Raw genomic sequence first — 115,343 nt, forward strand, 5'->3', positions numbered from 1 at the left:
AAATCGCATCTGGATGGGAAAACGAAACAACTCTATCCTCGTACATGGCGTATCCTTCCTTCTTGGAAATCGGCGACCTCAACATCGCCAGGATACGCCGCCTCTACATCACGCCATCACCAAGATTCGGTTATAGCTCGCCGGGCGAACGGGAAATCTCAACCAGAGAGAATTCTTCAGGCTGACTGCGGCCAGACAAATTCCGGGCGAAGCCCTTCGCATACGGGACGCCCGTCATCGGGCGCCGGGGCACCGCTGGCCGGATCATAGAAGGCATGATAGGTCGCCGGCAGGCTATCCGGATCAAAACCCATCAGGTTCGGCACGATCGCTCGGATGCGACCTTGTTTGTCGTCGAGCATGATCGGTGTGCCACAGGTTGCGCAGGTGCATAGTTCCAATGGCCCGTCCGGGTTTTGGTCATTGAACGGCTGACGGTTCAAGCCGTCGGAATTGTCGACGGCCAGGTCGCCGTGATTGAAAAAAACGACATGCGTCGTGTCCTGCCCGGTAACACGCTTACAGACAGAGCAGTGGCAGGTATGGTTGTCGATCGGCTCGTTGTCAGCGTGGCTGTGTATATGATCACACCCGCCAGCATATTTATGCGTCATGTCTCCCTCCTTGCCAATTCTTCGAACGGATCCTCCCTCGAGGATCCTGACAGTACCCGGTCTTGCTCGTTCACACTATACGACGGCCGCTTGCGATGGCGAAATTTTGTGCGCACCGTACCGGTCCCGTTGGCCGACCTCACTTCGTCTCGAGGACCCGGGCATAGGACCGCGCGGCGTTCTCCGGGCTGACCTCGCCGTGGAGCGGGATGTCGCCCGCCAGGGCGAACCAGCCCGGCCGCTGGTCATACCAGACGACCTCGCTCGGCGGGTAGGCGTCGGGATCGTCGAGCGTCGCCGCCGCCACGTAGAGCGTGGGCTCGACCGCCTCGAAGGCCGGGTCGCGGCCATAGGTCAGGGTCGTCCCGCAGCGCTCGCAGAAACCCCGGAGCACGCCTTCGGACGAGGCGTGGACCCGCGGCGCACCGGAGAGGAACCGCACCCGGTCCGGCGGGAACCCGACCCAGACGATATAGGGCGTTCCGGCGGCCCGGGCGCAGTCGCGACAGCAACAGCCGGCAGACCAGATGGCCGCTCCGGATACCGCATAGCGCATGGCGCCGCACTGGCAGCCACCGGAATGTTCGTCGGCTCCCGTCATTCGAATTTCTCCCTCTGTCATCGCCGCGCGCGGTCGGTGCCGCCCATACACACTATCACTGAAAGCACCCGTTTCGGCCCCGCTTGCGGGAATGGCGATCGATTCGATACCGGGACCTTCCGCCGCCATGCGCCATCGGCGCTGGCCGGTTGCGGCGCCCCGCTCGGCGCTAAAGAATGATCGTCACCCGACCGTGGGGGCGCAGCGCATCGTGGTCGAGGATCGCCCGCCGGCGAAGGTAGCGGAGTTCCCCGCCGTCGCGTTTGAGGACATGGTGGTAGGCGCCGACGAAGGTATCGACGAGACCCTTGCGCGCCTGGGTGACGAGAAAATTCGCCTTGACCTCGATCAGGCCGTCGCCGGTCGCCGCGGCCTGGACGTTGGAGACGAAGTGCCGGGTCTTCGACTGCGGGCTCTCGGAATAGGCGTGGACGCTCTTCAGCCGGGTGACCCGTCCGCTCAGGATCTGCAGATCGTCGGCGACGATGAACAAATCCTCGCCGCTGCGGGCGGCGGCGACGTCGGTGGCCACCGGCCGGCGGCACAATCGCTTTGACGGCGGCCCGGATGCCGTCCACCATATCGTCAAGCCGTTCGGTTTCCGCGAGCTACTGGCTCGCCTGCGCTATGGTCCGTCGGCGCGGGTGGAAATCGCCATCGATTGTTCCCATATCCCTGACGGCGGCGGCCGGAGCGATCCGGCGGCGCCTTTTGTTTGGCTTAGGTTCGAGTTGTCCCATGGAATTGCGCAACATCGCGATCATCGCCCATGTCGATCATGGCAAGACGACGCTGGTCGATTGCATGCTGCGGCAAAGCGGCACCTTCCGCGACAACCAGCAGGTCGCCGAGCGGGCACTCGATTCGAACGATCTGGAGCGCGAGCGGGGCATCACCATCCTGGCGAAATGCACCTCGATCGTGTGGCGGGGCGTGCGCATCAACATCGTCGACACGCCGGGCCATGCAGATTTCGGCGGCGAAGTGGAGCGCGTCCTCAGCATGGTGGACGGCATCGTGGTGCTGGTCGATGCCGCCGAAGGGCCCATGCCGCAGACGAAGTTCGTGCTCGGCAAGGTACTCAAGCTGGGGCTCAAGCCGATCGTTCTGATCAATAAGGTCGACCGGCCCGACCAGCGCGCCCACGCCGTCCACGACGAAGTGTTCGACCTGTTCTCGGTACTCGACGCGACCGACGAGCAGCTCGACTTTCCGACCCTGTTCGCCTCGGCCAAGCAGGGTTGGGCGGCGGCCGAGCCGAGGGACGCGGGCGACGGCATGGAGCCGCTCTTCGAGCTGATCTGCCGTCACGTGCCGCCGCCGCAAGCCGATGACGGCGGGCCGTTCGCGATGCTGGCGACGACGCTCGAGGCCGACCCCTTTCTCGGCCGGCTGCTGACCGGCAAAATCAGCTCGGGCACGCTGCGGACCAATATGACGGTCAAGGCCTTGGCCCGCGACGGCGCGGTGATCGAGCACACCCGTATCACCAAGCTTCTGGCGTTCCGCGGCCTCGAGCGCGTAGCCGTCGACCATGCCCGGGCCGGCGATATCGTGGCGGTGGCGGGAATGCAGCGGGCCACGGTCGCCGACACGATCTGCGATCCGACGGTGACCGACGCGATTGCCGCTCAGCCGATCGATCCCTCGACGCTGGCGATGACCTTCTCGATCAACGATTCGCCGCTCGGCGGGCAGGAGGGCAACAAAGTCACCTCGCGCATGATCTGGGATCGTTTGCGGCGCGAGGCCGAGGGCAACGTGGCGATCCGCGTCAGCGAAACCGGTCAGAAGAACGTATTCGAGGTGGCCGGCCGCGGTGAGCTGCAGCTGTCGGTGCTGATCGAACAGATGCGCCGCGAAGGCTACGAGCTTTCAATCAGCCGCCCGCGGGTCCTGTTCCGGGTCAACCCGGAAACCGGCCGGCGCGAGGAGCCCATCGAAGAAGTGGTGATCGACGTCGATGAGGAGCATTCCGGCGCAGTGGTCGAAAAGCTGAGCCAGCGCAAGGGCGAACTCACCCTGTTGCGGCCTTCGGGGGGCGGCAAGCAGCGGCTCGAATTCCTGGTGCCGTCGCGCGCGCTGATCGGCTATCACGGCGAGTTCATGACCGATACCCGCGGGACCGGCGTGATGAACCGCCTGTTCCATTCCTACGCCCCCTACAAGGGAGCGATCGCGACCCGTCACAACGGCGTGCTGGTCTCGATCGCCGCCGGCAAGTCGGTGCCCTACGCGTTGTGGAGCCTGGAGGAACGGGGCCCGATGTTCATCGGCGCCGGTGAAAAGGTTTACCCCGGGATGATCATCGGCAAGCACACCCGAGGCCGCGATATCGACGTCAACCCGCTCAAGACCAAGCAGTTGACGAATATTCGCGCCTCGGGGACCGACGAGGCAGTGGTTCTAACGCCGCCCATCCGCATGACATTGGAGAAGGCGATCGCCTATATCGCCGAAGACGAATTGGTCGAGGTCACACCCCGGTCCATCCGGTTGCGAAAACGCAATCTCGATCCGGTCCAGCGCAAACGCGAAGCGAGGCGCGCCGAGGCTGTCGAGAGCGTGGTTTAGCCATCGGCCGGTCAACCAGCCGGTCCCCGTCCCATTCCGATTCGGAAACTACGCGACCCACAGGATCCGTAGTAGGGTGGACCACCGGTTCCAGATGGCGGATGTGTGACCACGGTACCGGAGCCAGGTTTGTGCAAGCGTGAGGTGAGCCAAAATGCTCGGCGGTGCAATGTTGGTCTGGTTCGGCCTCACGGCCGCGAGCCTGATTTTCGTCATCTGGGATTCGGTGACCAACGGCGTTACCAGCTGGGTGCAAAGACTGGCTTGGATATTGGTCACCGCATATACCGGACCCGTAGGTGCCTTCTTTTATCTGCTCGGATGCCGGCGACCATTTCCGGGTGGCCATGACCGCTTCACGAAGCCGATCTGGAAGCAAAGCCTGAACAGCGAGATGCACTGTCTCGCCGGCGACGCCACCGGCATCCTTTTGGCGGCCTCCGTGGTCCCGGCGCTTGGGCTCAGCAACGGTTGGGACGCGATCGTCGAGTACCTCGCCGGTTTCGTGTGCGGTCTGTTCGTCTTCCAGGCGTTGATGATGCTCGCCATGTACAACGGCGATTATTTGTTGGCGGTGCGCAAGACGTTGTTCGCCGAGACTGTGTCGATGAATTTCGTGATGGCGGGAATGATCCCGACCATGGTCGTCCTCGAGTCGATTTGGCAGGGTTCGGACAGTCCCCTGACGGCGACCTTCTGGTTTCGTATGTGCCTGGCGTCGATTGTCGGCGGCGCCTTCGCCTATCCGATCAATTATTGGCTGGTCAAGAACCATCTCAAGCACGGCTGCATGACCCTGCCCAACGCCGACGGTCCGGCGCCCGGCTTGGGCCATGCATCACCCGAGCCCGCCGACGGGGAACAAATGGCCGGTCACGGCGGTCACGCCATGGCGATGAAGAGCCTGTCGATGCGCGAGGCCGCGTTCTGGGTGCTGGTATCGTTCGCCGTGCTCTTGATCGCCCTACTGGTCACCGACCTGTGGGTTCCGATCCGCTTCGCCGTCACCGGCTGAGAAGTGGGCGGGACTCGTACCGTGGCGGAGCGCCTGCGGTAGCCGTCAGTCGGTCGAGAAGCCTTTGTTTTCCGGCGTCTCGCCTTCGGACCAGCTGTGCTGCCACATGTGGTGCTCGTAGACCATCTCGCCGCGGAGGAAGAACAACTCGGCGCCGCGCTCACGCATCACCTTTCCGGTCTCCGGGTTGGTGTAGCGGCTCTCCCAGGTGCCGGCGATGCAGTCGCCGTGATGACCGCGATAGGTCTTGTTGATGTGCAGATCCTTGGCATAGGCGAACCAGGCCGCGGGCCAGTTTCGCAACGCTTCGCCCCGATGGGCCTGCCCCTGGCCGTAATAGACGACGGCGTCATCGGTGTAGGCGGCGGCGGCGGCCCGACCGTCGCGGGCCTGCCAGACCTTTTCGACCTCGCGGACAAAGGCAACGGGATCGACCGTCAAAGTGGCGTCATCTTCGTCGGCACTCATACTCACAACCTCCGTGATTTCCGGCAATCCGAGCCGGTCAAATATCGAGCAACAGCAGTCGCCGCTCGACATCCGTGACCTTGGTGTCGAAGGCGCCGGCGGTTTGCCGCCCGAAATTGGCGTAGTGCGCCTGGACATCCGCCGTAAACGCCGCCGCCACCACCTCGGAATCGGCGAAGGCGGCGGTCGCTTCCACAAGATCGGCGGGGATCGGCGCCCCGCTGTCCTGGGCATAGGCATTGCCGTCCTGCGGTGCGTCCTCGAGCGCCAGTTTTTGCTCGATCCCGCTGATGCCTGCCGCAAGCATGGCGGCATAAGCCAGATAGGGATTGACGTCGGCGCCCGGTATCCGGTTCTCGATCCGCTTCGCCGTACCTCGGCCGATGACCCTGAGGGCGACGGTTCGGTTGTCGATTGCCCACCCCAAACGGGCCGGGGCGAAGGTGTTGGGTATCAGGCGCTTGTATGAATTCGTCGTCGGCGCGAAGAGGAGGAAAAAGTCGCGCCCATATTTGAGGATGCCGGCGACGAACGAGCGCATGGTCTCGCTCATGCTGCCGTCGCCGTCGTCAAACGCCGAGGCGCCGGATCCATCGAGCATCGACATGTGCACATGGCAGCTGCTGCCGCCCAAATCATGGCTCACTTTGGCCATGAAGGTCGCGACCAGGCCCTGTTGCAAAGCGATCTCCTTGGCCGCGGTCTTGAGCAGCATGTGGGCGTCGGCCGCCGCCAATGCGTCGTCGTACCGCAGGTTGACCTCCATCTGACCCGGCGAGTATTCGGCCTTGACCAACTCGACCAGGACATCAGACTGCGCCAGGGCGCCACGCAGGGTCTGGGCGAAGTCTTCGTCCTCGGAGGTGCGCATCACGGTTTCCGGATGCATGGCGTGGTGGCGCGGCCGAATATTGACGAAGCCCTTTTCATGCAAGGAATCGGGGCTTTCGCGAAGCAAGAAGAACTCGAGCTCCGAGGCGCACTTGGGATGGAGCCCCAAGGCCTCGCAACGGTCCAGCTGGCGCCGCAGCATGACCCGCGGCGACACGTCGACCGCTTCTCCCTCGAGCGACCGGGCATCGGCGAGGACCAGCGCGGTGCGCGGATGCCATCCGCAAGACCGCAACGTCGATAGGATGGGAACAGAGATCATATCCGGGTAGCCGGTATCCCAACCGGTGAACCGATAGCCCGGATCGAGCGCATGGTCCTGGCCCCAGCCGAGAACCACCGAGCAGGTGCCGACGCCGTCCTTCCCAACCTCGAGAAAGTGGCGTCCCGACAGACGCTTGCCATAGAGGCGGCCTTGCATGTCCGTATCGGCAACGACGACGGTGTCGATCTCTCCCGACTCGATCTGCGCTGTGAGGTCATCCAACGAAAGGGACATGGTCGCGTTCCATGGAAAACTCTTGGCTCGGTGAGGTCAGGATAGTCATCGCCCGCCGAGGCGTGAAGAGACATTCGCGACCTATGTTCGGCAACCGCGGACGCGTTCGGCCGCGCCGCTCATGCCGAACGCGGCGGAGATTCCATGGCAGCGTCGATCAGAGCAGCGCTTCGATCTTGCTCCTGGTCGCAGGATCAACCGCGATGCCCTTGCGATCGGACCGCCGCCGCGCCGCCTTGCGGCCCTGACCCTGAAGCCGGACTCCGGGCTGGTCGGTGATCGCTTGAACCAGTTCCGCGATGGTCGACGCGAAGCCGTCCCCGGCGAACGCCGCGGGGTCGATGGCGATAAAGAACTGTCCGGTCCGCGGCGGCCCGCCTTTCGTCCCCGAGAACGGGCTGGCGTTGATGTCGAGTGTCGCGCCCGAGAGGGCAGCCGCCATGATCTCGACGAACAGCGCCATGCCGACGCCCTTGTAGCCGCCGGCCGGGCTCATCGATCCCTGCAGGGCCAGATCGGGATCCGTGGTCGGAAACCCATCCGGCCCGAGCGCCCATCCCTCGGGGATCGGACGGCCGTCCCGCGCGTGTTTCATGATCTCGCTCTTGGCGACGACGCTGGCGCTTTGGTCGATGAGGATGACCGATCCGTCCTCGCCATCGGGGACCGCGACCGAGATCGGGTTGGTGCCGACGACGGGGCTGCGGCCATTGACCGGTGCGATCGACGCCGGCGCATTGGTGAAGCCGATGCCGAGCAGGCCGGCCGTGGCGAGGCGTTCGGTGTGATAGCCGAGGACGCCGCAATTATACGAATTGCGGATGCCGAGCCCGGCGATGCCGTTTTCACGCGCCGCCTCGATAAGCGCCGGGAACCCCAACTCTATGGCGGGATGGGCGAACCCGGTCTGCGCGTCGACGATCAGGCTGCCCGGGCTTTGCCGATGGAGCTCGGGTACGGCACGGCCGTCGACCTTGCCGCACCTGACATGCTCGCAGTAGGTCGCCAGATACATCAGGCCGTGACTGGGGATTCCGTCCCGCTCGGAGGTCGCGACCGCCCGTGCCAGCGGCGCCGCGTTCGATTCGAGCGTCCCCGACTCGATCAGCGCCGCGAGCGCCAACGCCTCGATCTCGGCAACACTCATTTGGATCTGGTCGCCCACGGCTTCGCCCCCGTTTTCTGTTGAAATCAGTCGTTATCCGTCGTCCCGGCACCGGCGCCACGGATTCGCGATTCGGTGCTCGCCGGCACATAGGTTCGGGCCGCCAAGCGTTTCAGCCGGGCCCAATCCTCCGGCGCCATCTCGATACTGTCCGCCAGCGCCGACGACGAGCGTGCATCGGGATCGTCCGGCAAACATTCGACCACGACATTCTCCGCCCGATCGGTCTCGATCGCGCTCGTGTCCCCGGTTTCGACCCGGAGACCGCCGGCGCGGCATTGAATGACAACGCCGGGCCAGCGGACCTCGAACACAGTGTCTGTCGACCGGGCCGCGCGGCCGAGAAACGCACAAAGCAGGGCGGGGTACGCCACCGACGACAGGGTTAGCGGGCGCCCCGGCGCCAGGTCGCGCGCGCGATCGCTCAATGCGGCGCCGGCGATCACCGGACAGATATCCCGCGACCGGGCCGACCATTCGGCTCCTGAAATTTTCGGCGCCACCTCAGCGTAGGGCACGCCATCGTAGCGTTCCAGGTGACGGGCAATGAGGGCCCCGCCGGGCCATCCGCGGACGGCCAGCCAGCGCATCGCTTTGCCGGCGTCTTCGGCCAGGCCCCAGGTCAGCCCGGCACCGCGCGACGCGCGCCGGGTCAGCGCCTCGAGTTCGTTGACCGAGCACGCGATCATCGCGCGGCCGCCATCGGATAGGCCCAATCGTCTGCCGCGACGCGATCGATTTCATCGGGAAAGGGCGCGTCCTGGTACATCGTGATGCGGACCCAGCGGTCGGATCGGGGGTCGAATTTGGTGGCGCCGAAGAAGGACAGCTTGCACCGCAACAGGTCGATGGCGCGCAGATCGGCGCTGATCACATTGTCGCGGATTTCGGCATAAGGGTGCGCGCCGACGATCTGGGCGCGCCGCGCCAAATGCCGGTATTGGGGATGGGCGAGCAGGAACGCGGCCAGCTTTTCGTTCCGGTCGAAGGCGCCGAGCGCGTCGTGGAAACGCCGCATGTCGCGTGCAATCGCCAACGGCTCCTCGAGTTCGCTGCCAGCTTCCAGGTCCCGTTCGCCGAGGCGCGGCTCGAGCTTTTCTTCGGAGACATACCAGAACCGGGCGCTCTCGTGAGGCAGGTCGAAGTCGATCGACAGGGCCCAGGCATAGTCGTGCGCGACGAGCGACTTCATTTCGCCGACGCTGATCGAGCCGCCGATCGGAAACGCTGCCTCCTCGTCGACGCTCATCCGCACCGTCAGATCGTCGACCAGATCGGCGTGGGGTTCGATGAGCAGTGTCACGGTCATCTCCTGTCCCTCCAGGGACAGGTTCTCCTCGGCCCAGCGATAGAGCGAATCCCAGGGCTGTACGGCCGACAAGGCGCCGGCATCGACATGGGCCGCGAGGGCCGTGAGATCGGCCTGCAGGGCGATGATTCGGTCGGCCTGCCGCGCGTCGCCGGTCTGCCACTCTTCGGCCAGATGGCGCGCGCGCGCAAGGGTTGCCGTGAAGACGGCGGTCGCGTCATTCGTCGCTTCGACGAGGGACCGAACGCGCGCCAGAGCGGTCTCGCGAGCCTCGATCCAACTGTTGATCAGCGTCGGATGATTGACCAGGAAGGGCGCCATGCCGAGGCCGGTCGAGTTGCCGACGCCGAGGCGGCGGCGGATGGCCGGGTCGAGCGCGACCGCCTGCGACCCGCCGCGTTCGCGCGCTATATGCTCGGCGAGATCGACAGTGAAGTTGCGGATCAGCCAAACCGTCAGCATCTCGGCGCGAAACGGGCCTGCCACTTCGGGCCGCGCGGCGATAACATCGCGATCGGCAATACCGAATTTGCCGTTTCCGTAGACGGCGGTGGTTCGCATCAAATAGCCGACCGCCTCGACCTGTTCCACATCCGGCTGCCTCCCCTCGGCGAGCCGCGACACGACATGCTCGAACAGCCTGACGCTCTTGTTGGCCCGCGACAGCACGAGCTCGCTCGAGAGATAGCGTCCGGCTTCCTGCTTGGGCACGTTATGAGCCAGCCGTTCGATATCGGCTTCGCTGGGTATGCCGTCGAACAAGGCGTAGGTGGAATCCCAGGCCTCGGCGATGACGCGGTCGGTGCGCAGCTCGGGGGGGAGTTCGTGCCCATAGGCGATTAGGCTGTAGACATGGTGGGGCGCTTGCGCCGTATACACCGCGACCCCGACGCCGTTTTCGTCGATCCGCCATACCGGCCGCTCGAAGCGCCAGCGTTCGCGCTTGACCCGGCGCATCAAGGCACGCATGAAGCTGAGCCGGGTCTGGTGGAAGCTACCCAACCGATCGAGCCGCATGACGAGCGATGGATCGCGCAATTGGATTTTGGCCTCATGGCCGGCATTTTCGTTCATAAGCACCTCAAGAGGTCGACGAGCCGAATTGTAGACCGCTTCGATGGGAGAGTCCGGGCGGATCGGAGAGACGGCCGCCGGCAGCCGCCTCTCCGCCCGAAGCGTTGTGCCGGCTAGGCGGCGCTGGGTGCCGCCAGCCTGGCCTCCTTGCCCGACGCCAGCGTGATCCGCAGCGCGTCCCAAAGCGACGGCAACAGGATCAGCGATACCGGCACCGCGGTCACCACGATGAACGATTGCAGCTTCGAGACCCGGCCGAGCCGACGGAGATCAATATCAACGCCATCGCGCCCATCGCCACGCCCCAGAACACACGCACCGGGGTCGACGGGTTGTCGGAGCTCGACATGGCCACGGCGATGACATAGGTCATCGAGTCGCCGGTGGTCGCCACAAACACCGTGGTCAGGATCAGGAACAGGATCGAGATCAGGAACCCGGCCGGCAGCCCCTGTGTGATGGCGAGCAGTGCGGCGGGCAAATTGAAGCCCTCGAAAGCGGCGGAGATGGTGCCGGGATCGGCGAGTTCCAGTGCCAAGCCCGTGCCGCCGACGATGGTAGACCAGAAATTGGTCACGATCGGAGCGACGATCGAAAGCATGATGACGATCGCACGGATCGAGCGGCCGCGGGAAACGCGCGCAATGAACATCGCCATCAGCGGCCCATAGCCGAGGAACCAGCCCCAGAAGAAGACAGTCCACCAGCCGAGCCATCCGGGTTCGCCGAACAGCCCCGAATCGCCGCGATAAAGCGCCATTCCGAAGAAGTTGGACACATAGGTGCCAAGACCGCCGAAGAAGCCATCGAAGATAAACAGGGTTGGCCCTGCGACCAGCATGAAGGCGAGCAGGGCGAAGCCGAGGATGATATTGAAACGGCTCAAGAACTGGATGCCCTTGTTGATGCCGGTGATCGCCGAAATCGTGTAAATGGCGACGAGACCGGCGATGACGAGGGCTTGAGTGGTAAAGCCGTCGGGAACACTGAACAGGGCATTGAGGCCGTAGCTGACCTGAAGGCCGAGGAAACCGATCGGCCCGACCGTGCCGGCCACCACCGCGATGATGCAGGCCGCATCGGCGACTCAGCCAATCGGCCCGTTGATCGCCCGGTCGCCAAATACCGGATAGAGCAACGTGCGCGGCGCCAGCGGCAGACCCTTGTCGTAGTGGTAATGCATCAGCATGACCGTGGTCAGGCTGCCGAGAATCGCCCACGCCAGGAAGCCCCAATGCATGAAGGATTGCGCCAGCGCCGGATAGGCCGCCTCGGCGGTCTGGCCTTCAATGCCGAAATAGGGTGGCGCCGATACGAAATGCGCCATCGGTTCGCCGGCGGCCCAGAACACGCCGCCACCGGCCAACAAGGTGCACATGATCATCGAGCCCCATTGGAAAACCGTAAACTCGGGCTTTGCAAGGCCGCCGAGAACGGCCTTCCCGCCGGGTAGGGCCGCAATCAGCAGGCCGATGAGGAATGTCGCCAGCAACAAGAACTGCCAGTAAAGGCCGAAGTATTTCGCCGACCAGGCAAAGCCCGCGTCGACGATCGCCTGGAGGGTGTCGAGGTCGGCCAGGGCGAGAAGGCAGAAGAGAGCGATAAACCCACCGGTCATCGCAAAAATGGGGATTTTGACGCCGTCAAATCCACTGGCCCGTGTTCCCGGACCTGCCGGTATGTCTGTCATGTTGAAGTCTCCCTTTCGAGTATTGCCCGCGTGACGTCACACGTGACGGTCAGGCGTTCGACTCTGCGGCCAGCTTTTCTTTCGGAACGAAGTTGCGGTCGAAGAACGTCAGCCAATTTTCTCCCAGGACCTTCGCGGCCTCTTGTTCGGAAAAGCCGGTGTCGCGCAATCCGCGCGCGATGTTGGAAAAGTCGCGATTGTCCCGGAACCATTCCGGTTGGGGCGGAAATCCGGCGTTGGCCTTGGATCCTTCGCCATAATCGATGTCCTTGGTCCAGCGGCCCGTGCGCATCCATTCGACCACGCTGTCGGGATGGCCCTGGCACAGGTCGGAGCCGATGCCGAGCTGGTCGACACCGACAATCTCGGCGGTTCGCGCGGCCATTTCGCAGAATTCTTCAAGCGTGCAATCGGTGGCGCCTTTCAGGTGGTGGGGATAGAGCGAGAGGCCGAGCATTCCGCCCGACGCCGACAGCGCCTTCAGAATCGCGTCCGATTTATTGCGCCGGGCCGGGTGCCAGAACGCCGGATTGGCATGGGTGATCGCGATCGGGCGCTCCGAGATCTCGATCGCCTCGAGGGTCGAGCGCTCGGCCGAATGCGACATGTCGACGACCAGCCCGACGCGATTCATCTCTTTGATCGCCTCGCGCCCCATGCGCGTGATTCCCGGGTCCTCGACTTCGTAGCAGCCGGTCGCCAGCAAGGATTGGTTGTTGTAGCTGAGCTGCATAAAGCGCGCACCGAGAGCGTGCACGATCTCGATCAGGCCGATATCGTCCTCGATCGAGCTGCAATTCTGGAAGCCAAAAAAGATCGCCGTGCGGCCGCTCCGTCGCGCTTCGTGAACATCGCTCGCCCAGCGCCCCGGCATGATCAGGTCGGGGTGCCGCTCGAACAACCGGTTCCACGATTCGATATTGGTTACCGTTTCGCGAAACAATTCGTGATAGCTGATCGTGACGTGGACGGCATCGACGCCGCCCTCGCGCATTTGCCGAAAGATCGTCTCCGACCAATTACAGTATTGCAGGCCGTCGATGACGATCGGGCGGTCGGGTGATGTGTCGGACGCCGTCATGCCGGCACACCCGCACTGACATAGGACGTCTTGACGGTGGTGTAGAATTCGGCCGCGTAGCGGCCCTGTTCTCGCGGACCGAAGCTCGAATCACCGCGCCCGCCGAAGGGGACGTGGTAGTCGGTTCCCGCCGTCGGCAGATTGACCATGACGCAGCCGGTCTTCGAGTTGCGCCGGAAATGGCTGGCCCGCGCCAGCGATGAGGTGACGATGCCGGAGGTCAACCCGAAGCTGGTATCGTTGGCGGCGGCCAGCGCCTCTTCGTAGGCACCGACCTTGATGACGCAGGCGATCGGCGCAAACATCTCCTCCCGATTGACGCGCTGGTCATTGCGGGTGCCGGCGAACAGGGCCGGCGCCATGTAGTAGCCGTCGCTCTCGAACTCGAGCCGCTCGCCGCCGAGAATATGCTCGGCGCCCTCGTCGATCGCGAGCCGCACGTATCCGAGGTTCGCTTCGAGCTGCTCCGCGCTGACCACCGGCCCGATCTGCGTGCCCTCGGCCAGCGCGTGGCCGACCCGGAGCGCGCGGACCGCCGCCGCCAGCTTCTCGACGAAGGCGTCATGCACTGTTTCGTGTACGATCAGTCTCGACGATGCGGTGCATTTCTGGCCGGTCCCGCCATAGGCGCCGTTGGCGGCGCACTGCACGGCGATATCGATGTCGGCGTCGTCCATCACCACCAGCGGGTTCTTGGAGCCCATCTCGAGTTGCACCTTGGTCATGTTGGCGATCGCGGAGGCCGCGATACCGCGGCCGACAGCGACCGAACCGGTAAACGAGATGGCGTCGATCAAGGGGCTCTCGATCAGGCGCTGGCCGATCTCCCGGCCGGACCCCATGACCAGATTGAAAAGTCCGTCCGGCAGGCCCTGGCGCGAGATGATCTCGCTCAACGCCCAGGCCGAGGCGGGGGTCAGGTTCGCGGGCTTCCACGCGACCGCGTTGCCGAAGGCGAGGGCCGGCGCGATTTTCCATGCCGCGGTGGCGACCGGGAAATTCCACGGCGAGATGATGGCGACGACGCCGACGGGTTCGCGGCGAACGTCAATCTCGATGCCGTCACGTACCGAATCGGCCGTATCGCCGATTTGCCGCAGCACCTCGGCGGCGAAATAGGTGAAGAACTGCCCCGCCCGAAATACCTCTCCAACGCCCTCGGCGCGCGGCTTGCCTTCCTCTCGCGACAGCAGCTCGCCAAGTTCGGCGCGGCGGCCCTTGAGCTCCTCGCCGATCGCCATGAGCGCGGCGTAGCGATTCTCCAGGCCGCTCTTGGCCCAGGTCGCCTGCGCCTCGCGCGCAGCGGCGAGCGCGTGCTCGAGCTGTTCGCCGGTCGCCTGGGCGTAATGGCCGATGACATCTGACCGATCGGACGGGCTGCGATTCTCGATCGCGCCGTCGGACCCGGCCCAATCGCCGGCGATATAGTTCCTGAAAATGTTCGACACCCGACCTCACTCGGTATCTTGCGCGCTGTCACCGCGGCCATCGTGGCCATGGCCGCGGTTTTTGACAAACTGAAATTATTTGATCATATTTCAATATTTCTGAAATAGCGGTGAAGTCATGGTTGTCAGGGTCGAAGCGTTGCGCACCTTCGTCACCGTCGCCGAGGCCGGCAACATAACCGACGCCGCCGACCGGCTCGGGCGCACGCCGTCGGCGGTCTCGATGACTTTGAAGCGATTGGAGGAACATCTCGGACGGCCGCTATTCGAAGGCGACCGCAAGTCACGCCTGACCGGTCTCGGCGCCTATGTGCTCGATCAAGCGCGGCGCGAGGTCGAACAGTTTACCCAGACCGTCCGGTCGATAGAGAGCTACGCGCGCAACGAAATGGGCCAAATTTCGGTGGCCTGCGTGCCGTCCTTCGCGACGCTTGTCCTACCGCTTGCGCTTCAGACTTATCTCGCCCGCTGGCCCGGCATCGAGGTCGATATCCGGGACATGGACTCGCGGACCGTGCGCCGTTTCGTCGACCAGGGCCGGGTCGACATTGGCATTGCGACGGTCCCGGGGCGCCAGGTCGGATTGAACGTCTCGCCGCTGATGATCGACGCCTTCGGCGTCGTGTGCCCGGTCGGCCATCCGCTGACCAACCTGGATCGACCGCTCTCCTGGGCCGACCTCGATGGACATTCTTTGATCGCGAATGGCATCTGTGCGTTGATCGAGGCCCCGGAATTTCAGGCGGTCCTGGGCCGATCGCGACTGATGGTGCGCAATACGACGTCGATCTTGGCTCTCGTCGCGGCGGGTGTCGGGATCACCGTTCTGCCCCGTCTTGCCGTGCCGCTGGACACCGACAAGGCGTGCTTTCTGCCGTTGCGATACGCCGATGTGCGCCGCCCACTTCACATCCTGACACGGTCGAATAGCGCACTGACTCCGGCCTCCGAAGCCTTCATCGATACGCTCATGGAATCGGTCCCGCCGAACGGCTAGGAATCGAGCACGGCCGCATCACACGCGGTCGCTATCCGGCACCAGGGTGCTCGTTGTGCTATGGTGAACGGAGGGAGTTCGAAACCGTTACGACATGATTGGCCATGAGCACGGTGAGCAACAATCTTGACGGTATCAGGTGCCTGGAGGCGTTGCCGCAAAACGTAAGGGATGTGGTTGCCCGGTCATGCGCTTGGCGGACCTACGGCGCCGGCGAGATCGTCGTCGGCGAGTCCGATGGGACGACGGACGTCTTCTTTATCGTTGGTGGAACGGTCCGGGTCGTCATCTATTCGGAGGAGGGCAAGGAGGTCATTTTTCGCGACCTCCCCGCCGGCAGCATATTTGGCGAGCTGTCCGCGATCGATGATCAACCCCGGTCGGCATCGGTTGTCGCGGTCATCGAATCGCACTTGGCGTCGATCACGTCACGGCAGTTCTGGCAACTCGCCGCCGAACATCCGGAGTTTACCGCGGCCATCCTTCGGCACTTGACCGCGAACATCCGCTCGCTGACCGAACGCGTGTTCGAATTCAGCACGTTGGCGGTTCGAAACCGGATTCATGCCGAACTCCTCCGACTGGCGCTCGAGGGTAATATCGAAGGGGGCGCGGCGGTGGTTGCCCCGGCGCCGACCCACGCCGATATCGCGAGCCGGGTCAGCACCCACCGCGAGGCGGTCACCCGCGAGCTGTCCAGCCTGGCCCGGAACGGCGTGATCCGTCGGGAGCGGGGTCGTATCGTCGTCCCCGACATTCGCCTGCTGCACAAGATGGTCGCGGATGTTCTCGGCGATGACGTCAAATTTGTCGACGAGGGCGGCGATCCGTGACGCCTGCCGCCGCGAATTGCGGATCTAGTCCGAGGCGGTCATAGACGTCATGCGCTCGCGGAATGGTTTCAGTCAATCCTCGGTCCGCGGTTTGATGGTCGGCTTGTGCCACACCAGTTTCTGCACCTCGGCGTCGAGCGGCGTGCCCGCGATCGAGTTGGTGTAATTGCTGAGCACCTTGGTCGCGATTCCCAACACCACTTCGAGCGCCTGTTGCGGTTCCCAGCCGGCGTCGAAGAACGCCGCCAAATCGCTCTCGGCGATCTTGCCCTTGGTCCGAATCACCGCCTGGCTGTACACGCGGAGGGCCTCCAGCTTCGGATCGCCAAGCCGGCCGCCGGCGCGCAGCGCGGCGACGTCTTCGGGATCCATCTTGGCCTGCCTGGAAAGCAGGGTGTGCCACGGGACACAATAATCGCACTCGTTTTCGAAGTTGGCGGTCTGATAGACGACCTGCCGCTCGACCGGCGAAAACGACGTTTCGTCGAACAGGTCCCACAGCGCGCCATAGCCTTTGAGAAGGGGCGGGGCCAGCGCCATGGTTCCCTCCAGATTGGGAATCATGCCGAACTCCTCGCGCGTCGCGGTCAGTTGTTCGAGCGCGGCGTCCGGCGCGTTGCTTTCATCGTGGATGGGAAATCGATCGGCCATGGCTCACTTCCTCTTTCATGTACGCGGTGGTGTCCCGAATTCCGGATCGACTGCACCGGGCTGACGATCGTACTCAAATGACCGGCCACAACCGGCCCCTACCATAATATTGATTGATCGATTAATTAGATCAATGCCAAGGGCGGCGGTCGGAGGACAGACCGGCCCGGTCACGGATGGAGGTTACGGAATCTATGAGCGACAAGATCCCCGATTGGTCGAGCGACGACGGCCGCAAGCGCGTACTGATCCTGAGTTCGACGCCGCGCGTCGAGGGCAATTCGCAGCGTCTCGCCGAGGCGACGCGCGACGGCGCCCTGGAAGCGGGCCACGAGGTCCATTTGGTCCGTCTCGTCGATCATCAACGGGAGATGCTCCGCGATTGCCGCAAATGCAGAACTGCCGACGGCCAATGTAGCATCGAGGACGGTCACCGGCGGATATTCCTCGATCTTTTCCTGACCGCCGATACCGTCGTCTACGCCACGCCGATCTGGTGGTACGGCATATCCGCGCAGCTCAAGGCGTTTCTCGATCGCACGTTCTGCTATGTCGCGGCCTCCTATCCGGATGCCGAACGGGTCGCGGCAGCGATTCCGGGAAAGCGCGCGGCGCTCCTGCTCAGCGCCGAGGAGAGCAATTTCGCCGCCCGCCTCGGGATCACCACGCAGATGAGCGAGATGTGCCGTTACCTCCACCATGATTTCGTCGGTATCGTGGTTGGGATCGGCAATTCGCGGTCCGAGGTCGGCGACGATCCGGGCGACCCGCTCGAATCGGCGCGCGCCCTGGGTGCGCGCCTTTTCGATATCCGCCAGACCGATTACCAATTGGACACCGCTCGCTCGCCCCGCGTGTGGGATGGCAACAACGATCCGTTCCCGGCGCAGTGGCGATAACGTTGGCCGAATTATCCGGCTATTCGAGCTTGATCCGACGGGTCAGGCGCAGGCGCATGGGCTGGGCGGCGTCAATCCGAGGCGTCGCGACGATCATAAAAACGTCCCGGTCGACATTGGCGTCGAGCGTCGCCGAGACCGCGAATTCCACGTCTTGAGCTTGGCCCCAGGTCGGCTCCGGGTCGCCGGCGTAGTGGGTGACGGTCATGTCGCCGGTGAGCCGGTAGTCCTCGATGGTATAGGCGCCGGCGATGAAATGGCGGTCGTCGCCTCCCAGAATGCGCCCGGCCTCGAAAAAATCCCCGAAGGCGCGCTGTGCCTGGAAAAACATGATGCCGACCGGCGCCCCGGTGACGCCTTCGGGCGGCAGAATTTCCGCCGACCACAACGATTGAAGCAACGTTCTTTTCTTGCTACCGAACACCAGCCCAATCCAGCCAAATTGCCGTGCGCCGGGGCGAACATGTTCGCACCGAAACGGGTCAAAGGTACGCCCGGACGGCGGCGATGGCGACCAACGATTTGCTCCTAGACGGCCCCGTATTTGGCAATATAGGCGGCCTTGGCCGCGGTGAAGCACGGCATCGAGGCGCGCACCACGCCGGCGCCGATCTGACCGCCGTCGCGGCCGGCGACACCGATGTCCATGGCGGGGAGGATGCCGGTCTCGATGACGCGGAAGATATCGATGCCGGTCGGCGTGCCCCGATAGCCCAGGGCGGGGATCTGGTAGTCGGGGTTCTCGCCCAGCGTGATTTCGTAGAGTTCCCGATTGCGCTCGATCATCGCCTCGGCCGATCCGCCTTGATAGCGCTGCAGCGGAAACGCCGCTGCTTGCGCGAAACCGCCGAGACCGATGGTTTCGGTAATCGTGCTTTCGCCCCCCATCCAGGTGATCTCGTCTTCGCTGTGGCCGTCGAAGAGCTTGGCTTGGACCTCGGCATGTGGACCGATGAACCAGGTGTCCCCGAGACCACTCACGCGAATCGCGAAATTTCGGCAATTGAAGGCCATGGCCGTGACCATCGACGAGCCGTCGACGCCGCGGGCGGCGTCTGCGGTCGCTTTCGCCGCCGCCATCGAGAGGCGCAGGAAGAAATAGTGGTCTTCGGTCAGGGCGGCGATCGTCTGCTGCACCTGTTCGCGCTGGCGGTCGGCGATGTCGATCATGAAGGGTACGATCTCGCGGAAGAAAATCAGCGCGGCGGCCGTGCTCCGGCTGTGCAACTCGTCGCCCATATGGAGCGCGCGTTTCATAATCGGCTTCAGCGGAATTCCACCGGCCCGCCGGATCGCGTCGCCGACGATCCGCGCGACGACGTCGTTGACGAACAACAGCCGCTCGCGCACGCCGTCGTCGTAAACGCCATAATTCAAGCGACGCGGGTTTGTGCCTTCGTACATGTTGCAGAAGCCGCTATTGCCGTGCGCCGCATTGGTGACGACGAAGACCGGCATCGATGCCGTATAGATGCCGGCGAGCGATCCGACGGCGCTATAATCATGGCACCCGCCGACGACGATATCACCATCGTCCAGTCGTCGTATCGCCCCGTCCCGGTCGGCGGCCAAGCCTTCGAATAGGGCGCCGCCGATGATCGCTTCGCGTTGCCCGCCGTCATAGTCGGGCCACGGCATCGGTGGGCCCGAGGTCAGCACCGTCGTTTTGGTCATTCCGGGCAGGACATCGATCGCCGGCCTGACATCGGTCAGAACCGGATCCGCCGCGCAGAGCCGGGTCCAGGCTTCGCGATTGGCGTCTTCCATCAAGGCGCTGGTTTCGGCCACGCTGTCCCTCCCTGCTATCAATTAATCGATTAATCAATTATGATCGAAAGCAAATCCGCGGTGCAAGGGCCGCGCGCAGGGCGGATTGGTCGACGCGGACGGATGGAGCCGATGTCGGAACCGATAACGATCGAGTTAGAGTGTCGACGAACGGCGCGTTATGGGAAAATGTGGACATCAAGGCACCTTCGGCTATTTTCGATAAGGTGGCACCAGGCAGGATCAATTGAGCGAACATGCGGGAACGGCGGATTGGCCCGCAACAGTCGCATCGAATCGCCCAGGTGAGGAGCCCGATTAATTGACCCCCCGCATCAAAAAATCAGGTCGTCCCCGACCGCGGACCAAGGGCCGTCCCGACGGCGAGGTTCATCGCATGCCACCGCTCGGCCGCGAGGCTCAATTGAAGGCCGCCGCACTCGACTTGTTCGCCGAGCGAAACTTTGCATCCGTCACGATCAAGGACATCGCGCGGGCGACGGGCGTCAATACGGCGCTGATCTACTACTACTTCGAAAGCAAGGACGATCTGTTTCGCGCGGTCATAGAAAACGCGGTCGACCAAGCGTTTGAGAACTTCCGCAAACTTCGCGAGCGGCATGAAAATCCGGCCGAGATCATCGACGACTGGCTCAACAACCATGTCCAACTCTTCGAACCGATCCACAAGCTGGTCAAAGTCAGTCTCGACTATTCCGGTACCCGTGACCGGATCGCTTCGATCGACCGATCGATTCGCCAGTTCTACGAGGAGGAATCCCGCATGCTGTCGAATTGCATTCGTCAGGGTATCGCGGAAGGACGATTCCGGCCCGTCGATGCCGAGCAACTGGCGTTGTTCATTTCGACCTATTTGGATGGGGTCATGGTGCGCTCGGTCATATTGCCCGATTTGGATCTGGAAACGGTCGTTGATTATCTGCGCCAGCAGGTGTGGAGCATCCTCGGCTACGAATACGACATCGGCAACCGATCGAAGGCGCCGTCGCCCTCTGCTTCGACGGGGTAATCCCACCCTCGCGTATCGGGGTCACAGGCAGCGTCGGGGGTTCTCGATCCATGGCACTAATTGACCGATTAATTAATTTAGGGCAGAATGCCTGAATGCGAATAAGAATGGTTCCATGTCGGCATTGGATCCGGCGCGGACGCTAGGCAACCGGTCGCCCGACTTCGGGCGGGATCGATCGGAGCGACAGGGGGAGGCGAGGTTATCCTTTCCGCAATTTGGAATTTGCGATGCCGCGACGGGCGAGCAAAAGAAACAACCGTCGTCTGCGTGCATAGCGGCAAAGAGGACACAATATGGCGCCAAGAGCGAAATCGAGCCGGCACAAAACAGCCACCCGCAAGGCGACGACGCCGACTCGCGACAGCCTCGAGAAATCTGGCGTCAAATACTGTTTTTCGTCCTATGTCGACGCCCACGGCGTGGCCAAGGGGAAAGCGGTTCCGATCGATCATTTCGACCGCATGATGCGCGGTTCGGAGCTGTTCACCGGCGCCGCCCTCGACGGCCTCGGCCAGGGACCCCACGACGACGAACTCGCGGTTCACCCGGACCCGGGCGCAGTCGTCCAATTGCCGTGGCGACCGGAAGTGGCGTGGGCGCCGGGGTTCCTCAAATACCACGACGAGCCGTGGCCGATGTGTTCGCGTACGGTGTTGCAGCGTCAGATCGACCGCGCCGCGGCGCTCGGCTTGCAATTCAATCTCGGTATTGAATGCGAGGTCTATATCGTGCGCCGAAACGGCCGCGAGATCGAGCCCAACAACCCCTTCGACGATATTGCCAAGGCCGCCTACGACGTCCAGCTCACGCTTGAGAATTACGACTTTCTCAACGAATGCGTGAGCGCCATGAATGCGCTCGGCTGGGAGGTCCATTCGTTCGACCACGAAGACGCCAACGGCCAGTTCGAGTTCGATTTCGCCTATGCCGACGTGATGACCATGGCCGACCGGTTCGTGCTGTGGCGCCTGATGATGAAGGAGATCGCCCGCAAGTATGGCTGGGAGGCGACCTTCATGCCCAAGCCGTACGCCAATCGCACCGGCAGCGGGGCTCATTTCAACATGTCGCTGTCGAGCACCAAGACCGGCCGCAATATCAGCGGTGACGCCAAGGACCCAAGGGGTTGTGGGCTCTCGAAAATCGCCTACCAATTCCTCGGCGGCATCAAGAAGCATGCCGAAGCGATCGTCGCGGTCACCTGCCCGACGGTGAATTCCTACAAACGCCTGATCAAGACCGGGTCGATGACCGGCTACACCTGGGCGCCGGTATTCATCTCCTACGGCGGCAACAACCGGACCCATATGCTTCGCGTGCCCAAGCTGCGTCCCCAGGTTGAAGGCAAGGCATCGCCCAATTCGTCCACCTATCTATCGGCGGCGCGCTGGGAATGCCGTGCCGTCGATCCTTGCGTCAATCCATACCAGGGCGCGGCAATGATGCTGGCGGCCGGCCTCGATGGCATCGAGAACGCATTGGATCCGGGGGATCCGATCGATGTCAACATGTACGAGTTGAGCGACCGGGAGCTTGCCAAGCGCGGCGTCAAGTTGCTGCCGGCAACCCTGCTCCACTCTGTCCAGGCCTTCGCCGCCGACCCGATGAGCCGGCAAGTCATGGGCGACGATTTGTATGATTCCTTTGTCGATCTAAAGACCGCGGAGTGGTGGGACTACCACAACCATGTCTCCGATTGGGAAATCGACAACTACCTCACAAAGTACTGAGGCGGGACCGCACCATGTTCTGGAAGAAGAAGAAAACCGAAACCGGCGACAAGGTTGTGATCTTCTTCGCTTCCGACCTTCACGGATCCAATGTCTGTTTCAAGAAATTCGTAAATGGCGCCAAGTTTTATGGCGCCAACGTCTTGGTGATGGGCGGTGACCTCACCGGCAAGGCGGTGATCCCGGTTTGCGAGCAGGCGGATCGCTCGTATCTGGCTTTTCAGACCGGCTCGACGATCACGCTCAACGGCCAGGAAGAGGTTGACGATTTCATCAAGAGCAACGGCAACAAGGGGTTCTATCCGCAGATCATGACGGAAGCGGAATTCCAGGCGCTCAAATCCGATCCGGACGCCCAGGACGAGTTGTTCAAGAATCTCGTCTGCGACCGCGTCCGAGAGTGGTGCGATTATGCCGGTCAGCTTTTGGCGGATACCGATATTCCGCTGATCACGGCGCCGGGCAACGATGATTTTTTCGAGATCGACGAGGTTCTCAACGACTCGCCGCACGTTCAATATCATGAAATGGAGGTCACCGAGCTGCACCGTTACGAGATGCTGCATTGCGGCGGATCGACCAAGACGCCCTGGGACACCGAGCGCGAGTTCACCGAGGAAGAATACCAGGCAAAGTTCGAGGAGCTGATTCCCCAGGTCAAGGATATGGCCGGTTGCATTTTCAACGTGCATGTGCCGCCCCACGGCACGGTCCTCGACCAATGCCCGAAGCTTGATGACAACCTGCAGGTCGTTTTCGATATGGGCAATCCGGTCAGCATGCACGCCGGCAGCTCGACACTGACCGAGACAATCAAACAGCATCAGCCCTTGCTTGGCCTTCACGGCCACATCCACGAAGGCCGCGGCAATATCAAGATCGGGAATACGGTCTGCGTTAATCCCGGCAGTGTCTACCCCGAGGGAATTCTTCAGGGTGTTCTAACCACATTGCAGGGCGGCGAAGTCCGCAGCGTTCAACTCACCCAAGGCTAGATTGGGAACGCACCCGCCCAGAGCAAAGGGAGACGTTCGATGAGTATTACGGATTCTGGCGGTGAACAGAGAATCTTTCTCCGCAAGGCTTCCGGCCTAATACGAACTGCGGGAGGCCTGGATACCTTTATCTACAACCTTGGGCTCGTAAGTGTTGGCCTCGGCGTCGCCAGCATCATGTTCTACGGCCCGGCCTATTACCCGGGTGGGAACCTTCTGTGGGCGTGCCTGTTGGCCGGCGTGTGCATGGCGCTTATCGCCTTCGGGTTCATAACTTGGACCGTAACCCTGCCGCGTTCGGGCGGCATCTATGTCTTCGGCTCGCGCATCCTGCCGCCGTCGCTGGCCCTTACCATGAGCTTGGTGGAAATCACCGCATGGCTCTTCTATTGCGCCATCGCCGCCTATTGGATCGTGTTGCTGGGTCTGTCGCCCGCGCTCACGCTCGTCGGCTATTTGACTGGGAGCGACGGTTTCGTCGCCGCCGGCGCGTGGGTCATCGAACCGTGGCCAATGTTCTTGATCGGCTCGGCCATCTTGATCCTGTCGGGGATCATCCTGTCCGCCGGCATGAAGTTCTACCTGATGACCCAGAAGATTGTCTTCACCACGGCGCTGCTCGGTTCTTTGCTGCTGATCGTTGTTCTGCTCAGTGGTTCAAACGCGGAATTCATCGTCAACTTCAACGAACTCATGGGACCGATCCTGGGCGTTGAAAACCCCTATCAGGCGGTCATCGCGTCGGGGCGGGAAAACGGGTGGAGCTGGGATGGCGAAACCGACTGGGTGCAAACCTGGCTGGTCTCGAACTGGCCGTTCCTGCCGCTGGTCGGCGCCGCGTTTTCGATCGCCATCGGCGGCGAGATCAAGTCCGTTGAGCGATCGCAGACCTATGGCATGCTGGGCGCCGTCTTCGGCGCGGTGGTCATCTGGCTGATCACGATTTCGTTGTGCAACTCGGTGTTCGGCTACGAGTTCCTGGGAACCGCCGCGTTCAATTTGCTTGAAGGCGTCGGTGTCCAGACCGATCCGACGATCACCTTGTTGGCGGGCGTGCTCACCGGTTCACCGCTGATCTGCATCCTGGTTTCCATCGGCTTCATGTTCTGGATGTGGATGTGGATCCCCGGCATGCACACCTTTGGCGTGCGCGCCATCGTTGCCTGGTCCTTCGACCGCGTGGCGCCGGCGCCGTGGGGCAAGATATCGCCGACCCGGCACACGCCGATCGTCGCCATCGTATTCACCATGTGCCTCAACATCATCTTCATGGCGCTGTTCGTGTTCTCGTCGTTTTTCTCGGCCATCGTGATCCTGATCGAGGCGGCGGTGCTGGCCTGGAGCGTGGTGCTCGGGGCGGGGATCTTCTTCCCCTACATGCGGCCTCAGATCTACGAGAAATCACCGATCGCAAAGCGGAATATCCTTGGACTGCCGATGATGACGGTGGCATGCACCCTCGGCTTTATCGCCTGTCAGTTCTATTTTTGGACGCTGTGGTCCGATCCGGTCGCCGCCGGGCACGATCCGCAGCAGCTGGCGATCGTCGCCGGAATATTCGTGATCGGATTTGCCTTCTATTTCATCATGAAGGCGATTCGCAAATCGCAGGGCGTAGACGTAACCCTCGCGTTCAAGGAAATCCCCATCGAATAAGACGAGTCTGGGTATCTCCCCGGGAAGGTTCGAGATAGTATCTCGGCCTTCCCGACTTTTTTGTCGAGAGTGGTGCCGGCGATGGAAGGTCTAATGACGGACAAAAATCTTCACCTGGAATTCGTCGACGAGGCGCTGCGTCTCGTTCGTGATGCGGAGGAGCGCGGCATTCAGCTGCGCATCCTGGGGTCGATCGCTTACCGCCTGCAATGCCCCAAGAATCTACATCTTTTCGATGACATGGCGCGGGTGCTGACCGATGTCGATTTCGGCGCCATGAAGCGGCAAAACAATGATATCCGCCAATTCATGATCAGCCAGGGCTATCAGCCCGACGAAGGCGTATACGTCGCCTCCGAGGGCTCTCGCCACATCTACCTGCATCCCGAAACCAAGCTCAATGTCGACGTCTTTGCCGACGAGTTATACTTCTGCCACTGCGTGCCGTTCCGCGGTCGCCTTGGCATCGACACGCCGACAATCTCGACCACCGATCTGTTGCTCGAGAAGATGCAGATCGTCGAGATCAACCTCAAGGATTTCAAGGATACGCTGGTCCTGATGCTCGAGCATCCGCTCGGCAGCGCGGCCGACAGCAACAAGCATATCGATGCCGATTATGTTGTCGATATCATGTCCAAGGACTGGGGCTTCTACTACACGTTCACCACCAATCTCCGGCGCGTACCCGATTACATACCGGAATTTCCCGCGATCACCGAGGACGAGGGCAAGATCATCAGGGCACGGATCGACGACCTGCTGAACTTGATCGAGAGCGCGCCCAAATCATTGAAGTGGAAGGTGCGCGCGAAGGTCGGCACACGGAAATTATGGTACCAGGAAGTGACCGAGAAATCGGACCAGTATTAGATCTCGCCAATGCGCGTGGCTGCGCAACCACTCATGTCGCTCCCTCTACGCAAAGCGGCCGCGTTGTGGGTCAACGCGGCCGCCCTGGTTGTCGTCGAGTGGTGGCAACAAGGGATTAGTTACCGAGGCCGAGAATAGTGCGGCTCCGATCGGTCCCGCAACCTACCCGAACGGGTAGTAAACCTGGCCTGGAAAGCCATGTTCAAGCCCCGGCCTAGATTTGTAGGCCCCAGCCCAACGCCTTGCGGACGGCTTGGGTCCGCCGGGAGACATCCAGTTTTCGGTACACGTTCTTGAGATGAAAGGCGACCGTGACATCGCTCGATCCGAGCGCACGGGCGATCTCCTTGTTGGCCAGCCCTCGGACGAGTTGCACCAGCACTTCGAACTCGCGTGCGGTCAGGTCGTTGAGGGGACTGTCGGTGGTGAGTCCCACTCTCTGATCGTCGACCGCCGACATGTTGCTTGCGGAAAGCGCGGCTTCGGGGATATATGGCTCGCCCGCGAGAATGAGCTCGAGCGCCGATAGCATCGCCTTGCCGCTCAAGTTCTTGGGAATGAATCCCGCCGCGCCGCTATCCAAGGCGTCGCGCATCTGACGCCCATCCGCATTCCCAGAAATGATGACGACTGGAATGTCGGGGAACGCCGCGCACATCTTGCGCAATCCGCTCGTTCCGTCCATTCCGGGCATGTGAAGATCGAGAATAACCAGATCGATCGAAGCGGTGCCGGACACCAACTTCAGGGCCTCGCCGAAACTCGTACCGCGCAGCATTTCGATTCCCGGTCGAAGCTGCGTCAGGTAGGAGCCCAGCGCTTCGGCCACCATAAGATGGTCATCGGCGAGCAAGATCTTCATCGATGACCCCGCCCGTTTGCCAACCTGGACGCGGCGCAAAACGCTCCGACTGTTTGACCGCCGCGGAACAAGCGCGAACCGGCGTCCAAACCGTTTTCCAGCTTGCCCTCGATCGAGCATGCAATGATCGAGCTTCTCACTTTCTCACACCCCCACCATCCCGCCCTTCGTGGTGGCTTTTGGATGGCTCTTTCCTTCAGGTGTATGCCGACCGCCCCATCGAATCTCTATCGCCGTTCGATTTTGGTTGGTCACGGGGATTATAGCATCGCGGGCGGCAGCGAAGACAGCCTAAAGCGGATCCCTCATGTCGCTAAACACGCAAGAATTGGGCGGCCGACCCGACTTCCGATACCGTTCATGGTATGCTCTCATATACCTCGTCAAACGTGCCACCGGGGCGCCGATAATCGGTGCCGCGGGAAAAGCGGTGGGCGGTGCGGATCGGGCGCATTCGATCATAGGCCTGAGTGTGTTCGATGCCTCGAATGCGCCGCGTACCGCTTGCAATGTCGGAAACTCGAACCAGGGGGTCGGCCCATGCGGAAGCGGGCAGATGGACAATCCGAAATCGAGAGGTTGTGGCTTCGCGTATCCGAATTGGAGCAGGAAAACCTGGCGCTGTGCGATGCGGCGCGGTCGGCCGCGGAGACCCAAGCGGCGAGTTCGGCAGTGGGGTGTTCGGGTCCGCAGGGCGATGGCATGGATGTGTGCGAGCAGGTTCAGGCATTCGCCAAATCTTTGCCGCTGGCGGTCGCCTATGGCGACCGAGACCGGCGATGCCGTTTCTACAACGAACCCTTTGCCGCGCTCTACCAATTGAACGGCGAGCCTCCGGTAGAATGTCCCATGGCGGATATCGTCGGTCCGGACGCCTATTCCGAAATCGAGTCCGGCATCCGATCGGCTCTCGCCGGCGAGGCTGTCGAATTCCAGCACGAGCTGCCGACCAACGGCGGCCGCGAGAAAATCAAGGCACACTATATTCCGCATGGCTCCGCCGGCGGGTCCGCCCACGGCTTTTTCATCGTGCTGCCCGATCATACCGAAACACGGCGGACCCGGGACGCATTGCACGCCAGCCAGGCACGGCTGCAGGCATTCCTCGACAACATGCCGTGTGAGATGGGGATCAAGGACCTGGAGGGCCGCTATGTATTGATCAATCGCTTCGCCGAGAAGCTGTACGGCCGTACCTCCGATGAAATTCGGGGACTGACCCCACACGACCTGTTTCCCGCCGATGTTGCCGATCAACTTGCCGCCCAAGATGGCAATGTCCTGGATACGGGCGAGGTCCTGACGGAAGAAGTCGAAGCCAAGATCGATGGCGCGGCGCAAACCTTTCTGGCGACCGAATTTCCCATTCTGAACGATGCCGGAGAAATTTCCGCGCTCGGTTCGGTCGCCACCGATGTCTCGCACCAAAAGCGACAAGAGGAGGCACTTCGCAAGACCGAGGCGATGTACAAGAAATCGGAACGCTTGGCGGGACTCGGACATTGGGAATGGGACGAGGTCGACGATCGGTGCGTTTATTGCTCCGAGGAGCTGGCTCGATTGCACGGTTATGGGGTCGATGCGTGCCTCCGGAATCTCGCTCACACGCCTGAGAATATCGAGGCCGTTCATCCCCGCGATCGTGAGAAATATCGGCAGGCGGTGACGAAGCTCCGCGAGCAGAAGGTGGGCTTCAAGATCGATTATCGCCTGTTGCGTCCGGATGGAACCTGCATCGACGTGCGCCGGGTAGCCGAGCCGGTGCTCGACGATCGGGGGGTGCTGGTGCGATCGGTCGGCTACGTCCAGGACGTGACCGGCCAAATGAGGACGGAACGAGCGCTTCGGGAGAGCGAGCGTCGATTCAGGGATTTCGCCGATGCTTCGTCCCACTGGCTGTGGGAGACCGATTCCGATTCCCGATTCACCTATGTTTCGGATGACATCTCGAAAATCGGCGGAGAAGACCCATCCGAACTTGTCGGCAAGAAAATGTGGGATACCTTTCGCAGCCGATCGTCTGATTCGGCGGACCGGCCGGCACCGCCAATCGAAATTGAGCAGTGCGAACGGTTCGAGGAATTTGACGTCGGATGGAAAGACGGTACGGGAGACATCGGAGTCCTTAGCCTGAGTGCGACACCGGTGTTCGACGATGAAGGCGAGTTCGTCGGTTACCGAGGGACGGCGCGCGACATTACCGAGCAGCGGCGTGCCGTCGAGGAATTGCAGCAGAGCGAAACCTTGCTGCGGCAGGCGGCTCAGATGGCCGATCTGGGCCATTGGGTTTGGGACGAAATTGAGGACAAGTGTGCTTATTGTTCGGAAGAACTGGCCCATTTGGATGGCATGGCAGTCGAGGAGTGCCTTGACCGATTCCGTACCATCGGCGATGTGTTCTCCGTTCTTCATCCTGACGATCGCGACCAATACGAACGAGTCGTTTCGGAAGCGAGGACAAGCCGCCAACCATACGAGGTAGAATACCGATACCGGGCCAACAGCGCCGAATATCGTCATGTTCGAGAACGTGGCGAGCCCGTATTCGACGCCGACGGGACACTGATCCGCACGATCGGGATCGTCCAGGACATCTCCAAGAGCAAGCGAACCGAGGAGACGCTGCGAAAGAGCCAAGCCGATTTGGCCGAGGCACAGCGCATGGCCAAGATCGGCCATTGGTACTGGTCCATCGAGACCGATGAGCTGGTTTCCTGCTCCGAGGAATACGCGCGAATCCATGGCGTCTCACCAGATCGAATAAAAAGCCATCTGGCAAAGCAGATGGAGGAAATCGTGCACCCGGAGGACCGCGATCGCGTTCGCAAGGCATTCAAGGAGGCGGATGACGAGGGGCGCGACTACGAAATCGGATATCGCATTATTCGCCCCGATGGCGAGGTCCGCCATGTTCACGAAATCGGCGAAGCGGTGCGCGACGAAAACGGCCGTCCGATCGCTCATGCCGGAACGATACAGGATGTGACCGAGCAAAAACTTATCGAGGAAGCCTTACGCCGCAGCGAGGAGAAATTCCGCGCTCTTATCGAGGGATCGATTCAGGGCATTGTCGTCCATCAGGACTGGAAGCCCGTGTTCGCGAATCAAGCGAGCGTCGATATCTTCGGCTACGACCGGATAGACGAGTTGACCGCGATCGAAGATATCGAGCGACACATCGCCCCCCATGAACGGAAGCGCCTTGCGGGTTACCGGAAAGCGCGCCTCTTGAACCGGGAGGCACCCACCCGCTACACCGCTGAATATCTGCGCAAGGACGGATCCAGCGTGTGGCTGGAAAGCGTCGCTACGGTCGTTGAATGGGACGGCGGGACGGCCATCCAATCGACGTTTCTCGATGTCACCGAGCGCAGGAAAGCCGAGGAATCTCTGCAAGAGGCCAAGCGCGAACTCGAACGTCGCGTCGAGGAGCGAACGCGAGAGTTATCGGCGGCCAATGCGGCACTTCAGGTCGAGATCGAGGAGCATCGCTCGACTGAACATGCCTTGCGCGAAAGCGAAAAACGTATCCGCGCCATCACCGATGCCTTCCCCTCGCAGATCGCCTACGTCGACCGCGATCGCAAATATCGCTTCAACAATGCCGCCTATAAGGAATGGTTCGGTGTTTCCGGCGAGGAATGCCTTGGCCGGCACGTAAGCGAGGTTGTCGGGAAGGACAACTACAAGAAAATTCGGCCACACATCGATCGAGCATTGTCGGGCGAGAAGGTGCACTACGAATATCTGACCGCGCAGGGACGGTACGCCGAGGTCAACTACATGCCTGATTTCGATGATGGCGGAAACGTTCGGGGATTCTATGGCCTGGTTCACGACATCAGCGAGGCAAAAGCGGCAGAAATGGCCTTGACCGAAAGCCGCGAGTTGCTGCGCGCTATCCTCGATGTTGTGCCGGTTGCGATAAGCGTTAAGGATTCGCAGTTTCGCTATGTCTTCATGAATCGGTACGTGGCGACGAGTTGGGCCATCGATTCGGATGACGCCGTCGGCTGCACGCTGGACGAACTCGTTGCTGAAGAACTCGCGAGCTCCGTTTCTGAACGCGATCGTGCTGTTCGCGAGTCGGGTCATCCTTCGCCGCAATATGAACGCAATGTCACCGACGCAGGCGGTCGTGAGCGGAGTTGGCTGACCACCAAGATCCCGATCAAAAGCGAGGACGGCGCGCTGCGCCACATCGTCACCGTTTCGCTCGACATTACGGATCTGAAGGCCCGTGAAGAGGAGTTGAGGCACGTCCAGAAAATGGAAGCAGTCGGCAAGCTCACCGGCGGCATAGCGCACGATTTCAACAATCTGCTGTTCGTGATCTGCGGTAACCTCGCCTTGCTCGAGAAAGAGATCGAAGGCAATGAACGGGCCGGCGAAATCAGCGAAACCATTGGAGCGGCCACGGCACTTGGCGCCGATCTGACGCGTAGCCTGCTGACTTTTTCCCGGCAGCAGCCATTGAAACCGACACTGGTCGATCTCCGCGATACAATACAGGGGACGATCGCGACGTTGCTGCGGACGCTGGGGGAAGCGGTCCACATCGAACTGTCCTGTGGCGATCTATTGTGGCCCGTCTTGGTCGACCGCGGCATGCTCGAGAACTGCCTGCTGAATCTGGCTCTGAATGCCCGGGACGCGATGCCGGACGGCGGCACGCTCAGCGTATCGGTCGCGAATGTGGACCGTCGCACCGGCTCCAACGGGGCCGAATCATTGCCGCGAGATACCGACTACGTCGAAATCAGGGTCAGCGATACCGGCACCGGCATGACCAAGGAAATCGTCGAGCAATGCTTCGAACCTTTCTTCTCCACCAAACCCCCCGGTTCGGGCACGGGCCTCGGCCTTAGCATGGTTTACGGTATCGTCACGCAGTCTGGAGGCGACGTCGCGATCGACAGCGAAGTCGGCAAGGGCACAGCGATACAGCTCTTTCTCCCACGGGCGAAGGACGCCCCTTCCGAGCAGGCGGCGCCCGGTCGCGCCGCCGCCCCAGTGGCTCGGGGCGTGGAAACCATCCTCGTGGCCGAGGACGACGATGCGGTGCGTCGGGTCGCGGTCAATCTGTTGCGGGATCTGGGTTATCGAACCCGGGAGGCCGCGGATGCGGAGGAGGCGCTCACCGTATTGGAGGATGAGCCGGGGATTGACCTGCTGTTCACCGATATTGTGCTGCCCGGAAAACTCAACGGCCCCCAATTGGCGAGCCAAGCGCGCGAGCGGCGTCCACGGGTCAAGGTGCTGTTCACGACCGGGCATTCGACGCCCGCGGCGATGCGGGACCTCGAGGCGTGGAGCGACACCAAGCTTCTCATGAAACCCTACGGACCCGAGGAGCTGGCGAAAGAGGTTCGCGTCGAACTCGATAGCGCCACTTAGGTTTCTGACTGCTTCAGTCGGGATTCGCGGCCTCGGTTTCCGCCTCGATCAATTTCCGGATCAACTTGCGCGCCGCTTCCCCGCCGACATCGCCGGACAGATCGATCTTCGCGGCTTCCGGATCGAGATCGATGTTGGCCTGTTGCGCCTCGAAGACGTCTTTGTCCTCCAAGAACGCGGTCTTGACCTGATCGACCAATATGTCGGAGACCGCATTGTCGTCGACGTCGAAATCGTGCGCCTGCGCCCAATAGTAATGAGTCGTCTTGGCCGTCTCCGGGGTTATCGCGTTCAGGTTGCGCATGCCGATTCCGCCGCTTCGATTGCCCTCGGGCGCCCCGTTCCGGCGTCGCAGGCACCGACATCGAGACGGACATAGCAGGGCGGTGTGAAATCGATAATCTGCCAACGGTCTACGTTTCCGGTAAAACCGCCGGCCTTGACATAGGTCGGCGGCGGCACGATGTCGCGCATCCATCGGGTGACCAATATATTTTCGGCGCCGCGGCGATGTGAAACGTCGGCCTGCTCGGCCACCGCATCATTGCCGATGGTCGAACGGTGAACGTAGGCGAGGTGGGTGAGGTCGAGCAGATTGTCGATGATGAGCCGGTAATCGCAGTTGACATGGAAACGAGTTCCCGTGGCGCCCCAGTCGGGGTCATCGAGCCAATGGAAATCCGGGATCAGTGATTCGTCGGCGTCCGCCGGGTCGCCCATCCACACCCATACCCAAGTATGGCGCTCGACCGCCGGGTAAGCTGTCACCCGCGCCGCCGGCGGGATGTTTTTCTGCCACCGGATGTCGACGCAAACTCCCGATTCGTCATAGACCATGCCATGGAAGCCGCACTGGATGCGGTCGCCGGTCAAGGTGCCGCGGGACAGCGGGAAATGACGGTGACAGCAACGGTCCGCGAGGGCCACCACGACGCCATCCATCTTGCGATAGAATACGATTGGCTCGCCCAGGATTATACGCCGCAACGGGGTGCGGTCGATCTCGTGATCCCAGGCCGCGACGTACCAAGCACGCCGGATGAACATTCCCGCCCTCTCTCGAATGTCGGACCAATGGTCCGATGGAGGGTAATCATGGGTTCGGGCGCACGGCGGCGCAAATCGGCGCCTGCCGAGGGTTTCAAAGAGCGCGCCATCGCCTTTGGCCCGGACCACGGAAGGTAAGTTCGGCCTGCCGCGCGTTTGTGCTTGCCGGTCCCGTAAACGCGGGCCAAGATCCGGCCGTTTCACTTAGGCCGGATCGCTACCATGGAATTCCCCTCTCACGCTCAGGCCGTCGTCATCGGCGGCGGTGTCGTTGGCTGCTCGGTTCTCTATCACCTGACCAAGGCCGGGTGGCGCGACGTCGTATTGCTCGAGCGCGCCGAGCTGACTTCGGGCTCGACGTGGCACGCCGCGGGCGGCATGCATACGCTCAACGGCGACCCCAACGTCGCCAAGCTGCAGCAATATACGATCGGGCTCTACAAGGAGATCGAGGAAATCTCGGGCCAGGCATGCGGCGTCCACCTGACCGGCGGGGTGATGATGGCGGGCACCCCGGAGCGCATGGATTGGCTCAAGATGGCCCATGCGCGTGGACGCTATCTCGGCATGGAGACCGAAATCATCTCATCGCGCGAGGCGGCCGAGATCATGCCGCTTCTCGATCCCGACCAGTTCGTCGGTGCGATGTGGGACCCGATGGAGGGCCACCTCGACCCGTCGGGGGTGACCCATGCCTACGCCAAATCGGCACGCACCAACGGTGCCACCGTCATCCGCCAGACCAGGGTCGAGGACCTGGTGCAGAACGCCGATGGGTCGTGGCGCGTGATCACCGCCGGCGGCGAGATCCACACTCAGCACGTGGTGAATGCCGGCGGCCTGTGGGCGCGCGAGGTCGGACGCATGACCGGCCTCGAACTGCCGATCCTGGCGATGGAGCACATGTACCTCTTCACCGATGACATGGCCGAGGTCGTCGCCTTCAACGAAACCGCCGGCAAGGAGGTGCCCCACTGTATCGACTTCGAGGGCGAGCTCTATTTGCGCCAGGAACGGCGCGGTATGCTGATGGGCACCTACGAGCGTGCCGGCAAACCATGGTCGGCAGAGGAAACGCCGTGGGATTTCGATACCGAACTGCTCGAACCCGACCTCGACCGCATCGCGCCGTCCCTCGAAGTGGGGTTCCAGCATTTCCCCGCGTTTCAGAACGCCGGCATCAAGCAGATCATCAACGGCCCGTTCACCTTCGCGCCCGACGGCAATCCGCTGATCGGGCCGATCCGCGGCCTGCCCAACTATTGGGTCGCTTGTGGCGTCATGGCCGGATTCAGCCAGGGCGGCGGCGTCGGCTTGGCGTTGTCGAATTGGATGGTCGACGGTGATCCCGGGTTCGACGTTTGGGCGATGGATGTCGCGCGGTTCGGCGACTGGGCGACGATGGCCTATACCAATGCCAAGGTACGGGAGAACTACTCGCGGCGTTTCCGCATCCAATTCCCCAACGAGGAATTGCCGGCGGCGCGACCGCTCAAGGCGACGGCGATATATGACCGCCTCAAAGAACGCGGCGCGGTGTTCGGCTCGGCCTGGGGTCTGGAGGCGGCGCTGTGGTATGCGCGATCCGGCGAAGACGCGCGCGACGTGTTCTCGTTCCGCCGATCGAACGATTTCGCGGCGGTCGGCGAGGAATGCCATGCGGTCCGCGACGGGGTCGGCGTGTTCGAGATCTCGGCCTATGCCAACTACGAGGTTACCGGTCCGGACGCCGCCGATTGGCTCGACCGTCTGTTGCCAAACCGGCTGCCCAAGGTTGGCCGCATGGTGCTGACACCGATGCTGAACGCCGGCGGCATGCTGATCGGCGATTTCACCCTGGCGCGGGCGGCCGAGGACCGCTTCTACCTGATCGGGTCGGGGGTGGCGGAGCAGTACCACATGCGCTGGTTCCTCCAGCATCTTACCACATCCGGCGTGGCGCTGCGGGCGATCAGCTTGGACATGCAGGGCCTGCAAATCGCTGGGCCGAAATCCCGCGACCTGCTGCAAGGGCTTACGCGCCGCGATGTCTCCGCCGACGCATTCAAGTTCATGGCATTCGACGAGTTCGACGTCGGCACGATCCCGGCCCGCGTCGGCCGGGTGTCGTTCACCGGCGGCTTGGGTTACGAGATCTGGGTGCGCCCGGAATATCTGAGCGCCTTGTTCGATCTGCTGGTCGACGCGGGGCAGGGAATGGGCCTCCGCCCGTTCGGCAGCCGCGCCCTCAACTCGCTGCGGCTGGAGAAGAACTGGGGCACGTGGGCGCGCGAGTACCGGCCCATCTATACGCCGTTCGAGGCCGGCCTGGGCCGGTTCGTGGCGATGCAGAAGGAGGATTTCATCGGCCGCGCGGCGGCGATCGCGGCACGGGATGCGGGACCGGCGCGTACCCTCACCACCCTCGTCGTCGAGGCCGACGGTGCCGATGTCATTTCCGACGAGCCGATTTGGCGAAATGGCGAGGTCGTCGGCTGGGTGACGTCCGGCGGCTACGCCCACTGGTCGCGGCGATCGGTTGCCATGGGCTATGTCCGCCGCGACGCGATCGATGTCGATGCTGGGTACGAAGTCGAGATCATCGGCGATCGGCGTTCGGCTCGGATTCAGGCCGAGCCGCTGTTCGATCCCGCCGGCAAGGTGATGCGCGGCTGATCGAGAACCAGCACTGCCGCCAATATTCAAGGAATCGGTTCGTTCGCGACGCGACCGGTCGTATCACGGAACCGGTTGCCCGAGGTCTTCGGCTTCAGCGCGATTGTCTTCTGTGCCGCTTCCCGACCAAAGTTAGCCCCCTTTGGTCAGTCGGCCTTTTCGCGTCGCGAACCCCGGAGCTGCGGGTTCAAGTCGGGATCGTTGTACATCTTGAATTGGCGGTAGACGCGAAAGCCGCGTGATCCGGTATTGAAATCATCGAAAAGCCGGGCCAGGGCGGCGGCGAGATCGCGGCGCTGCGCTTCGATGACCGAAAGTTTGGCCGCGCATGCCGATCGGTGTTCGGCGTCGGCGTCCTCGCGCCGCGCCTGTTCGTCCATGTGGTAGGCCTTGAGGGCCAGGATCGACAGTCGGTCGATGATCATTCCGGGCGTTTCCGAATTCACCGCGCGGTCGTCTTCGAACGGGCCGGCGGCCCCCAGGATCGCGTCGTCGATCCGCTCGATGAGGTCGTTGCGTTGCTGGTTGTAGCGATCGATGGCGCGCTTGGCCCGGTACACGTGCTCGAACCCCCTGTCCTCGCGCCGTGCCTGGTCCTCCTCGTGCCAGAGATCGAAATTTCGTCGGTGGTTCTGCTCGACGAGACCGAGCAAGCCGTCGCTCGTTTCCAGCGGCGCGTCGGCGTGCCAGCCGACGGTTTGCCGGTCTTGCAGGGCGGTTATTTCCTCGACATCCAGTTCAAGCATCGACCATATCGCGTGCTGCAGGACCGCCGATTGCCGACGCTCCATCCGTGAGCGCAGAGTGGACGAAATCGACAGGTCCGACAAGGCCGGCCCGGACGATCAGAAGACCCCCGCTTCCAACCCGGCGGCGACCAGCGTGCCGAGCTCCTCGCACGCCGGCACGAAGGATTGTTGAAACTCGCCGCGGCATATCAGTGGCTCTTGTATTGGCCGCCAGCGCAAACCGGTGACGATGGTCTCGATTCCGCGCCGCGTCCCGGTGCCGTCGTGCCCGGCGCGGATGTACAATGCATAAGGCAGTCCCTGGGTTTCTTCGAGGCAGGGATAGTAGATGCGGTCGAAGAAATCTTTCAGCGCACCGCTCATGTAGCCGAGGTTTTCGGTGGTACCCAGAATGATCGCGTGGGCGGCGCGGACGTCGTCTGGTCCGGTATCGAACGGGCTGAGGGCGCGCGCCGCGACACCCTCGATTTCCGGCGCGCCCGCGCCGGCCACGACGGCATCGCGCAGAGCCTGCGTATTCGGGGACGGGGCGTGGGCGACGATGAGTAGCCGTTTGTCGGTCATGGTCTATTGCCGTTGGTCGCGATGCGATGCGTTCGTTCTCGAGCGGCAGGATATCTATAACACTTCGCCATCCGGGCCAAACGCCGCATCGGCGACGACCGTTCGCGGAAATCGAGGTTCCCGGCGCGGCCCCGCCTCGGCTAGTATTCACCGGCGTTCGCGTCGGTCGGCCTCATCGGGAGTGCAGCAGCATGATCAGAACGGGGGACGAATACCGCGCCTCGATCCGCGACGGACGCGAGGTCTACATCAACGGCGAAAAGGTCGACGACGTCACCGTCTATCCGGCGTTCAAGCCGATCGTCGACGCCCGAGCGCGCATCTACGACATGGCCCACGAAGAAGCCTATCGCGATGTCATGTCGTATGCCGCCGATGGCGGCGAGGAGCGCAACCCGACCGGGTTCAAGCCGCCGCGCACCCGTGACGATTGGTACGACAAGCGCGCCGCGGTGGATGCGGTCCTGCACGATCTCGGCGGGGTCGTCATCCGGGTCGGCGACGAGACGGTCGGCGAAATGTGGTCGCTCTATGACGGCCAGGACGTCTTGAACGCGGTCGACCCCCAGTTCTCCGAAAACATCAAGCGCCATATCGACGAGGTCACGCGTAGCGATACCTTCCATGTCTCCGGCAATACCGACCCCAAGGGCGACCGCTCGAAGCCGCCCCAGGAGCAGGATCCGGACATGCTGCTGCATGTGGTCAAGGAGACCGACGCCGGCATCGTCGTCCGCGGCGCCAAGTACGAAACCGCGTCGGCCTACGCCAACCAGGCCTTCGTCAAGCCGACCATCGGCGGCTGGTCGCAGAACGAGAAGCTTTCGGACTATGCGGTCGGGTTCATCTCCCCGATGAACGCGCCAGGCATGAAGCATATCTGCCGCACCGGGTTCGCCGGCCGCGCGCCCGAGGGCGACTACCCGATCGCCAACCGCTTCGACGAGGTCGACAGCCTGATCATCTTCGACAACGTGCTGGTGCCGTGGGAGGACGTATTGTTCTACCGCCACACCGAAGCGGCGGCGTTCATTCGCGCCACGCTGCACCGTTACAGCGCGTTCGCCTTCGTCCAGCGCATCCTCTACGTCGCCGACATGATGATCGGCGCCGCCCTGTTCAATGCCCGTCAGACCGGGCTCGACAAGAACCCGGCGGTGCGCGAGAAGCTGGCGGCCTTGGCGGTCTATCGCGAAGGCATCAACGCGCATTTGACGGTGGCGATCGCCACCGCGGAGGAAAGCCCAGGCGGGCTGCTGATGCCCAACCAGTCGCTGCTCTACACCGGGCGGGTACATGCCTGCGCCAACCTGCCGGCGATGATGCACATCGCGCGCGAACTGTGCGGCGGCCAGATCTGCATCACGCCGGACACCGCCGCCTTCCTGCATGAGGTGTCCGGACCGTGGCTGGAGAAGTTCTACACCATCAACGAAGACTGGTCGGGACAGGATCGCCGCCGCCTGCTCGCCTTCGCCCGCGACCTATTGAATTCGGACTATGCGGGGCACCGGCTGACCTTCCAACTCTTCGCCCAGTCGCCGCCCTTCGCCCACTTGAACGCGGTCTACAACAATTTCGATTTTTCGGTGCCGCTCGAATTCGTCAAGAAGTCGGCTCATCTGTCCGACGCCGTCATGGGCGGGGGCGGCAAGGCGAAAGGTACCGCAAGCTGATGGTCCACACCCGCCTGCACAGGTTCAACACCAAGGACACCTATCCGGAACAGGACCTCGACAACGATTTGTGCCAGGTGGTGCGGGCCGGCAACATGGTTTTCGTGCGCGGCCAGGTCGGGCAGAATCTCGACACCGGCGAATCGGTCGGTATCGGCGACGCCGCCGCCCAGGCCGAGCAGGCCATGGCCAACGTCAAGATGCTGCTCGAGGAAGCCGGGTCGTGCCTCGACCATATCTGCAAGATTACGATCTATATCGTCGATCCGCGTTACCGCGAGGCGGTCTATCGGGTCGTCGGCCGTTGGCTCAAGGGCGTCTACCCGGTGTCGACCGGGCTGGTCATCGACGGTCTGGCGCGAGCCGAATGGGTGATGGAAATCGATGTCATCGCGGTCGTGCCGGAGGGCGGCGATTAGAGCCAAAGCCGATCGTGGCTCGACAGGACGACGATACCGGCGAAGACGAGCACGATCCCCAACCATTGCAGTGCGTTGATCCGCTCGCGCAGGATCGACCACGCGAGCAGCACGGTGACGACGCCGAACGTCGATGCGGTGACGGCGGCGACGCCGGCGTCGTCGCCATGGCTGCCGGCGAACAGGGCGACATAGCCGCCGGCATCGAGCAAGCCTTGGGCGGCGAGGAACGGCCACCACCGCATCGGCATGTGGGGCGCCCGCCGCTGCATCGCGAAGATCAGCATCAGGGTGGTGACGCTGAACAGCCTGCCCATCCACAGCGTCTGAATCTCGCCGAAAACAGGTGCCGCCGATTGGCCGGCGATGACGAGGACGGCATAGGCGAGGCTCGACAGCGCGGCGATCAGAATCGTGACGTGAAAGAACTTTCGGTCATGGTGTTCGCTATCCGCCTCGGGCTCAGCGCTCCGCGCGACCACGGCCGCACCGATCAGGGTCACGGCCATCGCCGTCCACTCGATTGCCGTCGGCCGAACGCCCCAGGCCGCGGCATAGAACAGCGTGACGAGGACCGGGTGGGCGGCGACGATCGGCGCCACCACGCTGACCGGGCCGCGGGCGAGGCCCCAGTAAAGAAGCAGGGTCATGACGGTTGTCGCGATCCCGTTGAGCACCGACCACCAGATCTTGTCGCCGTCCCAAACGAGATGCGTGCCGGAAAGCCAGACCCACAGCGAGGCCAGGATGGCGCTGCTGAGCAGCATGCCGAGGAGCGCGTTATGGGGCCCGATGGCGCGACTCGAGAACCGGCCCATGAAATCGGCCGACCCGAGGCCGAGCGCGCACACGCTGCCGAATAGCGCCGCGTTCATGCGCTATCGCCGCGGGGCGATGAAACGGTCTGCTGTAGAAAATCCATCGGTCCCGTCCCGGCCAGTCAACCCTGGGCGTTTGCCGCTCTTGCCGCCGCTCGGCGCCGCCTCTGCGCGACGCCGAAATTCGATATCACGCCCACCGGCCGCGAGAAATGCATAATCGACGGCCATCTGGCGTGTCTCCAAACTATAATCCACGAGCGTCGGACGGTTTCGGTGGCGCGCCAGGGCTCATTTTCGGGGAGCAATCACATGACTGACTCGATCATCGTGCGCGGCCGTTGGGTGGTCGCCGGTGCCGACGAACCGGTGATCCATGACGGTGCGGTTTTTGTCGAGGACGGGACCGTGCGGGAGGTGGGGCCATGGAACCGGCTCCGTGGCGCCCATCCCGATGCCAGTGTGCTGGGTTCGGACAACGTCGCCGTGATACCCGGCTTGATCAATGCGCACCACCACAGCGCCGGTGTCACCGGTCCGCAGCACGGCATCCCCGATCTTTTGCTCGAATCCTGGATCCTGGCCCGCGCCGGGAGGCGTCCCACCGATATCTACTTGGAGACGCTGATCAGCGCGGCCCGCCTCCTCGGATCCGGCGTCACCAGCGTCGTCGACGTCCACAGCGGGGGCGGCGATACCGAAACCTACTCGGATGAGATCGGCCAGGCGCTTGCCGCTTATGACGAGGCCGGCATCCGGGTCGCCTTCGCCGCCGGCATCTCGACACAAAGTTTCATCGTTTCGGGCGCCGGCGAGGACAGCCGGTTTCTCGATGCGCTGCCGGCCGATCTGCGCGCCGACGCGGAGGCGCTGCTGCCGGAGCCGGGGCGAATCGACGAGCGCGACTATCTCGCGGTGATGGATTTGCTGTGCAAAGGCTATGCCAACCACCCCACCATCGACATTTGGTACGGTCCGCCCGGGCCACAATGGGTCTCGGACGCGTTCCTTCTGGACATCGCCGCCGCAGCTGCGCGGCACGGTACGGGAATCCAGACCCATGTCGAAGAATCGTTCTATGAAAAACTTCACGGGCCCCGCGACTACGGCAAGCCGACCGTTTTCCACCTGCGGGATCTTGGCGTCCTCGGTCCGCGATTCTCGATTGCCCATGGCGTGTGGCTGACCGAACCGGAAATCGCGGTGATGGCGGAAACCGGCGCCGCGCTCAGCCACAATCCGAGCTCCAATCTTCGCCTGCGCGCGGGAATCGCTCCGTTGAGCGCAATGCTCGAGGCGGGGATGACCGTCGCCCTCGGCATGGATGGCACGGCCCTGAATGATGATGAGGACATGTTCGCCGAAATGCGGCTGGCGCTTCGCCTCGCCCGCGCCCCGCATTACGGCGTCGATGCGCCGTCACCGGCCGGCCTGTTCGGATTGGCGACCCTCGGCGGCGCCCGTTTGCTCGGCAAGGAGAATAGTTTGGGCCGCCTTGCGCCGGGCTATGCCGCCGATCTGGTGCTGATCGATCTCAGCCAGGTTGCATGGCCGTGGGTCGCGCCCGAGGCCGACCCGCTCGAACTCCTGGTCATGCGGGCCAAGGCCGGCGACGTGACGACCGTGCTGGTCGGCGGAGAGATCGTCTATCGCGACGGGATGCCGACCGGCTTCGACCTCGCCGCCGCGGCAAGCGAAATCGCCGACCGCCTCGAAACCGAACCGTTTCCCGCCGAGGCGGCGGCCCGCGCCGAGAGATTGCGGCCTCATGTCGAGGCTTATTACCAAGGTTGGGACCTGCCCGATCTCGATCCCTATACTCGATACAATGCCCGCCGCTAACGATTATACTCCTCGCCCGAAATTGCGACCGAGCATGAGGCGATGACGATGCCTGACGATCTGCCGCCCGGCGCCGCCGTGATCGAGGATTACGTCGTGCCGGCCTGTGCGCCGTGGAGCGGACGAATCGCCAAGGGCGATGTCTTGCGGCTGGTCGATCTCGAAGGCCAGCAGGCGATCGACTTTCTCTGCTACAATGCCGACGACCCGGAGGAACGCTATCACGCGCCGAACACGATCAAGATCCCCGGCAATATCTATCTCGGCATGGGATCGATACTGTATTCGGTGCGGGCGCGTCCGATGATGACGATCGTGGCCGATAGCTGCGGCGGCCATGACACCATATTCGGCTGCTGCTCGTTCGCGCTTGACGAGGTCCGCTATGGCCAGACCAACGCCGAATGCTGCCAGCGCAATTTCGAACGGGAGCTCGCCGGACATGGCATGGGATCGCGCGATGTCGTTGCCAACGCGAATTTCTTCATGCGGGTTCCGGTTGGTCCGGACGGCTCAGCCGCCATCGTCGACGGTTCATCCAAGCCCGGGGATTTTGTCGACCTGCGCGCGGATATGGACGTCCTGGCAGTGCTGTCGAACTGTCCCGAGGCGCTCAATCCGGCGACCGGCGGAGGGCCGACGCCGATCCGGGTCATCGTCTATGGAACAACAGGGAGCGCCTGACCGAAATCCCGGTGGGCGGAAAAGCGTGTGATGGCCAAGAAATCGTCGGGAAACGATCCCGGGAAGACATCCGAAGAATTCCTCAAGCGGGCTTACGGGCTGGATGGCCTGTCGGATGCCTTGGAGTTCTACGGCGCCTGCGCGGACGACTATGATGAACAGATGGAGCAGGGGCTGGGCTATCTGGCGCCGCGAATGATCGCCCAATGTTTCGCCGCCCATCTCGCCGACCGCACGGCGGCCGTGTTGGACATCGGCTGCGGCACCGGATTGACCAGCCACTACCTTGCCGAGCACGGGTTCTCGGTGTTCGACGGCATCGACATAACGCCGGAAATGATCGCGCGTGCGCGGCAACGCGGCATCTACCGCAATCTGCTGCACGCCGATATCACCAATCCCTTGGACGTGCCCGACGCGACCTACGGCGGCGCGATATCGTCGGGCACGTTTACCGTCGGCCATGTCGGTTCGGAACCGTTGGATGAAATCGCGCGCGTTCTGAGGCCGGGTGGGATTCTGGCCTGTTCGATCCACCGCGATATTTGGGAGCCGAAGGGGTTCGCCGCGAAGTTTGCCGCGTTGAATCGCCAAGGTATCCTCAAACAGCGCGACATGATTCGCGGCGCATTCTTCGAGGGTCATGAAGAGAGCGCGATGTACTGCGTCTTTGAAAGGACCTAACGGCGGCCGCGGCTTGTGTCAAATTCGGGGCACGGGAACAGGGATTCCGGTGGCTCGGATGTCCGGCTATAGTCGGTCGATGTTCTGGCGTGCGCCGCTTCCACTCATTGCGCTCTTCGCTTTGGCGGGATGCTCTGTCGTCTCGACGGCCGGGTCGGTGGTGGGAACAGGCGTTGAAATCGTTGGTGATATCGTCGGAACCGCCGTCGATGTCACGACCGACGCCATCGCCGGCGATGATGCCGATGACGACAGCGATGACCGAGCCCCGGAGGTCCAACCGGTCGACCGGGACGATCAAAAGCCGCCGGACGGACCCGGTGAATAACATTTTGCCGTTGGGAAACGGGCAACGACACTGCATGATTCCGATTGATTTTTTCGGCGACCCGGTCCATATCACATCCATCAGTTTGCGGCGATCCGGCGTATCCTGCTTTGTCACGCCGACCTAGCGACCATACACCCTGGAATTCGACGAGCTGAGACCCAACCTGCCATGTGGCGGGCTGGTTAGCATTTACGGCAACAAAACGACTAGGAAACCAACATGACCAAAGGAACCGTGAAGTGGTTCAACCCCGTCAAGGGCTATGGCTTTATCAGCCCGGAAGACGGATCGAAAGACGCCTTCGTACATATTTCGGCTGTCGAGCGCGCCGGCCTATCGAGCCTTGAAGAAGGCCAGATCGTGCAGTTCGAATTGCAACCGGGACGCGACGGCAAATCTTCGGCGGAGAATCTGACGCTCGTCGACTGACGCCAGGATCATACGTCTTGAGTGGGGGCCCGCCTTGTGCGGGCCCCTTGCTTTTGGTGCGATGGGACGAGACACGATGTCCGGTGGCGCATTTAACCGCAGAGGCAGTCGCCCTAATCTCGTTTGGTGAAACCGGTTTCATGCCACCATGGTGGAGCTCATCCGAAATTTGGGGTTTTTTCTCGCCTCGATTGGTGATAAATGCGACTTGGAAGGTCCGAACTGAGTTTTTGCGTAACCGGTTACAAATAGAGAAAAGCCTTGGTCTCGCCGCTTTCGAAGACCGTCAACCGCCGCCGCGCGACACAAATGGGCATTCGCGACGTCGCTCGTGCGGCCGGCGTATCGATCGCCACCGTATCGCGCGCCTTCAATCAACCGGACACCGTAAATGAAACCACCCGCAGCCGCGTCGTCGAGGCGGCGCGACGTCTCAGCTACATTCCCGATGGCGCGGCGCGGGCGCTGTCCTCGCAGCGCAACTTCCGCATCGGCGCGCTTATTCCGACCATCGACGATTCCATTTTCGCCCGCTTCATAACCGCGTTGCAGCGCCGTCTCGGCGACGACGGATATCGCCTCTTGGTCGGAATCAGTGAATCCGACCCACGCCTTGAGATGACCGAGATCCGCAGCCTCATCGAAGGCGGCGTCGACGCCTTGGTGCTGTGCGGGGAAAAGCGCTCGGAGGAGATTTACGACCTGATCCGGGCCCGTGATCTGGCCTACGTCGTCACCCACATCTACCGACCCGAAAGCCCGCATGCGACGATCGGCTACGACAACCGGGAAGGCGCCCTGAACGCGACGCGCTACCTGCTCGAACTGGGTCATCGCGCCATCGGTATTATCGACAATCCGATCCGCCTGAACGACCGCGCCGAGTGGCGTCTCGAGGGCGTCAGCGTCGCGCTGGCGGAGCGCGGTCTCGACTTGCCGCCGTCACGGCATATCGAGCGCCCCTTCAGCATCGAGGATGGGCGGCTCGGGTTGCGCACGTTGCTGGAACAGAATTCGGGACTCACCGGAATCATCTGCGGCAACGACGTCCTCGCCACGGGCGTGCTGTTCGAGGCGCGCGCACGGGGCGTCTCGGTACCGGAGGATCTGTCGATCATCGGCTTCGACGACCTTGAACTGGCGGCCCAAGTCTCGCCCGCACTGACCACGATCCACGTGCCAAGCGGCGAAATGGGAACGCGGACCGCCGAAACGCTGCTTTTGAAACTTGCCGAAAAGCCGCATCCGCATGCGACCAAGATCGGGACCAACCTCGTCATTCGGGGCACCACGGGACCGATTCCGCACCGTGCCCCGGGCGGGGTCGGAGTCGTCGCGCCGGACCGGCGGGAAAACGTTGGGAGGAATTGAAATGGCCGAACTGCCAAGCACGGCACGGGTTGTCATTATCGGCGGCGGGGCCGTCGGTTGCTCAGGCCTGTATCATCTGGCGAAGATGGGATGGACCGACTGCGTTCTGTTGGAAAAGAACGAGCTCACCTCCGGATCGACGTGGCACGCCGCCGGTAACTGCCCCAACTTTTCGGGGTCGTGGTCGGTCATGAAGCTGCAGGCCTATTCGACCGCCCTCTATCGCGAGCTCGGCGATGCCGTCGACTATCCGATCAACTACCACGTCAACGGGGCGGTGCGGCTGGCTCACACGGTCGAGCGCATGCGCGAATTCGAACACGTCGTTTCGATGGCACGGTACCAGGGGATCGAGTTCGAGATGCTCGAGCTCAGCGATATCAAGGAGCGCTATCCGTTCATCGAGACCCATGACCTGGTCGGTGGATCGTGGGATCCGCTCGACGGCGATATCGACCCGGCCCAGCTCACTCAGGCGCTGGCGCGCGGCGCCCGTGACCTGGGGGCGAAGATCATCCGGTTCTGTCCGGTTACCGGAGTGCGCCGAGAAAACGGTGAATGGGTGGTCGAAACCGAGAACGGCGAAATCCGCTGCGAGTACGTGGTCAACGCGGCTGGATATCACGCGCAGGAAGTCGGCCGTTGGTTCGGTCGCGAAATTCCCCAGGTCACGCTGGCCCATCAATACCTCATCACCGAGGAGATCCCCGAGCTTGCCGAGCGCAACCACAAGGTGCCGCTGCTGCGCGATCCGGATACCTCCTACTACCTGCGCCAGGAAAAGAACGGGTTGCTGCTCGGACCCTATGAGCGCGGCTGCAAGGCGCATTGGATGACCGCGGACGACCCGATGCCCGACGATTTCTCCTTCCAGCTCTATCCCGACGACCTCGAGCGGCTGGAATGGTACATCGAGGATGCCTGCGCGCGGGTGCCGCTCCTCGGTTCGGTCGGTCTGACCCGCGTCGTCAACGGCCCGATCCCCTATGCGCCCGACGGCAACCCGCTCATCGGCCCCATGCCCGGCGTGCCGAACGCCTTCGAGGCCTGCGTCTTCACCTTCGGCATCGTCCAGGGCGGGGGCGCCGGCAAGGTGCTCGCGGAATGGGTCGTCGAGGGCGAGACCGAGTGGGACATGTGGTCGGTCGACCCGCGGCGGTTCACCTCGTTCGCCGACCAGGACTATGCCGACAACAAGGGGATCGAGATCTATTCGCACGAATACGCCATTCAGTTTCCCCATTACGAGTGGCCGGCCGCACGAGACAAGCGGCTGTCCGCGCTTCATGAGCGCATCAAGGGATTGGGCGCGCAATTCACCGCCTCCGCCGGATGGGAGCGCGCCGCCTGGTTTGCCGGTCCCGGCGACGATATGTCGCTAGAAGCCTGCGAGACCTATGACCGAAAGGGGCCCTGGTACGAGGCGGTTCGCGCCGAATGCCTGGCCGTTCGCGACGCCTGTGGGGTGTGCAATTTGCCCGGCTTCTCGCGCTTCGAGGTTTCCGGGACCGGCGCCGCCGACTGGCTGCGCGGATTGATCACCGGCGCGATGCCGAAAGTCGGCCGCATCGGCCTGGTCTATTTCGCCGATGATAGCGGCCGCATCCTCAGCGAAATGACAGTGCTGCGGCTGGAACAGGATCGCTTTCAGTTGCTGGCCGCGGCCGGTGCCGAATGGCATGACCGCGATTGGCTTAATACGCATCTTCCCGAAGGCGCGCCGATCGTCATCGATAATCTGACCGACGATATCGATACCTTGGTCGTTGCCGGGCCGAAATCCCGCGATGTCTTGAGCCAAATTTGCGATCTCGATCTTTCGTCGGGTGCGTTTCCGTGGCTCACCCATCAGCCGATCGAGATCGCCGGCAAGACCGGCCGCGCGGTCCGCGTTTCCTATGTCGGCGAACTGGGCTGGGAACTGCATATGACCCACGCGGACATGCCGGAGGTCTTCGAGGCGGTGTGGGCCGCCGGTGAGCCCCACGGCCTGCGCCCCTTCGGCATGTATGCGATGGATTCGCTGCGGCTCGAGAAGTGCTATCGGTCGTGGAAGCAGGACCTGTCGACCGACTACACGATCTTGGGCGGCGGACTCGATCGCTTCGTCAAGCTCGACAAGCCGGATTTCGTCGGTAAGACGGCGATCGCCGCCGAGCGGGAAATGGGCGCCAAGGAAAGATTCGCGCCGCTGATCGTCGAGACCGACGGCCTCGATGCGCCCTACCTCGCGACGGTGTGGAAGGGCGACGAGCGCGTCGGGTTGGTGACCTCGGGCGGTTATGGCCATCGCGTCGAAAAGGCGATCGCGCTCAGCGTGATCAGGACCGACCTCGCGTCGGTCGGCGCCGAAGTCGAGGTCGAGATCTTCGGCCGCCGCTGTCCGGCGGTGGTCGCGCAAGAGCCGCTCTACGACCCCGACAACGCGAGATTGAAGGCATGAGGAAGGGGCCGCGACGATGAGCGATATCCCCAAACACGCCCGGGCGGTCATCATCGGCGGCGGCGTCATCGGCTGTTCGGTCGCCTACCATCTCGCCAAACTCGGCTGGACCGACATCGTGCTGCTCGAACGCAAGCAGCTGACCTGCGGTACGACGTGGCACGCGGCAGGCCTCATCGGTCAGCTTCGCGCCACCAAGAACATGACCCAGCTCGCCAAGTATTCGGCCGAGCTCTACGCAAATCTCGAGGCCGAGACCGAGGTCGCCACCGGGTTCAAGCAAAACGGATCGCTTTCGCTGGCGCTCTCGGAGGCGCGGTTCGAGGAGCTGAAACGCGGCGCCTCGATGGCCAAGACCTTCGGTCTCGAGGTCCGGGTGCTGAGCCCGGGCGAGTGTCGAGAGATGCATTCCATGATCAATCTCGACGGTGTCGTCGGCGGCGTCTTTCTGCCCAAGGACGGTCAGGCCGATCCGGCCAACATCGCGCTTGCCCTGGCCAAGGGAGCGCGCCAGCAGGGCGCCAGGATCTTCGAGCACACCAAGGTGACGGCGGTCCATCGCGACCGCGGCCGTGTCACCGGCGTCGCCACCGATAACGGCGACATCGCCGCCGACTATGTCGTCAATTGTGCCGGTATGTGGGGCCGCGACGTCGGCGCGATGGCCGGCGTCAATGTGCCGCTTCAGGCCTGCGAGCATTTCTATATCGTGACCGAGGGTATCCCCGACCTCCCGCGCGACTTGCCGGTGCTGCGGGTGCCCGACGAATGCGCCTATTACAAGGAGGACGCCGGGAAAATCCTGCTCGGGGCGTTTGAGCCGGACGCCAAGCCGTGGGGCATGAACGGCATTCCCGAGGATTTCTGCTTCGACCAACTGCCCGAGGATTTCGAGCATTTCGAGCCGATCCTCGAGGCGGCCGTCGGCAGGATGCCGATCCTCGAGACCGCGGGCATCCACACCTTCTTCAACGGGCCGGAAAGTTTCACGCCGGACGACCGTTTCCTCCTCGGCGAGGCGCCGGAGCTGCGCAATTTCTATGTCGCGACAGGGTTCAATTCGATCGGCATTCAATCGGCCGGCGGCGCCGGTAAGGCGCTGGCCGCCTGGATGGATGCCGGCGAGCCGCCGTTCGATCTGTGGGACGTCGACATTCGGCGCATGCAACCGTTTCAGGGTACGAAGCGCTACCTGGTCGAGCGCTCGAAAGAGACCCTGGGTCTGCTCTACGCGGACCACTTCCCCTACCGGCAATTCGCCACCGCACGCGGCGTGCGCATGTCTCCGCTGCACGAACGCCTGGCGGCGAGCGGCGCCTGCTTCGGCGAGGTCGCCGGCTGGGAGCGGGCCAACTGGTTTCTGCCCGCCGACCGAGCCGCCGCCGGCGAGCGGTCCGAATACCGCTACAGCTGGCAACGCCAGAATTGGTTCGACTATGCCGCCGCCGAGCACAAGGCGGTGCGCGAGGCGGTGGGGCTGTTCGACATGTCGTCCTTCGCCAAGTTTCGGGTCGAGGGGCGCGACGCCGAATCGGTGCTGCAGACGGTTTCGGCCAACAATGTCGCGGTCGAGCCGGGGCGCATTGTCTATACGCAATGGCTCAACAAGCATGGCGGCGTCGAGGCCGACCTGACGATTACCCGCTTGTCCGAGACCGTCTTTCTCGTCGTCACGGCGGCGGCCAACGCGGTCCGCGATCTGGCCTGGCTCAGACGGCACGTTCCCGACGACGCCCATTGCGTGATCACCGATGTCACCAGCAGCGAGGCGGTGATCGCGGTGATGGGACCGAAATCGCGCGCCTTGCTCCAGCCGCTCGTCGACGTCGACCTCGACAGCGACGCCTTCCCGTTCGCCACGGCGCGCGAGATCGAGTTGGGCATGGCTCCAATTCGCGCGCACCGCATCACCTATGTCGGCGAACTCGGGTGGGAGCTCTATGTTCCCGCCGACATGGCGCGCTACGTGTTCGACCAAGTCGTGGAACACGGCGATGCCCACGGCCTTCGCCTGTGCGGCATGCACACCCTGGATTCGTGCCGAATAGAAAAGGCTTACCGTCACTTCGGCCATGACATCACCGACGAGGACCATGTCCTCGAGGCCGGGCTCGGCTTCGCGGTCAAGGCCGATAAGCCGCCGTCCCGGCTTGGTGACTTCACCGGCCGCGAGGCGGTGCTCAACATGCGGCAGCAAGGTCTGACCAAGCGGTTGCTGCAATTCAGGCTCGAAGACCCGGAGCCGCTGCTCTACCACAACGAGCCGATCCGCCGCGGTGGCGAGATCGTCGGCTATCTGCGGTCAGGCAATTACGGCCATCACCTCGGCGCCGCGATCGGCCTCGGTTATGTCTCTTGTACGCCGGAGCAGAGCGCCGCCGATGTGGTCGCCGCGCGCTACGAGATCGAGATCGCCGGCGACTGCTTTCCGGCCGAAGCCAGTTTGCAACCGCTCTACGATCCAAAATCGGAACGCGTGCGCGTTTAGGGACCAAAGGAAACGTGTCGGCCAAGGAGACGTCACATGAAAAACGCTGAGCTACGGGAGCGCGGTGGCCGCCGTGGTGGCCGGGAGGCACGCCGTGCGCTTCGCGCCGCTCCTATTCCGCGCGACCAGGCGCCGATCCGCGGCGGTCTCGAAGGCGGTCGTTTCGCGCCGCTGAGTACCGCCGACATCGCCGGTATCCACGAGGCGGTGTTGGTCGTCCTGGAAGAGATCGGCTTCGCCGATGCGATTCCGAGCTGCGTAAAGGCGGTGACCGACGCCGGCGGCTACGTCGGCGACGACGGCCGGCTGAAGTTCCCGCGCGCGCTGGTCGAGGATACCATCGCCAAGGCGGCGCGCCATTTCACCCTGCACGGGCAGGCGCCGCAGCACGACCTGCAACCGATGGGCCGGAAGGTCTATTACGGCACCGCGGGCGCGGCGGTCCATGTGGTCGATGTCGAGAAGCGGGAATATCGCGAGTCGTTTCTCGCCGACATCTACGACGCGGCGCGGATCGTCGATACCCTCGACAATATCCATTTCTTCCAGCGCCCGATGGTCGCCCGAGATATGGAAAGCTCGCGCGACCTCGACATCAACACCGCCTATGCCTGCCTCTCGGGCACGACCAAGCATGTCGGCACCAGCTTCATCAAGCCGGAACACGTCGACGAGATCGTCGAAATGTGCCACCTCGTCGCCGGCGGCGAAGAGGCATGGCGCGCGCGCCCCTTCATATCGATGTCGAATTGCTTCGTCGTTCCGCCGCTGAAATTCGCCGAGGACGCCTGTCGTTGCCTCGAAGCCGGCGTCTGGGCCGGAATGCCGATCCTGTTGCTGTCGGCAGGCCAAGCCGGCGCGACGGCGCCGGCGGCGATCGCCGGTACCATCGTCCAAGCGACGGCGGAGGTGTTGGGCGGCCTGGTCTATGTGAACGCGCTCAAGCCCGGACATCCGGCGATCTTCGGCACCTGGCCGTTCGTCTCCGACCTGCGCACCGGCGCCATGTCCGGCGGCTCCGGCGAACAGGCGCTGCTGACCGCGGGCTGCGCCCAGATGGCACAGTTCTACGACCTGCCCGGCGGGTCGGCGGCCGGCATCTCGGATTCCAAGCTGCCCGACTATCAAGCCGGCTATGAACGCGGCATCACCGACGTACTCGCCGGCCTCGCCGGCTTGAACCTGGCCTATGAAGCGGCCGGCATGCACGCCTCCTTGCTCGGCTTCTGCCTCGAAAGCCTGATCATCGACGACGACACGTTGGGCCAGGCGATGCGCTGTGTGCGCGGCATCGAGGTGACCGGCGAAGCGTTATCGGTCGAGGCCATTCGCCAGGTTTGCATCGAAGGTCCCGGCCACTTCCTCGGTCACGAACAGACCCTGTCGTTGATGCAGAGCGAGTACGTCTATCCGTCCATCGCCGACCGCACCAGCCCGAAGGAGTGGGAAGCGCTCGACCGGCCCGACCTGATCGAAAGGGCGGTGGCCAAGAAACGCGAGATCCTGGCCACCCACCACCCGCAGCATGTCGGCGCCGACATCGATGCCGCGATTCGCGACAAGTTCGATATCAAACTGCCACCCGAGGCGATGGGTCGTTAGGGGGCGCCGGTCGGCGCGATCATGCGGCGCGGGAACCCGCCTTCGTAATGCGATAGGCACAGCGGCGGGCACCGGCGAGGATGTGGTCCGTCCGTTCCACGGTGACGCCGTCGCCGAGTACGGTTTCGAACAATTCGAGCTCGGCCTTGCATAGGCCGGTGCAGGCACGGGCGGCGGCGCATATCGGACAATGGTTTTCGACCAATAGGAATCCATCGCCGTCCTTCATTGCCGCGGCCATATAGCCCTCCGCATTGCGAATCTCGACCAGCCGCCGGACCCGCCGCGCCACGGTCCGGTCCTTGGCCATGCGATCCCGATAGGCATCGATCTGGTCACGGAGGCGGATGTCGATGATCTTGTCCAAGCCCGATTGGCCGAAGGCGTGCGCCATCGAGGACAGCAATTCCGCTGTCAGCTCCGCATAGCCATGGGGAAAAAAGACATCGGCCGCCGGCGTCAGGTGCCACTGCTTGGCGGGGCGGCCGACGCCGTTCGGATCGGCCGTTGAAGCAACCACGCCTTCCGCTGCCAGAGCGTAGAGGTGCTGGCGAACGGCCATGGCGGATACTCCCAATTCGCTCGCCAGCGCGGCGGCATCCTGGGCGCCGTCCCGTTTGAGAAGCTCAATGATCTGTCGTCGCGTGGGCGTGTCCAAGGTCGCATACCATGGTTGTGGCCGTTAATTTCTAAAGGTATATCTTGATAAATTCAAGCGGCGACGTTATTATTTTTAAAGTTATATCTTTTGAAACGGAGTGTGCCGTGGCGATCGCCCGTGCCGACTGGACCGAGGTATTTTCCGCCGCCGAATTGGCAACGCGGGGCAAGGCGGTCGTCAAACCGGGTGGCCGACAGATCCTGTTGTGGCGGAGCGGCGATGCCATCTATGCCTGCAACAACCGCTGCCCGCACGAGGGCTATCCCCTGGCCGAAGGCACCTTGGCCGATGGCTGCGTTTTGACTTGCAATTGGCACAACTGGAAATTCGATCTGGCGAGCGGCGAAACCATCGTCGGTGGGGATGCGCTGCGGCGATATCCGGTCAAGACGGACGGCGACGCGATTCTCCTCGATCTCGCCGACCCGCCGGCGGTGGAGGTCCGGGCGCGGGCGCTGGCCGGCCTCGAGGAGGCCCTTGCGGACCACGACTACGAGCGTATGGCTCGGGAGATGGCACGGTTCGAGGCCACCGGTGCCGATCTGCCCGACGCACTCGACGCCGCGTTCGGCTGGGCTGCCGACCGTTACGAGTTCGGCATGACCCATGCCCAGGCGGCGGCCAGAGATTGGCTTGCTCTGCGGGCCTCGTTACCAATCGACGCGGCCGCCGATCGCCTGGTCCCGGTTCTCGAGATTATCGGACATTTATCCTGGGACGCACGGGGCGAGCGCGACCGGTTCCCATTTGCCGGGGGACGCGCCGACGTCTTCGACGGCGCAGCACTGGAGGACGCCATCGAACGGGAAGACGAGGCGATCGCCGTCGGACTCGTCCGTGCCGCGATCGAGGACCGGGAGTTGGTGCCGCTGCGCCGCTCGCTGGAACGTGTCGCCTTGCGTCACTATCAAGGCTTCGGCCATCCGCCGATTTATGTCGAAAAGACCTTCGCGCTGCTGGCCGTGCTCGGCCCGGTGGCGACGGAAGCGCTCCTTTTCCCGTTGGTGCGAAACTTCTGCATGGGCGCGCGTGAAGACCTGATTCCGGAGTTCCGCGCCTACGCGCCGGCGCTTCAAAGTTGGGATCCCAGCGGCACGGACGTCCCCGACCCGAGCGCCGTCCGCGGTGCCGGTGTGAGCCAGTGCCTGGACCTGATTGCGGCCGGGGGCGGCCAGGTCGGCAATCTCTACGACACGGTCCTGTTCGCCGCCGCCGATGCGATGCTCCATTACGATGCGCGTTTTCGCGCCCATGTCGACAAGCCGGTCCAGCAGAACGTCGATTGGCTCGACTTCACCCACGCCATCACCCACCTCAATTCCGCCCGCAAGATCTGCGCGCGCCAGCCCGATTTGTGGTCCAACGCGCTGCTCCAGTCCGGCTGCTTCCTAGGGCGCAATGCGGCCTTCGTCGACTGGGACCAGGACGTAGCGCAATGGACGGTCGACGATCCCGGTGAATTTTTCGACGCTATCTTCGACGGTCTTCTCGATCACGGCGAGCCGCTCTACATCTATTCGGCCCACACCCTCAAGCTCGCGACGGCTATTCGCGAGGAGGTCGACCGCGACCCTGGAGCGGCGTGGGTGCCCGTTCTGCTCGCCGCGCTCAACCGGTTCGTTCACGAGCCGCCGAAGAAAAAGCACGCGCGTCGCGTCGCCCACCAGGCGCTGAGTTTCGTTCGCGCACAGGGGTAGGGTGGCGGGCGGTCAGCCGGCGGCTGCGGCCTCCGCAATCGCCTCGCGCAGGATGGCGGCGATCGTGCGGCAATCGTCCTCCGACAACGACAGCGGTATTCGCATGTCGCACAAACCGTCGAGGACCCGCCGCGAGCTGCGGAGCTCGGGGGTCGCTTCGATGTAGCGCCAGTGTTCGTAGGAACTGGTGAAGCCGACCGGCTCGCGCCCGCCGAACCACTTCACGTGAATGCCCTGACGCTCGCAGATCGCGATGAAATCCTCGATCTGGTCGGCGCGGAGGCCGGTGACCGAGAACTGGATCGAGCTCGGCACCGCGTCCTCCTTGGCCGGGCGCTCGGGGACCGCGATATGGTCGATGGCGCGCAACAGGTCGGCGAGGCGGCGATAATTCGTCCGCCAGCTCGCCGTGCGTTCGTCCATCAACGCCAATTGCGGGCGCAGCACGGCGGCGACCAGGTTGGACATCCGCATGCTGAAATTGGGCGTCGTATATTTGTACTTCTCGAACACCTCGATCGGCGGTCGGGCGGCGTTCTGGCCATAGAGCCAATAGGCGCCGGACATGATGATCGCGCGGGCCGCGAGGTCGTCGTCGTCGGTTGCCAGCAAACCGCCTTCGCCCGAGTTTATGTGCTTGAAGGTCTGGGTGCTGAAACACCCGGCGGCGCCGAAGGTGCCAGTCATGCGCCCGTCCCATCCGGCCCCCATGGTATGGGCGCAGTCCTCGATCAAGGTCAGCTCGTGCCGCTGGCAGACCTCGCCGACCCGGTCCATGTCGGGGACATGGCCGCGCGTATAGGAAAGCAGAAAATAGCGCGCGCCACTGGTCGCCGCCTTGCGTTCGAGGTCGTCGAGATCGACGACGTAATTCTCCGTGATGTCGACCAGGATCGACTCGGCCCCGGCGTGGGCGACCGCGCCCGGCACCGGCGCCAGGGTGAAGGCGTTGACCAGGACCTTGTCGCCGGGGCCGACTCCGGCCGCCTTGAGGGCGAGGAAAATGGCGCAGCCGCCGGAATTGACGCCGACCACGTAGCGGATGCCAAGATAGGCGGCGAACTCCTGCTCCAGGAGCGCGGCCTCGGGCAGCCCGGCGCGGTCTTCGCCGTAGCGAAACAGGCGGCCGTCGCGCATCAGCCGGGTCGCCGTTTCTATGCCGGCTTCCGGTATCGGATCGGGCGTGCTGAGATCGATGTCGAGCGCCGCGCGGTTCGGCGTTTGCGGCGCCCGCTTGCCCGCCGCCACTATTCGACGCTTCCCTGGGCGAGTTCGAATCGCTCGTCGGGGAAGTACTTCGCCAGCCGCACGTCGCCGGTCATGGCGTGCCCCTCCATGCCCTCGAGCCGCGATATCCGCGACGCCACCGGCGCGACCACGCGCGTCGCGTCGCGCGTCATGCGTTGATAGGTCAGGGTCTTGATGAACTTGCCGGCGTTGAGCCCGCCCGAATAGCGTCCCGCCCCTCGCGTCGGCAGAATATGGTTGGGTCCCGAGCATTTGTCGCCGAAGGCGACGGTCGTTTCCTCGCCCAGGAAAAGCGATCCGTAATTGCGTAGGTTGGCGAGCCACCAATCGAGGTCGCGGGCCTGGACCTGGAGATGTTCCGGCGCGTAGCGGTCGCAGACCGCGCACGCCTCCTCGCGGCTTTCGGCGAAGATGACTTCGCCGTAATCGCGCCACGCCGCTTCCGCCGCCGCCCGCGCCAGCGGCGGCAGGGCGGCGATCAGCGGCGGCATGATTTCGATGACGCGTTCGGCGAGCGCGCGGTCGGTACTGACCAGCCAGACCGGCGAATCGGGGCCGTGCTCGGCTTGTCCGGCGAGATCGGCGGCGACGATCTCGGGGTCCGCGGTGTCGTCCGCGGCGACCATCGATTCGGTCGGTCCGGCGATGACGTCGATGCCGATACGACCGAACAGGATTCGTTTGGCCTCGGCGACGAAGCGGTTGCCGGGGCCGACGATGACATCCGCCGGATGGCCGGAGAAATGACCGTTGGCGAGGGCCGCGATGGCCTGGACCCCGCCCAGGGCGAGCACCGTGTCGGCGCCCGAAAGTGCCATCGCATAGAGGATGGCGGGGTGGACGCCGACCTCCGCCTTGGCCGGGGAGGCGGCGACGACATTCTCGACGCCCGCGACCTTGGCCGTGCACACACTCATGATCGCCGACGCGGCATGGGCATAGCGACCGCCCGGCACATAGCAGCCGGCGGTGGTGACCGGGACCAGGCGTTGGCCGGCGACCAACCCGTCGACCAGCGTGACCTCGAACTCGCTGAGCGAATCGCGCTGATGCTGGGCGAAATCGCGCACCCGGCCGTGGGCGAAGCGAATATCTTCCTTGACCGTCTCCGGCAGACCGGTTTCGGCGCGGCGCAGACGATCGGCATCGACGACGATATCGCCGGTCCAGCCATCGAGGCGCTCGGCGAAGGCGCGGGTCGCCGCCTCGCCGCCGTCTTCGATCTCCGCCAGCATGCCTGTGACGATGCCGGCGGTTTCTTCATCGCGCGAGTCGACGGCCGTGCCGGCCTTTTTGAGATAGTCGATTGCCATGATGTGGATTTCCCTTTACCTGCTTGGCGCGATACCCGCGACACATCCCGACAGTATCGGCATGAAAGCGCTATTCTCGTGTTGCAATAGCATCGCTGCCTTTGAAGGACACTAGGAAATGATCGAAAAACGGCCGGACGTACCAACATTCGTGACCCACCTGGAATGCTCGATGACCGGCAAGCGCTACGACGCCGATCGGGTCCACGGTCTGTCCGAGGCCGGGCGTCCGATCCTCGTGCGCTACGATCTCGATGCTCTCGCCCAAGCCATCGACAAGGAAACGCTCGCCCGCCGGACAGAGGGGTTCTGGCGCTATCGCGAATTCCTGCCGGTGCGCCGGCCCGAAAACGTGGTCAGCCTGGGCGAGGTGGTGACGCCGCTGATCCGCCTGCCGCGCCTCGAGGAAAGAGATGGCTGCCTGGTGGTCAAGGACGAGGGTCGGCTGCCAACGGGCTCGTTCAAGGCGCGCGGACTGGCCCTCGCGGTGGCGATGGCCAAGGAGCTCGGCCTTGACCACTTGGCGATGCCGACCAACGGCAATGCCGGCGCCGCGATGGCGGCATACGCCACCTCGGCGGGCCTCAAGAGCACCGTGTTCTGTCCCGACGATACGCCGGAGATCAACATCTCCGAGATCGAGCTCCAGGGCGCCACCGTCTACCGCGTCAACGGGCTGATCAACGATTGCGGCAAGTTGGTCGGCGACGGCAAGGCGGCGGCCGGCTGGTTTGACCTATCGACCCTCAAGGAGCCCTATCGGATCGAGGGCAAAAAAACCATGGGATTGGAGCTCGCCGAGCAGCTCGGGTGGGAGTTGCCCGACGTGATCTTCTACCCGACCGGCGGCGGCACCGGCTTGATCGGCATGTGGAAGGCCTTTGCCGAGCTCGGCGAAATGGGCTGGATCGGCGATCATCGGCCGCGCATGGTCGCGGTTCAGGCCGAGGGCTGCGCACCGATCGTCAAGGCCTACGAGGCGGGGGAAGAGCACGCGCCGCTATGGCAGGACGCCCATACCGTGGCCGCCGGCATCCGTGTGCCGATTGCGGTCGGCGATTTTCTCATCCTGCGCGCGGTGCGCGAAAGCGGCGGCTTCGCCATCGCCGTTTCCGACGACGCGATCCTGGCTGGCCTCGATGAGGTCGCCCGCCAAGAAGGCTTGCTGCTCTGTCCCGAAGGCGCGGCCACTTATGCCGCCTACAAGCAGGCGCTGGCCGATGGCCGCGTCGCGCCCACGGACCGGGTCGTGCTTTACAACTGCGCCACCGGTCTCAAATACCCGATGCCGCCGGTGACGCGGCGCCTCGACAAGGATGGCACCATCGATTTCGCAGCGCTGTAGGGGCCGGATTCTGGCAACACCACGCGCGAGGAGGAGGGCGCCAGTCCGCTAGGCCTTGCCCTTCCACGGCACCAAGACGCGCTCGACATAGCGCATCAGCAGGTCAAACATATAGGCGATGGCGCCGATGACGACGATACCCATGATGACCACGTCGGTGACCAGGAACTCGGCGGCGTTCAAGACCATGTGGCCGAGCCCGGTCTCGGCGGCGACCATCTCGGCGGCGACCAGGGTCGTCCAGCCGAATCCGATGCCGATCCGCATGCCAGTCAGGATCTCGGGCATGGCGCCCTTCATGATGACGTGGAAGATGACCTGGGCCCGGGTCGCCCCCATCGAATAAGCGGCATGGATCTGCTCGATCTGGACCGAACGCACGCCGGCGCGGGCGGCCAGCGCCATCGGCGCGAACATGGCGAGGAAGATCAGCACGATCTTCTGTTCCTCGTCGATGCCGAGCCAGATGATCGTCAGCGGCAGATAGCCGAGCGGCGGGATCGGCCGATAGAACTCGATCGGCGGATCGAAGATGCCGCGGGCGACTCGGTTGACGCCCATCGCGATGCCGACCGGGACGGCGGCGACGCAGGCGAGGAAGAAGGAGAAGAAGACGCGGTAGAGGCTCTGCCACGTATGCTGCCACAAGGTGCCGCCGGCGAATTCTTCGTTCGACACCTGCCAGAACCGGCCGATGACCGTTTCCGGCGACGGCAGGAACAAGGGCTGGATCCAGCCCATGTTGGTCGTGAACCACCACAGGAACAGCAGGAAGATGGTGGTCGCTATGCTGATTGCCGTGCTGTTGCCGGCGCCCGGGGCGCCATAGGAATCGCCGGGCTTGACCGGCCCCGCCGAGAAGATGTTGGCGATCGCGTGCTTCAGGCCCGTCGGCCGCGGTGCAATTTGTTCAGCCATCGAGCGTTCCTCCGGCGACCTCGTCGCCATGAATGATGGCGAGGATCTTCTCGCGCATTTCGATGAAATCCGGTTCCGACTTGATCTTCCGCGCGTCCCGGTCGGCAAAGAACCGGTGGCAGAAATCGAGCTCGTATTCGTGGGTGATGCGGCCGGGCCGCGGGGACATGACGATCAGCCGGGTCGCCATGAACAACGCCTCCTCGACGCTGTGGGTAATGAAGAAGACCATCTTGCTGGTCTGCCGCCAGACGTCGAGGATCAGTTCCTGCATCGATTCTCGGGTCAGCGCGTCGAGCGCGCCCAAGGGCTCGTCCATCAGCAGCGCCTCGGGGTCGCTGGTCAGCGCGCGGGCCAAGCCGACCCGTTGCTGCATGCCGCCGGACAGTTCGTAGATGCGATGGTTCTCGAAATCCTCGAGTCCGACCAGCTTGAGGTATTTGCGCGCCGTCTCCTGGCGCTGCTGCCGGCTCGCGCCCTGGAGCATCAGGCCAAAGGTGACGTTGTCGAGGACCTTGAGCCACGGCAGTAGGGCGTGCTTTTGGAACACGACGCCGCGGTCGGAACCGGGGCCGGTGACCTGGGCGCCATCGAGGCGGACCTCGCCACGGCTCGGTTGGATGAACCCGGCGAGCAGATTCAGCAGCGTCGTCTTGCCGCAGCCCGACGCGCCCAAGGCGACGACGAAATCGCCGCCATTGACGGTCAGATTGACCCCTTCCAGCGCATGGACCTCGCCGCCGCCGCGGGTCGGATAGATGACCGTGACTTCTTCGGCCTCGAGTGTCGGCATCGCCCCCTCCCTTGTTGACGAAATAGTGTCACCGTTAACCGGCAACGGCAACCATGGGCAGGATCGCTTTAGTTGTTGCACAAAGAAAAAGGGCCCGGCCGTTTCCAGCCGGGCCCCAATCCGTCTTCGGGTTGGCTACATCCCGAGGGCTTTTTTCACCCACTCATCGGTAACCGTCGCGCCGTAGTCCGGCAACAGGGCGTCGATCTTGCCCTCGTCCTTGAGGAACACCGAGGTGTGGTAGAGCGCCTGCGCGGCGCCGCCATTGGCTCCGCCGCCGAGCCATAGGTCGGAAGCCTGCGCCTCGAGTGTCGGGAAGTCGTAAAGCGCCAGCACCAGCGGGACATCCTCGGCGTTGCCGCCGATCATCTTGACGATCGCCTTGACCGCGTCCGAGTCCGGGGTCCACGCTGCGGCGTTGTCGCGATAGGCGGCATCCGCAGCGGCAATGGTCTTGACGAAATTGACCATGAAGTCGGCATTTTCGGCGGCGAAGTCCGTGTTGACGACGAGGCCGTCGAAGGTCGCCTTGCCCCAGCTGCTGAGCAGGCCCGAGGTGACCAGCACCTTGCCGGTGTTCTTGATCCGGCCCAGCGCCGGATCCCAGATGAACGCCGCATCGATATCGCCGCGTTCCCAGGCCGCGGCGATGGCGTTGGGTTGCATGTTGAGGACCTTGACCTCTTCCGGCTCGATGCCGAATTGCTCGAGGGCGAACAGGGTGTGGAAATGTGTCGTCGAGACGAATGGTACGCCAAGCTTCTTACCCTTGAGGTCCTGCGGCGAATTAATTCCGGAACCGTTGCGCACCACCAATGCCTCGGCGGCGGCGATATCCTCGGTGATCCAGAACAGTTGGATCGGCAAGCCGCGACTGACGCCGGCGGCGATTGGGCTCGAACCGGCGAGGGCGATGTGAACGTCGCCGGAGGCCATGGCGGTGATGACCTTCGATCCGGAATCGAAGCCCCGCCAGTTGATCTTGTAGCCGGTCGCCTTTTCGAACTCGCCGGCGGCGATGGCGACTTTCCAGGGGTTGTAGATCTGCTGGTAGCCGATCGTGACTTCGTTGTCGGCGGCCAAGGCCGTCCCGGAGACGCCGGCGGCGAGCCCCAGCATGGCCAGCGCGGCGACCGAATTGGTGACGAATTTCTGCATTGGGTTTCCTCCTCTGATGTTCTCGTGCGCGCGGATGTGATGATGGAAACACCACAATACGACATCGAAGTCGATGACGTCGCCGCATCATTTGTTTGGTTGTTCTACAGGATTCTATTTTTTGAAGCGATACCTCTCCTTTTCCGTCGATTCGGCTAATAGGACGACAGCACGTCCCGCAGTTTGCCGCAGATCTCATCGATGTGCTCGCGCTCGGCGATCAGCGGCGGCGCGACAATTCCCGAGTCGCCGGTGAACTTGACATGGAGGCCGGCGGCGAACAGCCGTTTGTTGACGTCGGTTCCGCGTGCCCCCGGCGCGTCGCCCGGCATGACGTCGATGCCCGCCAGCATGCCGTAGCCGCGGATGTCGGCGACGAGCGGTATGTCCTGCAGCGCGAACACAGCGTCGAGGAAGTAGTCCGACAATTCGGCGGCGCGGTCGAACAATCGCTCTTTGGCATAGATGTCGAGCGTCGCGAGGCCGGCCGCGCAGGCCGCGGGATGGGCGGAATAGGTGTAGCCGTGAAACAGCTCGACAGCGCCGGGCGGGGCGGCGTCGACGATGGTGTCGTGGATTCTCTCGTCGACGGCGACGGCGCCCATCGGTTGGGCACCGTTGGTCAACGCCTTGGCCATGGTCATGATGTCCGGCGTTACCCCGAAGCTGTCCGCCCCGAAGGCCTTGCCGGTGCGACCGAAGCCGCAGATGACTTCGTCGAACACCAGCAGGATGCCGTTGGCGTCGCAAATCTCGCGCAACCGCTCGAGATATCCTTTCGGCGGGACCAGGACCCCGGTCGACCCGGCGATCGGCTCGACGAAGCAAGCCGCGATCGTATCGCCGCCATAGGTGTCGACTGCCCGCTGGAGATCGTCGGCAAGGTAGGCGCCTTCGTCCGGCTGGCCGCGGGTGAAGCGATTCTCCGCCAGCCAGGTGTGGCGCATATGCGTTACGCCCGGCATGACGGCCCCGAACGCCTGGCGGTTCTTAACCATCCCCGCGAGGGAGACGCCGCCGATATTGACGCCGTGATAGGACCGCTCGCGAGAGACGAACCGGGTGCGCTGGCCCTGGCCGCGGGCGACATGATAGGCGAGCGCGATCTTGATCGCCGAATCGATCGATTCGGAACCGGAATTGACGAAGAAGATCCGGTTCAACCCCTCGGGCGTCAGCGCGGCGACGCGGCTGGCGAGTTCGAAGGCGATCGGGCTGCCGACCTGGAACGGTGGCGAATAATCCATTTCGCGCAATTGCTGCGAGACCGCATCGGCGATCTCGACCCGCCCGTGGCCGGCGGCGCAGCAGAACAGCCCCGACGAGCCGTCGATCAGTTTTTCCGCCTTGTGATTCCAATAATAGACACCTTCGCCGCGCACCAGCAGCCGGGGATCGGCCTTGAAGTCCCGGTTTGCGGTAAACGGCATCCAATGGTGTTCGAGCGTATTGGTCATGAATTGCATGAATCTTGCCTCCGACCTGAAAATCGGCGCGGGCGCCGACCTCATGGAACGGGCCGATGTCACGTCGCCACCCCAGGAATCAGTGGATCAGGGCCACTTGTGCCCGGGTAGCGAACAGCGTAGGCTCGATTTTGGACCCATTCTAGGGCCAATTCGATTCAACGCATGGGGCCAAACTGATGCGTGACACGTTGTTTCACCTGCAGCGGGTGAAGAATGTCAGCATTCAGGTGCAGATCCGCGAAATGATGGTCGCCGCAATCCTCAACGGCCAACTCCAGTCGGGGCAGCCGTTGCCGTCGAGTCGGAAGTTGGCCAAAGGTCTGGGGGTATCGCGCAATACCGTCGTTTTGGCCTATCAGGGGCTCGTCGACGACGGCTATCTCATGGCCCGCGAGCGCAGCGGGTTCTACGTCAATCCCGAAATCCTCGAGGGCCGGACCGCGCCCCAGGATGAGGAGCGCGGCGCGGCGCGCCGGGCGCCCGATTGGCGGCGTCGCCTGCAGGTCCAGCCCAGCGGCCAAGCCAATATCGTCAAACCTTTGGATTGGCTGTCTTACCCCTATCCCTTCATCTATGGCCAGGTCGATCAAAGCCTGTTCCCGCTGGCGGCCTGGCGCGAGTGCTCGCGGCAGGCTTTGGGGCGCCGCGAAATGGAGGCCTGGACCAACGATACCCACGGCCGCGACGACCCGATGCTGGTTGGCCAGGTCCGCACCCGACTACTGCCGCGCCGCGGCATTTCAGCGCAGGCCGATGAAATTCTGATCACCCTCGGCGCGCAACATGCGCTTTACCTCCTCGCCAGCCTGTTGGTCAGCCCGCGGACCGAGGTCGCGATCGAGGACCCCGGCTATCCGGATGTACGCAACATATTCCGGCTGAAGACCGATCATGTACGGGCGATCCCGGTCGATGACGGCGGCATCGTCGTCGACGAACGGCTCGATTCCTGCGACTACGTCTATGTCACGCCGAGCCATCAATTCCCGACCACCGTGACGATGCCGCTGGAACGGCGACAGGCCTTGCTCGAAAAGGCGGCGGCCGAGGACTTCCTCATCATCGAGGACGATTACGAGTTCGAGACCAATTATGTGAGCGAGCCGACGCCGGCGCTGAAGTCGCTCGATCGCGAGGACCGGGTGATCTATGTCGGCAGTCTGTCGAAGACGATATTTCCCGGCTTGCGTCTCGGCTATCTGGTCGCTCCGACCGCCCTGCTTGCCGAGGCCAGGGCCCTGCGACGGCTTATGGTGCGGCACGCGCCGACCAACAACCAGCGGACGACGGCGTTGTTTCTCTCGCTCGGTCACCACGACGCCCTGATCCATCGTTTGCATCGCGCCTACCGGTCACGGTGCGAGGAGATGGGCCGGACGCTGGCCAAATATTTGCCCCAGGCCAGCCAGGTCCCGACCTTCGGCGGCACCAGCTACTGGGTACGCGGGCCGCGCGGGCTGGATGCCGAAAAACTGGCTGACGCGGCGCGCGAGGTCGGCATTATTATCGAGCCCGGAGGCATTTATTTCGAGGCGGCTCGGGCGCCGCGCAACTATTTCCGCCTTGGCTTCTCGTCGATCGATCTCGAACATATCGAACCCGGGATCCGCCTGCTTTGCGAGCTTATTCACCAGCAAACCGCGGCGGCCGGCTGAGCGTTGGCATTGGCGAAGGTCAGGAACTGGCCCTTGGCCTCGGCCCCACGCCGCCGATAGTCTTTTCGAGACTCGCACTGTGGCCTCTGGTTGGCCTCGCCGACGGGGAAGTCGAAATGATGCGTGCTGAGTGGACCGGCGATTGCGCTCGAAAGCCGCCCCTGCCATGAGGATCGCGCAAGCCGATCGAGCCCATCTCCGCGATATCGAGCGCTGCGCGCGCGCGGCCTACGAGAAGTACGTCGCCCACATCGGCCGCGAGCCGGCGCCGATGGTCGCCGACTTTGCGCGGCTGATCGAGGACGGCCATGTCTGGGTTGCGACCGACGACCACGGGCTCGCCGGGTTCGTCATCTTTTATCGGCGCGGCGATCACCTTCATCTTGAGAACGTCGCGGTGTTTCCCAACCGTCAGGGCGAAGGCATCGGAACGATCTTGGTTCGGCACGTCGAGGACGCGGCCGAGCGCGAAGGCTTGGCCGCGATCGAGCTCTATACCAACGAGAAGATGACCGAGAACCTCGATTACTACCGGCGCCTCGGCTACCGCGAAACCGGCCGCCGGGAAGAGGACGGATTCAACCGCGTCTTCTTCCGCAAGGAGATCGGGCGGTAAGCCGTCGGGCGCGTGTCGCAACGGCGGGGCGGCCGACATCCCGAAATCTGTTGCCGCGGACTATCTTTTGTCGCGTTTCGCCTGGCTCCTGCGCTGAACCGCGAGAACGTGTCCCTTCTCGCGTCCCGCGGTCAATCGGGGCACGGGGCTGGTCCTCGGTTTTGACGCAATTCCTCGGCTCGCGGTCCTACCGGGACGGGGCCGCTTGCCGGTCTTGCCGGCGGACTTTTTCTCGAGCGCGGACCGCGCCGCGGCCCTGTGCCGTTGGCGCGCTTCCTTGACTTCGATATCGAGCAGGCGGCGCTCGCCCCGCCGCAGCGCCTCACGAAAGATCTCCGCCTTTCGTCTCGACAGCTCTCCCGACTCTCCCTTGCGGGCCTCCGCGATCGCTTTCTCACGTGCCTTGTCCGCATACCGCCGCAGGATACCGATGCGTCTTTTCAGGGTTGCCTTGTCCATGTCCTTGAGACCCTTGGACAGGACCGGACGTAACAACTCGAACTCGCGTTCCGACGTATACTTTGCCACCCGGTTGAGAAGTGCCGACATGATCTAAGTTCCGATATTCTGGTTGGCGATGACGTCGCCCTCGATTCCGCACAGAGTCGTCGCGGACTGGATTCGGATCGATCTATGGCACCGTCTCGACGGCGATTTCGCCCACGCTCCAGGTGCCGCCGTTGTTGATCAGCGATATGCCGTCGAAACCGCCTTGCTGGCTATTGTCGCGAGTCTCGAGAACGAGCGCACCGTCGATGGCGACCTTCATCAATCCCTCGGCATCGCGTTCCCACAGGATTTCGTGCATGTTTCCATCCTGAAGAGCGGTGATCGGATTAGCGCTAGCGATAACCGAGGCGCCGTTTTGGGTGGCGGCAATGAGACGCAGGGTGCGCGGCTGGCTCGCGTTGCTCTCGAGACGATAGCCCAACCCGACATTGTTGCCGGCAAAAGGCCCGACGCTGAACACGCCCGGCTGCCCACTGCCCGACAGCGTCATCCGGATCCGGAATTGGTTGCCCACCTGCGCCCCGCTGGAGATCGCGGCGACGTCCTGTGGAGCCTGCAGGTTGACGCCAAGTGCCTGTCCGAGGAGGCCTTTGACAAGCTGCTCGCCGGCTTTTTCGGTCGATGGCGCCTGGACGGTGACGGTGCTGGTCAGCGCGCCCGCCGGCGTGACGTCGAACTTGCCGGCCTGGACGGTCCATCGCGGACCGCTAGTGTAATTGCCGTCGGCAAAGGCATCCTGCAACGCGAACCGATAGGCCGGCGCCTCCGGCGTGGCGGTCTCGGGTTCGATCTCGACGGTTGTCGCGGTTCCGGGTTCGGCGCTCGGCTCGGCCGTCGTCGGCTCGGCGGTTGTCGGGGCGGCGGTTGTTGTCGCGGCGGTCGCGATACCGAGGCGTTCGAGCAGATCCTGGGATATGCGGCCATCCACCGTCATGCCGGCATCGACCTGGTAGGTGCGGATCGCGTTGCGCGTGGCGGTGCCCATGGCGCCGTCCGCCGGTCCCGGATTGTAGCCGCGGGCGGCCAAGGCCTTTTGCACGTCCATCACCGTTTCACGGCTGGTCAGCGAGGCCGTCTGGCTGCTCTTCTGCTGGATGTGGGCCGCGATTTCCGGGCTGGCGCGGCCGTCGACCAAGAGATTGTTGTCGCGCTGATAGGCGCGGATCGCCTCACGGGTGCTGTCGTCCATGTCGCCGGATACGACCGGGACGCTGTAGCCGAGACGGCGCAGACCGGCCTGAATGTCGAGCACGACCTGACGCTCCGCGCTCGTCACCTCCGGTTGCGGCGCCGGCTGTGGAGTCGGCTGCGGTGCCGCTTGTTGTTGCTGCTGCTGCTGCTGCGCCGCGGCCCGTTGCCGCTGGGTGTCCTGGATGTGGGCGACCAGGGACGGGCTCGGCGAGCCGGTGACCAGCAGGCCATTGTCGCGCTGATAGGCGCGGATTGCGTTGCCGGTCCGCGCGCCCATCAGACCGTCGGACGGACCGGCGTCATAGCCGAGCTCATTCAGCCCGCGCTGGATCTGGTAAACATCGTAGCTATAGGCCGCGAGCCGCAACGCGGTCGTGGCTTGTTTCACGGCGGGGCCGGCGAAGAACTGGGGCTTGGCGCCTGCAGCGCCCGCGTCTTGCGACGACAACGCAAGAAGCGCGCCTGTCCCGAGGAGCGCAAGTGCCGTGGACCTTGTGATACCCATTCTATCCTCCCGTTTCCGCCGCCCCATGATCCGAGACCCGTGTCCGGATGACAGATCGAGGCTCTGGTTCATCTGGTTCGTGATCTTAGGCGGCGGCTCCGCGATGATGCAAGCGCCGGGGAGAGGATGGGTTCAACGGGGTCTTTTTCCGTAAGGAGACCAACGACAGGCGCGCGGCGGCGTTTTTTCTGCTTCGGCCGGCGACGGGCGGTCGACGCATAGTCATGCGGTGAACTTGCCGAAATCGTCCCGTCATCGTCTACTCGAGGCGTTGATGGGGTGCGGCGAGCCCGGGATCAGCGTCCGGCGATCTTCGCCCACACCGCATCGAGGTAATGCTGCGTGGTCGCGGCCGCCTTGGCATATGCGACGCGCGTTTCGCGGTCGCCGGATGTCGCCAAATCTGCAAAGTTCTGGATCATCAAGACCTGTTGCGGCGTCCCGGAGGGGGTCTCGACGAAGGTGAAGTCGTCAGGCGTCATCGATCCGCTGCGATGGACGTAGCCGGTCGGAACCTCGGCCGCTTGGAAGCCGAAGCTGTTGGTCCAATTCATCGCGAAGTCGTCCAGTACGATGACACCCTTGTCGCCGACAAGGCCCAACTCGTTGACCGTGGTCCCGCTCTCGAAGCCGGCGCCGAAGGTCGCATTCTCGCCGCTTTCGAAGGCGAGCAGCCCGCTGACCTGCGTGACCGCGTGGGTCTCCGGATCGCGCTGGCAGACGGCTTCGGCCTGCGCCACCGCGCCTCGCGGCCGCAGGTACTCGACCATGGCCCGCGTGCAATACCAACCGAGGTCGCCCAAAGCGCCCATCGGCTCCCTGGCCGGGTCGTAGCGAATGTTCGAGCGGTCTTTCAGACCGGTGTAGAAGACGCTGTGCATGACACGCGGCTTGCCGACGCGCTCCGCCAGGGTGGCCCTGACGGCGGCCCGGCGCGGGTGATGGACGAAATGTGTCGCATCCATGAAGACCAGGTTGGCCGCCGCTGCCGCGCGCGCGATACGGTCGACCGATTGGGCGTCGACAAAGGGCTTGTCGACAAGGACATGCTTGCCCGCGGCGATCGCCGCCAGCGCTGCCTCTTCCTTCGCGGCGGTCGGTATCGCGACATAGACCGCATCGACATCGTCCCGGGCCAGCAGGGCCGCGCGGCCTTCGACGGCCTCGGTGCCGGGCCGTCCGGCGGCGAACGCCTCGGCCGTCGCTTGCGACCGGCTGGAGACGGCGGCGAGCCGGGCGTTGGCGGCTGCTTGGATGGCGTCGGCAATTGCCTTGGCGACCATGCCCGTGCCGACGATACCGAACCCGAATGCCGTCATCTCTTCCGCCTTTCGCCCAGTTGCGGGGTTTCACATGATGGGCCCGGTGGACGATACCCGGACCGGCGAAGAGAGCCTGTCAGTCGGTCTCGCGGCGCAAGACCGTCGTGAAGACGACGGCGTGCGGATAGGCTTCCATATAGGTTATCTCGAGTTCGTTGGGTCCAAGCAACTCGCCGAACAAGATGCCGGGGTCGTCGGTCTCGACAAAGCGAAGGGTCACGCCGTCCGAGTCGATTGCGCCGATAAAAGGCTCCCTGGCGCTGAGCACATCCACGCCGGCGACGTTGCCCGGATCGTCCGTTATCGCCTGCCACGTGCGATATCCAAGCAACAGCGGACCATCGACGTTTTCGATCACCATCGACATCAATCTCGGCACCTTTACGATCTTGCCGTCCGACTCCAGCAGGATCGTTGCCCCACCCGCCCATGTCCCAATGACGTCAAATTGTTGAGCCTGCGATTGATGTGCGCCCAACGCGAGGGAAAAGATCGAAACGACGATGACCTATAGGATTCGCATCGTTTTCTTGCTCCATGCTGTAGTTGGAACGGCGCTGATTGCCGGGACCAACGGGCCCCTGCGGGCGACACGGCGCGAGTCCCGCACCGTCCCCTGATAGGCGCCGGATTGCCGCAATCGTACCTCGATACTTTCGCCCTCGCCAATAGCACGAGGAAACGACGGCCGTAGCCGTTCCATTCTTGCAACGCCCATCGATTTCAAGCTTTTCGCAGACGACATGCTGCACCCGAACGCCTTGGGACACGCGATTGCCGTGGAAGCGCTTCTCGAGAAACTGACATCTCTCGGTGTGTATGAAGGGTCCCCATAATCGAATCACCAAACCGATGCCGCCAAGGATAGGGCCGCGCGTTAGCGGAAGATGTAGATCGGGCTCGACCAAATTTGATGCCCGTCCTCCAGGGTCAGGCAGACGTAAAGCGCGTTATCCCGATCGCCGGCGAGCGGGATACGGCGCTCGAAAATCAGGCCGCGATGGTCGTTCTGATCGGGCAGGCGAAAGACGCGAATGCGGCGCCGGATGCCGCCATTTTCGAAGACCAGATCGTCGCCGCCGATCTGGGCCACGTCGATTTCCGCGCTGACGGGTCCGGTCTCGATGCGCAGCACGCCTGTGTCGAGCTCGGCGAGCCAGGCGTCGAAGCCGCCGTGCCCGCCGGTCGTCAGCGCCGTCCAGGAGACCCGGTCCGCAGCTTGGAGGTCCAATTTCTTGTCGAGATTGTAGTAATTGATCGGGCTGATCTTGGTGAATGTGTTGCCGGTGAGCGTCGCGCCGCCGTCCCAGATCGTCTCCCGCCCGCGGCCGCGATATTCCGACCCCTCCCAGACCACGCGAATGCGGTTGCCGAGGTCGGACAACGCGTAAGGGCGAATCGTTTCGAAGATCTCGAGCCCGTTGCGCAACTCAATCCGTTCGATCGGCGCCGCCGCGAGCGCGTCGAGGGTGAACTCGACGCTGTCGTCGCGACTCCGAAGGATGTCCCCCATCATCGCCGCGCGGACCGGGCTGCTCCCTGCCGGCCCCAGGTTGGGGTCGTCGTCGTACAAATCCGCCGGATTTTCGAACCGTGCCTGCACGTCGAGGACCATGCGGCAGCCGGTCGTCGCATAATGGTGCCGGCGGCGTAACGCGTCCATCAAGGCAGGCCGGGTCAATTCGGCGGCCAGCAAGCAGGTCAGTCCGCCATAGGCACCAAACTTGGTGGCGCCGGGATGGCTCGCCCCGGGACGGCCCTTGTGGCCGTCCGAATTGGCGACGATGCCGACACGATAGCCGTGGTCGAGCGCGTCCTCGATCAGCCATTCGAATGTGCCCCAGGCCGAATGGACCTCGACCGAACGTTCCAAACGGACATCGTGGGCCATCTCGATGTCGGCATAGCGGCCGCCGACATGGGCGAAGACGACGCAATCCTCGCTCTTGAGGACAGTGAACAGATCGGCCGCCGAGTTGGCGTCGCTCTCGATGTCGGACAAATCGTCGACCAGAGCATGGGAAGAACGGTAGAGGCCGCGGCCTTCCTCCATGTAGAGGACGTTGCGGTCGCCGCCCAGGCCCGTATTGCCGGACCATTCGTAGCCCGGAAAGACGATGAAACGCCGGTCCTCGTTGAATTCGCGGCTGAGGTCGTTGAGATGGTGCCAAAACTCGGAAGTGATCTGGAAATCGTTGCCCTGGTGGCTGCAGGCATCGAGAAACGCCCGGTCGCGAGCGAACAGGAAAAAATCGCGGGCGGAGTTGGTGCCGATGGTCTCTTCCGATTGGCCGTGGAGATCGCCCCAGTAGGGCAGCAACAGGGGGTCGGCCGTGACGCGGAGGGGATTGGAGGTCGCCGCGACATCTCCCTGCTCGTCGATGAGGTCGATGGTGAGGTCGCCCGGTTCGTCGACGCGGAGGCCGTCGTAGGTGGCGGCGAACGATCCCGGCTCGAAGCGGATCGAGCCGGGGATGCCGTCGACGGATCGGCTCGCGCGCAGCCCGAAGACCCGGTTGCAGAGATCGCTGGGGTTGCCCCACGCATCCTCGCCCTTGAGCTTGAGAGAGAACGGCTCGCCCCGCCGGGCACCGGTCGGCAGCACCGCCTTCCAGCGCACCGGCGGGCCGGGGACGATGGCGATCGACGGCTGTTCGGGCAGTTCGACATAGTTGTAGGTCGCGATGGCGTCGACCAGGACGCGGAACTCGAAGCTGTCCTCGCAGAATGTCTGGATGCGCATGCCCGGGGACCCGGACCGGCGGTCGCCGAAACGGACGACGATTCGGTCGCCCTCGCGGAGGAAACCCCGGACGACCTTGATATAGAGGGTCTTGTCCCACGGCCGAATGTTCATCTTCGGGTCGTAACGGACATCGAGCGCGGCGCCGTTGGAGGCCTCGACGGTGGTATAATTCGCGCCCGCAGGATCGTCGAACTGGGGGCGCCCCATGTCGCTGGCGAAGCGGTGGACCACCTTGATGCTGCCGGTGTCGTCGATGCCGAAATAACCCGCCGTGTAGGTCAGGGTGAACGACTGAAAGCTGCCGGCGGTGAAGCGGCCCGTGGGCTCGACGATTGCGGTGCCCATGCGCTCGGGAAGGAATTTCGAATGCGGCACCGGCCCGGTTCCTATGCGCCGAATTGCTGGTTGAAACTACTCTCCAGCACGTCGGCGAAGAAGCCGACGTCGCCCGGCGCGATGCACATCGGCGGGACCATGCGCAGGACGTTCTTGTGCATCCCCGACTTGCTGCAGACGACACCCTGATCGCGCATCGTCTCGTAGGCTCGGGCGGTTTCCTCCGGCGCCGGAGTCTTCGATGATCGATCCTTGACCAGTTCGATCGCCATCATCAATCCGCGTCCGCGCACGTCGCCGACGATCTCGTATTTTTGCTGGAGCGCGCGCAGCACCGCCAACATCTCGCCGCCGGTCTCGACCGCGTTCCGTTGCAGGCCCTCGTCCTCGATGACCTTGAGGACGGCGCGCCCGGCAGCGCAGGCAATTGGATTCGCGCCGTAGGTGTTGAAGTAGAACTTGCCGGCGAGCGCTTCGCCGACGGCGCGTTTGGCGACGACCGCGCCCAGTGGTATGCCGTTGCCGATGCCCTTGGCGGCGACGACGATATCGGGAACGACGCCGTCGGCTTCGAAGCCCCAGAAGTGGTCGCCGGTGCGGCCGAAGCCGGACTGCACCTCATCGATGACGAGCAGCCCGCCGGCCTCGCGGACCCGTTCCGCCGCCCCTTTGATATAGCCTGACGGCATCGGCACAATGCCGCCATAGCCCTGCACCGGTTCGATGATGATGCCGGCGAGTTTGCCCGAGGTCGCGGTCGCGATGGTGTCGTCGATCGCCGTCAAATAGGGCTCCACACCGGCGCCGAAGACGCCGCGGTATTGGTCCGGGTTGGCGACGTGGTGGATGTCGCCCAGCAGCGGGACGTTATGCCGGAACCCGGCGATCCCGGTCAGCGATTGGGCACCGAATGTGGCGCCGTGATAACCGTTGGCGAGGGCCAGGAAGTTGGTGTTCCCGGTGAAGCTCCGCGCCATCAGGAGGGCAAGATCGATCGCCTCGGTCCCGCTGTTGGTGAAATGGACGACCCAGTCCTCGCCGGCCGGAAACTTCGCCGCCAGCTCCTCGGCGAAATGGGCCGGCACCGGGTGATAGAACATCGTCGTGCAGTGCTGCAGCGTCTCCGCCTGCCGGCACACGGCCGCGACGATCGCGGGATGGCAGTGGCCGACGCTGATGCACAAATTCATGCCGAGAAGGTCGAGGTACTTCTTGTCGTTCTCGTCCCAGACGTATTGGCCCTGTCCGCGTTTTATGATCAGCGGTTCGCGATAGGGCACGAACGCGCGCTGCGACGCCGCATAATACTTTTCTCTGCGGTCGATGATCGATTGCCGCGACCAATCGACGGGCAGGCCGGCCCCGGTCTCGGCTACGTCGAAGGATGTCGTCATGAAGTTTCTCCTGCCAGTGGTCGCCGGCGACAGCTATGGCGTGATCCATATGATCCGCCTCGACCCGCCCGGGGGCTGCTGGCGCGCCGGTCCGAGCTCGGAATAATCCGCCGTCGGTCATGGTAATTCCAACGCACGACCCGGAAAGTGCCAAATTGCAAAAAGTGCGTGCACAGTTTATCCGAGCCTCCTGCAATGGCGGCCATTTGTTTGCGATCGGGACGATGGCGCCGGCGAGCCTCGGTTGGGGGCCCGCCCGCACGCTTCTTGTGTAAATTTTAGTCTGTATAGCCAAAAATTTATTCTATATAGGTAAAATTAATTGATCGACAATTCATAGAGGAGCGGTTATCGGTGTTGCCATGGCGGATCGAGCATCGGCGCGGCAGATCGCGACCGAATTGGCGAAACTATACGAGCGGCGGTTCGGCGGCCGGGATCGCGGCCGCTATCGCATATCGATGAAATACATGCGGGTACTGACCGGCCGCAAGCGTGTGCCCGGACGTTTGGTGCGGCAAATTACAGAAGAACTCTTCGAACTCGGTTTCGTGTTGATCGATCTGGAAACCTTCTTCGTCGTCCTCGGGCAACGCACCTTTCAGAGCTATCGCCGGGTCAGCGAAGAATCGCTCATGCACCGCGACATAGCGGTTGGACACGTTTGATCGGGTTTTCCGGTCACCCTGCGGATATCGCTTGATATGGTCCGAACCAAACGCGATAGGCTCATCATCGGATGGCGCGAGTGGGTTGCATTGCCCGCCCTCGGAGTCGACCGGATCAAGGTCAAGATCGATACCGGTGCCCGGACGTCGGCGTTGCATGCTTATCGGATCAAGACATTCCGGCGCGGCGGCCAGCGCTTTGCCCGCTTTTATCTTCATCCGGTCCAGCACCGGCGACGGCCCGAGATCCTGTGCGAAGCGCCGCTCATCGGCGAGCGCCTGGTAACCAGCTCGAACGGTGCGCGGGAACGCCGCTACGTGGTCGAGACCTTGATCCGCGTCGGCGACCATCAATGGCCGATCGAGATCACCCTGACCAATCGCGACCCGATGGGTTTCCGTATGCTCCTCGGCCGGCAGGCACTGCGCAAGCGTTTCATCGTCGATCCGGGCTCGTCCTATAAATTCGCCTCCACCAGCGGCCCCTCCGGGCGGATGAAAAGCAGGGAGAAGACCGAATGAAGATTGCATTGATGGCGCGCAACCCGGACCTCTATTCGCACCGGCGGCTGATCGAGGCGGCGGAGCAGCGCGGACATGACATCCACGTCATCGACACCCTGCGGGTCTATATCAACGTGGCGTCGCACCGGCCGGAGATGCGCTACAGGGGCGAGAAGCTCACCGGCTTCGACGCGGTGATTCCACGCATCGGCGCCTCGGTCACGTTCTTCGGTACGGCGGTCCTGCGCCAGTTCGAGGTCATGGGCGTCTATCCGCTCAACGAATCGGTTGCCATCACCCGATCGCGTGACAAGCTGCGCAGCCTCCAGCTGCTAGCGCGGAAAGGCATCGGTTTGCCGGTCAGCGTCTTCGCCCATCGCACCAGCCAAGCCGACGACATACTCGAAATGCTCGGCGGCGCGCCGGTGATCATTAAACTGCTCGAAGGGACCCAAGGCATCGGCGTCGTGCTCGGCGAGACGCCGGCGGCGGCGAAGAGCATGATCCAGGCCTTCGGCGGACTGAAAGCCAATATCCTGGTGCAGGAATTCATCAAGGAAGCGGGCAGCCAGGACCTCCGCTGCCTGGTCGTCGGCGACAAGGTCGTGGCGTCGATGATGCGGACCGGCGCGGAGGGCGATTTCCGATCCAACCTCCATCGCGGCGGCCACGCCGAGAAGGTACGGATCACGCCCGAGGAACGCTCGACCGCGGTCCGTGCGGCCAACATCATGGGACTCAATGTCTGTGGCGTCGACATGCTGCGGTCGAACCACGGGCCGGTCGTCATGGAGGTGAATTCGACGCCGGGATTGGAAGGTCTTGAGAACGCCACCGGTATCGACGTTGCCGGCAAGATCATCGAGTTCGTCGAGAAGAACGCCAAGCCGAACAAGACCAAGACTCGAGGCCGGGGCTAAGCAATTCGCGAGAGTTGCGTGATCGGTGAGGTCGAGGTTCCGGCCGCGAGTCGGACGGCGGCCGACCTGTCGATCACCTTCTGATCGACCCGCCCGCGGAAGGTGCCCTAGGCCGCCTGTTCGCCGTAGTAAAGGGTTACGGTGTGCTTGGCTTCGGCGAAAAACAGCCAGCGCTCGATCACCACGCCGATAGACCCGCCGATCGCGGTGACCAGGGCCAGGAAGGCGCCGTATCCGCCGCCGACGAAAACCAGCATGAAGGCGAAGACGACCGGGATGAAGAAACCGATTCCCAACGCCAAATGCCGCAGTTTCTCGCTGTGCTTCCGCGCCACCTGAAACCCCATTTCGCGCATCAGGTAGTTCTCCTGGGTGTGCGGGGGATCGAGCAGGCGGACCTCGCCGAAGCGGCCGAGGCCGGTCGCGGTTCCCGGCGTGCTCTCGCCGGTGGCGTTGTCAACCGCCCGCCAATAGCGGACCTTGAGGGCCCAAGCGAGGACGATCGACAGCAGGACGATCAGGCTGAGCAAACTGCTGCCTTCGCCGAACAAACGGGCCAGGACGTTCAACCACAAGGCGCCGGTCATCAAGGCGAAGGCGAGATAGACCGGCACGACCAGCGGATTGTGCCAGCGGCGGATGGGCTTGAGGCTGCGGTAGATCATGCCGGTGCAGTAGACGGTCACGGCGCCGCCGATCGCGGCGAGCACGCCGAGGAACCCGGACACCGCGCCGAAGAAGATCCAGACGATTCCGAACAGCCCCGCCGGAAGATAGGTCGCCAGCGCGCTCACGCCTTCGCGCGACAGCCACGACGAGCGCCATTGCGACATCGCCCGCCAGGCGCGCTCCCGATGGCCGAGGTGGAAGGTCGACGACAGCAGGCCGAGCGTGATCAATCCGAGCGACAGGCCGAGCGCCGTGAACCCGAACCAGGAACCGGACGGCACGGCGCCGATCGGCGCGAGCAAACCGAGCAGGGCGAGCAGGCCATAGCCGGCACCGGACGCGGTGGTGAAAAGGATTACTGAAGCGGCGGGGTGCACGGTCTCGGACTCAGCGCGATAGCACGGCGTCGAGCCAGCCGAGGAAGCCGCCGTCCGGTGCCGCGGTCTCGAGCGCGGCTGGCGCGCCGGTCGCACCGGCCTCGGTCTTGCGCGGCCGCGGCGGCAGATATTTGTTGGTCGGGCCATACCCCATTTCGGGCATGAGGTCGTAGCCGCCACGCTCGGCGACCTTTTTCGCGACCTCCGATTCGGGATCGGCGAGGTCGCCGAAGGACCGCGCCGAGGTCGGGCAGGTGGCGACGCAGGCCGGCACCCGATCGATTTCCTCGAGGTTCTCGTTGTAGATGCGGTCGATGCAGAGCGTGCACTTTTTCATCACCCGTGACTCGCCGTCGAGCTCGCGCGCGCCATAGGGGCAGGCCCAGGCGCAGAGCCCGCAGCCGATGCAGCGGTCCTCGTCGACCAGGACGATGCCATCGGCCTCTCGCTTATAAGACGCCCCCGTCGGGCACACGGTAACGCAAGCCGCGTTTTCGCAGTGCAGGCACGATTTCGGGAAGTGGACGGTGCGGCCGCTGTCGCCGTCACCGACGTCGAAGCCGTGGACGCGGTTGAGCCAGCTCCCGCTCGCCCCAGCGCCATAGGGCGATTGGTCGGACAGCGGCGCCGGGTAGCCGCCGGTATTCCATTCCTTGCAATTGACGACGCAGGCATGGCAACCGACGCAAACGTCGAGGTCGATGACCAAACCAAGCCGTTTCGGCGGCGGGCTTTTCGGCAGGCTGGTCATGGCGCGTCTCGGCGGCCGGTCTTGAAGCGAAGACCATAACTCAGTTCCGCGGGCGGCACTGCGAGCGAGGGCGGCGGGTTCAACGCCTTGAATTGCGGCCACGACTCGCCGGCCTCCTGTTCGGTCGTCTTCTCGACCTTCACTCTCAGGTCATACCATGCCGCCTGGCCGGTGACCGGGTCGGAACAGGAATAGCGGTAGCCGCCATCGCGCGCCGGCAACAATTCGTCAATCAGGTGGTTGAGCAGAAAGCCTTGCCGCGATTCCGGCGAATCGGCTGTCAGGTTCCATGCCCCGGCGCGCTTGCCGATCGCGTTCCACGTCCACACCGTGTCGGCATTGAGGCCGGCCATCACGCGGACCGGCGCCTTGATCCTGCTGTGACGGCTACTGACCCAGACCCAATCGCCGTTTTCCAGTGCCAGTGCCCGGGCCAGCTCACGGGACACATAGAGCGGGTTGCTGCCGTGGATCTGTCGCAGCCACGCATTTTGCGATCCCCAGGAATGGTACATCGCCATCGGCCGTTGGGTGACCGCGTGGAGCGGGAATTCGGTTTCGTCGTTGGTCGCATCCTCGAACGGTGGATACCAGAACGGCATCGGATCGAAATAGGTCTCGATCCGCGCGCGGTGAGCCGCCGGCGTCTGCACCGGTCCGAGGCCGCGTGCGGCGAGGCGGAATTTCTGCATCACTTCGCTGTAAAGCTGGATCAGGATCGGCTCGTTGCGGTCGATGAAGCCCATCTCGACCGCGTAGCCGATATAGTCGCGGTTGACGTTCTTGTAGTAGCGCTGGTGCTCCGGCAGCTCTTGCTGCCAGAAACACTGATTCTCGACGTAGGTCTCGAGCTGCTTGGGATTGGCCGGTCCGCGTCCCTCCAACTCGCCGCCGCCACGCCATCCCGCGAGCATGCCGATGCCGGGCTTGCGCTCATGGTTGATGATGTAATCGGTATAGCCGCCGGGGTAGGTCGGGCTGCCGTCTTCGTTGACCAGCCCGGGCAGGCCGAGCCGCGCGCCGAGCTCGATCAGCACGTCCTGGAACGGGCGCACGTCGCGGTCGGGCTTGATCACCGGCTGGCGGATCGCGTCGGCCGGACCGTCGGGGTCGCTGATCGGCCGGTCGAGCAAGGAGATGCAGTCCCAGCGTTCGAGATAGGTGGTGTCGGGCAGGACCAGATCGGCGTAGGACACCATCTCCGAAAAATAGCTGTCGGCATAGATGATGCGCGGGATCTTGTAGTCGCCCGATTCATCGTCCTTGTCGGTCAGCATGGCGATGGTGTCGCTGGTGTTCATCGCCGAGTTCCACGCCATGTTGGCCATGAACATGAACAGCGTATCGATCGGGTAGGGATCGCCGCGCCACGCGTTGCTGATCACCATATGCATTAGCCCGTGGGCGGCGAGCGGCGCCTCCCACGAATAGGCCTTGTCGATCCGGCGCGGGCTGCCGTCGCTGTTGACCAGGAGGTCCTCCGGACCGCGCGGGAAGCCCAGCGGCGGCCCGGGCAATGGCGTGTTGGGCTCGATCTCGCCATGCCAGCCGGCCGGTTGCGGCATCGGCGGGATGTGCTTGGGGAAGGGCGGCTTGTAACGGAAGCCGCCGGGCGTATCGATGCTGCCCAACAGCGTCTGCAGGATGTGGATCGCGAAACAGGTATGAAAGCCGTTGGAGTGGGCCGAGATTCCGCGCATCGCATGCATGCTGACCGGGCGGCCGATCATCTTGTCGTGACGGCGCCCGGCCCAGTCGGTCCACGGCACATCGAGAACGATCTCCTGCTCGAAGGCGGCGTGGGCCAATTCGGCGGCGATACGGCGGATCGTCGGCGCCGGAATGCCACAGGCGGCGGCCACAGCGTCCGGGGCATATTCGTCGTCGAGGTAGCGTTCGGCGAGCAGATGAAAGACCGGCCGCGCGGAGCGCCCGTCGGGCAGCGTGACCGCTCCCTTCAGCGCCGGCTTCGCGTCCCGGTCGAGCGCGCTTGCGGTTGCCCCTTTCTCGCGGTCCCAGCACAACGGCTCGCCGCGCTCGTCGCGGGCGAACATGCCGTCGTCGCCGGTGCCCGGGGCGTCGATGACCAGCCACGGCGCGTTGGTATAACGGACGAGATAGTCGACATCGACTTTGCCGGCGCGCAGCAGCTCGTGGACGAGCGCGAGGATGAACAGCCCGTCGGTGCCGGGAGCGATCCCCAGCCACTCATCGGCGATCGCCGAATAGCCGGTCTTGATCGGGTTGATCGAGACAAACTTGGCGCCGTGAGCCTTGAGCTTGCCGAGCCCGATCTTGATCGGATTGCTGCCGTGGTCCTCGGCGACGCCGAACATCATGAAATATTTGGTGCGCTCCCAGTCGGGTTCGCCGAATTCCCAGAACGAACCGCCGATCGAATACAACCCCGCCGCAGCCATGTTGACCGAGCAAGAACCGCCGTGGGCAGCGTAATTTGGCGTGCCGAATTGCATCGCCCACCATCCGGTCAGCGCCTGGCTCTGATCGCGGCCGGTGAAGAAGGCAAGCTTGCGGGGATCTGTCGCGCGCACGCGGCCCAGCCAGTCGGTCGCGATCCGCAGAGCCTCGTCCCACTCGATCTCGGCGAATTCGCCGGCGCCCCGTTCGCCGACCCGCTTCAGCGGCTTGGTCAACCGCGCCGGCGAATATTGGGTCATGATGCCGGCCGAACCCTTGGCGCACAGCACGCCCTTGTTGACCGGGTGGTTGGGGTTGCCCTGGATATAGCGGATCGCGCCGTCCTTCATGTGGACCTTGATGCCGCAACGGCAGGCGCACATGTAGCAGGTCGTGTATTTGACCTCGTCGGCGACCTGGGGCGAGGTGTCGACCGACCGTTCTTCGCTAGCGGAATGGACCATGAAATCGAGCCTCGACACCTGATATGGCCCGTCAAGCCGACGTGCTGGTTGGATCGCGCCTTGGTTCAGTTTCGGAATCTATAGGGCACAATCCGCCATGACCACAGGACCAAAGTGATTTTCTCGATGGGACCAGTCGTCGCGCGGCATTGACAAGTCCCGGTTGGCGGCGGAAAACAAACGGGTTTCGTGACGCGAGACGCCTCATCAGAGGGATGTAATGTGACGCCAGCAGAGTCGGCTTTGCGCGCGATCGAGGACCGGAATGTCGCCGAAATCGTCGCCGGATTGGTAGCCCGCGCCCGCGTCGCGATGGCGACGTTCGCGGATTCGGACCAGGTCACGGTCGACGATGCGGTTGCCGCGTTGGCTTGGTCGATCTATGAGCCGGCGCGGGCTCGAGAGCTTGCCGAACTGGCGGTGACCGAAACCGGCCTCGGCAATATCGCCGACAAGATCGCCAAGAACCGACGCAAGACCTTCGGCACGCTCCGCGACCTGTTGAGGGTCCGGAGCGTTGGAGAAATCGAGCGCGACGATGCGCTCGGGATCGTGAAGTACGCCAAGCCGGTCGGCGTTGTCGGCGCGGTGTGTCCGTCGACCAATCCGGCGGCGACACCGGTCAACAAGGCGATGATGGCGGTCAAGGGACGCAACGCGGTCATTGTCGCGACCTCACCGGCGGCGTTGACGGTGACGTCGCGCGCGGTCGAATTGATGCGCGCCGAGCTCGCCCGATGCGGTCACCCGGCCGATTTGGTGCAGATACTCCCGGGGCCGGTATCGAAGGATCTGACCCAGGCCTTGATGGAGGCCTGCGATTTGGTCGTCGTCACCGGTTCCGAGGACAACGTGCGGCGGGCCTACCGCAGCGGCACGCCGGCGATTGGCGTCGGCGCCGGCAACGTGCCGGTCATTATCGACGACAGCGCCGACCTCGGCGATGCGGCGGCGAAGATCGCGGCTTCGAAAACCTTCGACAACGCGACATCGTGCTCGTCGGAGAATTCGATCGTTGTCCTCGATGGCGTCTACGCGGCCGCGGTCGCGGCCCTCGAAGGGCAGGGCGGGTACCGTGTCAATGCGGGAGAGAAGCAACGGATCGAAGATGCCCTATGGAATGAGGGCCGCCTCAACCGATCCCTGATCGCAAAGGATGCCGGCGTTTTCGCTGCGGCGGTCGGCCTCGCCCCCGAAGCGCGGCGGGCGCGGTTCTTCATGGTCGAGGAGTCTGGCGTGGGCCCGGACCACCGGTTCTCGGGGGAAAAACTCTCCCCCGTCCTCACCGTCTATCGCGCCGCCGATTTCGACGACGCCGTCGCCCGAGTCCGTGAGATTCTCGCCTATCAGGGACACGGCCATTCGTGCGGCATTCACACCCGCGACCTCGACCATGCCCGCCGGCTGGCCGAGGAGATCGACGTCGTTCGGGTGCTGGTCAATCAGGCCCACGCGTTCGGAAATGGCGGAAATTTCGACAACGGCCTCAACTTTACCCTCAGCATCGGGTGCGGTACCTGGGCCGGCAACGCCATCAGCGGGAACCTGAACTACCGTCATTTCCTCAATATCACCCACCTGTCGACGGTGATCGCCGAGGATCGGCCGAGCGAGGAAGAGCTGTTTGGCCCCTTCCACGCCCGGCATCCGAGCTAGAAAGGTAGGATCTCACTGGCGCGCGGCTTGTCGCCCTGCCAAGCGCGCCGCGTCGGTGCACGCGGAGCGGGACTTCCGTTTGATCGATGACCCGGCCGGGGCCTACTCGACCACGCCGATAAAGGGCAGGTAGCGGTATTTTTCGGCGTAGTCGATGCCGTAGCCGGCGACGAACAGGTCGTCGATTTCGAAGCCGACGAAATCGGCCGCGACCTCGACCTCCCGCCGACTCGGCTTGTCGAGCAGTGCGCAAGTCCAAACTCTTGTCACGTCGCGCTGTTCCATCAACGCCCGAGCATAGGCGATCGAGCGACCGGTATCGACGATGTCGTCGACCAGCAGCACGTTTCGGCCGGCCAACTCGGTCGGGATGTCACCGAGCAGGTGGACCTCGCCGGCGCTCTCCTTGGCCATGCCGTAGCTGCTCAGGCGCATGAACTCGATGCGCGGCGAGGCGCCGGCGCGATGCAGGGCGCGGGCAAGGTCGGCGAGAAACATGAAGCTGCCCTTGAGCAGTCCGACGACGACGAAATCCCCGGGCAGGGCGGCGGCGACCTCGTGCGCCAAGGCATCGACCCGCTCCGCGATTTTCGCCTCGTCGAAGAGTGTGGTGATTGCTGTCATGGCTTGTCCCCTTGCGCCGCAGATCCTAAGGCTCATCGCCTTCATAGCCCACTTTTCGCCGCCCCGACCAGAGCGCCCGACGATGGCGGAGGAGCCACAGCACGGAAATCATGGCGGCCAGATCGATCAGCCAAATCATGCGGGCGTTGTTTCGAGGCAGGGGTTCGGATATGGCGCCGGAAACGAAGGCGTTGATCAACAGGCCGGTCACCACGACGACGATCAGCGCCGCGACACTTTTCCCATGCCACCGCACCAGGGGCCATAGCAGCATCAAGCAAAGGACCAGCGAGACGAGGGCTGCGGTCCTAAGCAGCGAGTCCAAGAAATAAAGACCAAGCGTGTCGGTTTGTTGTCTTGCCGATGCCATTGTTTCTTGTTCGGTCGAAAAGCGGTTCCCGATCGTTCGGAAATGCCAGTCATGATTTGCCAGCGACCATCTTTGGGTTTTTAGCGAAAGCATCAGTACCTGGTCACGCCAGTTTGCGATTGCAGCCTCGAGGGTCGGCCACGGCCGCGCGATCACCGCGCCGCGGACGATCGCCGACGCCTCATCCGCCAGTACAAGTGGTCCGCCGGCCTTGTACAGTGGGCTGCGTGCGTGCCAAAGAAAATCGTTGGACCACATGGGCAGGTCGTCGAGGTACGCGCAGAGATTGTACCCGGCGTCCGGGCACCGGTCGCGAAGGTAGGCGGTGGCAGGGCCGTCTTCTTGGAGCCTGGCGAGCGCGAAGATGCTGCCATACCCGGCCGCTCGCTCGACGCCGTGATAGGCCACGTTAGTGACAACGATGGCCGCGATCCCCAGCGCGGCGGGCAGGACAGCCCCCAATAGCCCGGCACTTGCGCCCCGCCACCCGAACCGAACTGAGTTCACCACGACAACAATGCACGCTACGCCCAATGCCATCGGTAGATATGCGTTGTGGGTGGCGATGGCGGCGACGGCGAGGCAAAAGACGTAGACCGACTCCGCACGCGACAACCGGTTCGGCGCGATACCGAGCAGAAAGAGGGCGAGAACGGCGAATCCGCCGAAAATATCCGGCAGCACAAATCCGCCGACCCAAGGCAACGGACTGAGCGCCGCCAGCAACACGATCACGGCGAGATAGGTGAAGGGTTGGATCGTATCCAGGGTCACCCTGAGCGTGAGATACACCAAGTGCGCGGCGATCAACGATTGAACGACCACGACCAGCCATAGCGAGACATTCATGTGGACGGGGCCAATCAGATAACCGTAATAGATCGACCGCGACCAAGGTTTGTAACCCTCCGCGGCGATTTCCACATAAGCGGGGCTGTCCGGATAGAGGAACGGGTAGCCGTTGTAGAGCGCCGGCCAACAGAGGATCGCGGCACCGAGAAGGACCGCGATGACGATTCGGGCGCGGTCTTCCATATCAGTCCGCCGTCCGCGATGTGCGCCGGTAGACGGTGATGTGCGGGTTGACCCAGCCGTGGACGACGCGAAGGCCATCCTGCCACAGCCGCGGCGCGGCAATCTCGACTGGATCGAATCCGGGGATCGGCCGCACGCCGCGATGACTGGGGGCTATGACAATCCAATATTGGCAGCCCTCGGCCACGATGGTCCATCGCGGCCAATCGAGCGGCGGTGCATTGAAGGGCGCTGGCTGCGCCTCGCGGATACAGATCGTGGTGTCCTCGGCGATATTTTCACCGACCCATTGGGCAATGCGCAGTCGGGTCCCGCGCACGGGGTCGTTTTCGTCGATATGCGCCAATTCCAAGGGCAGCGCCTGGGCGACCGTCAAAGCGAACGCCGCGAGCAAGATCGGTGCCCGGCCCGGCCACGGCTGCCGCACCACGAGCAGCAAGGTGATCGGCAGCAGGAAGCCGGCAAACCGTGCGCCGCCGACACCGAGCCAGTGATTGCCATAGCCGACCAGGACCAGCGACAGCAGGATCACCGCCGCCGGCCACCATGTTATCGGCCCGCGTCGCAGCACGAGGCCGTAAATGACCAGGCCGACCAAGACGACGGTCGCCGCAATGCCGATGCCGGCAAGATAGAATTCCTCGACCAGCACCCAGATCACATCGGGGTCGAGATCGAACCGCAACGTCGCGACCGCTTCCGATTCCGCGCGAACACGTCGAAAGCTGAGGATCGTGAACGGGCTGGTCAGCGCAAACACCGCCACGGCGACCGCCGGCACCCGGACAAGAGCGCTCCACGATACCAGATCGCGGGTGGCGAGCCCGACCAGGACTGCGAAAAAGAGAATGCTGAGATAGCCGTTGGCGGCACTGGACGACACCGCGAGGCCAAGGAAAACGGCGATCCAAATTTCGTCGCGCAATTCGATGCGGCCGCCGACAAGCGCCCCGGTCAGCCGGTGCAGGCCCAGACAGACCCAAAGCAACGCATACCAGTGCGGTTTGAGCAGCATCGCCTGGCCGATCGTGATCGGTGCGAACAGGTATATGCCGACCACCGACAAGGCGGCCCAGCGGTCGGCGACCAGGATCAGCGTGCGATAGAAAACGATCGCCGATAGCGAGAAAGCGAGTAGGACGAACAGGCGGCCGGCAATATAGACCCGATCGAACCCATCAATGCTGTTGACGACGGAATCGAGAGAGCCGATTTCGATCACGCCGGCCTTCAACAGGCCGAACAGCCAGCCGCCAAGCGGATAGAGGTAGGCACCGCCGTAGAGGTACGATCGCGGGTCGAATTGAAGCTTGGCGGGCTGGATTCGTTGCAGCGCGCGGAGTGTCTTATGCTCGTCAGGATGAATGCTGTAGAGCTTGAAGCGCATCATCCTCTTGGCGACGCTTTCCCCGATGCCGGTGACCCCGGCGACTTGGTCGCGGTCGGTGAATTGCCGTGCCATCTCGGATGAATCGAAACGGTAATCGCGGATCGATGGAACGTCGTTGATCGCCGTGCCGTAATCGATCATCCAGGCATGGAGGACAAAGAAGAAAACGACGAGGAGGACAGCCGCCACCGTACCGTCATGCGAGGCGGAGGCGTTGGGTGCCGTCACGTTGGGGGCCGGTAAATGCGCGCCGGCATGAGAAATGGTAGTTTGAAGATGCGCGCCGGCGGTCTGAAGCTTCGCTTGGTCATCGCCGCTTCATCCCGCCGATGGCCGGTCGAGTCAAGCGGGCCGTCCGCCTCCCATCTTCGCCGCCGCTATCTTCCCGGGTCTACGCGACTCGCCGATGCCGGTGCTCCGATGCGTCGTCTTCGGGCTCGCTATCGGCGCGCGGTCGCGAAACCAGGCAGCCACCCGCGCCCTCCGGCGTTCGATAGGTGACCCGGCGGACTCCAGGGACCGCGGCAACGGCGCGCGCCGCCCGCTCCATCGCTTCTTCGCCGCCAGTCGGCAATTGGAGAGCGATCCGCAAGTCACCCTTCCCGGCCGATTCGGCGTGGACCTGGACCGGCGGCTGACCAATCTCGACGAGGCGCGTGCCGATGCTGTCGGCGCAGCCATCTCGCGTCGATACGACGGCATGGATGACGGCGATGTCGGACGCGTCAGGCGTGAACGCGTCGCTGTTTGCGCGCCACCACATCGGCCCGGATCGTCTCTGCGTGTCACCAGCTCGAATGCCGGCGATGTGGTCGATCCAATTGGCGAAGAAACGGCGCGCCACGTGGCGCCAGCGATGGGCCGGCGTCAGGCTGCGGTCGTCGGCTGGATAGTAGTTTTCGGGCAAGCATGGTTCGCGCCCAGCCGCGAGGTCGCGTTTGTACTCGTCACCCAACGTAGCGGCGTCATATTCGAGATGGTTGAAGCCGTAAACCGCGTGATTTGGCCCATCGTCGACGATGGCCGGCCCCGACTGCCGTGACTCCGCCAGCACCTGGATGCCGCGGCCACGCGGCAGGTCCTGACCTCGCACTTCGGTGCCGCGCGATACCGGGCACGGGAACACGTCCTGAAAAGACGCCATCAGGCGATGGTCGCGCGCCTTCACCCCCTGCTGGAAGACGCCCGACAATTTTTGCGGCATTGCCGATTTGACGACACCGTGGAAGTGATAAAGGGCGGCCTGGCCGGCCCAGCAGATGTACAGCGTCGACGGGATCGTATCGCGGGCCCAATCGAAAATGCGGGTCATATCCGGCCAATAGTCGACATCCTCGAATGCGAGGTGTTCGATCGGTGCGCCGGTCACGATTAAGCCATCGAAGCGGCGCTTCCGAACATCGCTCCAGCGCCGATAAAAGGCATCCAAATGCTCTTTTGGTGTCGTCCGCGGACTATAATTATCGGGCACGATCAGGGTCAGCACCACGTCGCGTCCGTGGCCATTGAGCAGGCGGGCGAACTGCGTTTCCGTCGCAGCCTTCTCCGGCATCAGGTTGAGCAGCGCGATCTGGAGGGGGCGGCGGTCGCGGCCGTTGCTGCTCCAACGGTCGTTGACGGCGATGCCTTCGGCGCGTAGCGCGGCTTCGGCGGGGCTTCCCGGTGGCAACCAGATGGTCATGACACGCTCCTTGTCGAGAAAGAATGAGCTGGTCGGGACGGCGGCGGGCCGTCCCGACCAGAGCGGCTAGGCTACCTGTCGCGGAAGGGCAGCCGCCGTGACGGAAGTTCGGATCGAGGGCGGGTCGCATGCCTCACGGGGCCGGCGAATTTTGATACCCTCTGTGTCCGAGCTCGGTCGTGCGTGCCGAATGTTTGTTCCCCTGTGGTCGATCGTCATAGCCATGTCGCATCCCCTTTCGTTGGCGACCGGAATCAAGCCACGTTCGATTCCAGGCCAACCGGATATCCCCGATTCAGGTGGTCGGAAATCAGCTCATTTATCGTCGTCGCGTGCGTTAGCGGCATCATGTGCCCGGCCTGGGCGATGGTCTCGAGGTGGGCCATCGGCAGGACGGCGCCCAGCATCTCGGCGACACGACGCGTCGGTTGCGGCGAGGCCTCGCCGCGCAGGACGAGGGTCGGCACATGCAAATGGCGAAACGCGTTGAGTGTCGTCATTTCGTTGAACACGGAGTCGAATTGATGCGGGATTTGACGTATCGCTCGCCGCAACGTCGCCCGCTGGACGGCGGATGCCGTGTCCCAGGCGCCGCTGCCACCCCAATAGGTAACAATTCGTGCCGTCGCGCGGTCGAAATTGCCCAGGGAAATGGCGTGTTCGACATCGTCGGCGAGTGCGCGAACCTCGTCGAACAGGGCGCGATCGTTACGGTCGCCGTTGCCCAACAGGTAGAACGCCGTCGGCTCGACGACGGTCAGGCTGCGCACCCAATCCGGATGTTCGAGCGCGACCCGCAAGGCGACCGCGCCGCCATAGGAATGACCGACGAGATGAACCGGACTTGCACAGCGCGCCATGAGGGCGGTGACGACCGCGGCCTCTTCGGCCAGGTCCAGCGGATGCCAGCCCAGCCAACGGTCGCTGTCACCGCAGCCATAGAGATCGGGCGCGAGGACCTGGTGCCAGGGCCCCAATTTGTCAATCAGCGATGTCCACTGCGTGCTGCAACTCGCCGAGGCGTGGAGCAGAATTACCGGAGTGCCGCGCCCCGTTTCGCGGAATGCGACGGTCGACCCGTTAGCGCGAATAGTAGGCATTGCGTTGCTCCTCGACCTTTTCGATTTCCATTACGATGAGCGGAATCTGGGACCGGTGTATCCCGAGATCTCTCAGCTGGGCGTCGCTCATCGCAGACAGGCGTGCGATGGCGACCCGGTTGGCGTGGCGACGCAGCATCTCGGTGACCACGGTCATCGGGATCCGGAATAACCGGGAGAACAATGTCGGACGCACCTCCAAATGGGGCCGCCTCAGCGTCGTCGTGAGCGTAGCGGTCGACATGATCTGGTTTCCTATTTTTGACCCCTGGTGCATCGCACCATCAGTCCTGTTGCCGTTAGAACGTGGTGCCTTTTTAGGATCGGGCTGTGAACCCGGTGTTGTGCGCCGCGTGACGGCGGCGTTAAAAATGCGTTAAAAGACGGTAAGTCATGGCAAAGACTCAGAAATATCACCTGCTCGGCACGGTCGGCACCGAGGGGCGGACGCCGCTGCGGCTCAAGCTTTTGGGCGGGTTTGAGGCGGTCGGACCCGATGGGGCGGAGATTTCGTTGCCGACGCGGAAGGCGCGGTTGCTGCTCGCCTTTCTCGCCAATCCACCGGGTCGCGCCCATTCGCGCGACCGATTGACCGAATTGCTATGGGGCGACCGTGCCGAGGAACAGGCGCGCGGCAGTCTGCGCAATGCGCTCACCGCAATCCGCAAGCAAATCGGCGGCGATGCCATCGTCACCGACGGCGACACCGTCGCCCTGGCTTTCGATTCGGTGTGGGTTGATGTCGCCGATTTCGAGCTCTGCCTCCTCGACCGCACGCCGGAGGCCCTGCAGGCGGCCGCGGAGCTTTATGGCGGCGATTTGCTGGACGGGGCGGGGGCGACCGAAACGCCCTATCTGGAATGGCTGATGGTCGAATCGACTCGGCTCCGCGATCTTGCCTTGGGGGCACTGGCGGAACTTCTCGATTATCAGGCGGCGACCGGTGCATTCGTCGAGGCGATCGGAACCGCGCGGCGGGCGTTAACGGTCGATCCGGTTCGAGAGGATTTGCATCGGGTTCTGATGCGGCTCTATGCGGCGGCCGGTCAGCGCGGCCTGGCAATTCGCCAATACGAGCTCTGCCGCAACGAATTGTCGGCGCGCCTGAGCGTGGCGCCCGAATCGACAACCGATACCCTCTACGAGGCGGTACGGACCGAACCCGCGGCGATGTTTGCCGCTGAGTTCGTGCCGACGCGAAGCCATGCGAACGCCGAGGTCCGGGCGGAGCCAAAATCCGCGGCCGAGCCTGTGCCCGCGGATACCGCCGATGCCGAGGCGCCGGCGTCTTCGACGGGCGACAAAGATGCCACGCCAATGGACGATGCGGTCGCCTCGGAACGGCCTTCGGTGGCGGTGTTGCCGTTCAAGAACTTGAGCGATACCGCCGAGCACGATTTTCTCGCCGACGGATTGGCCGAGGATATCACCGCCGGGCTGTCGCGCTTTCGCTGGTTCTTCGTCATCGCGCGGGGATCGGCCTTCAGCTACAAGGGCCGCACGGTCGGGGCGCAGGACGCGGCGCGGGAATTGGGCGTACGCTATATCGTCGGCGGCAGCATCCGCCGGGCGGGACCGCGGATACGGGTGTCGGCCGATCTGATCGACGCCGCCACCGGCGCGACGGTGTGGGCGGAACGATTCGAGAGCGTCGTCGAGGATATCTTCGATCTGCAGGACGAGATCGCCGAGAGGATCGTCGCCACGCTCGAGCCCGAACTCAGCAACGCGGAACTGCAGCGGGCGCGGCGCAAGCCGCCACAGGATCTCGATACGTGGAGTTGTTTCCAGCGCGGGTTGGCCTCCCGCCACCTGTTTACGATCGAGGGCCTGGACGACGCCTACCGGCTGTTCAAGATGGCGATCGAGCAGGACCCCACCTTCGCGACCGCATTCGCCGAGCTCGCCTATGTCGGCATTCTAAAGATCATTCTCGGCCACGACGACGATCCCAAGGCGGCGCTCGCCGAAGCGGAGGTGGCGGCGCGTCGGGCGATCGTTCTCGATCCGCGCGATTCGGTCGGCCACTTCGCCCAAGGCCGGGTCTACCTGTTTCAGCAAGCCCACCAGCGTGCGCTTGACGAAATGGAACTAGCCCTGGAATGCAATCCCAACTCGGCGCGCGCCCATTTCGGGCTCGGCACGGCACTCGTCTATGGCGGCCGCCCGGCGGACGGCATCGCCGCAATCGAAAAGGCGATCCGCCTCAATCCGCGGGACCCGAACGTTTGGAGTTATCTCGTCATGCTTGGACGCGCCCATTTCAACATGGGGCAATACGAAGAGGCCGTGGTCTGGGCGCGCAAGGCGATGCAGCAGCCTAATTCCCATTATTGGCCTCTGGCCCACGCCGCCGCCGCGCTCGGCCATCTCGGGCGTGACGACGAGGCGGCCGAAGCGGTGGGCGCGCTGCTGCGCATGAAGCCCGATTTTACGGTCGACCTGGTGCGCCGCACGATCGGGCAATACGGCGCCAATTCCTGTGCCGAGCAAATCATCGACGGGCTGCGCCGTGCCGGCCTCGAGCAATAGCGCTTCCCGCCGCGGGGTGCCGCGACTAACCCCGATAGGCCTCGGCCGTTAGGACCACATACAGCTTGCGCACCGGTTCCTTGACGTCCCAGGTGCATTTGCAGCCGCGCGGCATCATGAAGCTGTCGCCCGCCTTGAACGTCTCGACCCCGCCCTCGTCGTCGATCACGTCGATGCGGCCTTGAAGCAGGTAGACGAACTCGTCGTATGGCGCGGCCTCGATGACATGCCGATTGGGTTCGCATTGCCAGACCCCGGCGTCGAGTTGACCGGTCTGGTTGGCATAGAAACTGAGGCCACGCTCCTGGGGGTCTCCGGCCTCGAGCGTTTCCGGCGGGATGTAGTCGGTCGGTTCGAGCCCGGCCACGGCACCGCCGGTGGGAAGTCGAACGCATTTGGAAGTATCCATGCGCGATTCCTTTGCTGAAGATTGGTGGTAACGTCTAGTGCCACTGATCGGGCAGCGCCGATTTCCGCCGCGCCATGAAATCCTGCAGCGCTTCGTCGGTCGCCGGGTCGAGCGCCGGCGCCTGATACGCGGCCAGCATGTCTTTCCAGCGCCCATGGGCGCGCCGTTCGAGATCGTGCCGGCCGTTCTCCACCCATTGTTCGTAGGGTGTGGTGTCGGCAAGCTCGGAGATGCAATTCGCGGTCTCGAAATGGGCCAGCGTGTGGGCAGTGCCCAAGAACGTCTCACCGGGCCCTGCCTCGCGATAGGCGTCGGCGGCCAATTCATTCGAATCGACGGTTAGGCCCGCCATCATGCGATGCATCATCGCGCAGTGATCGAGGTCCATGACGAATTTTTCGTAACCCATCGTCAGGCCGCCTTCGAGCCATCCGGCGGCGTGGAAGACGAAGTTGGAGCCGGCGAGAATGCCCGCCATCATGCTGGCGACCGATTCCTGCATGGCCTGGCCGTCGGCGACCTTCGAGGCGGTCAGGTGGCCGCCGCAGCGCAGCGGCAAGCCGAGCCGTCGGCACAATTGGGCGATGGCGAAGGTCGACAGATTGGCTTCCGGCGTGCCGAATGTCGGGGCCCCCGTCTTCAGGTTCATGGTCGACAGAAAATTCCCGTAGACGACCGGCGCGCCCCTGCGCACCAGTTGACTCAGCGCGATGCCGGCCATTGCCTCGGCATGGGCCTGGGCCAACAGGGCGGGTTGGGTGACCGGCCCCATGGCGCCACCGAGTATGAACGGCGAGACGACGACGCTCTGGTTGGCTCGGGCATAGACTTTGAGGGCGCCGGACATGACGTGGTCGTAGACCAACGGCGAATTGACGTTGATGTTGCCTTGGATCACGCAGTTTTCTTCGAGACAGGCGTCGCCGAAAACGAGGCGCGCCATGGCAATCGAATCCGCGGCCCGTTCGGGCGCCGTCACCGATCCCATGAACGGCTTTGTCGAAAACCGCAGATGCGCATACACCATGTCCAGGTGACGTTTGTTGGCGGGGACGTCGACGGGCTCGCAGACCGTGCCGCCGGAATGGTGCAGCCAAGGCGATGCGTAGGCGAGTTTCACGAAGTTGCGGAAGTCCTCGATCGTGGCATAGCGCCGACCGTGTTCCAGGTCGGTGACGAATGGTGGGCCGTAGGCCGGCATGAAAACCACGTGATCACCGCCGAGCGTGATCGAAGATGCGGAGTCGCGCCCTTCCATGCGAAAGCTTTTGGGCGCCGACGAACAGAGCGTCCGCGCCAGGCCGGCGTCGAAGCGCACACGCTCGCCGGTGACCGTCGCGCCGGCGTCTTTGAACAGGCGCAGTGCCTCTTCATCGCCGCGAAACTCGATGCCGATTTCACGCAAGATCCAGTCGGCGTGGGCCTCGATGCGTTGCAGCGCTTCTTCGCCGAGAAGATCGTAGACCGGCGCCTTGCGGGTGATGACGGCGCAGCGCGGCACGGCATCGCGCGCCGCGTTGCGCGCCACGCGGGCGGATCGGCCGCCGCGGCGACCGCGCCGAACAGCGGCGGAACCGGGTGAGGGATCGGTATTGAGATCGTGCAGCAAGGGTCTCCGCGATCAAATATCTTGCTCGAAAGCCATTCGTTCGGAGGGCCATCGAAAGATGCCGCCAGACCGGCTCCTAAGCCACTTAGGAAACCGTACGGCGGGATTTATGACAAACCAAATTATTTGCACATATTGATCAAATTTCTTAAACAGTACGGATGGGCTTTCGTTCCTATGACGGCTTGCGCCTGTTCGATGTCGTGGCACGCCATCTCAGCTTTACGGCAGCGGCGAACGAGTTGAACCTCACCAAAGGCGCGATCAGCTATCAGATCGGCCGGTTGGAGGGTGAACTCGGTTTCCGGGTCTTTGAACGCCGACCGCGCGGTATCGTGTTGACCGAAAAAGGGCGGAAGCTTTGGCAGGCCAGCCATGCGGCATTCCGCGATCTGGACCGGGAGATCGCGGCGTTGAAAGGGGAAGGCCCGGGACGCATCACCATCGGGATGTCGACCTATTTCGCGTCGCGCTGGCTGTCCCCGCGTCTCATGACCTTTATCGCGGATAATCCGCGAATCGGATTGCGTCTACAGCCCCTGATCGATCTTATCGACCTCCGGACGCAAGGCATCGATATGGCCATTCGCTGGGGCAAGGGCGACTGGACCGATATGGTGATCGAACCGCTGCTTGCCTGCCCCGCGTTTCCAGTTGCCGGAATCACGATCGCCACACGGGTCGGCGAAATCGGGCTCGAAGCCGCATTGGAAGACCTGATTTTGCTCCACGACCGCGACGGCAGCCTGGCTTGGCGCGACTGGCACGCGGCCGCCGGGCTGACCTATCGGTCGCGGCGGAACGATCTCGTCGTGCCGGATCCGAACGTGCGGGTCCAGGCGGTGATCGACGGTCAGGGCATTGCCCTGAACGATCGGCTGGTCGCCGCGGAACTGGCTGCCGGTCAGCTGTTACAGGTTTCGGCCGTCGAGCTGCCTGCCTATGGCTACCACCTCGCCTATCCGAAGGGCGCCCTGGGCGATCGCGACCTTGGGGCCTTTCGGGATTGGATCGTCACTGCCGCGCGGTCGGACCACGACGGCGGGCCGTCAATGTAGATTCCGGCGTCGCTCAATGGGTGTTCGCGGGCGCCACCCGGCGGCGGGCGGCATCGGCCGCAAAAGGCCGTCGCCGGAGCGATTTCTTTGGCGCGTTTTGTGCCATAGTTGTTATAAGGTTGGTCGATAAGGGAAAACTTGGGCCCTGCCTCAACGGTGCCGGTCGCATGATCGGGTGTTGCCGCTACGTGCCCGGTGATCTCTCACGCGACGGTTGTTGCCCCGCCCTGTGCCGCCGCCGTCGCTTGTCCGAATGGATGTGGAGGAAAGGTTATGGAAAAGATCCTGGTTCCAATCGATTTGCACGAGGAGAGTTCCTGGGGCGAAGTGTTGCCGGTCGCGGTGGATGAAGTCCGCCATCGTGGCGCCGAGCTCAACCTCTTGACCGTGGTACCCAAGGTCGAGTTGAACATGCCGGGCGTGCCGGTGCCGGAAAACCTCGAAGACATGTTTCAAAAGAGCACGCTCGAGCGACTCGAGACGCTGGCCAAGAAGATCGTCCCCAAAGAAATCGACGCCAAATGCATCTTGGGTGTCGGCAGCACCAGCGTCGCAATCATAGATGCCGCGACAAATATTGGCGCGACATTGATCGTGATGGCGTCGCACCGGCCCAGCCTGAAGACGTATATCCTGGGGGCGTCGGCGGCGCAGGTCGCCCGTCACGCGCCCTGTTCGGTCTACATCGTAAGATGTCATTGAATTAGCTGGACGACGACAAAGCCGGCGAAACCAATCACGGTCCAACGAAGATGCCCGCACTAAGGCATCGTAAGGTGACAGATGACTTGGGAGACAACAAGATGATCGCAGGAGATTTGATTCGACGCGTGGCCGTATCGTTGGCGTTCTGCGTCTGTGTCGCGGTGGCGGCTTCGGCGGCGCTGGCACAGGAAACATCGATCGAGCTGGAAGTCCCCGACGTCATCCTCCAGGGCGTGCCGTTCGAGGTCAAAGTCAAGGACCCGGAGGGCCGTATCGTTCCCGGGATGGGCCATGTGATCAGCGTCGAGGGTCGGGACTATCCGATCGATGTCGTCGAGGGCGAAGCTGTCGTCAGCGGTGTCGTCACGGAAGGCGGATCCCCGGTCATCATGATATCGCATCCGTCCGGCACGAATTTGGTGGAAAGCACGGTCAGCACGATACCGGGGTGGATGTCGATCTTGCCGGCGCTGATCGCAATTGTCATCGCGCTGGCACTGCGCCAAGTGATCCCTGCATTGTTTTTAGGGATCTGGCTGGGTGGGGCCCTGGTCTATGGCCTGTCGCTGTCTTCGATCTGGTATGGCCTCGTCGACACCGTGCCCGAGCATGTGCTCAACGCCCTCAACGATTGGGGGCATCTCGCGGTCATTCTGTTCTCGCTGATGATTGGCGGTATGGTCGGGATCATATCACGGAACGGCGGGACCGCCGGAATCGTCAATGGCATGGTCAATTGGGCGCGGTCCCCCAAGCGCGGCCAACTTACGACCAGTGTGCTGGGTGTCGCCATTTTCTTCGACGACTACGCCAACACCCTGATCGTCGGCAACACGATGCGGCCGATTGCCGACCGACTGCGCATTTCGCGCGAGAAGCTCGCTTATATTGTCGACTCGACAGCGGCGCCGGTGGCGACGATCGCGCTGGTCACGACCTGGATCGGTTTCGAGGTTGGCCTGATCGGCGAAAGCGTGTCCAAGATCGAAGGCTTCGAGGAATCGGCCTATTCGATCTTCCTCAATTCGATCGCCTATAGCTTCTATCCCATATTGGCCATTTTGTTCGTCTTCCTGATCGCCGCATCGGGCCGTGATTTCGGGCCCATGCTGAAGGCGGAACGACGCGCCCGCAGCGAAGGCCTGGTCAGCCGTATCGGCGCCCATGTCGGTGAATCGCCGCAGGAGGCGGCGGAACGCGAGCCCAAGCCCGACAAGCCGCAACGCGCGCTCAACGCCGTCGTTCCGGTTCTGGTTCTGGTGGTCGGCACGATGATCGGGATCTACGTCACCGGCACCAGCGCGGAAGGCGAAGACGCGTCGCTGCGCGATATCATCGGCAGCGGCGATTCTTATCTGGCCATGATGTGGGCGTCCCTGATCGCCGTCGTTGTGGCCATCGCGTTATCGTTGGGGCAGGGGATCCTGTCCCTGTCCGAAACCATCGATGCCTGGTATGCCGGCGTCCGTTCGATGTTGCTGGCGATCATCATTCTCGTCTTGGCGTGGTCGCTGGCCAATGTGAACGATGCCTTGCACACCGGCGATTTCCTGGTCACCGCGCTTGGCGACACAGTGCCGGCGCAAATGGTGCCGACGCTGGTCTTCGCGCTCGCGGCGGCGACGGCGTTCGCCACTGGATCGAGCTGGGGCGTTATGGGGATCATGATGCCGCTGGCGATTCCCCTGACTTGGGCGATCATGGCCGCCAACGGTCTGACCGATGATGGCGCTCATGTCTACCTGATCTACTCGACCGTGGCGGCGGTCATGGGCGGCGCCGTCTGGGGCGATCATTGTTCGCCGATATCGGACACGACCATTCTGTCATCGCTGGCCTCGGGATGTGACCACATCGATCACGTGCGAACTCAGATCCCCTATGCCCTCGGCGTCGGCGTGGTCGCGGTCGGTCTCGGCACCATCCCGACAGGCTACGGGTACTCGTGGTGGCTGGCGCTGCTTGCCGGCGCGGCGGTATTGGTCGTCGGCTTGTGGGCTATTGGGCGGCGCTCGGACGACGGGTCGAGGGCCTAGCGGATTGGCAGTTTCGGCAGCGGACGGGCGATACCGACCGGGGCCCGTGGCAGCGTCTTGGCTTGACTAATTGGCGATAAGATAGGGCGATGGCCTCGACACCGGCCGGATTTCATCCGGAAAGTACGCCGAGCGACAAGCCGATCACGATGTTCGGCCCTGATTTCCCGTTTGCCTACGACGATTTCATCACGCACCCGGCGGGCACCGGCAGTGTCCCGGTCGAGCGCCACGGTACCGAGGTGGCGATCGTCGGTGGCGGGTGTGCCGGTATGGTGGCGGCGTTCGAGCTGATGAAGTTGGGCCTCAAGCCGATCGTCTACGAGGCCGACCAGATCGGCGGTCGGCTCAAATCGCGCAGCTTCTCAGGCTATGACGACGTCATCGCCGAGATGGGGGCGATGCGCTTTCCGCCGTCCTCGACCGTGCTCTATCACTACTTCGATCTGTGTGGACTGGAAACGGTGCCGTTCCCAAATCCTCTGGCGGCGGCGACGCCGAGCACGGTGATCGATCTAAAGGGACGCGCCGAATACGCGCAAACGATGGCCGATCTGCCGCAAATCTATCAGGGCGTGCTCGGGGCGTGGCAGGACGTGCTCGAAAACACGGCCCAGTTCTCCGCCATGCAGCGGGCCATACGCGACCGCGATGCCGCCGCGATCAAGGAGATCTGGGATCCGCTGGTACGGACGCTGGACGAGCAAACCTTCTACGGTTTCTTGGCGCGATCTGAAGAGTTCGCCGACTTCCATTATCGCGAGATCTTCGGTCAGGTCGGGTTCGGCACCGGCGGCTGGGATACCGATTACCCCAACTCGATGCTGGAGATCTTGCGCGTCGTCTATACCGGCGCCGACGACGATCATCGTACCGTGGTCGGCGGCGTCCAGCGGCTACCGGAGCGGCTGTGGGAGCTCGGTCCCGACAGCGGCATGGTCCCATTGGCCGGCCGGCACGACCCTGCGCAGCCTCAACGACGGGCGCACGCGTCCCGGCGTGACCGACCTCTACCGCACCCACGCCAACAACGTCACCGTGGTCGACGAGGATGGCGCCACGCGTACCTACCCGGTGGCGATCGTGACCGCCCAGGCGTGGATGCTGTTGAACATGATCAAGTGCGACGTGCGCCTATTCCCGACCGATCACTGGACCGCCATCGAACGCACCCATTACATGCAGGCGTCCAAGACCTTCGTCATCGTCGACCGGCCGTTCTGGAAGGACAAGGACGCCGAGACCGGGCGCGACGTGATGAGTATGACGCTGAGCGACCGGATGACCCGCGGCACCTATCTGCTCGACAACGGCATCGACCGTCCGGGCCTGATCTGCCTGTCCTATACGTGGAACGACGATTCCCTGAAATGGCTGCCGCTGTCGGCCCAAGAGCGGGTCGACATCATGCTGCAGTCGCTCGAGGAGATCTATCCACGCGTCGATATCCGCCGCCATATCGTCGCCGATCCAATCACCATTTCTTGGGAAAGCGAGCCCTATTTCATGGGTGCGTTCAAGGCCAACCTGCCGGGGCACTACCGCTACCAGCGGCGGGTTTTCACGCATTTCATGCAAGACCGGATCGCCCCCGAACATCGTGGCATCTTCCTCGCCGGCGACGATGTGTCGTGGACCGCCGGATGGGCAGAGGGCGCGGTGACGACGGCGCTCAATGCGGTATGGGGCGTCATGACTCATCTTGGCGGCCGAACCGCTGCCGAGAATGCCGGGCCCGGCGACGCCTTCGACGACATTGCACCGCTCGATCTGGACGCGTGAGGATATTGATGCGTCCATTCGCCGGCGACCGGCGCTAGCGCAAGAGGGACCGTGATGACCAAGACCTTTCACCAGCCGCTCGGCGGTAACCAAATGCCGCGCTTTGCCGGGCCGGCGACGATGATGCGTTTGCCGTCATTCGCCACCGCCGAGGGGCTCGACGTCTGCTTCGTCGGCGTCCCGTTCGATATCGGAACCTCGAACCGCGCCGGCGCCCGCTTCGGGCCGCGTGAAATCCGGGCCGAATCGGCAATGGTCCGGCCCTACAACATGGCGACCCGCGCGGCGCCGTTCGACTCGCTGTCGGTCGCCGATATCGGCGATGTCGCGATCAACACCTTCAACCTGGCCAAGTCGGTCGAGATCATCGAGCGGGCCTTCGACGACATTCTGGCCCGCGGCGCAAAGACCCTGGCGATCGGCGGCGATCACACCATCGTGCTGCCCATCCTGCGCGCCGTCCACCGTGTCCACGGGCCGGTCGGCATGGTTCATGTCGACGCCCATGCCGACGTCAACGACATGATGTTCGGCGAACGAATCACTCACGGCACGCCGTTCCGCCGCGCCATCGAGGAAGGCTTGATCGAGCCCAAGCGCATGGTCCAGATCGGGGTCCGCGCCACCGGCTACGCGGCCGACGATTTCGATTGGCCTCGGCACCAGGGCGCCCGCGTCGTCCAGGCCGAGGAGTGCTGGCATAAATCTCTGACGCCGCTGATGAATGAGGTCAGGAACCAGCTCGGCGACGGGCCGGTCTATATCAGCTTCGACATCGACGGCATCGATCCGGCCTATGCCCCCGGCACCGGTACGCCGGAGATCGGCGGCCTGACTAGTATGCAGGCGATCGAAGTGATCCGCGGCTGCCGTGGCCTCGACATCATCGGCGGCGATCTGGTCGAGGTGGCACCGCCCTACGACACCACCGGCAACACCTCCCTGCTCGGCGCCAACCTGTTGTTCGAGATGCTGTGCAGTCTACCGGGTGTCGAAATCCGCGCCTGACCTGGCCGCCGACCGAACGGGACCGGAAGGTCGAACCTAACCTTTGCCCGTTATTCTTCGTGCTCGCCCAGGCCGACGGGACGCGGATCGATCGGGATCCGGGCGCGCATGTCGAGGACGTTCTCCAACAACGCGGCAGCCGCGAGCAGCGGCCCTTCCTGGTGCGGCGCGGCGGCGATCTGGAGGCCGACCGGCAAACCGTCCGCGGTGATGCCGCAGGGCAGGGACAGCGCGGGGCAGGCGGCGACGGTTAGCGCATAGGCGACAGCCAGCCAATCGACATAGGTCTCGAAGACGTGCCCGTCGCAGCTCTCGACATAGCGCTGCTCGGCGGGGAACGGGCTGACGATGGTGGCCGGCGACAGCAGCAGGTCGTAGTCCTCGAAGAAATCGGCGACCCGGTGAAACAGCGCCCAGCGCCCGGATTCCGCCTTGACGACTTGGTCCGCCGTCAACGCGAGCCCCTTCTCGATGTTCCATACCACCTCGGGCTTGAGCAGGTCGCGGTGCGACGCCAACAGGTGCGCCTTGGTCGCGGCGTAGTTGAGCGCCCGCAGCGTATGGAAGATCTCGTTGAGGTCGGAAAAATCGGGGTACGCCTCGACCACCGGGACCCCCATTTCTTCGAACCGATGGGCGGCGCGGCGGCACAAGGCGGCGACCTCGGGCTCGACCGGCGTGATGCCGAGATCATCGCTGTAGGCGACCTTGCGCGGCCGCCGCAGGGTGCCGACGACATGCCGAAAACCGGCCGCCTCGCGCGGCAGTGAGATCGGGTCACGGCGGTGACTGCCGGTCATCGCGTCGAGCAGCAACGCGACGTCGGCCACGGTGCGGCCCATCGGTCCATTGACCGACAGGCTATCGAAAAGCTGCATGCCGGGTGATCGCGCGACCCGCCCCGGCGTCGGACGCAGCCCGACAACACCGCAGAAGCTGGCCGGATTGCGCAGCGAGCCGCCCATATCCGAGCCATGCGCCACCCGAGGACCCCGCCGCCGACTTCGTCACGTCCCACGGGTTGCGGGTGGTCTCGAAAACCTCGTTGAAGGTGCTGGCGCCGGCGCCGAATTCCGGCGTGTTCGATTTGGCGTAGACCAACGCGCCCTCCTCTTCGAGCCGTTCGACGAGAATGTCGGAACGCTCCGGCACATGGTCGCGAAAGATCGGCGAGCCGTAGGTCGTGCGGACCCCGGCGACCTCGGTCAGGTCCTTGATCGGCACCGGCAGGCCGGCGAGGATCCCTCGCGCCGCGGCGGGACGGGCGAGAAGCGCGTCGGCCGCTTCGCGGGCACGATCGAAACACAAGGTCGGCAGCGCATGGACGACGCCGTCGATTGCGGCGACGCGGCGTTCTAGGACGGCGAGTAGGTCGTGCGGCGTGACCGTGCCCGAGCGCAGCAAGTCGACGACGTCGCTGGCCGTGCGGTCGATCAGCTCGCGGTCGTCATCCATCGAGCGGACAAGACAAGGGGGTCAGGCCGCCTGCGGCGCATTGTGGTCGACCACCTCGCCGCGCGCCGGGTAATCCTTGTCGATGACGAAATCGAGCGCGCCAAGGATATCGGCGAAGCGCGGCCGCGCGAAGGGCATGGTCTGAACGGTGCCGAAATACAGCGTACCGTCGGGCCGAACCAGATAGATCGCGGGCTCGCTGAACAGCGCCGGCTCCTCGATACCGACCGACGTCTTGCCGCGGCCCGAGGAGATGTAGAGACCCCATTCCCGGGCCTTGTCGAGATCGAGGTCGTAGCCGATTGTCAGATTGTCCATGCCCCACTTCTCCTTGGCTTCGGCGGCCCGCTCCTCGCCGTCGCTGCTGATGACGACGATATCCACGCCGCGTTCGGCGAAGTCATCGGCCTTGCGGTTGAGGTCGCCGAGATAGGTGGCGCAAATCGGGCAGTGCAGGCCACGATAGAAGACGACCAGCGTGAAGTTGTCGGGCTTTCGGTCGGCGAGCTTCCAGCTGCCGCCGCCGATGGTGGCGACCTCGAGTGATGGCACCGGCTGGCGCGGGAACAGGGTATTGATGGTCGACATGGGCGGCTCCTCTTTTTGGCGGACCAGCCGTCGCGATACCGGGCGGCGGCGCGGGCATTGGCGTTGCGGAGATCGGACGGTACCGATTTGCGGTCACATATAATCCGTGCGTCCGATCAAGGCCAGTGCATGGCATGCAATGGGACTCAAGTCTCCGTGATCACGACGGCGGCGCGGCGATGAAATTTTCATAGACGCCATAGGGCCACAGAATCGCGGTGTAGACCGCGACGCCCAGGGGAATGTTGGGGACGAAGATGAGGAACAAGATGAAGAAAACAACGATGCCGGCGGTGTAGAGACTCCAAATCAGTCGGAACATTGCAATTCCTCCGGTTTCGGCCGGTGTCGGTTGAGGCCCGATCCAAGGCGGCACGTGCCAACTATCAAGGAAATCCCGACGCCGAGCAAATATCTTGGACCCGTCTCGGATGCACTCGGGATCGTACCCTAGTACCAGCCGACGGCGCGGTGCCAGACCTCGAGCCCGTCGCCGGTCAGCACGTGGTAGCGGTCATAAGCCGCGGTGGTCATGCAGACATGGTTGGGCAGGATGCGCAGCCGCGACCCGATCGGATAGCGATCGAAGTCCACGGGCCGGCCGTCCTTGCGACAGACGATGCCATGTTCCTGCGATACGCGGGCGACATAGAGGTCGTCGATGGGGGCGCCCTGTTCGGCCGCCACCCAGCCATAGCCGGCATGGTCGAGCAGGCCGCCGGCGCTGATATCCTTCGACAGCGCGAGGCCGCCGGCATCAGTCAATAGGTGCCCGCGCTGCTGGTTGTGGCCGATCACCGAGGCCAGCACGGTGACCGCGATATCGTCATAATCGCACGAGCCGAGCGCCATCTGGTCGAGGTCGCCGAAGACGTAGACCCCGGGACGCATTTCGGTCAGACCGGCGCCGTTCTCGGCGTGGGTCGCGGTCGGTGTCGAACCGGCGGAAACATTGGGGCAGGGGTGGCCGGCGGCGCGCAGGCGCTCGGCGGCGGCGGTGACGCCGCGACGCTCCTCCTCCGCGGCGTCGCGCCCGGCATCGCGGCCCGGGCTCTGGTAGGACTGTCCGCCGTGGGTCAGGACGCCGTCCCAGGCTAGCGCGTCACTGGCGACGACCGCGTCGGCGATCGCTAGCACCACATCGGACTGGGGCAGCACGCCACCGCGCCCATCGCCGGTATCGATCTCGGCATAGAGCGGCTGGACATAATCAAGGTCGGCAGCCGCGGCGGCGATCGCCTCGGCGGCCGCGACGGTGTCGACGATGCCGGCGATCTTGGCCCCGGTTCGGGTCGCGATCGCCTCGAGTGCCGCCACCTTCGCCGGCACCAAGCCGACCGCATAGATCAAGTCGTGATAGCCGCGTTCGGCGAAGAAGCGCGCTTCGGCCATCGTCGAGACGGTCAGGCAGCGCCGCGTATCGCAGGCCATGGCCGCGACCTCGGCGCACTTCGCGGTCTTGATATGGGGCCGCAGGCCGACATCGAGCGCCGTCATCCGCGCCTTCATCCGCTCGCAATTGCGGATCAGCCGGTCGCGGTCGAGCACCAAGGACGGCGTTTGGAGGTCATGCAGCATTGCGCTTACCTCTAGTGAAAATCGATTTCCCGGTCACGAAAAAACCCTCGCCGTGCTCGCGGTGTCGGAACAGTGGCGCGTGGTTGTGGGGAACGTCGCTCGGATTGCGGTCGTATCCTAGAGCGGCCAGACGATGAGGATCATCGGCACGGCGACGACCGTGATGACGATCTCGAGCGGCAGGCCCATACGCCAGTAATCGCCGAACGCATAGCCGCCGGGACCCATCACCAGGGTGTTGTTCTGGTGTCCGATCGGGGTCAGGAAGGCGCACGACGCGCCGACAGCGACCGCCATCAGGAACGGGTCGCCGTTGACCCCGAGGCGCTCGGCGATGGCGAGACCGATCGGCGCCATGATGACCGCGGTGGCGGCGTTGTTGAGGATATCCGACAACGTCATGGTCACGACCAGGACCAGGGTCAGCACCAGCGCGACCGGCGCGCCCTGCGACGCGGCGACGATGCCCTGGGCGACCAGGTCGGTGGTCCCGGTGGTCTGCAGGGCGCCGCCGATTGGGATCATCGCGCCGAGCAGCACGATGACCGGCCAGTCGACGCCCTCGTACAAGTCGCGTACCGGCAGGATGCCGGAAACGACAACGGCGACGACGGCGGTGGCGAAGGCGATCGGCAGCCCGACCAACCCAGCAGCGGCGAAGCCGACCGCGGCGGCGAAGATACCGATCGCCAGCCACGCCTGATGTCCTTTGCCGAACTGCAGGCCGCGCTCGGCCAACGGCAGGCAACCAAGTGTCGCCACCGTCTCGGGCAAGCGATCGGCATCGCCCTGCAGCAACAGGACGTCGCCGGGCTGGAATTGAAGTTTGGCGAGGCGGCCGCGATAAGGCTTGCCCTGGCGGGCGACGGCGAGCAGGTTGATGCCGTATCGATGGACCAGCCGGAGCGATTCGACGGTTCGCCCGTCGACGCGCGACCGGGCCGGCACGACGGCTTCGACGAGGGACAATTGATCGCCGCCGAAGCCGCTTTTTTCTCCCTTGGTGCCCATGATCTTGAGGCCGAGCTCGGCGATGAACGTGTCGAGTCCGTCGGGGTTGCCTTCGACCAGCAATCTGTCGTTGGTGCGCAGTTTTTCGCGGCGCGAAACGCGCACCTGGCGGCCGCCGCGAACGACACCGATGACCGAGACGTCGTGCTCGGCGGCGGCCTGCTCGAGGTCGGCGACCTGTTGCCCATTGGCCGCCGAGTCCTTCAACACCCGGGCCTCGGTCAGGTAACCTTCGATGTCGAACAGATCTTCCGTCGGCGCGCGTTCGCGTACCGCCTTGGGCAGCAGCCGCCAGCCGAGAAGGGCAACGAACAGGACGCCGACCACCGCCACCGTGGCGCCGACCGGCGTGAACGAGAACATCGAAAATGGCGTGCCCAGGGCCTGCTCGCGGAAGGTCGCGATGATGATGTTGGGCGGGGTCCCGATCAGGGTCACCAACCCGCCGAGAATGGATGCGAAGGCCAACGGCATCAGCACCAGTGCCGGCGATTGTTTGGCTTTGAGCGAGGACTGGATGGCGACCGGCATCAATAATGCGAGCGCGCCGACATTGTTGATGACCGCCGACAGCGCCGCCGCCAACGTGCCGAGCCCGGCGATCCGCAAATCCGGGCGCGGGGTTTCGGGAATCAGTCGGCGCGCGATGAGGTCGATGGCACCCGATGCGGTGAGCGCACGGCTGAGGATGAGCACCGCGCCCACCGTTATCGTGGCCGGATGGCCAAATCCCAGAAAGGCATCGCCGGACGGGATCAGTCCCGACAGCACGGCGAGGCACAGCGCGCCTCCGGCGACAACGTCATAGCGCACCCGGCCCCAGACGAAGAAGCCAAAGGTCAATGCCAGGATGATGACAATGGTGAGCTGCGCGGTCGTCACAGGTTTTCCGTCTTCTTTGCGTCGCGGCAAGAGCGGTCCAAATTGGCACGCGTTCCCGATCTTATCCAGGGCCAACCCGTACCGTCGATTGCCGGCGCCGCCGATCGATCAAGTGGCGCATTGTCGCCGGCGGTCCTGGTGTCGTAGGCTAGGCGGAGTCGGCGAGGCGGGGCCAAGGCGCCGCCGGCTTCGGTCCGGAAGCGACCCCGAACCGATTCACGCGGGATCGGATTCCGGCCGGCTCAGTCGAAGGCATCAGGGTGAAAAAAGGATTTGTGATGGCAATCGGGCGAAGATTTGTAACCGCGGCGACGATAGGTTTCGCGGTCCTGACCGTGGCCGGCGCGGAGGCCGCGCATGGCGCGACGATGACGCCGCATCGGGCAACCTATGTCCTTTCCGCCGCACCGGGAGTCGGCCAAAAAGAGGCCACGGTCATCGATGGATTGATGGTGTTCGAGTTGTCCGACGATTGCGATGGACACACGCTGACCGATCGCACCGTCATTCGGTTGAGCGCCGTCGAGGGGTACAGCGTCACTCTCGACAGCCAATACAGCGCTTGGGAATCGAAGGACGGCGTGAGCTTTCGGTTCTTGACCAGTTTCCGTCTCGATGGCGACGAGATCGAGACGATTCGCGGGAGCGCAAGACTGGACAAACCCGGCGGTTCGGGAATCGTCAGCTATGTCAGCCCCGAAGCCAAGGAGCTCGAGCTCCCGCAAGGCACACGGTTTCCGATCGAGGCCGGAATCCACACCATCGGCAAGATCGAAACCGGCGCCCGCCAACTTTCTTACATTCTGTTCGACGGCTCCGGAACCGACGGCGCGAACTTTGCCACCGATTTCGTGGTCGATGAACCAATGGAGGCGGGAACCCCGCCGACCGGTTCGGTCACGTTGCTGGACGGACCGTCATGGCGGATCCGGACCGCGGTCTTCGATCTCGATGACGAGTCGGCGCCACCGTTGACGGAATTCGACGGGCAGACCCACGCCAACGGGGTCATCAGCGGTTTCATTCTCGAGTCCGACGCTTTCGCCGCCCTGGCCACGCTGACCAAGCTCGAAGCCTTGCCCGATTCGGGATGTTGAGCTCGATGTCCGGCAGATCCGGGATACCGCGTCTGCGAGCTGTCGGTGTCTTGCTGGGCTGCGCGATCGCCGTCCTCGCCGGTGCCGCGGCTGCACAACAGCTTTCCTTTTTTCGTATCGGCACCGGCTCGACCGGGGGCACGTATTTTCCCATCGGCGGGCTGCTTGCCAGCCTGATTTCCAATCCGCCCGGGTCGCGATCCTGCGACAAGGGCGGCAGCTGCGGCGTGCCGGGTCTTATCGCGGTGGCACAGTCGACCGAGGGTTCCGTCGATAACATCAATGGCATCGCCGCCGGCGAGATCGACTCGGGTTTATCGCAGGCCGACGTCGCCTATTGGGCCTATACCGGGACCGGGGTTTACGCCTGGCGCGGACCCTACGAAAAGCTGCGTTTGATCGCCAACCTCTATCCCGAAAGCGTGCAAGTCGTGGTTCGCCGCGACTCCGGCATCGCCTCGGTGGCCGATTTGCGGGGCAAACGCGTCGCGCTGGGTGCCCCCGAATCGGGGACCCTGGTCGACGCGCAGATCATCCTCAAGACCTTTGGCATCGAAGAATTCGACCTCAAGCCGTTCTACCTGTTGCCGGGACCGGCCGGCGATTTGCTTCGCGACGGCGGCCTCGATGCCTTTTTCCTGGTCGCCGGGGTGCCGACCAACGCGATCTCCATCCTTTCCGAAGAAATCGAAATCGACCTGTTGTCGGTGGAAGGCGAGCAAGCCGCGCAGCTTATCGAAGACTATCCGTTCTTCGCCTTCAATCTCATTCCCGCCGAGACCTACGCCGGTACGGCGGAAGTGCGGACGTTGGCGGTGGGCGCGCAATGGGTTCTGTCGGCCGATATCGACGAGGATATCGTTTACGGCATGACGCGCGCGCTGTGGCACGACAACAGTCGCCGGTTGCTCAGCAGCGGCCATCCCAAAGGCGAGCATATCCGTACCGAGTCCGCTCTCGACGGCGCGGCGATACCGTTGCATCCCGGGGCCGAGCGGTATTACCGCGAGGCCGGCCTTATCGAATAGGCGGAGTCGCGATCAGATCGCTTCCGGTCGGCCGTTCGCGGATTCCAGCCAAGCGGCTGTATGCCGATTGCGCAAATACTGGTGGGCATCGAAAAGCTGGTCACGGTGGAGGTCGAGCAACGAGGCCAGGTAGCGGCCGCTAATCGGAACATTGTTGATTTTCCCAATACGAGTGTCCGCTCGCTCGGTGATCGCGCCGCCGGACGGTTCGACCTCGAGGAAACCCAAGATCGCGCGCAGGAACGATCGCGGGTCGGCGCAGAGGTCATCATAGAATGCGATGTGAACGTTCGATTCGCCGAAATGCCTTCGCCACAGCTTGATATGTCTTACATAGTCGGCGCCCTTCCTAATGCTGGGATGGCCGAGAATTTGCCATATTTGAGTTTCGTCGGCCCGGTCGATCGTGATGCCGCACGCGTTTCTGATACGCATGGCGGCCGCCGACCACGACCGTTCGATTGGATTGCGCAGGATGTAGATAACTTTCGCGTTCCCGACAAGGCGAGCGACATGGCCGACACCCTCCTCATCGAGGCGCGAATAGGCCGGCGTCACCTCGCCCACCCGAACGTCGGAATCGGGCGGAAATAAGTTGCCGTACCACTTGTCGCTCAGGAACGACAAGTAGCGTCCATACCATCTGATGCGTTCGATGCCGGGCCACCCGTGGCACCGAATTTCGGCAGCTACTCGGGCGCTCCGCCGCCACCACCAGACAAGGTGGCGGTAGGACTTGTCGCCACGGACGTTCCAGACATGGTCGAAATAGTGCAGCTCCTTTAGGGGCGGCAACCACAACCGGGGATGATTGCACAGGTTGACGTGCAGCCAGGAGGTCCCCGATTTCTGGGCGCCGATGCACAAGAAGTCGGGGTAACGGAGCGTGGTCATCTGGGGCGATTCGGGCGGTGACCGTTGATCGCTCTACCGTAAACGACATTCAACATTAATTGGTCCCGGCCACCCATGCGTTCGTGCTCACCAACCGTCAAAACGCCTTTCGGTTCGACAACCTTTTGTTAGTTGCCTCAGAATTCCGAACTGTCGATGATCCACGGCTCGCCCTCGGCGGCGGATACCCACTCGTGCATGCCGGGCCAGCTCTTGATCGCCTCGCAGTAGGCGGCGGCGCCGTCGCCGAGTTTGACTTCGTAGGTGTTGAAGCGCCAAACCACCGGCGCGAACATGGCGTCGGCAATCGTGAAATCGCCAAACAGGAACGGCCCTTCGCCACTGAACCGGGTGCGGCAATCGCGCCAGATCGCGGTGATACGGTTGATGTCCTGCTGGACCTCGGGGGGATAGTCGTGGCCGGGGAAACGCCCACGAATATTCATCGGCAGGTGCGTTCGAAGCGCGGTAAAACCGGCATGCATCTCGGCTGAAATCGCGCGCGCGACGGCACGGGGTTCACGGTCCGTTGGCCACAAGCCGGCCATCGGAAAGAGCTCGGCGAGATATTCGGCGATCGCCAGCGATTCCCAGACCACCGTATCGCCATGACGCAGGGCCGGTACCTTGCCCGAGGGCGAGTGCCGCCGGATCTCGTCGAGATAATCGTCGCGGTAGAGTGGAATGACGATCTCATCGTGCTCGGCGCCGGTGTGCTTGAGGGCGAGCCAGGCCCGCAACGACCAGGAAGAATAGTTCTTGTTCCCCAGTATGATGGTCAGATCGCTCATGGTGCCGTCACTCGTCACAATGGTTTCGCTCGGTCGCCGCGGAAGATCTCCGCCTTGGCAAGCGGGAAACATGGCACAGTCCGGGCCGATTTACATCTTTCAAAGCGCGGACCGGCGCGCCAAACTGCGCCGACCATCACGCCGACCGGAGCCGATGACGCCGATCTTCCTCAAACGCCCTGCGCGGACAACGAAAGCCCTGATCCCGGTGGAGCAAAGCGCGTACGCGGCGTGGCTGGAGGATCAGCCGGCAGCGGTACGCAATTGGCTTGCCAACACCGGATTCGCCGCCCGACCGGGTCAAATCGGTGCGGTGGCCACCGGCGACGGCGGCATCGATTTCGTCGTTGTCGGCGTCACCGCGAGCGAAGCCATTTGGTCCTATGGCGGGCTCGCCCGCGGGCTGGCCGCCGGCAGCTACCGCATCGATGCCGACCTCGGACCCGCCGCCGCGACCGCCGCCGCAACCGGCTGGGCCCTGGGCGCCTATCGGTTCGACCGCTATCGCACCGCGGAAGCGCCCGCGGCCAAGCTGGTCTGGCCCAAAGGCGTCGACCGCGCGGCAGTCGAGCGAACGGTCGCCGCGACCACCTTGGTGCGCGATCTGGTCAATACGCCGGCCAGCGACATGGGCCCGCCGGAACTTGCGACGGCGGCGCGGCGGCTGGCCCGCCGTCACCGCGCGCGCTGCCGGGTCGTCAGCGGCGGCGATCTGTTGCGGCGGAATTTTCCCGCCATCCACGCGGTCGGACGCGCGGCATCCAAGGCGCCGCGCCTGATCGACCTCAGCTGGGGCCGCCGCGACGCGCCCCGGGTCACCATCGCCGGAAAGGGCGTCTGTTTCGATACCGGCGGCCTCGACATCAAGTCGGCCGCCGGCATGAGATTGATGAAAAAGGACATGGGCGGTGCCGCCCACGCCTTGGGCCTGGCCCACATGATCATGGCGGCCGATCTCGACGTCCGTCTGCGGGTCTTGATTCCCGCCGTCGAGAACACGATTGCCGGCAACGCGGTCTACCCGCTCGATGTGGTGCGCTCGCGCAGCGGTCGCACGATCGAAATCGGCCACACCGACGCCGAGGGCCGTGTCGTCCTGTCCGACGCGCTGACCGAGGCGTGCCGCGAGAAGCCCGACCTGCTGATCGATTTCGCAACCTTGACCGGGGCCGCCCGGGTCGCGTTGGGGCCGGAGGTGGCGGCGATGTTCAGCAACGACGACGACCTCGCCTCCGCGATCGGCGACCATGCCGTTGGCGCCGAAGACCCGGTATGGCGGTTGCCGTTGTGGCAGCCCTATGGCGACTACAACAAGAGCGACGTTGCCGATATCTCGAACGATTCCAACAGTCGCTTCGGCGGCGCGATCGCGGCCGCCCTGTTTCTCGAGAGCTTCGTCGAAAGCGATATCAGCTGGGTGCATTTCGACATCATGGCGTGGAATGTCAGGGACCGTGCCGGTCGGCCCAAGGGCGGCGAGGCGATGGCTATGCGGGCCATGTTTGGCGTTGTCGCCGAACGCTATCCGCCGCGCCGGAAACGATCGCGGGCGGGCGCCGACCGATGAGCGATACCACCCGCACCTTGTCGCGGCTGCTGCCGTTTTCGCTGAGTTTCGGCGTCGCCGCGCTGACTTTACTGCTGCTGGTCGAAGGCCGCGAGCTGTTGATACCGATCGCGTTGGCGGTATTGATCTGGTACCTGATCAACGCCATCGTCCGCGGCGTGGCTTGGGTGTGGCCGGGTGAAGAATTGCCGCGCTGGCTCGGTCTGACGGTCGCGCTCTGCGTTATGGTTCTGGTGTTCTGGGGCATCGGCCGGTTGCTCGGCGGGAGCATCGCCGGCGTGTCGCAGGCGGCGCCGACCTACCAGCAAAATCTCGATGAATTGATTGTCCGCGTCGCCCACATGATCGGCATCGACGATGTGCCGACGATGGCCGACGTCTTCGACAAGATCAATCTGCAGTCGATGATCGGCCAGTTCGCCGAATCTGCGGCCGGCATCGCCGGCCGGGTCGGCATCATCATTGTCTATGTGATGTTCCTGCTGCTCGAGCAACAAAGCTTCGACCGCAAGCTGACCGCGTTGCTGCCCAACCCGGAGCGCGAATCGGCGGTGCGCAAGATCATCACCCAGGTCCAGGTCGACGTGCAGACCTATCTCTGGATCAAGACCTTGATGAGCATCCTCACCGGCGGCATCAGCTATATCGTGCTGGCTTTGGTCGGCGTCGATTTCGCCGCGTTCTGGGCGTTCATCATCTTTCTGCTCAACTATATTCCGACCATCGGCTCGCTGATCGGCATCATATTTCCGGCCCTGCTCACGATCATCCAGTTCAACGAATTCGGTCCTTTCCTGATCGTGCTTGGCTGTCTTTCCGGCGCCCAATTCACCATCGGCAACGTGCTCGAGCCGCGGTTGATGGGCAGCTCGCTCAATCTCAGCCCGCTGGTGATGATTCTCTCGCTCGCGTTGTGGGGCCAAATCTGGGGCGTCGTCGGCATGTTCCTGTGTGTGCCGATCATGGTCATGCTGATGATCGTTTTTGCCCATTTCGATGGCACCCGGCCGATCGCGATCATGCTGTCGGGCAATGGCCGCATCGACGATTACATCAGCAAGGAATAACGCGCCGTCGCCCCCTGTGCCGCTTCAGAGCGTTATGTATTCATGTAGAATCGATTCTGTTGCGGTTTGGGCGCGGCGGCCCGCCAGGCGCCGTCCGAAACGCGATGCCAAAGCATCGGGTGAGGACGGCGACGACGCGGAGGCCTGCCCAAACGCAACCCTGTCGGGCCGGGGCCTTTTTCGCCCTGACGGCATCACCCGCCTCGACCGTATGCCGGATACGCTCCGCGGTGCTTTCCTGGTCATGGCGAAAAATGTCTCCGGCAGAATGGTTCTACATGAACACATAGCGCTCTAATACCCGGCCGCGGGGTCGACCAGATTGAGCGGCTGATCGCCGGCCTCGACCCGGCGGATGTTATCGGCGACCAGGCCGGCCACCGAACGCGGGTCGGAAATACTCGCCACATGGGGCGTGATGGTGATCCTCGGGTGGCGCCAGAACGGATGGTCGGCCGGTATCGGTTCCTCGCGGAAAACGTCGAGCGTTGCACCGGCCAGCCGGCCGCTGTCGAGGGCCGGGATCAGATCCTCCTCGACGAGGTGGCGGCCGCGGGCCGCGTTGATCAAATAGGCGCCGTCGGGGAGTCCGGCGAAGAGCGACGCGCCGAGGATGCCTTCGGTCGCCGCGGTCAGCGGCAACAGGCAGATCAGGATCTCGGTCCGCGCCAGGAACGTCTCCAATCCGTCAGCGCCATGAAAGCTTTCGATCCCGGCGATGTCCTTCTTGGTCCGGCTCCATCCGGCGACGTCGAAGCCGAGATCGGCCAGCTGCCGCCCGGCATCGGCGCCGAGTTCGCCGAGGCCCATGATGCCGACCGGCCGCTCCCCCGCCGCCGGCTGGTCCAGCATGCGCCAAATGCGGTCGGCCTGGAACGCCTCATAGGTCGGAACCTGGCGATGGTAGCGCAGAACGTAGAGCAGCACGTATTCGGTCATGCGCGCCGTCAGATTGGGGTCGACGATGCGGGCGATCGGTACGCCCGGCGGCAAATCGGGGTCGCGAAAGATGTGGTCGACGCCGGCGCCGAGCGAGAGGATCGCCTTGAGCTTGGGCAGGGAACGCAGCAGCCCGATCTCGGGGCGCCATACCAATGCGTAGTCGATATCGTCCTTGTCGCCGATCTCCGGCCATACCCGCAGGTCGAGATCGGGCACGTGCCTGCCCAACTCGTCGCGCCACCATTGGCCGCGATCGATGTCGCTCTGGAACAGCACGGTCGTCATCGGTGCATCGGCTGTGGCATGTCGCGTCCCCGGTTCGGCTGCTGGGCTGTGTCTACAGCCTCGGGTGCGGCGCGCCAAGCCCGTTGGGCATTGGCCGATATCCACCGGCCGTGGCGCCGTCCACGGCCGGTGATGGCGATAATCGATTGGCTGGCCGGACCGCCGGGTTAGCGGTTCGAATGGTGATCGGTCAAGGCGCGTTCGCGGAGCCAGTAATCGACGCGCGCGTCGTTGCCCGGGCCCCACCACGGCGACGGGCCCATGTGCCGCATCAATGCCCGGTCGTTAGCCGACCCGGCGAGACCCGACGCCGACGCGTCGTCGGCCGCCGAGCGACCTGGCGGCAGGCCGATGTCGTCGAGCAAACGGTCGTCGAGAGTCCGCGTCAGGGTAGCGACGACGCGGCGGCGGCGATGATGAAAATTCCACGAGTCCCAGGCCGTAGCCATGCGATGAAAGAGCGACGTCAGAGCCTGCTCGGTATGGGTAGCGCTGATGTAGGCCATCTCGCTTTCTCCACGTAAATGGTTGTGTTGTAAGAAATCTGGTCCCGATTATGGTATTTGACAAATGAATAATTATTATCTATTAAATCAAATTTATTGATGACGGTGAGATACCAATGAACAGCCATCTTGAGAGCGACCTGCTGCGCACCTTCGTTGCCATCGCCGATAGCGGGAGTTTTACCCGGGCGGCGGAAACCGTGCATCGCACGCAATCGGCGGTCAGCATGCAGGTGAAGCGGTTGGAAGATGCGACCGGGACCTCGCTGTTCGATCGGGGAACCCGGGGCGTCAAGCTGACCGCGCCCGGTGAAAAACTCCTCGGCGATGCCCGCCGCATTTTGACCCTCATCGATCAAGCCGCGGCCTCGTTGCGCGGCGAGCCCCTTGAAGGCGCGGTGCGGATCGGCATACCGGCGGATTACGGCCCGACGATATTGCCCCGGGCGTTGGGCAATTTTGCCAAGAACAACACGGGCGTCGAGATCACCGTGAGGTGCGGCGCCTCGGCCGACCTCAACGCGGCCTTGTCCGACGAAGAGCTCGATCTGGTCGTGGTCTGGGAAGAAACGATCAGGGCCGGCAGCGAGGTCCTGCTCTACGATCCGACCGTGTGGGCGACATCGGAAAGCCATTGCCCCCATGAACAGGATCCGATGCCGGTGGCACTGTACGAGCACGGGTGCTGGTGCCGCGACTGGGCGGTGATGACCCTCGATCAGCACCCCAAGGACTACCGCGTCGCTTACACCAGCGACAGCAGCGAGGGGTTGAAATCGGCGGTCAGCTCAGGCCTGGCGATCGCGCCGCTGTCGCGGCGGATGATACCGCCCGGATGCCGCGAGCTCACCAAGGAAGATGGGTTCTGGAACATCCTCGATTCGAACGTCGTCATGCGTCGCCGCAGCAATGTCCCGTCGCCGGTGTTGGAAGAAATGGCGGCGGCGATACGCGAGGCCTTTCAGGCGCCGCTCGCCGATGCCGATGTCGCCTTGAGCCAGGTCGGCTAGCCGAACCGGTTCCAGGTCTTGGCGAGGGCCAGGCGGGCGGGGTTGAATTCTTCGTTCGACGCCGCGTCCATGCCTTCGCCATCCAACAGCGGAGCCACATGCTCGAGCACCGCGCGCACGGTCGCCCGCTGTTCGTCCGAGAGCAGGGCGACCAAATTGGCGTGCTTCTCGACGATGGCGCGTTCGGCCGACCTCGCTTCCGGGGTCGGGTTGCGCAACATCTCCTTGATGTCGTCGGGTACGTCCGGCATGTCCTTGACGAATTCGTACTGGTCGTCGAGGCTATGCGGCGACGGCGCGGTCAGGGTGAAGCAGAGCGAATCGGCGAAGCCGAACAGCCAATGATCGGTCCCCCGCGGATCCTGTCCTTCGAGGTCGAGCGCCATCCACAGAAACCCCGGTAAATAATAGGCCAAGCCTTCCGCCGTCATGAAGGCCGGGATCGCGTCGTGCGGCGCCTCATAGTCCCTCAGCAACTCTTCGAAAGCAATATCGCGCCAGTCCCGGTCACCGAACAATTCGGTTACCAGATTACCCTCGTAACCGGTGCAGCCGGGGCGGGTGTGGGCGATCCGATCGGCACCCGGATGGCGCCGATCGGCAAACGCGCTTTCGATTCGGGCACGGAGTGTCGTTCCTTCGGACTGGTTCGCCATCAGGAAGTCCTTTCGGGCCTTGGCCCCTGCTCGTCTATGTGCTTACCACGCCGGATTCGTCGGCTTCCAGGTGGAAGGCGGCGGCGAACAGCGCTTGGGTATAGGGTTGCTCGGGGTTGTGGAAGATCTTGTCGGCCGGACCCTGTTCGACCACCCGGCCGTCCTTCATCACCAAAATATAATGGGACATGGCGCGCACCACCTTGAGGTCGTGGCTGATGAACATGTAGGCCAGGTCGTGGCGATCCTGCAAAGCGCGCAGCAGATCGACGATTTGCGCCTGCACCGACATGTCGAGTGCCGAGGTCGGCTCGTCGAGGATGATGAATTTGGGCTTGAGGATCAGCGCGCGCGCGATCGCGATGCGCTGACGCTGGCCGCCGGAGAATTCGTGCGGATAGCGATGCCGAGATTCGCGCTCGAGGCCGACCTCTTCCAGCGCCTCGATGATCAACCGGTCGCGCTCGGTCTCGGTGCGGCCGATGTCGTGCACCTTCAAACCCTCGGCAACGATCTGCCCGACCGACATGCGCGGCGACAACGATCCGTAGGGATCCTGGAATACGACCTGCATTTCGCGCCGGTAGGCGCGCATCGCCTTCGACGTGAGCCCTTGGATGTCGTGGCCGAGGAAGCGGATCGGACCGTCGCTCCCGATCAGGCGTATCAGGCCGAGGCCGAGCGTGGTCTTGCCGGAGCCGCTTTCGCCGACGACACCCAGTGTCTGGCCCTCGCGGATGTCGACGCTGATGCCGTCGACCGCTTTGACATAGTCCACGGTACGTCGAAGCACGCCGGCCTTGATCGGGAAATACACCTTTAGGTCCTGCGCGGCCATGATCTCCGGCGCATCCGGGCGCGGCGCCTGGGGCTCGCCCTTGGGCTCGGCGGCCAGCAGGCGCTGGGTATAGGCGTGCTGCGGATTGTCGAAAATGGCGGCGGTCGCTCCCTGCTCGACGATCCGCCCCTCCTGCATCACGCTCACTTGGTCCGACATCATCCGCACGATGCCGAGGTCGTGGGTGATCAGCAGCAGGGTCATGCCGAGTTCGCGCTGCAGGTCCTTGAGGAGCTTGAGGATCTGGGCCTGGATGGTGACGTCGAGCGCGGTCGTCGGTTCGTCGGCGATCAACAAGTCGGGCTCATTGGCCAGCGCCATCGCGATCATCACCCGCTGCCGCTGGCCACCGGACAGTTCGTGCGGGTATGCGCCCAGGCGATTGCGCGCCTGCGGCAGGCCGACCAGGTCGAGCAGCTCGAGCGTGCGTGCGCGCGCCGCCGCCGTATCGAGCCCCTTGTGGATGAACAGGATCTCGTTGATCTGTTTCTCGACCGAATGAAGCGGATTGAGCGACGTCATCGGCTCTTGGAAAATCATCGCGATCTGATTGCCGCGTATCTTGCGCAGGGTGTCCTCGG

Annotated in this window: 92 protein-coding genes and 4 pseudogenes (1 of these 96 running past the window's edge); 42 read left to right on the forward strand and 54 right to left on the reverse strand. The window is 63.6% G+C overall.

Features of this window, described 5'->3' with window-relative positions; genetic code table 11:
* Positions 1-176 precede the first annotated feature (176 nt).
* The 3 genes from GY791_09085 to GY791_09095 all read right to left on the reverse strand — a co-directional run bounded on the left by GY791_09085 (position 177) and on the right by GY791_09095 (position 1,804).
* Positions 177-614, reverse strand: a complete 438-nt coding sequence (locus tag GY791_09085) for a hypothetical protein (GenBank protein MCP4328574.1) — start codon at positions 612-614, stop codon at positions 177-179.
* Positions 615-753: 139 nt separating this feature from the next.
* Positions 754-1,215: a GFA family protein gene (locus GY791_09090; protein ID MCP4328575.1), complete on the reverse strand. Its 462-nt coding sequence runs from the start codon at positions 1,213-1,215 to the stop codon at positions 754-756.
* Positions 1,216-1,384: 169 nt separating this feature from the next.
* A complete protein-coding gene (locus GY791_09095) occupies positions 1,385-1,804 on the reverse strand; it encodes an aromatic-ring-hydroxylating dioxygenase subunit beta (GenBank protein ID MCP4328576.1) in 420 nt (139 codons plus the stop codon).
* 149 nt (positions 1,805-1,953) lie between these two features.
* On the opposite strand from GY791_09095, the gene typA reads away from it, so the two are divergent.
* Both typA and GY791_09105 read left to right on the forward strand, forming a co-directional pair.
* Positions 1,954-3,789 carry a translational GTPase TypA gene (gene typA, locus GY791_09100; GenBank protein MCP4328577.1) on the forward strand — a complete coding sequence of 612 codons (1,836 nt, stop codon included), beginning with the start codon at positions 1,954-1,956 and terminating at the stop codon, positions 3,787-3,789.
* A 154-nt stretch (positions 3,790-3,943) separates the two neighbouring features.
* The gene (locus tag GY791_09105) at positions 3,944-4,804 is read left to right on the forward strand and encodes a DUF4396 domain-containing protein (protein MCP4328578.1); all 861 of its coding nucleotides are present in this window, start codon (positions 3,944-3,946) and stop codon (positions 4,802-4,804) included.
* A 45-nt stretch (positions 4,805-4,849) separates the two neighbouring features.
* Here GY791_09105 and GY791_09110 read toward each other — a convergent pair whose 3' ends face one another.
* From GY791_09110 to GY791_09145, 8 genes and pseudogenes are all read right to left on the reverse strand, one after another.
* Positions 4,850-5,272 (reverse strand): nuclear transport factor 2 family protein, encoded by a 423-nt coding sequence (locus GY791_09110; protein MCP4328579.1) that lies wholly within the window; start codon positions 5,270-5,272, stop codon positions 4,850-4,852.
* Positions 5,273-5,309: 37 nt separating this feature from the next.
* Positions 5,310-6,662 (reverse strand): glutamine synthetase, encoded by a 1,353-nt coding sequence (locus tag GY791_09115; protein MCP4328580.1) that lies wholly within the window; start codon positions 6,660-6,662, stop codon positions 5,310-5,312.
* A 157-nt stretch (positions 6,663-6,819) separates the two neighbouring features.
* Positions 6,820-7,809 carry an Ldh family oxidoreductase gene (locus GY791_09120; GenBank protein MCP4328581.1) on the reverse strand — a complete coding sequence of 330 codons (990 nt, stop codon included), beginning with the start codon at positions 7,807-7,809 and terminating at the stop codon, positions 6,820-6,822.
* 44 nt (positions 7,810-7,853) lie between these two features.
* Positions 7,854-8,516 (reverse strand): DUF3726 domain-containing protein, encoded by a 663-nt coding sequence (locus tag GY791_09125; GenBank protein MCP4328582.1) that lies wholly within the window; start codon positions 8,514-8,516, stop codon positions 7,854-7,856.
* On the reverse strand, positions 8,513-10,180 hold the full coding sequence (locus GY791_09130) for a hypothetical protein (GenBank protein ID MCP4328583.1): 1,668 nt from the start codon (positions 10,178-10,180) through the stop codon (positions 8,513-8,515). Before GY791_09130 ends, GY791_09125 begins: the two co-directional genes overlap by 4 nt.
* Positions 10,181-10,323: 143 nt before the next feature.
* A pseudogene (locus GY791_09135) lies at positions 10,324-11,900 on the reverse strand (BCCT family transporter).
* A 49-nt stretch (positions 11,901-11,949) separates the two neighbouring features.
* Positions 11,950-12,981: a membrane dipeptidase gene (locus tag GY791_09140; GenBank protein ID MCP4328584.1), complete on the reverse strand. Its 1,032-nt coding sequence runs from the start codon at positions 12,979-12,981 to the stop codon at positions 11,950-11,952.
* Positions 12,978-14,429 (reverse strand): aldehyde dehydrogenase family protein, encoded by a 1,452-nt coding sequence (locus GY791_09145; protein ID MCP4328585.1) that lies wholly within the window; start codon positions 14,427-14,429, stop codon positions 12,978-12,980. Before GY791_09145 ends, GY791_09140 begins: the two co-directional genes overlap by 4 nt.
* A gap of 118 nt (positions 14,430-14,547) precedes the next feature.
* Here GY791_09145 and GY791_09150 point away from each other — a divergent pair, with 118 nt between their 5' ends.
* On the forward strand, positions 14,548-15,426 hold the full coding sequence (locus GY791_09150; GenBank protein ID MCP4328586.1) for a LysR family transcriptional regulator: 879 nt from the start codon (positions 14,548-14,550) through the stop codon (positions 15,424-15,426).
* A 104-nt stretch (positions 15,427-15,530) separates the two neighbouring features.
* On the forward strand, positions 15,531-16,259 hold the full coding sequence (locus tag GY791_09155) for a Crp/Fnr family transcriptional regulator (GenBank protein MCP4328587.1): 729 nt from the start codon (positions 15,531-15,533) through the stop codon (positions 16,257-16,259).
* A gap of 72 nt (positions 16,260-16,331) precedes the next feature.
* Here GY791_09155 and GY791_09160 read toward each other — a convergent pair whose 3' ends face one another.
* A complete protein-coding gene (locus GY791_09160) occupies positions 16,332-16,910 on the reverse strand; it encodes a carboxymuconolactone decarboxylase family protein (protein ID MCP4328588.1) in 579 nt (192 codons plus the stop codon).
* A 194-nt stretch (positions 16,911-17,104) separates the two neighbouring features.
* On the opposite strand from GY791_09160, the gene GY791_09165 reads away from it, so the two are divergent.
* Entirely contained in the window at positions 17,105-17,809 is a 705-nt protein-coding gene (locus tag GY791_09165) for a flavodoxin family protein (GenBank protein ID MCP4328589.1), read from the forward strand.
* A 19-nt stretch (positions 17,810-17,828) separates the two neighbouring features.
* On the opposite strand, the gene GY791_09170 is transcribed toward GY791_09165, so the two are convergent.
* Positions 17,829-18,233, reverse strand: a complete 405-nt coding sequence (locus GY791_09170; protein ID MCP4328590.1) for a hypothetical protein — start codon at positions 18,231-18,233, stop codon at positions 17,829-17,831.
* A 104-nt stretch (positions 18,234-18,337) separates the two neighbouring features.
* Complete coding sequence (locus GY791_09175) at positions 18,338-19,576, reverse strand: DUF1116 domain-containing protein (GenBank protein MCP4328591.1); 1,239 nt, start codon at positions 19,574-19,576, stop codon at positions 18,338-18,340.
* Positions 19,577-19,973: 397 nt separating this feature from the next.
* Here GY791_09175 and GY791_09180 point away from each other — a divergent pair, with 397 nt between their 5' ends.
* The 5 genes from GY791_09180 (at position 19,974) to GY791_09200 (ending at position 25,863) form a co-directional block, all read left to right on the forward strand.
* Entirely contained in the window at positions 19,974-20,606 is a 633-nt protein-coding gene (locus GY791_09180; protein MCP4328592.1) for a TetR/AcrR family transcriptional regulator, read from the forward strand.
* 296 nt (positions 20,607-20,902) lie between these two features.
* A complete protein-coding gene (gene glnT, locus GY791_09185) occupies positions 20,903-22,339 on the forward strand; it encodes a type III glutamate--ammonia ligase (GenBank protein MCP4328593.1) in 1,437 nt (478 codons plus the stop codon).
* Between the two features lie 14 nt (positions 22,340-22,353).
* Positions 22,354-23,334 (forward strand): hypothetical protein, encoded by a 981-nt coding sequence (locus tag GY791_09190; protein MCP4328594.1) that lies wholly within the window; start codon positions 22,354-22,356, stop codon positions 23,332-23,334.
* Between the two features lie 39 nt (positions 23,335-23,373).
* Entirely contained in the window at positions 23,374-24,990 is a 1,617-nt protein-coding gene (locus GY791_09195) for an APC family permease (GenBank protein MCP4328595.1), read from the forward strand.
* A gap of 93 nt (positions 24,991-25,083) precedes the next feature.
* Positions 25,084-25,863, forward strand: a complete 780-nt coding sequence (locus GY791_09200; protein MCP4328596.1) for a hypothetical protein — start codon at positions 25,084-25,086, stop codon at positions 25,861-25,863.
* Between the two features lie 214 nt (positions 25,864-26,077).
* Here the strand turns inward: GY791_09200 and GY791_09205 are convergent, their stop codons facing one another.
* Positions 26,078-26,725: a response regulator transcription factor gene (locus GY791_09205; protein MCP4328597.1), complete on the reverse strand. Its 648-nt coding sequence runs from the start codon at positions 26,723-26,725 to the stop codon at positions 26,078-26,080.
* 540 nt (positions 26,726-27,265) lie between these two features.
* Here GY791_09205 and GY791_09210 point away from each other — a divergent pair.
* Positions 27,266-32,122 carry a PAS domain S-box protein gene (locus GY791_09210; GenBank protein ID MCP4328598.1) on the forward strand — a complete coding sequence of 1,619 codons (4,857 nt, stop codon included), beginning with the start codon at positions 27,266-27,268 and terminating at the stop codon, positions 32,120-32,122.
* 13 nt (positions 32,123-32,135) lie between these two features.
* On the opposite strand, the pseudogene GY791_09215 reads toward GY791_09210, so the two are convergent.
* Positions 32,136-33,169 (reverse strand): annotated as a pseudogene (locus GY791_09215) (aromatic ring-hydroxylating dioxygenase subunit alpha).
* Positions 33,170-33,391: 222 nt separating this feature from the next.
* Here GY791_09215 and GY791_09220 point away from each other — a divergent pair.
* Positions 33,392-35,824 carry an FAD-dependent oxidoreductase gene (locus GY791_09220; GenBank protein ID MCP4328599.1) on the forward strand — a complete coding sequence of 811 codons (2,433 nt, stop codon included), beginning with the start codon at positions 33,392-33,394 and terminating at the stop codon, positions 35,822-35,824.
* 146 nt (positions 35,825-35,970) lie between these two features.
* Here GY791_09220 and GY791_09225 read toward each other — a convergent pair whose 3' ends face one another.
* A complete protein-coding gene (locus tag GY791_09225; GenBank protein MCP4328600.1) occupies positions 35,971-36,570 on the reverse strand; it encodes a DUF4254 domain-containing protein in 600 nt (199 codons plus the stop codon).
* Positions 36,571-36,669: 99 nt separating this feature from the next.
* Positions 36,670-37,137: a flavodoxin family protein gene (locus tag GY791_09230; GenBank protein ID MCP4328601.1), complete on the reverse strand. Its 468-nt coding sequence runs from the start codon at positions 37,135-37,137 to the stop codon at positions 36,670-36,672.
* A 191-nt stretch (positions 37,138-37,328) separates the two neighbouring features.
* Between GY791_09230 and GY791_09235 the strand changes: the two genes are divergently transcribed.
* Positions 37,329-38,813: a 4-hydroxyphenylacetate 3-hydroxylase gene (locus GY791_09235; GenBank protein MCP4328602.1), complete on the forward strand. Its 1,485-nt coding sequence runs from the start codon at positions 37,329-37,331 to the stop codon at positions 38,811-38,813.
* Entirely contained in the window at positions 38,813-39,232 is a 420-nt protein-coding gene (locus GY791_09240; GenBank protein ID MCP4328603.1) for a RidA family protein, read from the forward strand. Before GY791_09235 ends, GY791_09240 begins: the two co-directional genes overlap by 1 nt.
* On the opposite strand, the gene GY791_09245 is transcribed toward GY791_09240, so the two are convergent.
* The gene (locus GY791_09245; protein ID MCP4328604.1) at positions 39,229-40,107 is read right to left on the reverse strand and encodes a DMT family transporter; all 879 of its coding nucleotides are present in this window, start codon (positions 40,105-40,107) and stop codon (positions 39,229-39,231) included. The genes GY791_09240 and GY791_09245 overlap by 4 nt on opposite strands.
* A gap of 255 nt (positions 40,108-40,362) precedes the next feature.
* Here GY791_09245 and GY791_09250 point away from each other — a divergent pair, with 255 nt between their 5' ends.
* The 9 genes from GY791_09250 (at position 40,363) to GY791_09290 (ending at position 51,924) form a co-directional block, all read left to right on the forward strand.
* Positions 40,363-41,892, forward strand: coding sequence for an amidohydrolase family protein (locus GY791_09250; GenBank protein ID MCP4328605.1), 1,530 nt, complete (start codon positions 40,363-40,365; stop codon positions 41,890-41,892).
* Between the two features lie 42 nt (positions 41,893-41,934).
* On the forward strand, positions 41,935-42,576 hold the full coding sequence (locus GY791_09255) for a DUF1989 domain-containing protein (protein ID MCP4328606.1): 642 nt from the start codon (positions 41,935-41,937) through the stop codon (positions 42,574-42,576).
* A 30-nt stretch (positions 42,577-42,606) separates the two neighbouring features.
* Positions 42,607-43,260, forward strand: coding sequence for a class I SAM-dependent methyltransferase (locus GY791_09260; protein ID MCP4328607.1), 654 nt, complete (start codon positions 42,607-42,609; stop codon positions 43,258-43,260).
* A gap of 58 nt (positions 43,261-43,318) precedes the next feature.
* Positions 43,319-43,588 carry a hypothetical protein gene (locus GY791_09265; protein ID MCP4328608.1) on the forward strand — a complete coding sequence of 90 codons (270 nt, stop codon included), beginning with the start codon at positions 43,319-43,321 and terminating at the stop codon, positions 43,586-43,588.
* A 222-nt stretch (positions 43,589-43,810) separates the two neighbouring features.
* Entirely contained in the window at positions 43,811-44,020 is a 210-nt protein-coding gene (locus GY791_09270; GenBank protein MCP4328609.1) for a cold-shock protein, read from the forward strand.
* Positions 44,021-44,329: 309 nt separating this feature from the next.
* Positions 44,330-45,391: a LacI family DNA-binding transcriptional regulator gene (locus GY791_09275; GenBank protein ID MCP4328610.1), complete on the forward strand. Its 1,062-nt coding sequence runs from the start codon at positions 44,330-44,332 to the stop codon at positions 45,389-45,391.
* 1 nt (position 45,392) lies between these two features.
* Positions 45,393-47,834 carry an FAD-dependent oxidoreductase gene (locus GY791_09280; protein MCP4328611.1) on the forward strand — a complete coding sequence of 814 codons (2,442 nt, stop codon included), beginning with the start codon at positions 45,393-45,395 and terminating at the stop codon, positions 47,832-47,834.
* Between the two features lie 16 nt (positions 47,835-47,850).
* Complete coding sequence (locus GY791_09285) at positions 47,851-50,322, forward strand: FAD-dependent oxidoreductase (protein ID MCP4328612.1); 2,472 nt, start codon at positions 47,851-47,853, stop codon at positions 50,320-50,322.
* Between the two features lie 36 nt (positions 50,323-50,358).
* Positions 50,359-51,924, forward strand: coding sequence for a trimethylamine methyltransferase family protein (locus tag GY791_09290; GenBank protein ID MCP4328613.1), 1,566 nt, complete (start codon positions 50,359-50,361; stop codon positions 51,922-51,924).
* 19 nt (positions 51,925-51,943) lie between these two features.
* Here GY791_09290 and GY791_09295 read toward each other — a convergent pair whose 3' ends face one another.
* On the reverse strand, positions 51,944-52,582 hold the full coding sequence (locus tag GY791_09295; GenBank protein ID MCP4328614.1) for a transcriptional regulator: 639 nt from the start codon (positions 52,580-52,582) through the stop codon (positions 51,944-51,946).
* Between the two features lie 107 nt (positions 52,583-52,689).
* On the opposite strand from GY791_09295, the gene GY791_09300 reads away from it, so the two are divergent.
* Positions 52,690-54,282 carry a Rieske (2Fe-2S) protein gene (locus GY791_09300; GenBank protein MCP4328615.1) on the forward strand — a complete coding sequence of 531 codons (1,593 nt, stop codon included), beginning with the start codon at positions 52,690-52,692 and terminating at the stop codon, positions 54,280-54,282.
* Between the two features lie 12 nt (positions 54,283-54,294).
* Here GY791_09300 and GY791_09305 read toward each other — a convergent pair whose 3' ends face one another.
* Together GY791_09305 and hisD are read right to left on the reverse strand one after the other, a co-directional pair.
* Positions 54,295-55,419: an aminotransferase class I/II-fold pyridoxal phosphate-dependent enzyme gene (locus tag GY791_09305; protein MCP4328616.1), complete on the reverse strand. Its 1,125-nt coding sequence runs from the start codon at positions 55,417-55,419 to the stop codon at positions 54,295-54,297.
* A 110-nt stretch (positions 55,420-55,529) separates the two neighbouring features.
* Complete coding sequence (gene hisD, locus GY791_09310; GenBank protein MCP4328617.1) at positions 55,530-56,843, reverse strand: histidinol dehydrogenase; 1,314 nt, start codon at positions 56,841-56,843, stop codon at positions 55,530-55,532.
* Positions 56,844-56,961: 118 nt separating this feature from the next.
* Here hisD and GY791_09315 point away from each other — a divergent pair, with 118 nt between their 5' ends.
* Positions 56,962-58,188 (forward strand): threonine synthase, encoded by a 1,227-nt coding sequence (locus GY791_09315; protein MCP4328618.1) that lies wholly within the window; start codon positions 56,962-56,964, stop codon positions 58,186-58,188.
* Between the two features lie 48 nt (positions 58,189-58,236).
* On the opposite strand, the gene GY791_09320 is transcribed toward GY791_09315, so the two are convergent.
* The 4 genes from GY791_09320 to GY791_09335 form a co-directional block, all read right to left on the reverse strand.
* Positions 58,237-59,106, reverse strand: coding sequence for an ABC transporter permease subunit (locus GY791_09320; protein ID MCP4328619.1), 870 nt, complete (start codon positions 59,104-59,106; stop codon positions 58,237-58,239).
* Positions 59,099-59,899: an ATP-binding cassette domain-containing protein gene (locus GY791_09325; protein ID MCP4328620.1), complete on the reverse strand. Its 801-nt coding sequence runs from the start codon at positions 59,897-59,899 to the stop codon at positions 59,099-59,101. The genes GY791_09320 and GY791_09325 overlap by 8 nt, the downstream gene beginning before the upstream one ends.
* A 135-nt stretch (positions 59,900-60,034) precedes the next feature.
* Positions 60,035-61,057, reverse strand: a complete 1,023-nt coding sequence (gene tauA / locus GY791_09330) for a taurine ABC transporter substrate-binding protein (GenBank protein MCP4328621.1) — start codon at positions 61,055-61,057, stop codon at positions 60,035-60,037.
* Between the two features lie 155 nt (positions 61,058-61,212).
* On the reverse strand, positions 61,213-62,514 hold the full coding sequence (locus GY791_09335; protein ID MCP4328622.1) for an aspartate aminotransferase family protein: 1,302 nt from the start codon (positions 62,512-62,514) through the stop codon (positions 61,213-61,215).
* A 188-nt stretch (positions 62,515-62,702) separates the two neighbouring features.
* Between GY791_09335 and GY791_09340 the strand changes: the two genes are divergently transcribed.
* On the forward strand, positions 62,703-64,181 hold the full coding sequence (locus tag GY791_09340; GenBank protein MCP4328623.1) for a PLP-dependent aminotransferase family protein: 1,479 nt from the start codon (positions 62,703-62,705) through the stop codon (positions 64,179-64,181).
* 166 nt (positions 64,182-64,347) lie between these two features.
* Complete coding sequence (locus GY791_09345; GenBank protein MCP4328624.1) at positions 64,348-64,797, forward strand: GNAT family N-acetyltransferase; 450 nt, start codon at positions 64,348-64,350, stop codon at positions 64,795-64,797.
* Positions 64,798-64,857: 60 nt separating this feature from the next.
* On the opposite strand, the gene GY791_09350 is transcribed toward GY791_09345, so the two are convergent.
* The 6 genes from GY791_09350 to GY791_09375 all read right to left on the reverse strand — a co-directional run bounded on the left by GY791_09350 (position 64,858) and on the right by GY791_09375 (position 72,801).
* Positions 64,858-65,346, reverse strand: a complete 489-nt coding sequence (locus tag GY791_09350) for a hypothetical protein (protein ID MCP4328625.1) — start codon at positions 65,344-65,346, stop codon at positions 64,858-64,860.
* An 82-nt stretch (positions 65,347-65,428) separates the two neighbouring features.
* Positions 65,429-67,003 carry a hypothetical protein gene (locus GY791_09355; protein ID MCP4328626.1) on the reverse strand — a complete coding sequence of 525 codons (1,575 nt, stop codon included), beginning with the start codon at positions 67,001-67,003 and terminating at the stop codon, positions 65,429-65,431.
* A gap of 296 nt (positions 67,004-67,299) precedes the next feature.
* On the reverse strand, positions 67,300-68,322 hold the full coding sequence (locus GY791_09360; protein ID MCP4328627.1) for a Gfo/Idh/MocA family oxidoreductase: 1,023 nt from the start codon (positions 68,320-68,322) through the stop codon (positions 67,300-67,302).
* Positions 68,323-68,401: 79 nt separating this feature from the next.
* Positions 68,402-68,692, reverse strand: coding sequence for a hypothetical protein (locus GY791_09365; GenBank protein ID MCP4328628.1), 291 nt, complete (start codon positions 68,690-68,692; stop codon positions 68,402-68,404).
* Positions 68,693-69,202: 510 nt separating this feature from the next.
* Positions 69,203-71,446 (reverse strand): DUF3604 domain-containing protein, encoded by a 2,244-nt coding sequence (locus tag GY791_09370; protein MCP4328629.1) that lies wholly within the window; start codon positions 71,444-71,446, stop codon positions 69,203-69,205.
* A gap of 11 nt (positions 71,447-71,457) precedes the next feature.
* Positions 71,458-72,801 carry an aspartate aminotransferase family protein gene (locus GY791_09375; protein MCP4328630.1) on the reverse strand — a complete coding sequence of 448 codons (1,344 nt, stop codon included), beginning with the start codon at positions 72,799-72,801 and terminating at the stop codon, positions 71,458-71,460.
* 362 nt (positions 72,802-73,163) lie between these two features.
* Between GY791_09375 and GY791_09380 the strand changes: the two genes are divergently transcribed.
* The 3 genes from GY791_09380 to rimK are packed head-to-tail and all read left to right on the forward strand — an operon-like array spanning position 73,164 to position 74,893.
* Positions 73,164-73,469: a hypothetical protein gene (locus GY791_09380; protein MCP4328631.1), complete on the forward strand. Its 306-nt coding sequence runs from the start codon at positions 73,164-73,166 to the stop codon at positions 73,467-73,469.
* 36 nt (positions 73,470-73,505) lie between these two features.
* On the forward strand, positions 73,506-73,991 hold the full coding sequence (locus GY791_09385) for an ATP-dependent zinc protease (GenBank protein ID MCP4328632.1): 486 nt from the start codon (positions 73,506-73,508) through the stop codon (positions 73,989-73,991).
* Positions 73,988-74,893, forward strand: coding sequence for a 30S ribosomal protein S6--L-glutamate ligase (gene rimK, locus GY791_09390; protein ID MCP4328633.1), 906 nt, complete (start codon positions 73,988-73,990; stop codon positions 74,891-74,893). The genes GY791_09385 and rimK overlap by 4 nt, the downstream gene beginning before the upstream one ends.
* Positions 74,894-75,000: 107 nt before the next feature.
* On the opposite strand, the gene GY791_09395 is transcribed toward rimK, so the two are convergent.
* From GY791_09395 to GY791_09405, 3 genes are read right to left on the reverse strand one after another with little or no spacing between them, the layout of a single operon-like run.
* Entirely contained in the window at positions 75,001-75,939 is a 939-nt protein-coding gene (locus GY791_09395) for a dimethyl sulfoxide reductase anchor subunit (protein ID MCP4328634.1), read from the reverse strand.
* A gap of 10 nt (positions 75,940-75,949) precedes the next feature.
* A complete protein-coding gene (locus GY791_09400; protein ID MCP4328635.1) occupies positions 75,950-76,690 on the reverse strand; it encodes a 4Fe-4S dicluster domain-containing protein in 741 nt (246 codons plus the stop codon).
* Positions 76,687-79,572 carry a molybdopterin-dependent oxidoreductase gene (locus GY791_09405; protein MCP4328636.1) on the reverse strand — a complete coding sequence of 962 codons (2,886 nt, stop codon included), beginning with the start codon at positions 79,570-79,572 and terminating at the stop codon, positions 76,687-76,689. The genes GY791_09400 and GY791_09405 overlap by 4 nt, the downstream gene beginning before the upstream one ends.
* A 312-nt stretch (positions 79,573-79,884) precedes the next feature.
* Here GY791_09405 and GY791_09410 point away from each other — a divergent pair, with 312 nt between their 5' ends.
* Complete coding sequence (locus GY791_09410; GenBank protein MCP4328637.1) at positions 79,885-81,228, forward strand: aldehyde dehydrogenase family protein; 1,344 nt, start codon at positions 79,885-79,887, stop codon at positions 81,226-81,228.
* A 102-nt stretch (positions 81,229-81,330) separates the two neighbouring features.
* Here GY791_09410 and hpt read toward each other — a convergent pair whose 3' ends face one another.
* The 6 genes from hpt to GY791_09440 form a co-directional block, all read right to left on the reverse strand.
* Entirely contained in the window at positions 81,331-81,852 is a 522-nt protein-coding gene (hpt, locus tag GY791_09415) for a hypoxanthine phosphoribosyltransferase (GenBank protein MCP4328638.1), read from the reverse strand.
* A gap of 25 nt (positions 81,853-81,877) precedes the next feature.
* Complete coding sequence (locus tag GY791_09420) at positions 81,878-83,257, reverse strand: hypothetical protein (GenBank protein MCP4328639.1); 1,380 nt, start codon at positions 83,255-83,257, stop codon at positions 81,878-81,880.
* Between the two features lies 1 nt (position 83,258).
* A complete protein-coding gene (locus tag GY791_09425; GenBank protein ID MCP4328640.1) occupies positions 83,259-84,875 on the reverse strand; it encodes a hypothetical protein in 1,617 nt (538 codons plus the stop codon).
* A gap of 163 nt (positions 84,876-85,038) precedes the next feature.
* A complete protein-coding gene (locus GY791_09430) occupies positions 85,039-86,328 on the reverse strand; it encodes a homoserine O-succinyltransferase (GenBank protein ID MCP4328641.1) in 1,290 nt (429 codons plus the stop codon).
* A 254-nt stretch (positions 86,329-86,582) separates the two neighbouring features.
* A complete protein-coding gene (locus tag GY791_09435; GenBank protein ID MCP4328642.1) occupies positions 86,583-87,428 on the reverse strand; it encodes an alpha/beta hydrolase in 846 nt (281 codons plus the stop codon).
* Complete coding sequence (locus GY791_09440; protein MCP4328643.1) at positions 87,409-87,672, reverse strand: DUF1127 domain-containing protein; 264 nt, start codon at positions 87,670-87,672, stop codon at positions 87,409-87,411. The genes GY791_09435 and GY791_09440 overlap by 20 nt, the downstream gene beginning before the upstream one ends.
* A gap of 149 nt (positions 87,673-87,821) precedes the next feature.
* Here GY791_09440 and GY791_09445 point away from each other — a divergent pair, with 149 nt between their 5' ends.
* Positions 87,822-89,960 carry a hypothetical protein gene (locus tag GY791_09445; protein ID MCP4328644.1) on the forward strand — a complete coding sequence of 713 codons (2,139 nt, stop codon included), beginning with the start codon at positions 87,822-87,824 and terminating at the stop codon, positions 89,958-89,960.
* A 25-nt stretch (positions 89,961-89,985) separates the two neighbouring features.
* On the opposite strand, the gene GY791_09450 is transcribed toward GY791_09445, so the two are convergent.
* Positions 89,986-90,369: a DUF861 domain-containing protein gene (locus tag GY791_09450; GenBank protein ID MCP4328645.1), complete on the reverse strand. Its 384-nt coding sequence runs from the start codon at positions 90,367-90,369 to the stop codon at positions 89,986-89,988.
* Positions 90,370-90,403: 34 nt separating this feature from the next.
* Complete coding sequence (locus GY791_09455; protein MCP4328646.1) at positions 90,404-91,975, reverse strand: trimethylamine methyltransferase family protein; 1,572 nt, start codon at positions 91,973-91,975, stop codon at positions 90,404-90,406.
* Between the two features lie 164 nt (positions 91,976-92,139).
* On the opposite strand from GY791_09455, the gene GY791_09460 reads away from it, so the two are divergent.
* From GY791_09460 to speB, 5 genes and pseudogenes are all read left to right on the forward strand, one after another.
* Positions 92,140-93,036 carry a LysR family transcriptional regulator gene (locus tag GY791_09460; GenBank protein MCP4328647.1) on the forward strand — a complete coding sequence of 299 codons (897 nt, stop codon included), beginning with the start codon at positions 92,140-92,142 and terminating at the stop codon, positions 93,034-93,036.
* A 273-nt stretch (positions 93,037-93,309) separates the two neighbouring features.
* Positions 93,310-93,738, forward strand: a complete 429-nt coding sequence (locus tag GY791_09465) for a universal stress protein (GenBank protein MCP4328648.1) — start codon at positions 93,310-93,312, stop codon at positions 93,736-93,738.
* 101 nt (positions 93,739-93,839) lie between these two features.
* Positions 93,840-95,777, forward strand: a complete 1,938-nt coding sequence (locus tag GY791_09470) for a Na+/H+ antiporter NhaC family protein (GenBank protein ID MCP4328649.1) — start codon at positions 93,840-93,842, stop codon at positions 95,775-95,777.
* Positions 95,778-95,866: 89 nt separating this feature from the next.
* Positions 95,867-97,559, forward strand: a pseudogene (locus tag GY791_09475) (FAD-dependent oxidoreductase).
* Positions 97,560-97,613: 54 nt separating this feature from the next.
* The gene (gene speB, locus GY791_09480) at positions 97,614-98,567 is read left to right on the forward strand and encodes an agmatinase (GenBank protein MCP4328650.1); all 954 of its coding nucleotides are present in this window, start codon (positions 97,614-97,616) and stop codon (positions 98,565-98,567) included.
* A 50-nt stretch (positions 98,568-98,617) separates the two neighbouring features.
* Here speB and GY791_09485 read toward each other — a convergent pair.
* The 5 genes and pseudogenes from GY791_09485 to GY791_09505 all read right to left on the reverse strand — a co-directional run bounded on the left by GY791_09485 (position 98,618) and on the right by GY791_09505 (position 104,081).
* Positions 98,618-100,022 (reverse strand): annotated as a pseudogene (locus tag GY791_09485) (amidase).
* A 21-nt stretch (positions 100,023-100,043) separates the two neighbouring features.
* A complete protein-coding gene (locus GY791_09490) occupies positions 100,044-100,610 on the reverse strand; it encodes an AhpC/TSA family protein (protein MCP4328651.1) in 567 nt (188 codons plus the stop codon).
* 160 nt (positions 100,611-100,770) lie between these two features.
* A complete protein-coding gene (locus tag GY791_09495) occupies positions 100,771-100,932 on the reverse strand; it encodes a hypothetical protein (GenBank protein MCP4328652.1) in 162 nt (53 codons plus the stop codon).
* A gap of 128 nt (positions 100,933-101,060) precedes the next feature.
* On the reverse strand, positions 101,061-102,188 hold the full coding sequence (locus GY791_09500; GenBank protein MCP4328653.1) for a hypothetical protein: 1,128 nt from the start codon (positions 102,186-102,188) through the stop codon (positions 101,061-101,063).
* A 117-nt stretch (positions 102,189-102,305) separates the two neighbouring features.
* A complete protein-coding gene (locus GY791_09505) occupies positions 102,306-104,081 on the reverse strand; it encodes an SLC13 family permease (protein MCP4328654.1) in 1,776 nt (591 codons plus the stop codon).
* A gap of 278 nt (positions 104,082-104,359) precedes the next feature.
* On the opposite strand from GY791_09505, the gene GY791_09510 reads away from it, so the two are divergent.
* A complete protein-coding gene (locus GY791_09510) occupies positions 104,360-105,178 on the forward strand; it encodes a DUF1849 family protein (GenBank protein ID MCP4328655.1) in 819 nt (272 codons plus the stop codon).
* Between the two features lie 5 nt (positions 105,179-105,183).
* Positions 105,184-106,206: a TAXI family TRAP transporter solute-binding subunit gene (locus GY791_09515; GenBank protein MCP4328656.1), complete on the forward strand. Its 1,023-nt coding sequence runs from the start codon at positions 105,184-105,186 to the stop codon at positions 106,204-106,206.
* Between the two features lie 12 nt (positions 106,207-106,218).
* Here the strand turns inward: GY791_09515 and GY791_09520 are convergent, their stop codons facing one another.
* Together GY791_09520 and GY791_09525 are read right to left on the reverse strand one after the other, a co-directional pair.
* Complete coding sequence (locus tag GY791_09520) at positions 106,219-107,100, reverse strand: sulfotransferase (protein MCP4328657.1); 882 nt, start codon at positions 107,098-107,100, stop codon at positions 106,219-106,221.
* A 137-nt stretch (positions 107,101-107,237) separates the two neighbouring features.
* A complete protein-coding gene (locus GY791_09525; protein ID MCP4328658.1) occupies positions 107,238-107,891 on the reverse strand; it encodes a glutathione S-transferase family protein in 654 nt (217 codons plus the stop codon).
* A gap of 154 nt (positions 107,892-108,045) precedes the next feature.
* Here GY791_09525 and GY791_09530 point away from each other — a divergent pair, with 154 nt between their 5' ends.
* A complete protein-coding gene (locus tag GY791_09530) occupies positions 108,046-109,458 on the forward strand; it encodes a leucyl aminopeptidase family protein (protein MCP4328659.1) in 1,413 nt (470 codons plus the stop codon).
* The gene (locus tag GY791_09535) at positions 109,455-110,525 is read left to right on the forward strand and encodes an AI-2E family transporter (GenBank protein MCP4328660.1); all 1,071 of its coding nucleotides are present in this window, start codon (positions 109,455-109,457) and stop codon (positions 110,523-110,525) included. The genes GY791_09530 and GY791_09535 overlap by 4 nt, the downstream gene beginning before the upstream one ends.
* Positions 110,526-110,819: 294 nt before the next feature.
* On the opposite strand, the gene GY791_09540 is transcribed toward GY791_09535, so the two are convergent.
* Positions 110,820-111,752 (reverse strand): glyoxylate/hydroxypyruvate reductase A, encoded by a 933-nt coding sequence (locus GY791_09540; GenBank protein MCP4328661.1) that lies wholly within the window; start codon positions 111,750-111,752, stop codon positions 110,820-110,822.
* Between the two features lie 167 nt (positions 111,753-111,919).
* Positions 111,920-112,258, reverse strand: coding sequence for a DUF1127 domain-containing protein (locus tag GY791_09545; GenBank protein ID MCP4328662.1), 339 nt, complete (start codon positions 112,256-112,258; stop codon positions 111,920-111,922).
* 116 nt (positions 112,259-112,374) lie between these two features.
* Between GY791_09545 and GY791_09550 the strand changes: the two genes are divergently transcribed.
* Positions 112,375-113,268: a LysR family transcriptional regulator gene (locus tag GY791_09550; GenBank protein ID MCP4328663.1), complete on the forward strand. Its 894-nt coding sequence runs from the start codon at positions 112,375-112,377 to the stop codon at positions 113,266-113,268.
* Here GY791_09550 and GY791_09555 read toward each other — a convergent pair.
* A complete protein-coding gene (locus tag GY791_09555) occupies positions 113,265-113,924 on the reverse strand; it encodes a hypothetical protein (protein ID MCP4328664.1) in 660 nt (219 codons plus the stop codon). The genes GY791_09550 and GY791_09555 overlap by 4 nt on opposite strands.
* A 34-nt stretch (positions 113,925-113,958) precedes the next feature.
* On the reverse strand, positions 113,959-115,343 hold the 3' portion of the coding sequence (locus tag GY791_09560) for an ABC transporter ATP-binding protein (protein ID MCP4328665.1). The gene runs 244 nt beyond the window's last position; 1,385 of the gene's 1,629 nt are visible here — the last part of the coding sequence; the start codon falls outside the window, past its right edge; its stop codon occupies positions 113,959-113,961.

It is taken from the genome of Alphaproteobacteria bacterium, assembly GCA_024244705.1.
Classification (GTDB): Bacteria; Pseudomonadota; Alphaproteobacteria; order JAAEOK01; family JAAEOK01; genus JAAEOK01.

Excerpts from the sequence above, each read along its gene's own strand:
- GY791_09085 (MCP4328574.1), bottom strand. The coding sequence starts at position 614 with ATGACGCATAAATATGCTGGCGGGTGTGATCATATACACAGCCACGCT.
- GY791_09090 (MCP4328575.1), bottom strand. The coding sequence starts at position 1,215 with ATGACGGGAGCCGACGAACATTCCGGTGGCTGCCAGTGCGGCGCCATG.
- typA (MCP4328577.1), top strand. The coding sequence starts at position 1,954 with ATGGAATTGCGCAACATCGCGATCATCGCCCATGTCGATCATGGCAAG.
- GY791_09105 (MCP4328578.1), top strand. The coding sequence starts at position 3,944 with ATGCTCGGCGGTGCAATGTTGGTCTGGTTCGGCCTCACGGCCGCGAGC.
- GY791_09110 (MCP4328579.1), bottom strand. The coding sequence starts at position 5,272 with ATGAGTGCCGACGAAGATGACGCCACTTTGACGGTCGATCCCGTTGCC.
- GY791_09115 (MCP4328580.1), bottom strand. The coding sequence starts at position 6,662 with ATGTCCCTTTCGTTGGATGACCTCACAGCGCAGATCGAGTCGGGAGAG.
- GY791_09120 (MCP4328581.1), bottom strand. The coding sequence starts at position 7,809 with ATGAGTGTTGCCGAGATCGAGGCGTTGGCGCTCGCGGCGCTGATCGAG.
- GY791_09125 (MCP4328582.1), bottom strand. The coding sequence starts at position 8,516 with ATGATCGCGTGCTCGGTCAACGAACTCGAGGCGCTGACCCGGCGCGCG.
- GY791_09140 (MCP4328584.1), bottom strand. The coding sequence starts at position 12,981 with ATGACGGCGTCCGACACATCACCCGACCGCCCGATCGTCATCGACGGC.
- GY791_09150 (MCP4328586.1), top strand. The coding sequence starts at position 14,548 with ATGGTTGTCAGGGTCGAAGCGTTGCGCACCTTCGTCACCGTCGCCGAG.
- GY791_09155 (MCP4328587.1), top strand. The coding sequence starts at position 15,531 with ATGAGCACGGTGAGCAACAATCTTGACGGTATCAGGTGCCTGGAGGCG.
- GY791_09160 (MCP4328588.1), bottom strand. The coding sequence starts at position 16,910 with ATGGCCGATCGATTTCCCATCCACGATGAAAGCAACGCGCCGGACGCC.
- GY791_09165 (MCP4328589.1), top strand. The coding sequence starts at position 17,105 with ATGAGCGACAAGATCCCCGATTGGTCGAGCGACGACGGCCGCAAGCGC.
- GY791_09175 (MCP4328591.1), bottom strand. The coding sequence starts at position 19,576 with ATGGAAGACGCCAATCGCGAAGCCTGGACCCGGCTCTGCGCGGCGGAT.
- GY791_09180 (MCP4328592.1), top strand. The coding sequence starts at position 19,974 with ATGCCACCGCTCGGCCGCGAGGCTCAATTGAAGGCCGCCGCACTCGAC.
- glnT (MCP4328593.1), top strand. The coding sequence starts at position 20,903 with ATGGCGCCAAGAGCGAAATCGAGCCGGCACAAAACAGCCACCCGCAAG.
- GY791_09190 (MCP4328594.1), top strand. The coding sequence starts at position 22,354 with ATGTTCTGGAAGAAGAAGAAAACCGAAACCGGCGACAAGGTTGTGATC.
- GY791_09195 (MCP4328595.1), top strand. The coding sequence starts at position 23,374 with ATGAGTATTACGGATTCTGGCGGTGAACAGAGAATCTTTCTCCGCAAG.
- GY791_09200 (MCP4328596.1), top strand. The coding sequence starts at position 25,084 with ATGACGGACAAAAATCTTCACCTGGAATTCGTCGACGAGGCGCTGCGT.
- GY791_09205 (MCP4328597.1), bottom strand. The coding sequence starts at position 26,725 with ATGAAGATCTTGCTCGCCGATGACCATCTTATGGTGGCCGAAGCGCTG.
- GY791_09210 (MCP4328598.1), top strand. The coding sequence starts at position 27,266 with ATGCGGAAGCGGGCAGATGGACAATCCGAAATCGAGAGGTTGTGGCTT.
- GY791_09220 (MCP4328599.1), top strand. The coding sequence starts at position 33,392 with ATGGAATTCCCCTCTCACGCTCAGGCCGTCGTCATCGGCGGCGGTGTC.
- GY791_09225 (MCP4328600.1), bottom strand. The coding sequence starts at position 36,570 with ATGCTTGAACTGGATGTCGAGGAAATAACCGCCCTGCAAGACCGGCAA.
- GY791_09230 (MCP4328601.1), bottom strand. The coding sequence starts at position 37,137 with ATGACCGACAAACGGCTACTCATCGTCGCCCACGCCCCGTCCCCGAAT.
- GY791_09235 (MCP4328602.1), top strand. The coding sequence starts at position 37,329 with ATGATCAGAACGGGGGACGAATACCGCGCCTCGATCCGCGACGGACGC.
- GY791_09240 (MCP4328603.1), top strand. The coding sequence starts at position 38,813 with ATGGTCCACACCCGCCTGCACAGGTTCAACACCAAGGACACCTATCCG.
- GY791_09245 (MCP4328604.1), bottom strand. The coding sequence starts at position 40,107 with ATGAACGCGGCGCTATTCGGCAGCGTGTGCGCGCTCGGCCTCGGGTCG.
- GY791_09250 (MCP4328605.1), top strand. The coding sequence starts at position 40,363 with ATGACTGACTCGATCATCGTGCGCGGCCGTTGGGTGGTCGCCGGTGCC.
- GY791_09255 (MCP4328606.1), top strand. The coding sequence starts at position 41,935 with ATGACGATGCCTGACGATCTGCCGCCCGGCGCCGCCGTGATCGAGGAT.
- GY791_09260 (MCP4328607.1), top strand. The coding sequence starts at position 42,607 with ATGGCCAAGAAATCGTCGGGAAACGATCCCGGGAAGACATCCGAAGAA.
- GY791_09265 (MCP4328608.1), top strand. The coding sequence starts at position 43,319 with ATGTCCGGCTATAGTCGGTCGATGTTCTGGCGTGCGCCGCTTCCACTC.
- GY791_09270 (MCP4328609.1), top strand. The coding sequence starts at position 43,811 with ATGACCAAAGGAACCGTGAAGTGGTTCAACCCCGTCAAGGGCTATGGC.
- GY791_09275 (MCP4328610.1), top strand. The coding sequence starts at position 44,330 with ATGGGCATTCGCGACGTCGCTCGTGCGGCCGGCGTATCGATCGCCACC.
- GY791_09280 (MCP4328611.1), top strand. The coding sequence starts at position 45,393 with ATGGCCGAACTGCCAAGCACGGCACGGGTTGTCATTATCGGCGGCGGG.
- GY791_09285 (MCP4328612.1), top strand. The coding sequence starts at position 47,851 with ATGAGCGATATCCCCAAACACGCCCGGGCGGTCATCATCGGCGGCGGC.
- GY791_09290 (MCP4328613.1), top strand. The coding sequence starts at position 50,359 with ATGAAAAACGCTGAGCTACGGGAGCGCGGTGGCCGCCGTGGTGGCCGG.
- GY791_09305 (MCP4328616.1), bottom strand. The coding sequence starts at position 55,419 with ATGCGCGACGGCCGCCTGTTTCGCTACGGCGAAGACCGCGCCGGGCTG.
- hisD (MCP4328617.1), bottom strand. The coding sequence starts at position 56,843 with ATGGCAATCGACTATCTCAAAAAGGCCGGCACGGCCGTCGACTCGCGC.
- GY791_09315 (MCP4328618.1), top strand. The coding sequence starts at position 56,962 with ATGATCGAAAAACGGCCGGACGTACCAACATTCGTGACCCACCTGGAA.
- GY791_09320 (MCP4328619.1), bottom strand. The coding sequence starts at position 59,106 with ATGGCTGAACAAATTGCACCGCGGCCGACGGGCCTGAAGCACGCGATC.
- GY791_09325 (MCP4328620.1), bottom strand. The coding sequence starts at position 59,899 with ATGCCGACACTCGAGGCCGAAGAAGTCACGGTCATCTATCCGACCCGC.
- tauA (MCP4328621.1), bottom strand. The coding sequence starts at position 61,057 with ATGCAGAAATTCGTCACCAATTCGGTCGCCGCGCTGGCCATGCTGGGG.
- GY791_09335 (MCP4328622.1), bottom strand. The coding sequence starts at position 62,514 with ATGACCAATACGCTCGAACACCATTGGATGCCGTTTACCGCAAACCGG.
- GY791_09340 (MCP4328623.1), top strand. The coding sequence starts at position 62,703 with ATGCGTGACACGTTGTTTCACCTGCAGCGGGTGAAGAATGTCAGCATT.
- GY791_09345 (MCP4328624.1), top strand. The coding sequence starts at position 64,348 with ATGAGGATCGCGCAAGCCGATCGAGCCCATCTCCGCGATATCGAGCGC.
- GY791_09350 (MCP4328625.1), bottom strand. The coding sequence starts at position 65,346 with ATGTCGGCACTTCTCAACCGGGTGGCAAAGTATACGTCGGAACGCGAG.
- GY791_09355 (MCP4328626.1), bottom strand. The coding sequence starts at position 67,003 with ATGGGTATCACAAGGTCCACGGCACTTGCGCTCCTCGGGACAGGCGCG.
- GY791_09360 (MCP4328627.1), bottom strand. The coding sequence starts at position 68,322 with ATGACGGCATTCGGGTTCGGTATCGTCGGCACGGGCATGGTCGCCAAG.
- GY791_09365 (MCP4328628.1), bottom strand. The coding sequence starts at position 68,692 with ATGTCGATGGTGATCGAAAACGTCGATGGTCCGCTGTTGCTTGGATAT.
- GY791_09375 (MCP4328630.1), bottom strand. The coding sequence starts at position 72,801 with ATGACGACATCCTTCGACGTAGCCGAGACCGGGGCCGGCCTGCCCGTC.
- GY791_09380 (MCP4328631.1), top strand. The coding sequence starts at position 73,164 with ATGGCGGATCGAGCATCGGCGCGGCAGATCGCGACCGAATTGGCGAAA.
- GY791_09385 (MCP4328632.1), top strand. The coding sequence starts at position 73,506 with ATGGTCCGAACCAAACGCGATAGGCTCATCATCGGATGGCGCGAGTGG.
- rimK (MCP4328633.1), top strand. The coding sequence starts at position 73,988 with ATGAAGATTGCATTGATGGCGCGCAACCCGGACCTCTATTCGCACCGG.
- GY791_09400 (MCP4328635.1), bottom strand. The coding sequence starts at position 76,690 with ATGACCAGCCTGCCGAAAAGCCCGCCGCCGAAACGGCTTGGTTTGGTC.
- GY791_09405 (MCP4328636.1), bottom strand. The coding sequence starts at position 79,572 with ATGGTCCATTCCGCTAGCGAAGAACGGTCGGTCGACACCTCGCCCCAG.
- GY791_09410 (MCP4328637.1), top strand. The coding sequence starts at position 79,885 with ATGGCGACGTTCGCGGATTCGGACCAGGTCACGGTCGACGATGCGGTT.
- hpt (MCP4328638.1), bottom strand. The coding sequence starts at position 81,852 with ATGACAGCAATCACCACACTCTTCGACGAGGCGAAAATCGCGGAGCGG.
- GY791_09420 (MCP4328639.1), bottom strand. The coding sequence starts at position 83,257 with ATGGAAGACCGCGCCCGAATCGTCATCGCGGTCCTTCTCGGTGCCGCG.
- GY791_09430 (MCP4328641.1), bottom strand. The coding sequence starts at position 86,328 with ATGACCATCTGGTTGCCACCGGGAAGCCCCGCCGAAGCCGCGCTACGC.
- GY791_09435 (MCP4328642.1), bottom strand. The coding sequence starts at position 87,428 with ATGCCTACTATTCGCGCTAACGGGTCGACCGTCGCATTCCGCGAAACG.
- GY791_09440 (MCP4328643.1), bottom strand. The coding sequence starts at position 87,672 with ATGTCGACCGCTACGCTCACGACGACGCTGAGGCGGCCCCATTTGGAG.
- GY791_09445 (MCP4328644.1), top strand. The coding sequence starts at position 87,822 with ATGGCAAAGACTCAGAAATATCACCTGCTCGGCACGGTCGGCACCGAG.
- GY791_09450 (MCP4328645.1), bottom strand. The coding sequence starts at position 90,369 with ATGGATACTTCCAAATGCGTTCGACTTCCCACCGGCGGTGCCGTGGCC.
- GY791_09460 (MCP4328647.1), top strand. The coding sequence starts at position 92,140 with ATGGGCTTTCGTTCCTATGACGGCTTGCGCCTGTTCGATGTCGTGGCA.
- GY791_09465 (MCP4328648.1), top strand. The coding sequence starts at position 93,310 with ATGGAAAAGATCCTGGTTCCAATCGATTTGCACGAGGAGAGTTCCTGG.
- GY791_09470 (MCP4328649.1), top strand. The coding sequence starts at position 93,840 with ATGATCGCAGGAGATTTGATTCGACGCGTGGCCGTATCGTTGGCGTTC.
- speB (MCP4328650.1), top strand. The coding sequence starts at position 97,614 with ATGACCAAGACCTTTCACCAGCCGCTCGGCGGTAACCAAATGCCGCGC.
- GY791_09490 (MCP4328651.1), bottom strand. The coding sequence starts at position 100,610 with ATGTCGACCATCAATACCCTGTTCCCGCGCCAGCCGGTGCCATCACTC.
- GY791_09495 (MCP4328652.1), bottom strand. The coding sequence starts at position 100,932 with ATGTTCCGACTGATTTGGAGTCTCTACACCGCCGGCATCGTTGTTTTC.
- GY791_09500 (MCP4328653.1), bottom strand. The coding sequence starts at position 102,188 with ATGCTGCATGACCTCCAAACGCCGTCCTTGGTGCTCGACCGCGACCGG.
- GY791_09510 (MCP4328655.1), top strand. The coding sequence starts at position 104,360 with ATGGCAATCGGGCGAAGATTTGTAACCGCGGCGACGATAGGTTTCGCG.
- GY791_09515 (MCP4328656.1), top strand. The coding sequence starts at position 105,184 with ATGTCCGGCAGATCCGGGATACCGCGTCTGCGAGCTGTCGGTGTCTTG.
- GY791_09520 (MCP4328657.1), bottom strand. The coding sequence starts at position 107,100 with ATGACCACGCTCCGTTACCCCGACTTCTTGTGCATCGGCGCCCAGAAA.
- GY791_09525 (MCP4328658.1), bottom strand. The coding sequence starts at position 107,891 with ATGAGCGATCTGACCATCATACTGGGGAACAAGAACTATTCTTCCTGG.
- GY791_09530 (MCP4328659.1), top strand. The coding sequence starts at position 108,046 with ATGACGCCGATCTTCCTCAAACGCCCTGCGCGGACAACGAAAGCCCTG.
- GY791_09535 (MCP4328660.1), top strand. The coding sequence starts at position 109,455 with ATGAGCGATACCACCCGCACCTTGTCGCGGCTGCTGCCGTTTTCGCTG.
- GY791_09540 (MCP4328661.1), bottom strand. The coding sequence starts at position 111,752 with ATGACGACCGTGCTGTTCCAGAGCGACATCGATCGCGGCCAATGGTGG.
- GY791_09545 (MCP4328662.1), bottom strand. The coding sequence starts at position 112,258 with ATGGCCTACATCAGCGCTACCCATACCGAGCAGGCTCTGACGTCGCTC.
- GY791_09550 (MCP4328663.1), top strand. The coding sequence starts at position 112,375 with ATGAACAGCCATCTTGAGAGCGACCTGCTGCGCACCTTCGTTGCCATC.
- GY791_09555 (MCP4328664.1), bottom strand. The coding sequence starts at position 113,924 with ATGGCGAACCAGTCCGAAGGAACGACACTCCGTGCCCGAATCGAAAGC.